The sequence below is a fragment of the Rahnella sp. CFA14(1/10) genome (genome assembly GCF_004195095.1).
Classification (GTDB): Bacteria; Pseudomonadota; Gammaproteobacteria; order Enterobacterales; family Enterobacteriaceae; genus Rahnella; species Rahnella perminowiae.
Map to the genome: position 1 here is coordinate 1 of NZ_SEWS01000012.1, position 115343 is coordinate 115343.

A 115343-nucleotide genomic window follows, 5' to 3' on the forward strand; every position below is an offset into this window, starting at 1 on the left:
GGGCAACTGTCCCGGCGGGAACGAGTATAGATATAACCTCTCATAATAACGCCAGCTCTATGGATGCAACCGTCCAGCGCGACGGTGCAGGTATCCCATCGGGGGCAACTGTCCCGGCGGGAACGAGTATAGATATAACCTCTCATAATAACGCCAGCTCTATGGATGCAACCGTCCAGCGCGACGGTGCAGGTATCCCATCGGGGGCAACTGTCCCGGCGGGAACGAGCGCAGATATAACCCCTTATAATTGCACCCGTTCAACGGATGTAAGCGTCAGAAACGATGATACAGGAACCGGAGGAGCAGTAACCCCGGCGGGAACAACGGACATAGGCGGCATATCCCGTAATAACGAAACACATTCCCTACAGGCCAATAAGGGTACAACCGCCCCTGATCAACTAAATTGCATAAATCCTGAACACAATGTTCCTTCTGTCGATGTGGAGTCTGGCGAGGCTAATATCGAGCCAGATAATGATACCTATGCTGTAATGTCAGATAAGTTAGATACTTTATATCCTGTATTGTCCGCCCCTACGCAGATAAATAATGTCAGCAATGGGGATTATGCCTTTACTTCCGGTGAAGTGAATTATACCGCCCATGGCGGCAAACAGACTGAAAAGTATGAAATACTGTCAGACTCTGTAGATGATGTGGAAATGTCGCTGACGACATTTAAAACCCGAATGGCTGAAAAAATCAAAAATGAGCAGGGAAATAGTACTGCCCATTTTGGTTCACTCGGTTCACCTAAAACCTGGAATGAAGCAGGGACCAAAGGTGAGATTTACTACGCGGACTGGTCGGATGGTCGTCACTATTTTGAAGCTAAACAAGACGGTGCGCCTGGGCAAAACAAATGGTATTACCCGGAAAATAATAAAGATAATACCTGGTGGAAAATTGTTCACCCGATTGAGTATTACGCGATTACCTCTGATCCGCAGTATGCCCGTACTCCCAACGGTGTTGACCAGGAAGAGCAGGCAAAACCGGCAATCTACAATCAGTACCAAGTGCTCAACAGTCTGAAAAGCACCTATGGTGATGCCTTTAAGGGCACCATCATTAACGGTGATATTACGGATTTTGGTCATGACTGGCAGTGGTCAGAAATGAAAAAGGCCCTGGGAACGCTTAACCATGATTACTGGTATGGACTAGGCAATCATGACTACGAAAACAATGTCAATGATTGTTTCACCAATAACTGTGCCGTACGCAGTATCCGCGAACTGACCAACAATCTTAAATCGCGTAAAAATATTAATGCGATCGATTACAACGTAATTTCAGGTTATTCATTCCCTTCACTATCGACGAACTATATTGGGAGTTTCTCTTATAGCTTTGATATGTCAGGCATTCGCTTTATCCAACTGAACAACTATGCCGAATATACCAAGGAATTTAGCGGCTTCAGTATGAAAGATGCCCGCAAATATACAGTAAAAGTCACCCCTTCTGTCGACTGGCTGGAACAACAACTCGCTGATGCCCGTAAACAAGGCAAAGCTGTTATATTACTTTCGCATATTAAAAATATGGGTGCAGCAAGTTCACGTCTGCAACAGATGACGGCGAAAAATAGCGATTATGATATTACCGCTATTTTCAACGGCCATACTCATGAAATGTCTGTAGGTGACTATTACGCCAACAGTGGTGCGACATTCAAAGAAACATTTTTATTGGTTGAAGTTAATAACCTTAAAAGAGAATTGTCCATTTATGAGGTTTCAGATAACGACCTGAAAACGAAAAAGTTGGAAGCCACTATCCCACTTAAACTTTCCGTGGTAGATAAGACCATTAAGGAAAATGCTTTCAGGGTTACACTGAAAAACGGTGGCGGTTACATTGGTATTTATAAAGTTAAATACGTCCGGGAAGACGGATCAAATGCAACCATTGATCATCGTCTGGCATTGGGCAACACCGTCACTGTCGAAGTGCCACGTGGGGCTAAAAATGTTCAGGTTATTGGGAAATCAAAATCCGGTCGGTCGATTTATAACGTCAGTCTGAACAATTATAAAGATGTCTGCATTAAGAGCTGGGGAACACTACCTAAAAACCTTCGTTGGGGTTATTGCGGATAAAAAGTATCGGCGGGGATGAAAATCCCCGCCTAGTTTATTTAACGTTCCCAGTAACTTTCTTCAAGACTGTCTTCACGTTCCGGCAGGCCACGCGTCAGACGCGGAGAATGCTGGTTCAGCACCTGATAACTCACGCGGTTTGCATATTTGCACACCTGGGCCAGAGAGGAATAGGTCAGATATTCACGGGCATGTTTGCTGGAATTCGGCACTGAAGTCCGGTGGAACCCATTCGCGGCAATATCATGCAGCAATGCTGACAGCGCGCCGTCTCCTGCTCCGTTGGTATTCATGATCTTTTCAGGCCCGCCCATATAGGGTGCAATGTGGGAATAAATCTTCAACGGTTGACGGCAACAGTCATGGCGCATGGCGCGGCTAAATTCATACTGGTTAAATTCAGCTATTGCGCCAGGCAGCAGTGGATGTTGGGTGGTGCGTTTGAATTCTTCTTCCGTATAACTCGCCATAAACAGGCCGTTTGGCCCGGCGGTACACAGCACCAAATCAACCCAGTCCAGCGCTTTATCAGCAGCCATCAGCGGATCCCTCAGACCCGTTAGCGCAAATCCCTCATCTTCGTTCATTGCCAGGATCGAGACGTGATCACGCAGGAAATCGCGCCATGCCTGGGGATCTTCCGCGATAACGTACTGGGTGCCCAGCGTCAGTACCACCGGCACATGATACTTTTTCGCGTATTCAATCGCCTGCATAGTCGCTTCCGGCATGGGTTCACCTGGCTTACTGCGCAGCAGATACGATGTCAGTAACAGTGCTGATGCACCGGCAATCACATCTTCCGGTATGCTTTGTGCACGCAGATCGTTCATTTTACCGGGGCTGATAGCAAAGGTACGTTCGCCAGTGTCACTGATGAGGGTAAAGCAGCGGCCAATTGCACCGTCCACGCCTTGCAGGAAGTTAAGATCCACACGGCTGGAGGTGTTGCACAGATAGCGATAGGCATAATCACCTATTTTGACATTGTTGCACATTACGCCAAGCAAAACGGAGCGGTCATCCGCCAGCACCGAATAGTTATGCAACGTGTTACCGACGGTGCCGCCCGCAAACTGATGCGTGATAAGCGCGTTGCTCATCAGTTCCTGATACAGCGTTTCCGACATCTCATCATCAAGAATATTGGATTCACCCGGTGTCAGCCCGTAGCGGGCAACAAAATTTTCATCAACACGCGCTTCGATATCGACCATCGTCTGGTCAATGCCGGTGATGTACGAAGCACCGGCTTCTGACTCCGGCAGCATGTCCTGCAACATAGAATCACGTAATAAAGGGTCGCGCGCGCTGACCGGAAAATAGTGTTTGGACTTACGTTTACCAGGAAATTTCATTCATTATTCTCGGGGAGTTCAAAAAGCTCAGGCTTCATTCAGAAGTGCTGAGTGACCAGTTGTTGCAGCAAATCAATATGCTCCGGCTGGTCGTTCAAGGCGTCAATATATTCGAAGCGCTCGCCGCCTGCATGAATAAAAACTTCACGATTCTCGCCTTTAATTTCCTCCAGGGTCTCGAGACAGTCTGCCGCGAAGCCCGGACAAAGGATCTGAATATGTTTAACTCCCTGAGCAGGAAGGCCTTTCAGTGTTTCATCGGTGTATGGCGTGAGCCAGGGCTCACGACCAAAGCGGGACTGGAAAGTCAGCATTATTTTGCCCACAGGCAGTTGCAACGCGTCTGTGAGCGCCTGCACGGTATCGCGGCAACGCTGTTCATAGTCATCACCTTCCGCCACAAAACGCTTTGGAATACCGTGGAAGGACAACACCAGACGGTCCGGTTCGCCATGCAGAGCGAACGAACGTTCGATGCTGGCTTTCAGTGCGGAAATGTACGCCGGATGCGTGGCGTAATCACGGATAAAGCTCATTGAAGGCAGACGACGCTGCGATTTCAGCACGCGCGCAACACCGTCAAAAACTGCAGCACTGGTGGAGCAGGAGTATTGCGGATACAACGGCAACACCACCATTTTGGTCACCCCCTGCGCCAGTAGTTTTTCAATAGGCTCTTTCATGCCCGGCTTACCGTAGCTCATGGCCAGCTCGACCGGCGTACCCGGCAGGCGTTCTGCCAGAGCTTTCTGCTGACGACGGCTATATACCATCAGCGGTGAACCTTCTTCCATCCACACGGCTTTGTACAGTTTGGACACACGTGGAGAACGCAGCGGCAGGATCACTAAATTCAGTACAGGCCACCACAGCCAACGGGGTGTATCAACCACACGAATATCACTCAAAAATTCAGCCAGATATTTTTTAACGGCCTGCGGAGTCGGAGCCTCCGGAGTCCCGAGGTTGACCAGAAGAACACCGAATTTGGTCTGCGTCATGCTGAATTTCCTAAATTGAAGGCACTGAAGCCAGTGCAAAAAGTTATGGGCGCCACCGTTTATTTGGAGATGCAGTAAAGAAGCGCAGGCCATTGTAACGAAAACAATGACGATCGGAACAACGGCAGAAGCTATCAATGCGAATTGTTATTAATACCCGTTCTATTTCAAAGGCTGATACATTGGCTACGTTCACTCACCCGAATCACTTACTTTAGTAAGCTCATCGGGGCTCCGCCCGCTTGCCGCCGTTCTGCCACTTGGAATATTGGGGTTATGAGGAAGGTGAGGAGCCTTAAAATACAAACGGGGCGACCGAAGTCACCCCGTGATGGCGTGCAGAGCAGACGATCAGCTGAGGATGGCAGCCAGTTCGTCACGCACAGCAGAGACCTGCTGTGTGCCGTCAATTTTGACGTACCTGGTGTTGCCCGCTTCGGCTTCTTTGCTGTAGTAAGACACCAGCGGCTCCGTCAGTTCATGGTATTCCACCAGACGTTTACGCACGGTTTCTTCCTGATCGTCTTTACGGGTGATCAGTTCTTCACCGGTGACATCGTCTTTACCTTCCACTTTTGGCGGATTGTACTGGATGTGGTACACACGGCCAGAGCCAGGGTGTACGCGACGACCTACGATGCGATCGACGATCAGTTCGTCCGGCACATCGAATTCCAGCACATAATCAACTTTGATGCCCGCGTCTTTCATGGCATCAGCCTGCGGAATGGTACGAGGGAAACCGTCTAACAGGAAACCCTTGCGGCAATCTTCCTGCTGAATACGCTCTTTCACCAGTGCGATAACCAATTCATCGGTCACCAGTTTACCCGCATCCATAATCTCTTTTGCTTTCTTGCCGAGTTCACTTCCGGCCTTCACAGCGGCGCGCAACATATCACCGGTAGAAATTTGCGGAATACCAAATTTCTCCATGATGAATTGAGCCTGAGTACCCTTACCTGCGCCCGGAGCGCCCAGCAGAATGATACGCATTGCGTAAATCCCCTTGCATGTAATTTTTATGAATCTCGAAAAACGCTCAACCATACCATTCTGAGCACTTTTGCTCAAGGAACAAGCCCTGCTGAAATGGGGGTTAAGCCGGTGCAGACTGGCGTTTTATCCCCTGTTTCGGGCTGGCTACGGCCAGCAGAAGCGTTGTACCGCCTGCAGTGCAAAACCACACGACAACATGAAATCGGGGTCTTTTACAGACAAAAAAAGGGTGTCGTGTTAACGACACCCTTCCGGTTTACGGTTCAATGTGCAAATTACGCCTGAAGCAACGTATTCATACGACGGATGAACAGGTTTGGATCTTCCAGCGTGCCGCGTTCGGCGAACAGTGCCTGATCCAGCAGCAGTTCAATCCACTCACTGAACTGAGTCTCATCAGCGACGTCCGAAGCACGTTTTACCAGCGCATGTTCCGGGTTCAGCTCAAAGATATATTTGACTTCCGGCGCGTCCTGACCGGCCGCCGCAAACAGTTTTGCCATTTGCGTGGTCATTTCGTCTGCGCCCGTGGTGACGATAGCCGGTGTATCAGTCAGACGGTGCGTCAGACGCACTTCTTTCACACGGTCACCCAGCAGGGTTTTCACACGCTCAACAAACGGCTCCAGCGCTTTTTCGGCTTCTTTCTGCTGTTCGTTTTCTTCGTCAGCCAGTTTATCCAGTGACTCGTCGGCCTTGCTGACGGACTGGAAGACTTTACCCTCAAACTCAGTGAGGTAGCTCATCATCCACTCGTCGATGCGGTCAGACAACAACAGGACTTCAATGCCTTTTTTGCGGAACAATTCCAGGTGCGGACTGCTCTTCGCCGCCGCATAACTGTCGGCAGTGATGTAATAAATTTTGTCCTGACCTTCTACCATCGCCGTCACATAGTCTTCCAGCGACAACGTCTGCTCACTGCTGTCGTTGCGGGTGCTGGCGAAACGTAGCAGTTTGGCGATCGTTTCTTTGTTCGCACCGTCTTCTGCCGGGCCTTCTTTCAATACCAGACCAAACTGTTTCCAGAATTGCAGGTATTTTTCATTGTCATCTTTGGCCAGTTTTTCCAGCATTTGCAGAACGCGTTTGGTCAGCGCACTGCGCAGATTCTGAGTAATGCGGCTGTCCTGCAGAATTTCACGGGATACGTTCAGCGGCAGATCGTTGGAATCTATCAGACCACGCACGAAACGCAGGTAGTTCGGCATGAACTGCTCGGCTTCGTCCATGATAAACACGCGCTGAACATACAGTTTCAGGCCGTGTTTATGATCACGATTCCACATATCCCACGGTGCCTGTGAAGGGATATACAGCAGGCTGGTGTATTCCTGCTTACCTTCAACGCGGTTGTGGCTCCAGCTCAGCGGATCGCTGAAATCATGAGAAATATGTTTGTAGAATTCTTTATATTCTTCGTCCGTGACTTCCGCTTTACCGCGCGTCCACAGGGCCTGCGCCTTGTTAATTTGTTCCCAGGTTACGGTGCCGTCTTCTTCGTTACGGGTTTCGACTTCCACCGGCAACGCAATATGGTCGGAATATTTGCTGATAATGGAGCGTACGCGCCAGTCATCAAGGAATTCGTCCTGATCTTCGCGCAGGTGCAAAGTGATTTCAGTGCCGCGATCGGCTTTCTCGATATCCGCCAGGGTGTATTCACCTTCACCGGCAGATTCCCAGAATACGCCTTCTTCAGCGCTGGCACCGGCTGCACGGGTGCGCACGGTGACTTTGTCTGCCACGATAAAGGCAGAGTAGAATCCCACACCAAACTGACCAATCAGTTGGCTGTCTTTCGCCTGTTCCGAACCGACAGATTGCAGGAAGGCTTTGGTACCGGATTTAGCGATTGTCCCGAGGTTATCAATCACTTCATCACGGCTCATACCGATACCGTTATCACTCAACGTCAGGGTGCGTTTTTCTTTATCAAATGCCAGACGGACATGCAGCTCGCCATCACCTTCATAAAGTTCAGGCGCAGATAATGCGCGGAAACGCAGTTTATCAGCGGCATCGGAGGCGTTAGAAATCAGCTCCCGCAGGAAAATTTCTTTGTTTGAATACAGGGAATGGATCATCAGATGAAGCAGTTGTTTTACTTCAGACTGGAATCCGCGTGTCTCTTGTCCTTTCATACTCATCAAATTACCTCAATCCAGATACTGTTATTGACCAAATCAGACGTTGAGGAATAAGTGGGGTTACGCGTCAGGCTTTTCAAGCGCAGGGAAAAATTTTTAAGAAGAAATGCAGAGGGATAACGGAACAAAACGGGGCGCAGAGAATCGCGCCCGCATGACAGTCGACAGTCAGAACCGGAAGGGATGACGTCCGGCGAGGGAATGGGACAGCGTGGTACCGTCCACCATATCCAGTTCACCACCAACCGGCACACCATGCGCGATGCGGCTGGCCAGCACACCGTACTGGCCGCACATTTCAGCGATATAGTTGGCGGTCGCCTCACCTTCAACCGTCGGGTTAGTCGCGAGGATCACTTCCTGAATATTTTCACTTTCAAGTCGTTCTTCCAGGCGACCTAAACCGATGTCGTCAGGCCCGATGCCATCAAGGGGTGACAGGTGGCCCATCAGCACAAAATAGCGACCAGAGAACTGACCGGTTTGTTCTATCGCATGAATATCAGCCGGACTTTCCACCACACAAATCTGACCATTTTCTTTGCGCCGTGGGTTGGCACAAATAGTACAGATTTCCTGCTCGGTGAAGGTACGGCAATCGGCGCAATGGCCGATCTCAGACATGGCACGCGTTAAAGACTGTGCCAGCCGCATTCCGCCGCTGCGATCACGTTGCAACAACTGGAATGCCATTCGTTGCGCGGACTTCGGGCCAACGCCCGGCAGGCAACGCAACGCCTCCATTAAAGATTCAAGGAGAGGGCTGGTTTGCATCAGAACGGCATCTTAAAGCCTGGTGGCAATTGCATACCGCCAGACACGGCTGCCATTTTTTCTTTCTGAGTTTCATCGATACGGCGTGCTGCATCGTTGAACGCCGCAGCGATCAGGTCTTCCAGCATATCTTTATCGTCTTCCAGCAGGCTTGGATCAATTTCAACACGACGCACGTTATGCGCACCGTTGATGGTGATTTTCACCAGACCCGCACCTGATTCACCGGTCACTTCCAGCTGAGCGATTTCCGCCTGAGCCTGTTGCATTTTTTCCTGCATTTGCTGGGCCTGTTTCATCAGGTTACCAATGCCGCCTTTTCCAAACATAGTCTTCTCTCTCAGCAATGGCCGCGTCACAATCGCGGCGTTTAAATTGGGCGAATACTTTCTTCATCCAGCTCCGCGTCGAAGAAACGGCGCAAAGTCTGAATGTTGTTATCCGCAATAATAGACTGACGCGCCTGCGCCAGTTTTTCTTCATAAATGGCCTGTCGCCATTCCAGCGGCGTCTTCACCGCCAGATTATCATCTTCCAGCACGGTCAGTTCAACCGGCATCTGATGCAGTGCCGATAAGGCCTCCGTCAGTACCTTTTGTGCAGACGGCGAATTCAGGTGCTTTTGCGACGAACGCAGATGCAGGCAGATTTTGCCCGGTTCCGGTTGCTCGCGGTAGGCATTCAGCGCCAGTTGTTGCACCAGTTTCGGAATGGACATCCGGCTGATTTCAGCCGCCCATTCATCACGTTCAGTTGCTTCTTCTGCCAGACGGGAAGCCAGTTCCGGCGATTTTTCATGTTCGAGCGCGGTGCGCAACGCTTTCGGCGTCGCCACCGGTTCCGGTGCGACTTCCGGTTCCGTCATCGCTTTCCAGCGATAGGCTTCTTCTTTTATTGGCGCGGCGGGCTCTTTCTTCACGGCCAATGTCTGCGCACGTTCAGTCACCGAAGCAAGGCGCTCCAGTGCTGAGGTTGCCGGCCGCGCTTTTCCTGGCGCTGCCGGCTCAGCTTTTTTTGGGGTGGTACTCCCCTGCCTGAGCAATTGTGTTCGCGCCTGTAGAAGTTGCGCAGTGGTATCCGGCATCGCCGCCGGTTCTGCATTCCCCGGCGGCGGCGGAGCATTATAGTTTGGTTGCGGCGGTGCGTTACGCGGCGCTGCCGGTTGCGATGGCGCTGGTGTCGCCACATTTGCCGGGATTGCGACGGGTTGCGGAGCCGGTTCAGCAATAATCACTTTCGGATGGAAGGCCAGAGCGCGCAGCAGCGTCATTTCGACGCCCATGCGTTTGTCGGGCGCATACGCCAGCTCTTTGCGGCCAATCAGTAAAGTCTGATAATAAAGCTGCACATCAGCTGGCGGAATGACACGCGCGAGCTCACGCAGGCGTTGCTCAATAGCTGCGTAATGATTATCCAGCACGGACGGCAGGAGCTGAACCATTGCAATACGGTGCAGCAGCGCCAGCGTCTCCACCAAAAGATTTTCCCAGTCGACCCCACGGGATGCGGCCTGTTCGACCTGCGCCATCATCTGACTACCGTCGGCGCTGACCAGCGCTTCGAGCATGGCCAGCGGCTGCTCGTCGTCCAGCGTACCAAGCATTTGTGCCACAGTTTCAGTGGTGACGGCACCCTGCCCCATCGCGATTGCCTGATCGGTGAGACTTAACGCATCACGCATACTGCCGTCGGCAGCGCGGGAAAGCAGTTGTAAGGCACGCGGCTCAGTGGTGATGGTTTCCTGCGTTAATACATGTTCGAGCTGTTTGCGGATCTGTTCAGCATCCAGCGCTTTCAGATGGAACTGCAAACAACGCGATAAAATGGTGACCGGCAGCTTTTGCGGATCCGTGGTCGCCAGCAGGAATTTGACGTGTGCAGGCGGCTCTTCCAGCGTTTTCAACAGCGCGTTGAAGCTATGACGCGAAAGCATGTGCACTTCGTCAATCAGGTAAACTTTGAAGCGGCCACGCGCCGGTGCGTATTGCACGTTATCCAGCAAATCGCGGGTGTCTTCGACTTTAGTACGCGATGCGGCATCGATCTCAATCAGATCGACAAAACGGCCCTGCTCGATTTCACGGCAGTTATCGCACACGCCACAAGGCGTGGAGGTGATCCCGGTTTCGCAGTTAAGCCCTTTCGCCAGCAGGCGGGCGATGGTGGTTTTGCCCACGCCACGGGTACCGGAAAACAGGTAGGCGTGATGGATGCGCCCGAGCGACAGGCCATTGGCCAGTGCGGTCAGCACATGTTCCTGTCCGACGACGTCGGCAAAAGTTTGGGGGCGCCACTTACGGGCAAGAACCTGATAGCTCATTAACACTTCATCGTTGATTTATAATGATTAATTTGACGATACACGAAAAAACATCGTTTAACCCGTCTTTCTGCGCGGGTCTGCGAAACGGAGACTGAAGACTCAGCATAATGATGCCTGAGCCAGACTGCCACTGCATAGTGTACCAGCAGGGTCGCCCTCATTCCTATTACTTTACTTTTGCATACCGCGTCGCAGTTTCTCCCCCTTCCTTCTCCTCCTGACAATTCGTCTCACAGGATGAGGGCAAATTTTGCGCACTTACTAAACTGGATTCACCTCTGTTCTGATAATGCTTCCTGCCTTTTGTAAGGAGAGCCATGAAACCCCTGACACTGCCTTTATTATTGCTCGTTTGCCCCGCCGCACAGGCCAGCTGGACGCTGCAAGGCTTTCCCGGTTTCGCCGAACCGGTCAGCGGCATATTCACCAGCCACACCACGTTACCAAAAGGGCAACGTACGCTTGAATTACATCAGGATAATCAGTGCTGGCAACCGTCTACCGCGATAAAGCTTAACGAGGTGCTGTCGCTGCAACCCTGCAAAAGCCACCCGCCGGTTTACTGGAAACAGTTCCGCTCCGGAGATTATCAGGTTCGAATTGATACCCGCAGCGGTACGCCTACGCTTCAGCTCAGTCTGAATACGGCGGAGGAATCTGTCGCTGCCGTGGCGAAAACCTGCCCGCGTCAGGATGGGAAACCGCTGATTGTCGATGTCTCCGGCACTTTTGCTGAGGGTGAAACTGTTCGCGATTTTTATTCCGGCCAGAGCGCCACAGTAACAAAAGGCCACATCACCATGATGCCCGACCCGGCCAGCGGGGGTTTGCTGTTACTGGAATCAGCAGAGCGTAAAACGCCAGCCACATTCAACTGGAAAAATGCCACGGTGTATTTTGTACTGACCGATCGTTTCGAAAACGGCAATCCGGAAAACGATCACAGCTATGGTCGCCACAATGACGGCCTGCAGGAAATCGGTACTTTCCACGGTGGCGATCTGGCCGGACTCACAACCAAACTCGATTATCTGCAACAGCTGGGCGTTAACGCGCTGTGGATCAGTTCGCCGCTCGAACAGATCCACGGTTGGGTTGGCGGCGGCACCAAAGGCGATTTTCCGCATTATGCCTATCATGGCTATTACACCCTCGACTGGACAAAACTCGATGCCAATATGGGTACCGGGGAAGATTTGCAAAAGCTGGTCAGTGAAGCCCACCGGCGTGGGATCCGCATTTTATTTGACGTTGTCGTCAATCACACCGGTTACGCCACGCTGGCGGATATGCAAACCTTCCATTTTGGCTCGTTGTATCTGAAAGGTGATGATATCGCAAAAATGCTCGGCAAAAACTGGACGGACTGGAAGCCCGGCCCTGGTCAGAACTGGCACAGCTTTAATGATTATATCAATTTCGGCGACAAGGACGGCTGGCGTACCTGGTGGGGTGAAAAATGGATCCGTACCGACATTGGCGATTATGACTCGCCCGGTTATGACGATCTGACCATGTCATTAGCCTTCCTGCCGGATATTAAAACGGAATCCAGTCAGGTCAGCGGCCTGCCCGTTTTCTATCGCAACAAACCCGATACGGCCGCACGTGAAATTCCCGGTGCAACACCGCGTGATTATCTGGTCACCTGGCTCAGTCAGTGGGTACGGGACTACGGCATAGACGGGTTCCGTGTGGATACCGCCAAACACGTCGAAAAATCAACACTGGCCTTACTTAAAGAGCGTTCAGCCGAAGCCCTGAAACAATGGAAAGCCGCCAATCCTTCAAAGGTGCTTGATGACGCGCCATTCTGGATGACCGGCGAGGCGTGGGGTCATGGCGTGATGAAAAGCGATTATTACGCCAGTGGATTTGATGCCATGATTAATTTTGATTTTCAGGATCAGGCAGCAGCGGCGCTGAGTTGTTTTGCCAATATCGACACAACTTATCAGCAGATGGCGGAGAAAATGCGGGATTTTAACGTTCTCAGTTATTTGTCATCACATGATACCCGGCTGTTTTTCACTGCCGATGCCAGGGAGTCTCTGCCATTACAGCAGCGTGCCGCAGATTTATTATTACTGGCACCGGGCGCGGTACAGATTTATTACGGCGATGAAAGTGGCCGTCAGTTTGGCCCGACGGGTTCAGATCCTTTACAAGGAACGCGGTCCGACATGAACTGGCATGAACTGACTGGCCCGAAACAGGCTTTACTCAGGCACTGGCAAAAACTGGGAACGTTCAGGGAACAACACCCCGCGGTTGGCGCAGGCGTGCAGAAATCACAGCAAACCGCGCAATATTATGCCTTCAGCCGTCAGCAAGGTGAGGATAAAGTCATGGTGGTCTGGACCGGAGAAAGCGGGAAATAACGGCGCAGAAAGCAAAAGGCCTCGCGTTAACGGCGAGGCCAGTTCATTACCAACGGGTAAAAATCAGTGGCCGTCGAAACAGACCAGGCTGTAACAGTTGATATTTGAATCATTCAGGCGTTTTTCACCGCCCAGTTCCGGCAGATTGATGATGAATGCGGCATCGGTCACTTCCCCGCCCAGACGGCGGATCAGTTTAGCCGTGGCTTCAATCGTGCCACCCGTTGCCAGCAAATCGTCGATCACCAGAATTTTTTCGCCAGGCTGAATAGCATCAACGTGGATTTCAAGGCTGTCAGTACCGTATTCCAGATCGTAGGTTTCGCTGATGGTTTCACGCGGTAACTTGCCCGGCTTACGCACGGGAACAAAGCCCACGCCCAGAACCAGCGCAACCGGTGCGCCAAACAGGAAGCCCCGCGCTTCGGTGCCTACCACTTTGGTGACGCCGGCATCACGGTAACGATCAGCCAGTAACTGAATGCTTGCAGCGTAAGCTTTTGGGTCTTCCAGCAAGCTGGTGACGTCACGGAACAGTATGCCTGGCTTAGGATAGTCAGGGATGGTTTTAATACTGTCTTTAATAAACTGTAGCTGCTGTGCGGTAGCGGTCATAATGTTAATTGCCTGATAAAGCTGCTGTTCATACTTAAACGCGGGCGGTCAAATGTCCCCCGTCATGCCGTGATAAAGCATGTCGTTCAAGGAAGGAAATTGGGAGCGCACCGACGTACGAGATGCCCAAATCTATGCAAAGCTGCTTTAAAAAGCAACCCGCAGCCGGACATGATCGCCTGTTTTATTGCTCAAGGTCAACCACTGGTAATCGCCACATCATGATCAGTAACGCAAACATCATGCAAACCAGTAAAATACGCACCCACAATAACGGCACAAAATAGATCGAAACCGAGAGACTCACCACAATCAGTACGATCGCTTTCGGTTTTACACCTTTCGGTAATGCGCGATGTGTCTGCCAGTGGCGCAGATAGCTGCCAAACCATGAGCGATACAATAACCACTGATGAAAGCGTGGTGATGAGCGGGCAAAGCACCAGACGGCAAGCAGTAAAAAGGGGGTCGTCGGCAACAGCGGTAGCACCACCCCGAGCGTCGCCAGCACCACACACAACCAGCCTAGGATAATCAGTAGTACGCGTTTCATGCATTTCCTTCGGTTTCAAACAGACTGTGTAGCCGGTTTGCGGATTCTCAGTGTAAACAAGTGCGCAGAAGCTGGCATACCGGTAAGCTACGCCAGAGTTTAAGGGAGATTATCGTGAGCACAGAACGAATTTTACATGTCCTCGATCAGCAGATCGAAACACTGGCCAGGGAAATTGAACCGATCGGCCATGTTTCCGCCTCGCAGGCGCGGTTTGATGTCGCACTTTTCTCAACCAAAGGTACCCGGTTGCGCGACTATCTGGCAGAAATTAAAACCAATTTGCAGCAACTTAATCAGGAAGTACTCGAGAAACGTTCCGCACAGGTGGCATTTATTGCTGAACGGCTGGTGGCACAAATTACCGCCATGCAGCGCGAACTGGCGACCCAGTCTTTGCGTAAAATACACCAGGCACCCGAACGCAAAAGCCATGATAATTATACCAAACTGGCGGAAACTCAGCAGTTCGAGCGGCGTCTGATCGCGATGATTGAAGACCGGGAGACGACGCTGGGCCAGCTGGCTACATTCAGCGATCAGCAGCGGGTGCAGAAGGAGCTGGCAGCACTCGAAGGACGTTTAATGCGTTGTCGGCAGGCACTGGCCAAAATTGAGAGACAAATCGAGCGGCAGGAAAAAGGTTTTTGAATCTTTATCACATTTTTTTAATCCGGCATTCAGGCTAAGCCTTTTCTTATCTATAATAGTAAGTCCAAAACCTGCTAATCATAACGTTGGCCTATATGTCCGTAGAAAATGCGCCCCCCGAACTTCAGCTTGCTGTCGATTTGATTTACCTGCTTGAGTGCAATGAGATTGCCCCTGAAACCGCTCTTGCGGCGCTGGAAATTGTACATCGCGATTATCAGGAAAAGTTAAAGAACAGTAAAAGTACGCTGTCGATCAGCTACCTTTAAGCCAGCCGGCTGCCTGTTTCAGGGGAACCCGTCGCTTTCCCCTGACTGGCACGCTACGCCTCAGACCGGTGAGAAATGGTCCTGCTGATCGCCGGGCTGTCTCAGCACCCTTTTCACTTCCTGGACTTCGCTACCGTCCTGATTATGCAGATACACTTCCAGCTGATTGAACGCGATATTAATGTTGTTCTCGCGGCACAGCTTATCAATGCTGCGGTTGAGTTCATCCACGGTATAACTGCGATCCCCCAGCTCACGCACATACACCCGTAGCTCATGATCAAGCGTACTGGCTCCGAAATTGAGGAAGAACACCAAGGGCGCGGGGTCACTCATCACACGAGAGTTTTCATGTGCCGCCTGCAATAAAATTTCCTTCACTTTGTCGAGATCAGAACCATACGCCACGCCAATTTTGACTAACACCCGGGTGACGGTATCGCTCAGCGACCAGTTAATCAGCCGCTCAGTCACAAAGGCTTTATTCGGGATGATCACTTCTTTGCGGTCAAAATCGATCATCGTGGTCGCACGGATACGGATGCGGCTGACGGTGCCCGAGAATGTCCCGATGGTGACGGTATCGCCAATACGTACCGGACGTTCGAAAAGTATGATCAGACCTGAAACAAAGTTCGCGAAGATCTCCTGCAAACCAAAGCCGAGCCCGACCGACAGCGCTGCCACCAGCCATTGCAATTTATCCCACGAGACGCCGAGCGATCCGAGTGCCGTGACTGCGCCAATCACCGTAATCGAATAGGTCAGGATAGTCGTGATGGCATAGGACGTCCCCTGCCGCAATTGCAGCCGTGATAGCACGACGACTTCAAGCAGCCCCGGTAAGTTTCGTGTTAACACATAGGCCACAATCACCGCCAGAAAACCGAGCAGTAAATTACCCAGCGTCACCGTTTGCTGAATGACCGCACCCGCTACCGTGCTTGAGTAATGCCATAAGGTAATGCTGTCCAGATACGAAATGACCGTCAGTAAATCCGACCAGATCCAGTAGAATATGGTCGCGAAAATAAAGAACAGACCCATCGTGGTCAGGCGCAATGACTGTTGGTTGATCTGATCTAACCCGATCTGCGACTCTTCGACCGGCTCGCTGCCTTCCGCGCCATCTTTCGCCGCTATGGTCTGGCGTCGCGCCAGCGCTCGGCGATAAGCCAGGCGCCGTGCGGCCACGCTTAATCCACGCAATGCCGTGAGATAGGTAATGTTCCAGAAAATCAGCAGATACAGGCTGTCAATCCAGCGGCCAGCCAGACGCAGCGTGGTGTAAAAATAACCGGTGACCATCAATCCGACAAAGAAAAGCGGTGCCAGCGCAATGGCCGTCACCACCACCAGACGAATACTGTGTGAATCTTTTTCACGCCAGCCATCACGCGCAATCGGGAAGACCAGAACGGCCAGAGCAAGCATTGTCAGGAAAATCACGACCTGACCGATGATGTCATCCACCAGCCCGAGCGGCGCTTTCTCACCGCGTACCGACCAGAAAATTACGGGCAACATCATCAGACTCAGACGAATGACAGAACGACGATAGTGAGCACAGGTGGTTGCCGGCATAGTAAAGTGCCGTTCATTTATGCTGCCAGGTTTGAGAATGCGATAACAAAAGCCCATCACCAGCAGGAAAACCGCCAGCCGTTGCGCCAGTGTCCATAAGAAATCACTCGGATCGATATCACACACTGAGAGCCAGTAGCCGATGCCGAGTATAAGCAGGACGCCCGGCAACACATTCAGTGCCATCAATGCCAGCGCCTGCGGTGTATGCAACTGGCTGTCCCGCTTGAGCTGTCCGACATCTTTACCCAGCATTTCAATCCGCTGATTGATATATTTCCGGCGCCATAACAGCAACAAAATGACAGTTAACAGCGGGATGGTCACCGGCAGAGAATGCAGTGCACCCAGCATCAGTTCGCCCGGCGGAATACTGACATGCAGGCCGCTCAGCTGATTTTTCACTTCATCGGGCAGAGACTTGATGAACTCCCAGTTCATCGGTTTGTTGCTGCTCACCCAAAAAATTTGCTGGGTCAGCGTTTCGGTCAGCGACTGATTGATGCTCAGTAATTGTTGCTGGTTAATCTGTAAGCTGATGGCCAGCGAAAGCTGATTACCGAGTTGTTTATTCAGTTGATCAAGCAACTCCCGTCGCATGTCGACAATCTGATCCAGCGCATCGCTGATATCGCCATTAATGGTTTCTTTACTGCTGCTGACAACGCCCTGAATATAACTGTCGCCCTGGAATAAGGCATCACGCTGCTGATTGATCTTGAATTGTTCAAGACGCAGATCGGCAATATGTGTGCTCATGTCGGTTATCAGGCCGGAAGGCGGGATGGTATTTTGCTGTTGCTGATACAAAATGCGCGACAGTAATAAACTGCCCTTCAGCACAGTGATTTGCTCTTTGAGGTCATGCTCAGCCTGAGCCGAACGGTCGAGCCAGTTTTTCACCGTGATGTTTTTTTGCACCAACTGATTGCCCTCTTCCGTTGCGGCAATCAGGCGTTCACTGAGCTGACGGTTAATCCCCAGTTCCTGCGCGACCAGCGGATCATTTTGGATGTTAGAGGTGTCATCCGGACTCTGGGCTTCTTTTGCCGTACGTTCAGACAAAATCAGCCGTTTTCCGTTGACCACTTCCTGCAACAATTGTGCGGTATGTTCCAACTGACTGATGTGTGCATTGGTGTAATCGCGTTGTTTTTGCAGGAGATCCTGCAACGTCGTGTTGGCTTCAAGGCTCTTGCGTTGCAGATCAATCTGCGCAGTCAGCAACGCCTGTTGCGTGACCAGCATATTTTGCTGAGTAGTTCGGAGATCCTGCTGACCGGGCGACATCCCGTTGAGCTGATTACGAATTTTCTGGATGGCCAGTGAATAGGTGTACATCGCGTTTTGTACACGTTCCGGCTGGGTTTGCAGGGAAATCAGTTGGGTATTAAACGTCGATAAATCTTCCTGAGAGGACTGAAGATCATCGAGCGTATCGTTAAGACGATTTTCCAACTGACGCAGCGACAGCGCAGAAAGCTGCGCTTTATTCGCATCATCTTTCGGGTTGTTTTTGATTTGATCCAGCCCATCCATCGCGCTACGCAATTTTTGCGGGGCTTCCGCGACCTGTTTTTGCAGCTGATTAACTTCCTGCTTCACCCGGTCAAGCGCATCAAGATATTCCAGCGTGTGGATCAGATCCTGTTGCGAAAGTTTATCGACCGGCGTCAGGTTTTTTTGGCGATTTAATGCATCAAGCTGGTTCTGAACTTCATTCCGGCTGGGAATATCATTACTGGCCGCGTGACCGGGAAGGGAGAAAAGAAACAGGGCAATGCAAATCATCCCCGTAAAAAACCCTGTCATCCCCTTTTTTTTGCGGGGAGAAATTACATCAGAAAAAGCGGTCAAAAACCGGATACACATACGTCTGTGCCAACTCATTTACCAAATGAATAATATGGTAACGACAATAACAGTGTTAACAATGAAAGGAAGGAGAAAAGCGTATCTGAATACAACATCAGGGTGGTTATTTAATCATCAACAGGAGGAAAAATTTGCAGGCTTATTAATACAGGAGAAAGTATCAGAGCGTTACTTTACTACGGCGAGAAAGGACGAGTGTCGCAACATATCAATATAGGTATCCACAAATTTCCCGGCATTACCTTCTAAATCAAAGCTTTCAGGGATAAATAACCAGTTTTCCATTAAGCCGGTCAGATAGGCACGTAAAATAATGGCAGCCTGGCGGGTATCAAGATTAGCGGGCAGTTGCTTTTCGTCTATACAGCGCAGGAGAATACGTTCGATTTTACCGTACCCTTCCATATAGAGCGCTTTACGGGCTTCATGGACTGAAGTCATCTCCCCAACAAATTCACATTTATGGAATATAATCTCCATCAATGCTTTACGCTGGCTATCCGTGACGGTGGCGACCAGTATGTAAATAAGGATTTCGCGCAAAATACGCAGTGGATTATTCGGAAACTTTGTCTGATACTCTACTTCGAGCACTTTTATCCGGGATTCATAAGCTTCCCAGATCGCGTTAAACAGTTCCACTTTGTTCCTGAAATGCCAATAAATTGCGCCCCGCGTCACACCGGCTGCATTAGCAATATCAGTCAGTGATGTCGACGATACCCCACGGGCAGAAAATTCGCGCACAGCAGCATCCAGAATGTGTTGTCTGGTTTCCAGCGCCTGTGATTTGGTTTTTCGTGCCATAGGTTTATCTTTCAGGGGAGTTTGATTTACATACATTCTTGAATGTATGTAACATAGCACGCACATACTAAAAGCGCAGCAATGGATTTAGAATGTTGTGATCCATTGGACAATTTGAAATCGGACACTTGAGGTTTATTTATGAACAAAAACAGAGGGTTAACGCCTCTGGCGGTAGTTCTGATGCTATCCGGAAGCTTAGCACTTACAGGATGTAACGATAAAGAAGCTCAACAAGGTGCGCCACAGGCTCCGCAGGTTGGCGTCGTTACCCTGAAAACTGAACCGCTTAATGTGACTACCGAACTTCCAGGTCGTACTGCTGCTTTTCGCATTGCTGAAGTACGCCCACAGGTTAGCGGTATCATTCTCAAACGCAACTTTGTTGAAGGCAGCGACATTAAAGCCGGTACTTCATTATATCAAATTGATCCTGCCACTTATCAGGCCGCGTATGACAGCGCTAAAGGCGATCTGGTAAAAGCTCAGGCAAACGCACAAATTTCCCGTCTTACCGTTACCCGTTACAAGCCTCTGCTCGGCACCAGCTATATCAGTAAGCAAGATTACGATACGGCTGTCGCTACGGCGGCACAGGCTGATGCGGCGGTAGTCAGTGCGAAAGCAGCCGTTGAGTCTGCACGCATCAATCTGGCTTACACCAAAGTCACCTCCCCGATCAGCGGACGCATCGGTAAATCGTCTGTGACAGAAGGTGCGCTGGTGTCTAACGGCCAGACCAATGCGCTAGCGACCGTGCAACAGCTCGATCCTATTTATGTTGACGTGACGCAGTCCAGTAATGATTTCCTGCGCCTGAAACAGGAACTGGCTGACGGTTCACTGAAACAGACAGACGGTAAAGCGCAAGTCAAGCTGCTGATGGATAACGGTAAAGAATATTCACAGCCGGGTACATTAGAATTCTCTGATGTGACGGTTGATGAAACTACCGGTTCCATTACTTTACGCGCCATCTTCCCGAATCCAAATGATGCCCTGCTGCCGGGTATGTTTGTACGCGCGCGTCTTGATGAAGGTGTTAACAACAACGCGCTGCTGGTACCGCAGCAAGGTATCACCCGTAACCCACGCGGTGATGCAACAGCGATGGTTATCGGTGCGGACAATAAAGTTGAACTTCGAACTGTGACGACGACACAGGCGATTGGCGACAAATGGGTTGTGACAGAGGGCCTGAAAAGTGGCGATAAAGTTATCGTGACAGGTCTGCAAAAAATTAAGCCAGGCGTACAGGTTACTGCACAGGAAGTCGATCAAAACGCAGCAGCGCCCGCTACAGCGACGAAGTCTTAATAGGAGCCGGTAATTCATGGCTAAGTTTTTTATAGATCGTCCCATCTTTGCATGGGTGATTGCGATCATCATCATGTTGGCCGGGGGATTGGCAATTCTTAAATTGCCGATTGCACAGTATCCAACCGTTGCGCCACCGGCTATCCAGCTGACCGCAACTTACCCGGGCGCGGATGCGCAGACGGTACAGGATACCGTCACTCAGGTTATTGAACAGAACATGAACGGTATCGACAACATGATGTACATGTCGTCGACGAGTGACTCGTCCGGTACTGTTCAGATTACCCTGACTTTTGCTTCCGGTACTGATGCGGATATCGCACAGGTACAGGTGCAGAACAAACTGCAGCTCGCAACGCCGTTGCTGCCGCAGGAAGTTCAGCAACAGGGTATCTCCGTTGAGAAATCGAGCAGTAGCTTCCTGATGGTTGCCGGCTTTATTTCTAACAATGGTTCAATGACTCAGGATGATATTGCCGACTACGTCGGTTCCAACGTCAAGGACCCTATCAGCCGTACCGCCGGTGTGGGTGACGTTCAGCTGTTCGGTGCTCAGTACGCAATGCGTATCTGGATGGATCCGAACAAGCTGAACAACTTCCAGCTGACGCCGGTTGATGTCATCAATGCCATTAAAGTCCAGAACAACCAGATTGCTGCCGGTCAGTTAGGCGGTACGCCACCGGTTCCGGGACAGCAGCTGAACTCTTCTATCGTGGCTCAGACACGTCTGAAATCACCGGATGAATTCGGCAAAATTATCCTGAAAGTGAATCAGGACGGTTCTCAGGTTCGCCTGAAAGATGTGGCAAAAATTGAACTCGGTGGTGAAAACTACGACGTTATTGCCCGCTTCAACGGACAGCCGGCTTCAGGTCTGGGGATTAAACTGGCGACCGGTGCTAACGCCCTGGATACTGCAGCGTCCGTGAAAGCTACGCTGGCTAAACTGGAGCCATTCTTCCCGTCTGGCTTGCAAGTTGTTTATCCGTACGACACCACGCCGTTCGTTAAAATCTCGATTAAAGAAGTGGGTAAAACGCTGTTCGAGGCCATCGTCCTGGTATTCCTGGTGATGTTCCTGTTCCTGCAAAACTTCCGTGCAACCCTGATCCCAACGATCGCGGTCCCGGTGGTCTTGCTGGGTACCTTTGCCATTCTGGCAGCGTTCGGTTACTCGATAAACACCCTGACGATGTTCGGGATGGTGCTCGCGATAGGCTTGCTCGTCGATGACGCCATCGTCGTGGTCGAAAACGTCGAACGTGTCATGGTCGAAGAAGGTTTGCCACCAAAAGAAGCCACCAAAAAATCCATGGAACAGATCCAGGGAGCGTTGGTCGGGATCGCGATGGTGCTGTCTGCCGTATTCATCCCGATGGCCTTCTTCGGCGGTTCAACCGGTGTTATTTATCGCCAGTTCTCCATCACCATCGTTTCTGCCATGGTGCTGTCGGTTCTGGTGGCGATGATCCTGACGCCTGCGCTTTGTGCGACCATGCTCAAACCGGTCGCTAAAGGTGAGCATCACGAGAAGAAAGGTTTCTTCGGCTGGTTCAACAAAAAATTCGAGCAAAGTACGCACCACTACACCGACAGCGTGGGTAACATTCTGCGCAGCACCGGTCGTTATCTGGTGATTTATCTGCTGATCGTTGTCGGCATGGCATTCCTGTTTATCCGCCTGCCAACCTCCTTCCTGCCGGAAGAAGACCAGGGTGTATTCCTGACCATGGCGCAGTTGCCAGCAGGTGCAACCCAGGAACGTACACAGAAAGTGCTCGATGAAGTCAGCAACTACTACCTGACGAAAGAAAAAGCTAACGTGAATTCCGTGTTTACGGTTAACGGCTTCGGTTTTGCAGGTCGTGGACAGAACACCGGTATCGCGTTTGTCAGTCTGAAAGACTGGTCAGAACGTAGCGGCGCTGAAAACAAAGTTCCTGCCATTGCAGGCCGTGCAATGGGCGCATTCAGCACCATTAAAGATGCACTGGTGTTCCCGTTCAACTTACCGGCTATTGTTGAGTTAGGTACGGCGACAGGCTTCGACTTCCAGCTGATTGACCAGGCTAACCTTGGGCATGACAAACTGACGCAGGCACGTAACCAGTTGTTGGGCATGGTTGCTCAACACCCTGACTTGCTGACTCAGGTTCGTCCAAATGGTCTGGAAGATACGCCACAGTTCAAAATCGAAATTGATCAGGAAAAAGCAACGGCACTTGGCGTTTCTATCTCCGACATCAACACCACATTGGGTGCATCGATTGGTGGTAGCTACGTCAACGACTTCATCGACCGTGGTCGTGTGAAGAAAGTGTATGTGCAAGCTGAAAATAAATACCGTATGTTGCCTTCGGACATTAACAATCTGTATGTCCGTGGCAGCGCTGGACAGATGGTACCGTTCTCCGCTTTCTCAAGTGCGAAATGGGAATACGGCTCACCGCGTCTGGAACGTTATAACGGTTTGCCATCAATGGAAATTCTGGGCCAGCCAGCGCCGGGCAAAAGTTCGGGTGCTGCCATGGCAATGATGGAGTCTCTGGCTTCTAAATTGCCAAACGGTATCGGCTATGACTGGACCGGTCTGTCTTATCAGGAACGTCTGTCAGGTAACCAGGCTCCGGCCTTGTATGCTATCTCTCTGATCGTCGTATTCTTGTGTCTGGCAGCATTGTACGAAAGCTGGTCAATACCGTTCTCGGTCATGCTGGTGGTTCCGCTCGGTGTTGTGGGTGCACTTCTGGCAGCGACAATGCGTGGTTTGAGCAACGACGTATACTTCCAGGTGGGCCTGCTGACTACCATCGGGCTGTCCGCGAAGAACGCCATATTGATTGTTGAGTTCGCCAAAGATCTGATGGATAAAGAAGGCAAGGGCCTTATCGAATCAACGCTTGAAGCGGTTCGTATGCGTTTGCGTCCGATTCTGATGACTTCCCTGGCGTTCATCCTCGGTGTTATGCCGCTGGTTATCAGCTCTGGTGCAGGTTCCGGTTCTCAGAATGCTGTAGGTACCGGCGTTATGGGCGGGATGATCACAGCCACCCTGCTGGCGATCTTCTTTGTTCCGGTCTTCTTCGTGGTGGTTCGCCGCCGCTTTGGTAAGAAGAATGAGAATACCGAACATACCCACAAAGTAGAGCATCCAACGCTATAACCGGATATCTACTCTGAAAAGGCCGCTTATGCGGCCTTTTTTTCGCCCCTAAGACTTGAACCTTAAACCTGATGAGTGCATAATTTATGTTATAGTATAACATTACATAAAGAGGCATCATGAAACCCACTATCCATCCTGCATATCGCACCGTGGTTTTTCACGACACCAGTGCTGACGAATACTTCAAAGTCGGCTCTACCATATCAACGGACCGCACCATTGAACTGGAAGGGGCAACCTACCCGTATATCACGATTGAAGTGTCTTCAGCCTCTCACCCTTACTACACCGGTAAGCAGAAAGAGTATTCCAAGGAAGGCAGCACCGCGCGGTTCAACCAACGTTTCGGTAGCTTCCTCGGTAAAAAATAAAATTACATCAGGGAAATCGTTATGCAGGTTCTGAGTTCATTACGTTCAGCAAAAAATCGTCATCCGGATTGTCGCGTTGTTCGCCGTAAAGGCAGGGTTTATGTGATTTGCAAAAGCAATCCACGTTTTAAAGCTGTACAGGGTAAGAAGAAAAAACGTTAACAACGCCTCTTCATGCCCATGGTTGCTCAATAAAAAAGCCCCGCCGCTTGCCCGGCGGGGCTTTTCTTATGCTAAGACATGATGTAAACCTCCCCACCGTATTGCGGTGAGGAGGAAAGATCTTATTTCATGCTGGCCACAATCGTTTCAACATTATGCTTAAATGCCTTCACGTACGTTGTCGCGGGTCCCTGCGGACCGGACAATGCTTCAGGGTACAACTCACCGCCGGGTACAGCCCCGCTGGCTGCAGCGATCTGCTTAACCAGTCGCGGGTCGGTCTGATTTTCGATGAAGTAAGTTTTCACTTTCTCCGCTTTAATCTGCTTAATCAGAGAAGCCACTCCGCTGGCACTGGCTTCAGCTTCAGTAGAAAATCCAACAGGCGCCATAAAGCTGACATGATATTCCTGACCAAAATATCCGAAGGCATCATGGCTGGTCAGCACTTTACGTTTTGACTGCGGAATACCGGCAAATTCAGTTTTTGCCCACGCATCCAGCTTTTGCAATTGTTCAATATAGGCAGCGCCGCGCTGACGGAAATAATCCGCATCTTCCGGATCCGCTTTGATCAGTGCATTCATCACGTTAGTGGCATAAATCACGCCATTTGCCATACTGTTCCAGGCGTGTGGATCGGTGATCTGCTTACCGTCTTCTTCCATTTTACGGGAATTTACGCCTTTCGATGCTGTCACCAGATGCCCCTTATAACCCGACGCCGTCACCAGGCGATCGATCCACCCTTCCAGCCCCAGGCCGCTGACAAACACGACATCAGACGCATTGATCGCTTTGCTGTCTTTGGGTGAAGGTTCAAAGCTGTGCGGATCACCGTCCGGCCCGACTAACGTCGTGACTTTCACATGATCACCTCCGACTTCCTGCACGATATTCCCAAGAATTGAAAAACTGGCTACCGCATCGATGGTTTTCGCCATTGCCAGCGGGCTCGACAGCAGGGCAGCTACTGCGAGTGATACAGGTAATACTTTCATCATGTCCCCTTAATTGTGGTACTGCTGCTTAATTTCGCGAAGCTGTTAACATCCCGCCCCGCTTTCCAAATAAAACCGAAATAAAGAAGATAACCGTTGCACTCAGGACAATCGCGGGCCCGGCGGGCAGCGAGGCATAATAAGACCAGATAAGGCCTACGGCGCTGGCAATCACACCAATGATCATCGCACTCAGTAAGGTATGAGGAAGGTCACGGGCCCAGAAACGGGCACTGGCAGCAGGTAACATCATCAGCCCCACAGACATCAGAGTGCCGAGGATCTGGAAACCCGCCACCAGATTGAGTACCACCAGCGCCAGGAAAATGCCGTGGATTGCTGCCAGCCATTTCCCGGCACTGACGCGCAGAAACAGCGAATCAAATGACTCAATGACCAGTGCGCGGTAGATGCATGCCAGTACAACTAAAGAGAGGCTGGTGATAATGCCGACCATGATCATGGCGGAGGAATCGATGGCAAGAATTGAGCCGAACAGCACATGTAAAAGGTCAACGCTCGAGCCGCGCAGGGAAACCAGCGTGACCCCAAGCGCCAGAGAGCCAAGATAGAAACCAGCGAAACTGGCGTCTTCTTTTAATTGCGTACGGCGGCTCACCAGTCCGGACAACATCGCAACAGCAAGACCTGCGATAAAACCGCCAATCCCCATAGCGACCAGCGACATTCCCGAGAGCAGATAGCCAATCGCCGCGCCAGGCAAGACAGCATGCGACAGTGCATCTCCCACCAGACTCATCCGGCGTAATAACAGGAAAACACCCAATGGCGTGGCGCTGATTGATAATGCGATACAAGCAATTAAAGCCCGGCGCATAAAGCCGAATTCAATAAAAGGGTCAGCAAGCAAATGAAAAAGCATCATGAATTCGCGACTCCCGTCGTCAGGGAGAAAGGTTCTGTCGAAATGCAGGCATGTGCCTGATGAGGGAAATGCCCGAGGACATCTGGCGTGCTTCCCCATAAATTCTGCTGCGCACTGAGATAAAGCACATGTGGAAAGTGCCGGGCAACCATCGAAATATCATGCAAAACCGCAATGACAGTTTTACCTTCCCGATGCCATTGCGCGATAACTTTTAGCAGTAAATCAGTGGTTTGAGTGTCGATACCCGTGAACGGTTCATCGAGCATAATGAGAGGTGCCTGTTGAACCAGTAAGCGGGCAAACAACGTACGTTGTAATTGCCCGCCGGAAAGCAATCCTACAGGCAGGTGCGACATTTCCTTCATGCCCACCGTATGCAGTGCATTATCGACGGCTGTCGCTGACTGTCGGTTTATGCCACCGAATAGCCCGCTTTGCGGCCAACATCCCATTGCAACCAGGTCAAATACACTGATAGGGAAACCGCGATCCAACTCAGCCTGCTGCGGTAAATACGCCAGCCGGGGACGTTTCCCGCCAGTAAAAGTAATATTCCCTGCAACAGCCTGCTGCAAACCGGCCAGTGTTTTGAGAAAGGTGGATTTTCCTGCACCGTTGGCACCGATAACTGCCGTCAGGGAGCCAGAACAGAACTGTCCGTTTAGCGGCATGGCTACTGCCAGACGGCCATACCCCACTTCGACATTGTTAACAAAAATCATGGTAATGAAATTGCCCAGTAGATAGCTGCCCATAAAACAGCGAGCACAGCCAGTACAACAATGCAGCGTACCGGCGAAGAAAGTGTAAACAGTGTTTTTGTCATGCGCCCTCCGAAAAGTTATAATATAACATCACAATAGAGCTTCGGTATCAATACAGCAACTGTTTCAGTTTTTTACGGGTACAGATGCAACCGGAGATCTTCGAAGGACGAGGCCCCCGAGTGTAAAAAAAAAGTAAAAAATGATGAGCGAGTTGCAATCCACTTTATAATCAGCAGGTTATGGAATTTTTCTTTAGAATTTTTTTTCTTCCCTCAAAACACATCCTGAGGAAAGTATGCGATAATGAAAAGGAATACGGTTAAGAGGTAAACGCCTTGAAGATACTAATCCCTTACCTTATTAAGGGGAACGTTCTGACGGTTGACGAGTTACAGCAGATTATTGAGCCTGCTTTATCTGAAATTGAAGAGCCTCTAATTGGAGATTTAACTTACTTTTCAGAAAATGCACGTTATGAAACAAATTCTTTGCAGATTGTGTCAATAATGGAAATTGGCAAAAACTATTATTCAATGACTTACCAGTTCAAATGGACGATTTTCAATGCTTGTCTGGACATTAATGCTGATGAGTTAACGAAGCAAAGCGTCGCATTCCAGGTTAAACCTGACGGACTGGAGTTTGATATTATTGATTGTTTCAAAGGCTCCGCTTCCGAAGAATTGTAAGTTTGAGTAATACGTTTGCACAGCTTTCTAAAAATGAATTATATTTAAAATACCGGCTATATAATAAAATCCTTTAAACCTCATCCCGAAGACAGCTCATTGTGATTGTCTTTGATGTTTAAGCCAGTTCATAGCGTTTTTAGTGAGAGCCGTTTCCTGTAAGCCATTAAGTTTTGTTGTTTACTCACAGAGTGTTATCAACACCGAATAAACCATTACGGAGGGGATGATATGGATGAGTACTCGCCTAAGCGGCACGATATCGCTCAGTTACGCTACCTGAATGAAATGCTGTACGATGAAGGGATTGCAACACTGGGTGACAGCCATCATGGCTGGGTTAATGATCCGACTTCGGCCGTTAACCTACAGCTCAATGAACTGATTGAGCACATTGCATCCTTTGTGATGAGTTTTAAAATTAAGTATCCGGCTGATAACCATTTAAGTGATCTGGTTGAAGAGTATCTGGATGATACCTACACCCTGTTCAGCAATTATGGAATTAACGATTCTGATTTGCGTCAATGGCAAAAGACCAAGAAGCGCTTATTCAGAATGTTCTCAGGGGACTACATCTGTACCCTAATGAAGACTTGAGTAATAATTTATATGCAGTCATCAGATAAAAATCAAAAGGCTAAGATGAACAAAATCGACTATTTGATGCGTTTAAGAAAATGCACCACAATCGATACACTCGAACGTGTTATTGAGAAAAATAAGTATGAACTTTCCGACGACGAACTGGAATTGTTTTACTCGGCAGCTGACCATCGTTTAGCGGAGCTAACGATGAACAAACTGTACGATAAAATTCCGGTATCAGTCTGGAAATTTGTACGCTGATCTATAACGCCAGGCCGTAATATCTTCCGGCCTGGCCGCTTAATATTTAACCAAAATAACGTTAATATTCTTTAACTATATCTGCGGGTTAAGGTGTTCCGCTTTCTCGTTGATCTGACGATGAAATGTCCGTAATAGAAACTGAAAACATTCTTCTGTTTTGGGTGAACGTAATGGTGCAGGTTTACGCATCATTGCCACCGTTCTGCTTAATGTGGGTTGCTGCAAGTGAATCACCGTTAATTCATTATCGTTGAGTGTTGCAGTATATAACTCTGGTAATATTGCTAATGCCAGACGCGAACGAACCAGCCCATATAATGTCTCCTGAAAATCCACGCGATAACTGACCCGTAAATTCAGACGATGGCTCTCACTCAGTGATGTCACCAGCCTGCTGACATTCCCCTTTGAAAACAAAGCAATATCTCTTTTCAGCAGTTGCCGCCAGGGAATATTGTGGCCCTGAGAAAGCGGATCATCTCGTCTGATAACGGCCACAAAAGGATCTTCCAGCAATGGGTAGACTGCCAGGGATTCCGGCACGGTACTGTCGGTTGCACCGATACCAAAATCCACCGAGCCGTTCTCCAGTTCCAGCAATAGTGCGTCGTTTGTGAGGTCATGGAATTCAACACGCATATCAGGGAAATATTCTGCCAGTAATTGCGGAACGACCGGAAATAATAACGTGCTGACCGAAGGCACTAATCCTATGCGTAAAGTGCCATCCCCGCCCTGAAGCATAATTTGCTGCATATCGTCGAAAACGCTAAGTGCAGTATTCAATAAGCGTTCTGCATAAGGCAAAACGGCTTCCCCCTGCTCTGTCAGACTCACACCTTGTGCCGTTCGGTTAAGTAATTTCCCGCCTAATACGGATTCAATTTGACGAAGCGCGCTGCTCAGTGCGGGCTGACTTATCGCCAGACGATTTGCCGTATCGGTGAAACTACGCAGTTGCGCCAGCGTCACAAAGTATTGAATTTGCTTGAGGGAAAGGGCCGGCAACCGGCGCCAGGGTTCAGACATAATGAGCAACTCTTCCGCTAAAAATAGGAAACGTTTGCTCAGCATAACCGCATCTTATAAACGGATAAAATAATTCATCTGTGCAAAGCCCCTGCCGCTCCCTACATTAACTTCATCTTGTTTAAATCCGGAAACTGATATGACCGACAGCATCGCCTCCCGCCCTCTGCGACAGAGGGCAATAAACGCTGCATTGGGGAAGATCCCTTTTGACCGCCTGCTGATTAACGCCCAAGTCATCGACATGGTCACAGGAGAGATCCGCGAAGCCGATGTCGGTATCACCGGAAATATGATTTCCAGCGTCCATCCGCGGGGGAAATTCTCGCAGACTGAAAATGTCGATGATTTATCAGGAAATTATCTCTCCCCCGGCCTTATCGATACGCATGTTCACATCGAAAGCTCTCATTTACCACCGGAAAAGTATGCAGAAATCGTCGTTGCTCAGGGCACAACAACAGTGTTTTGGGATCCGCATGAACTGGCGAATGTGCTGGGTGTTGCCGGTGTACAGTACGCCGTCCGGTCCAGCCGTAATCTGCCATTACGTGTGATATGTGCTGCGCCCTCCAGCGTGCCGTCAACGCCGGGCTTAGAGATGTCCGGCGCAGATTTCAGAGGCCAGGAAATGCAGACAATGCTTAGCTGGCCGGAAATTGCCGGTGTGGCCGAAGTGATGGATATGTATGGCGTGCTCAATGGCAGCGAGCGAATGCTGGAAATTCTTGAGGCGGGATTAAACAGTGGGAAACTCATTGAAGGACACGCCCGCGGCCTTAAAGACGAACAATTACAGGCGTATCTGGCTGCGGGTGTGACATCCGATCATGAACTGACTTCAGCTGAAGATGCGCTGGAAAAGCTGCGTGCTGGCCTGACGCTGCAAATTCGCGGCTCACATCCTTATCTTCTGCCCGATATCGCCGCAGCTTTGCTGGCACTTCCCCACCTTTCATCGCAGATAACACTGTGTACTGATGATGTTCCACCCGATCACTTGCTGGAAAAAGGCGGGCTGATTGCCTTAATCAGGCTTCTGATTTCACACGGGTTACGTGCGGAAGATGTACTGAGGATGGCAACATTCAATGCAGCGATCCGCATGCAACGTTCAGATTTAGGCCTTATTGCCGCAGGACGTACGGCAGATATTATCGCGTTTGATTCGCTGGATACTCTGCATCCGTGCGCGGTGTACGTTGCGGGTAGCTGCGTTGCCAGACAAGGCAAACTGTTATCTACCCCTTCGGCAGCCCGCGACGTGACACCTCCGCGCAATACTATGCGGCTAAGTGCCTTAAGCGCCGATGATTTCCAACTGAAAATTCCGGGTCTGAACAACGGTAAAGCGCGTCTGCGCAATATTAAAGGCGCGCGCTTTACACAATGGAGTGAAGTGACCGTGAATGTGAGGAACGGTGTCGTGCAGATACCCGACGATTTCAGCCTGATTTGGGTACAGCACCGGCATGGCCGCCACGAGGCCACACCGAAAATGGCATTACTCGAAGGCTGGGGAGCTTTGCGCGGCGCCATTGCAACGTCTTACTCGCATGACTCCCATAATCTGGTGGTTATCGGCCGGAATCCTGCTGATATGGTGGTAGCAGCCAATCAACTGATTGCCAGCGGAGGCGGTATGGCCCTCAGTCAGCATGGGAAATTACTGGCAAGCATCGATATGCCGATTGGCGGCATGCTGTCTGATTTACCGGCTCCAGAATTAGCGAAGCAGTTTAAAAACCTGCGCGACCTCAGCGCACAGGTCGCCGACTGGGAACCCCCTTATCGCGTTTTCAAAGCCATCGAAGGGACATGTCTCGCCTGTAATGCCGGCCCGCATCTGACCGATTTAGGTCTTACAGATGGCGGATTACGTGAAATCGTCGATCCGGTTCTGGAAATCTGGCCAGAAGAAATCTGAAGCAGAAAACCACTACACGTCAAAAAGACAGCAAACACAATAATATAAATGATTGTTTTCAGGGGTATTTAAGCATGTCCGAAAGTTCTGTGAAAAATGTTACCGTCTCAGCTGACGAAAGCTGGTTACAACGCCGTTTCCATCTGCGTCAGCGCGGGACCAAAATTAAAACGGAATGTCTGGCAGGTATCACCGGTTTCCTGGCGGCAGCGTATTTACTGGTGGTGATCCCAGGCTTACTGGCGGTCAGCGGTATGGATAAAGGTGCAGCCACCACCGGTGTGATCCTGGTGTTTGTGCTGGGTTCTCTGCTGATGGCCTTTTACGCCAACCTGCCTTTTATGGTCGGGCCTGGCATTGGCGGCTCGGTACTGGTGGGTATTACGCTGGCGGGCGACGGCATTACCTGGCCCGTCGCACTGGGTATTGCATGCTGGTCGGGGGTTTTATTTTTCGTGATGACAGTGTTTGGTTTGCGTGAAGTGGTCACCCGTTCTGTTCCGCAGTCGATCAAACTTGGACTGACCGCTTCTATTGGCATTTTTGTCGCCCTGCTCGGCTTCCGCAATGCCGGACTGGTCATGGCAAATGCCAAAACGCATGCACTGGCTTTAGGAGATTTTACCGCGCCGGGTGCCTTAATCGCGCTTCTTGGTCTGCTGGTCGCCGTGGGCTTACAGGCCCGAAAAGTACCCGGTGCTATTTTGTGGGCCATTTTGCTGGCGACGGTGGCTGGCATACCGTTTGGTGTAACACATTTACCTGAACAATGGATCTCTGTACCACATTCTGTGGCTCCGCTGCTGGGCAAAGTCGATCTTACCGGTGCCATCAACATCGCCTTCCTGCCATTCCTGTTTATCTTTTTCGCCTCAGAATTCTTCTCGACAATGGGCACCACACTGGCTGTTGGCGGTGAAGCCGGGTTGCTCGATGAGCGCGGCAATATGAAACATATCAACCGGCCTTTCATGGTGGATTCCATTGCGGCGGCGCTGGGCCCGATCGTCGGTATTCCTGCCGCCACCGCACTGATCGAGTCCTCTGCAGCGGCTGAAGCAGGCGGAAAAACTGGCCTGACCGCGCTGGCTGCAGCCATGATGTTTCTGCTGATGCTGTTATTTACCCCCATTGCGCTGATGATCCCGAAAGAGGCGACCGCTCCGGCGCTGATTCTGATTGGCCTGAACATGTTCAGTAATTTACGAAAAGTGGACTTAGCGAATTTTACCGACGCGCTGCCAGTACTGATGATGGTGATGATTACGCTGATTTCCAACAGCTTCGGTACAGGTATCGCCGGCGGATTGCTGTTTTACGTCAGCATTAAGGTCGTTGCCGGCAAGGCACGTGAGGTACCGGTGAGCCTTTATATTCTGGCGATCCCGCTGGTCTATTATTTTGCGACGCTGGTACATCACTGACCCTAACGAATCAAACAGAGGGTGCGTGAAAACGTGCCCTTTTTTACGGGCGCAGCCTGGCTTTACGGATGTTTAAGAAGAAATGAGGAAGATAAGAAGAATCGGTAGACACCTGAAATGGTGGAGGCCCTGCCAGCTACATCCCGGCACACACGACACCTGCCATGGCTGCTTCCTTCCGGACCTGACCAAGTTGACAAGTTAGCGTTGCGGGAGAACCAACAGGGCCCCCATTGACGTTGTCGGCTTCATTTCTCTGCTAAGAGAATTGAAGCGACGGGCATTATCTGCGATGCCCGAAGCAAAAGCAAGTTAACCGCCGACAACCGTTGTTTTCTTAAACGATATGCCTAAATCAGAGCCAACAATGCCTTAATTTTTGCGTCATACTGGCGCAAATCACCGAGGAGGATGTCATGTCGGAACCCGATAACTTTCGCCAGCGCGTATTTCAGATTATCGCCGCCATTCCGGTCGGGCAAGTTACAACTTACGGTAACGTCGCACAACTGGCCGGTTCACCGCGTGCAGCGCGGCAGGTCGGCGGCGTACTCAAGAAGCTGCCGGAAGGCAGCACCCTTCCCTGGCATCGGGTGATTAACCGGCACGGCGAAATATCCCTGCAGGGCGAAGACTTTAAGCGTCAACGTCAGGCACTGCTGGCAGAAGGCATTACCTTTAAGCAAGGCAAAGTGGATTTAGAGAAATATGGCTGGAAATGGTGATGTTGCGTTCACTAAACCATCTTACAGATAAGCACCGCCGGAGCGGTGCTTAGCCATCACAAGTCATGAATCAATAGGTCATGGGTTGCGCGGGTGCCGAACTTACCGGTGCCGGTGACGTGCCCAGCCCCGGATTTGACGGGTTGCTCATTGGCCCCAAAGTGCTCGGTTTCGTCGCGACAGGTACGGCGACAACAGGGACAAGTTGCAGATCAGCACGTGTACCCTGACCATGGTTAATCACTTCTTTAATGGAATCAGTGATGAAGGTCATCTGACCATTGATGGTTACCGCTGCACTCAGAAGAATACGGGCGTCAGGGGCAATTTCCTGCGGGTTATATGGCAGGATGAAGGTAAACGGAGCCTGTTTCCCTTGCGTTCTTGCTACTTTTTGCGAAATCACCCTGGATGGCGCATCCGCCACCGAAGCATCAGACAATGTCACCGTCAGGACAGCATCCGGTGGCAAAGCAACACGCTGATTGATGAACACACTACCCGATACATTCGGGCCGGTGATCGCAGGTTGAGTGACCGGACTGGCCGCCGTATTCACAGGAGGTTGCTGCGCTGGTGCCTCATGATGCTGCGCACATCCGGCAAGAGTCAGAGACAGCGCGGTTCCACCTACTATCTGCCAAAGTTTCATTGATCGTACTCCCTTTTTATAGTCGCTTGTCGACAAGCCGTAATAAGCGCCGACGATGAATGTAGTGACTTTAACCAGCTTACCTATTAATCATGGCACAAGAATCTGAGGTTTTCCTGTTAACGGCCAAACAGATCTTCTGGCAAAACGGAAGATCCACTATGATTAACAGGTTAGACCTGTCGGTGAAGGCGTATTTCAGAAGATTCCTGCCTGCACTACCCCGAACAACTGAGGTCGATTTCTCTGGTTACTTTCATGAGGCCACTATGAGTCAGGCATTAAAAAATCTGCTGGATCTGCTCGATCTGGAAAAAATTGAAGAAGGGTTGTTCCGTGGCCAAAGTGAAGATTTAGGCTTACGTCAGGTCTTTGGCGGTCAGGTGGTCGGACAGGCATTGTATGCCGCCAAGCAGACTGTCCCGGCGGAGCGGGGTATCCATTCTTTCCACAGCTATTTTTTGCGCCCTGGCGACAGCAGTAAGCCCATCATCTATGACGTGGAAATCCTGCGCGATGGCAACAGCTTCAGTGCACGCCGTGTAAAAGCCGTACAGCATGGAAAACCGATTTTCTATATGACAGCGTCGTTTCAGAGCCAGGAAAGTGGCTTTGAGCATCAGAACGCCATGCCGGATGTACCACCACCGGAAACGCTGGTATCAGAATCCGATATTGCTAAAAATCTGGCGCATCTGATACCGGAAAAATTCCGCGAAAAATTTATCGGCCATAAGCCTATTGAAATGCGTCCGGTGAAGTTTCATAACCCGCTGAAAGGAAGCGTCGAAGAACCTAACCGTGCCGTGTGGTTCCGGGCCAACGGTGAGATGCCAGATGATTTGCGAATTCATCAGTATTTGCTGGGCTATGCATCTGACTTCAATTTCCTGCCTACGGCGCTGCAACCTCATGGCATTGGCTTCCTTGAACCGGGAATGCAGGTCGCGACCATCGACCATTCGATGTGGTTCCACCGTCCGTTCCGCATGGATGACTGGTTGCTGTATGCCGTTGAAAGTACTTCTGCTTCCGGTGCGCGCGGTTTTGTGCGTGGGCAGTTTTATACCCGCGATGGCGTTCTGGTCGCCTCTACGGTCCAGGAAGGCGTTATTCGTCAGCGAAAGCCTGAATAATCTTTATTAAAAAACGTCCTGTGAAAATGGCGCATTAAAAAGGGGCGATATCACTATCGCCCCTTTTGCATATCATCATTATTTTATTGTTCTGTACTGCTTAATGAGAGAGTTAGCGCACTACTTTCTCTGAAATCAGATTACTACTGGCTTATTGGTTGTAAGCATTTTCGCCGTGGCTGTTAACATCCAGACCTTCACGTTCCTGCTCTTCAGGAACACGCAGACCTACAATCATATCAGCCACTTTGTAACCGATGAAGGCCACAACACCGGACCACACCAAGGTCACGCATACGCTGAAGAACTGCACCCACACCTGATGGCCCATGGTCACGCCTTCTGCATAACCTACGCCGCCCAGGGAACTGGAAGTGAACACGCCAGTCAGCAGGCAACCTACGATACCGCACACGCCGTGAACACCGAATACGTCACAGGTGTCATCAACACGCAGCCATTTTTTCAGGGTAACCACACCCCACAGGCCAGTGATACCACCGACCAGACCGATGATCAAAGCACCGCCAACGCCCACCGTACCACATGCCGGCGTGATAGCGACCAGACCCGCGATAGCACCAGAGCTTGCGCCCAGCAGTGAAGGCTTACCACGTACCATCCACTCAACCAGCGTCCAGGACAGGATTGCGCCAGCGGTAGCAATTACCGTGTTCAGGAAAGCCAATGCGGCAACAGAGCTTGCGGCACTTGCTGAACCCGCGTTGAAGCCGAACCAGCCCACGTAGAGGATTGAGGCACCCGTGAAGACCATTGGCAGGTTGTGTGGTTTGAAAGCTTCCTTACCAAAACCGGCACGTTTACCGAGCAGATACGCTCCCACCAGGCCTGCAATTGCGGCGTTAATATGGACAACAGTACCACCGGCAAAGTCCAGCGCACCATCAGCAGCCAGGAAACCACCTGCCCACACCATATGAGCCATCGGGATGTAAGAGAAAGTCAGCCAGATCACCGTGAAAATCAGAACCGCTGAAAAACGTACACGCTCAGCGATACCGCCCACGATCAGCGCCACCGTGATACAGGCAAATGAGCACTGGAATGCAACATGAATCATCTGCGAGAAGGTGCCCGTCACAGAATCCAGTCCAATGCCTTTCATCATGACGTTGCTGAAACCCCCGAAGAACGCATTACCTTCGCTGAAAGCAAGGCTGTAGCCGTAGAGGATCCACAGAACGCAGACCAGAGCAAAGGTGACAATAACCTGAGTCAGCATGGACAAAACGTTTTTCGAACGCAGTAAGCCGCCGTAGAACAACGCTACGCCAGGTACGGTCATGAACAATACCAGCGCAGTACAAATCATCATAAAGGCATTATCAGCGCCGTTTGCCGCTGCTGGTGCTGCCGCCATGGCCAGCGAAGGCAGCAAAGCCACTGCACCAAGCCCCATCATGGATAAAAGTTTTTTCATTATTAACCCACCCCTGTTTCTCAAAACTGTTTTTTCTAATCTGATTTATCTCAAACCGATTGGTGTGAGAGAAAAGAACCTGAAATCACAGTGCTGCTTCGTCGGTTTCACCGGTACGAATACGGATAACACGTTGCAACTCAGCAACGAAAATTTTGCCATCACCGATCTTGCCGGTGTAGGCCGCTTTGCTGATCACGTCGATCACTTCATCAAGCTGATCGTCAGCGATAGCAATGTCGATTTTTACTTTTGGTAGGAAGTTCACGCTGTATTCCGCGCCACGGTAAAGTTCTGCATGACCTTTCTGACGGCCAAAACCTTTAACTTCCGTTACGGTCAGCCCCTGAATTCCAACAGCAGACAGCGCTTCACGCACGTCTTCCAGCTTAAAAGGTTTGATCACCACAGTAACCAGCTTCATTGTGCCACTCCTCGAATTAAGGGCCTGCCGTGAGAGGACTCACGCCCGATACGGATTGAATAAAGCAAAGGATGTGCCAGAGTTGAAATTGGTCACAGATTCATGCAATTCCCACGTAATACGGCATTTTCAGAATAATCGTGACCCTGCGCACAGTTGCCAAATCCTATTCAGCACAGCAGCGTTCGCACCATTTAAGTGCTCATCGCTGCTTTTTAGTGCATCCGGATTGATAAAAAGGTTTTGCCTGCATGAATACAGTGCGGGGAAAGCTAAAAACGGGAAAAGAAAACCGGGGAAAAAAGATAGCCGGTACCGCGGAGAGACGGCACCGGCATAAGATTATGCGTTTTCTGTTGCGGGTGTAATCTGTCCGGCAGAAGCCAATTGCTGCCCGGCAAGTTGCAACTGATACATCTGATAATACCGGCCTTTTTCTGCCAGCAGCTGCAAGTGATTACCCTGCTCAACGGCTTGTCCGCGGTGCAATACCAAAATATTATCGGCATCTACGATCGTTGAAAGCCGGTGTGCAATAACCACAAGTGTAGTCTGCTGACGGATAGCCCGTAATGCGCGCTGAATTGCCTGCTCTGTGCCGGAGTCAATATTGGCCGTTGCCTCGTCAAGGATCAGAATTTCCGGTGCCTGCACCAAAACGCGCGCCATCGCCAGTAATTGCTTCTGCCCGACAGAAAGATTATTGCCCTGTTCTCCCAGACGCGTATTGATACCTTCGGGCATTTCGCGCACCAGCGGTGAGAGCTGGACAATGTCCAGCGCATGCCAAACCTGTGCTTCATCAATATCACGGCCTAACGTGACATTGGCAAATACGGACTCTGCCAGAACGACCGGATCCTGTTGCACCATCGCAATACCTTTACGCAGGCTGGTGTGCGATAAATCGGCGAGGTTACGCCCGTCAACCCGGATCTCACCTTTGTTTAGCGGATAATAGCCCATCAGCAGATTTGCCAGCGTGCTTTTACCGCTGCCGGTATGCCCGACCAACGCGACAAATCCGCGTGAAGGGACGTGCAAAGAAATGTTTTCCAGCACCCATTTATCCGGCAGATAAGCAAAGCTGACGTCTTTGATATCAATCTCACCGCTGGTCAGCAATTTATCATCGGGTCCATACTGCTGCTGCGTCCTGTCCATCAAATCAAAGATACGCTCACCGGCAACCACTGCCTGCTGCATAATCGATTGCTGTGAGGTCAGTTCAATCAGAGGCTCGTTGAGCCGTCCGAGATAATTAATGAAGGCGTATAAAACACCAACGCCTACAGAGCCCTCTGCGCTGAATCCAAAGAGAATGAGCAGACCACATAAAATTAACGAGGAGAATAAACTGAGCAAAGGACGCAACAGGAATCCTTCCAACCGCAGCGTTTGCATACGTGCCATATAGTGCGACTGACTGGCGCGGGCAAGCCGTTCCCCGAATCTTTTCTGCTGGCGGAACTGCTGAATGACATTCATACCGTTGATGACTTCATTGAAACCATCATTAATATCCGCCAGGTAAGCACGTACTTTGCGCACCACCGGCGTACTGTAAATCTGGTACAACCCCATCACAACAAACACGGCCGGGAAGATACAAATCGCCACCGATGCCAGACGCCAGTCGAGACTGAACATCGCCACCAGCATTGCCCCAATCAGGGCAATACTGCGCAAGACTGTCGATACCACAGTCACATACAAATCACGGATAACTTCCGTGTCGTTTGTCACGCGGGAAATCAGCTGACCTACAGGTTGAGTATCGAATGCACTCAGCGGCTGCCGTAGTGCAGCATCCATAACTTCGGTGCGCAGGCGCTGAACGACACCCACCGCAGCACGGTTGAACAACAGTGCCTGAAAATAATGCAGGCTTGCCGCCAGGAATTGCAGGAAAAGAAAGCTTAACGCGAGCAAACTAACCTTCCCCCACGGCATCTCACCTTTAGCCACGTAATGATCAATAAAGAAGCTGATTAAGATAGGGCCGGTCACTTCCGCTGCAGCGGCAATCCATAGCATCAGCACCGCATAAGACAGCGGTGTAGTGTAGGGTTTTCCGTATTTTAACAGGCGCTTTAGCGTTGGCCAAAGCTTCTGAATTTTAATTATTTTTTGTTCAGCCACGGTGTTCCGGCTCCTTTTCCTGCGGCACATCATCCAGCGCGGCTTCTAATTGCTGATAACGGAACATATCGCGGTACCAGCCGGGTTCTGCAGCAAGCTGATCATGATTGCCACGCTGTGAAATACTCCCCTGACTGAACACCAAAATTTCACTGGCTTCGGTCAGTGCTGAAAGTCGATGAGCACTGATGATCACCGTACGGTCACTGCCCCACTGGCGAAGATTGTGCAGGATCTGGTGCTCTGTCCGTCCATCAACGGCGGATAAAGCATCATCAAGGATCAGAATTTCAGCTTTGAGGAGCAGTGCACGTGCAATCGAAATACGCTGCTTCTGACCACCGGAAAGCATGACGCCACGCTCGCCGACTTCAGTGTCATATCCCTGAGGCAATCGCAGAATATCGTCATGAACGCTGGCGAGACGCGCGGCTTCTTCAATCTCTTCCTGCGTGGCATCAGGTCTTCCGAGCGCGATATTCTGCGCGACAGTGTCTGAAAACAGGAAAGGCGTTTGGCTGACAACAGCCAGACGGGCACGCCAGTCATCAAGCTGAATTTCTTTAAGGGATAATCCGTGATAACGCACATCCCCGTCAGTGACATCGAACTGGCGCTGAAGGAGTGCCAACAGCGTGCTTTTACCGGAACCTGTCGGACCGCATAGCCCCAGCATTTGCCCAGGTTGCAGGGAAAAATTGACCGACGTTAACGCAGCGTGGCTATTTTCCGGATAATGGAAATCAGTGATGCGGGCTTCCAGCACCGCACGCTCTGCCGGTAGGGGGATGATGCCATCCACAACAGAGGGGGCTTCCTGCAACAGGCTACGAATACGACTGTAGGCCGCACTGCCACGTTCGACGATGTTAAACATCCAGGCGAGCGCAAGCATCGGCCAGATCATCAGGCCAAGGTACATGACAAAGCTGGTGAGTTCACCCAGCGTCAGGTGACCATTAACGACCATCCAGCTACCGCCGCCGATGGCCAGCAGATTCGCCATGCCGATAGAAACATAAATGGTCGGATCAAAGCGGGCATCAACGCGCGCGACACGCATATTTTTTGCACCGGTATCCGCAGCCACGTCAGCAAACTGCGATGACTGATGATTCTCCAGGCCAAAAGCTTTGATCATGCGGATACTGGTCAGGCTTTCCTGCGCCTGATCGTTAAGCGAGGAAAACGCAGCTTGTGCAGTCTTGAAGCGGGAATGAAGTTGGTCGCCATAGCGCTTGATGATGATGGCCATCACCGGCATCGGCACCAGCGAGAGTAATGTCAGTTCCCAGCTGATCTGGGTTGCCATAACGATAAGTACCGCCAACCCCATGACCAGAGAATCCACCAGCGTCAGTACGCCCTCCCCCGCAGCGAACACCACACGGTCGACGTCATTCGTAGCACGTGCAATTAAATCGCCCGTGCGATGGCGCAGATAAAAAGCAGGATGCTGGCGACTCAGCTGACGAAAAAAGTCCTGCCGCAGTTCAACTGCAAGCTGATAAGACGCGCCAAAGAGCAGCACACGCCAGACATAACGCAGCAGGTAGACCACAACAGCCGTACCCAGCATCAGGCCAAGCCACGCAAAAAGCATGCTGTAAGACATTTGTTTTGACGTAACACCATCGATAATGACCCCCACCAGTTTTGGCGGCAGTAATTGCAGAACGGCGATAATGACCAGTAAGGCGACGGCTCCCAGATACCGGCGCCATTCACGCCGGAAGTACCAGCCCAGTTGTGCAAACAATCTCACGCAGCATTTTCCATACAAATAATAATGATTTTATTGAGTTAAACCGGCAGCCGAACTCCCCGTTTCCTCTTCAGGCCGACAAGGATACCAGAGTTAACAAGTGTTTCTGATGAAACTTTTTACTGCAACTTTTGCATTAAATCGGCAATGCAGTGGTCGATTTTATGCGCTCCATCGCAAAACTTGAGGTCACATCGTTCAGTCCTGGAATGCCATTCACAAGTCGCTTGTAAAAGTTATCGTAGCTTTTCATATCGGAGACCTGAACCTGCAGCAGGTAATCGTATTCGCCCGCCATCCGGTAAAAACCCAGCACCTCCGGAAACGCTTCGACTTGCTGAACAAATCGCTGATACCACTCGCTGTTGTGATGCTGCGTCTTAATCAGCACAAATGCCGTCAGGCTCAGCCCCAGTTTCTCACCATCGAGCAACGCCACTTTCCCGCAAATAATCCCTTCATCTTCAAGACGCTTTATTCTTTTCCAGCAAGGGGTGGTCGTGAGATTGACGGCCTCCGCCAGTGTGTTGAGAGAAAGGGTGCAATCCTTCTGTAGCAACGATAAAAGTGCGCGGTCAGTTTTATCTATCATCTCGCTCTCCCGGAGAAATATTTTCTCTCAATAAGGGTATTCATGGCAAAAAGAGTAACTTATTTCTCTAATGATTACGTTATTCTTTATCTTATCAAAACTTACTTACGAGCCTGCAACATGCGTAATTCCTGGGTCAATCACGCCATCAGAGAAATCGACGCCGATTATCAGCGTTCAGCCGACACACATTTAATCCGTCTCGCACTGAATGATTTTCCCGGAATTTCGTTGTATCTGAAGGATGAAAGCACGCACCCTTCCGGCAGCCTGAAGCACCGTCTGGCTCGCTCATTATTTTTATATGGCCTGTGTAATGGCTGGATCCGCGAGAATACACCGATTATTGAAGCATCTTCGGGCAGTACCGCCATCTCCGAAGCCTATTTCGCGCGTCTTCTGGGCCTGCCCTTTATTGCCGTGATGCCCGCCTGTACCGCCCCGCGCAAAATTCAACAAATTGAGTTTTATGGCGGCCGCTGTCATTTTGTCGAAAACTCCGGTCAGATTTATGCTGCCTCGGAGCAGCTCGCGAAAGAACTGAACGGCCATTACATGGATCAGTTTACCTACGCGGAGCGGGCCACTGACTGGCGCGGCAACAATAATATTGCAGACAGTATTTTTCGTCAGATGTCCTGCGAACCACATCCGGTGCCGCGTTATCTGGTAATGAGCGCCGGCACCGGCGGAACGTCCGCAACACTTGGCCGCTACATCCGTTATCGGGGGCACGATACCGAACTGGTGGTGGTGGATCCGGAAAACTCTGTCTTTTACGATTATTTTCAGCAACGTGACGCCAGCGTTAATGCACAATGCAGCAGTCGCATTGAAGGTATTGGGCGCCCGCGTGCCGAACCCTCATTTATTCCTGACGTCATTGACAGCATGATGCGAGTGCCTGATGCCGCAAGCATTGCTGCCGTCCGCTGGCTTGAGCAGGTACTGGGGAGAAAAGTCGGCGGCTCGACTGGCACCAATATGTGGGGAGTATTGCAACTGGCAAAACACATGCGAGAGAAAGGCGAAACCGGTTCGATCGTTACCCTGCTTTGCGACAGCGGCGAACGTTATCTTAATACCTATTTTGATAATCACTGGGTAGAGAATAATATCGGTGATATTTCGGTTTATGCGGCACAACTGGAAGGACTTAACTAATATTTATCAAAAATAATTCGCGTTGCAGGCAGGCGGCAAATGTGTGAATCCCAATGAACATACATCAGTAAATGATTCGGGTGAGCAAACGCAGCCAACGCCTTTGCAGCTTGAAGTATGACGGAAAAAAGCCGGGACAGTTAAAGTGAACCCGGCTTGCTGCAATACCTTATTATTCGGGGGAATAGGTGAGGTGTGGAGTCTGCAGCCAGTGTTGCAAAAAGTGAGACACAGCCTGATTACGGCAATGTCCGATAATTTGTAAATGAGAGGCTCGTTCCTTCAGCACAGGCAAGGCGTTACCCATGATCAGCCCCATCCCGACACTTTCCAGCATTTCCTTGTCGTTCATGGCATCGCCGAATGCCATGCATTCTGACATATCGATACCCAGACCAGCAGTAAGAAGCGCCAGAGCGCTGCCTTTATTGCTCCCGGCTGGCTGCACATCCAGACAGTCTGCCGCTGAAAAACACAGGTCAAGGCGCGGGCCGAAATGCGCTTCAAGTTGCGGTACCAGCGCCAGCAGGGTTTCGTGCGGTGCGCAGAAACAAACTTTGCTGTTGCCGGAGTCAGGTAATAAACGCAGATCCTGTAACTGGTAGCGAAAGCCGCTGAACTGATGCGGGATCAGTAAATCCGGATCATCCAGAGCAGTAAACCAACCGTCATCACGGAATACATGCAAGCTGGCAGGCGTGTCCCATTGCGTATGTAAAAGCTCATGCGCACAATCTTCGGACAAGTCACTGGCATGCAGCCGGTGCCCGGATAAGTCATGAATGCGCGTGCCGTTTCCGGTGATCAGAAAACCTTCAAGCCCGATATTCGCCAGAATATCTTTCATTTCGAGATAATGACGGCCAGTCGCAAACGTCAGTTTTATTGGCTTTTCGGCCAGCTGTCGTAGCGTCGCCAGCGTTTTTTCGCCCAGCGTGTGATCAGGTAAAAGCAGTGTGCCATCCATATCAAATGCAGCTAAACGGAACATATTTTCTCTCAGAAAGGGAATGATTTTCACCGTCAAAGTATGGACTGCGATTTGCGGAACTAATAGTGAACAGTTTGTGAATACTGTTCCGGTTTTAGTTCACACTTTGGCTCTTCACTGCAAGCCAGGGCATCATAGGTGCGATAGGCTGAGCAGATTATTTAATCTGAAAAAATAAGGCTTCCTGTTTATCGTGCGCCTGCAAAACCGGCTAAATCAGTTCCAGCGTTTATACCTGAAGACCGGACAACATCCGGTTCAGTTTACCGTGGCAGAACTGGCAGAGGTATTCTGCTGCAGTGAACGGCATACCCGTACACTGTTGGCACATTTTCAGGATGCGGGCTGGATTGACTGGCAATCGCAAGCCGGCCGCGGGAAACGCGCCTCGCTCTGTTGCCTGAGAACACCTGAAGATCTGCGGGGAGCCTATCTGCAGGCACTGCTGAAAAATGGCGAACATTCGGCCGCATTGCAACTTAGTCAGTTGGATCCGAGCCATCTCAATGCATTGCTCGCACCGCATTTGGGCGGACAATGGCAGGAGGATGCGCCCACACTGCGCATTCCTTACTATCGCCCTCTCCAGCCGCTGGATCCATTGACACTGACCGGTCGCGCTGAGCAGCATCTTGCCCATACTATTCATGCAGGGCTGACACGTTTTATTCCGGGAAATTCAACCCCTCAGCCCGATCTTGCTCATCACTGGCAAATCAGTAATAACGGCAAAACCTGGCAGTTTTTCCTGCGCAGCCAGTTGTTCTGGCATAACGGTGAACCCCTTAAAACGGCGCAATTGATGGCGCGTTTTGAACAACTGAGAAATTCGCCGCGCGGTAAACATAATCTGGCATCCGTGAGCAAATTGTCACAGCCGCACGCACTGTGCCTGCAGTTTGAACTCGATAAACCTGATTACTGGCTGGCGCACCGGTTTGCCGACCTGAACTGCTTGTTATCGCATCCTGATAACCCGCATATCGGTGCAGGCCCTTTTCGCCTGACTACCTTTTCGCCCGAACTTCTCAGGCTGGAACAACATACGTTGTACGCCTTGCAGCACCCTTATCTGGCAGCTATCGAATTTTGGATCACGCCGCAACTGTTTGCGCAGAAGAGCAACGTCAGTTGCCAGCATCCTGTGCGGATCATTTTGGGGGAACAGGATGAATTATCGCGTGTGAAACCCGTCAGACGCAGTACCAGCCTGGGATTTTGCTACATCGCTGCCAATCTTAAACGTGGTGTGTTAAATGAGGCTCAGGCACGTAAAATCGTCCGTATTATTCAGCGCAGCGGCATGCTGGATAATTTACCTATCGATCATGATCTGGTGAAAGCCAGCAAGGAAATGTTGCCTGGCTGGCCAATACCTTTGCACGATGATGCGGATGTTCCGCTGCCTGCAAAACTGACATTACTGTTTCACCCGCCGGTTGAATTCGAGCTGGTGGCGAAGGCGCTCCGGAAAAAGCTGGCGGAAGAAGGTTGTGCACTGGAGATTAAGTATCATGCCGGGCGACTATGGGAAGATGATGCACGGCTGGACTCGGCTGACCTGCTTCTCGGTGATCGCCTGATTGGCGAATCCCCTGATGCCTCACTGGAAAACTGGTTACAGCAAGATCCGCTCTGGCCAGGAATTCTGCGTGAAGAAGATTATGGCCGCCAGCAACAACGCCTTAGCGCTATCCAGCAAATTCCGCTGGAAAATCATCGCTCGGACGAACTGCGCGATCATTTTTTTCAGTGGATGCAATCAGCCATCGTCACGCCATTGTTTAACTATCAGTATCAGGTCAGCGCACCACCGCGCATCAGCGGAGTGCAACTCACCGCATGGGGCTGGTTCGATTTTTGTCAGGCATGGGTTCCGCCGCCACTGCCAACGGAAAGTACCTGAAGGAGCTGTTTCACTACACTCTGAAGGGAAAGGAAAGTAACATTAGGGCAATTTTACTGCCCGGTGCGCAGTAGGTTTTAGATAATGGTTTTAACAACAGGTAATCTTAATGAAAAGAGCAGTGGTGGTTTTTAGCGGCGGACAAGATTCAACAACCTGCCTGATTCAGGCTCTGCAGCAATATGACGAAGTCCACTGCGTTACTTTCGATTATGGTCAGCGTCATCGTGCAGAAATCGAGATCGCACAAAAACTGTCTGTGGAACTGGGTGCTCGTGCCCACAAACTGCTGGATGTCGGTTTGTTAAACGAACTGGCTGTCAGCAGCCTGACCCGCGATAATATTCCGGTGCCAAACTTTAATGATGAAAGTAACGGCGGCCTGCCGAGTACATTCGTTCCCGGCCGGAACATCCTATTTCTGACACTGGCAGCCATTTATGCCTATCAGATCCAGGCAGAAGCGGTGATCACCGGTGTGTGTGAAACTGACTTCTCCGGTTATCCTGATTGTCGCGATGAATTTGTTAAGGCGCTGAATGCCGCCGTCTCACTGGGTCTGGCACGCGATGTTCGCTTCGAGACTCCGTTAATGTGGCTTAATAAAGCCGAAACCTGGGCACTGGCTGATTATTATCAGCAACTGGATCTGGTTCGCCATAAAACGTTAACCTGCTACAACGGCATTGCCGGTGATGGCTGCGGTGAGTGTGCAGCATGCCATTTGCGCGCCAATGGCTTGCAACAGTACATGCAGGATCAAGCGGGCGTGATGAGTAACATGAAGAATAAAACCGGGCTGCGCTAGTATTAGGGTTGTGGTGTTGCAGTGACTGACTTTCGGTAACGGGCGGCTTACAAACCGCCCGTCTGTTTGTTCTTTCCGCGCGGCAGTTATTATGTATAAAGCGAAAAGGTTAATCGTTTTCCAGTTCCAGTTCACGTAACCGTTCGAGCAATTCCCCTTCCAGCGGCAGCGCTTTTTGCGTGCGCAAATCGATACATACGAACGTCAGCGTCGCATCCGCAACCACTTCACCTTCACAGGTAACAACCTGCTCGAGAACACCGCTGCGTCCGTTCAGTTGCTGCAAGCTGCTGTCTATACGCAGAACGTCGCCCAGTACGGCCGGTTTTCGGTAGTTGATGTTGATATTCACCACAATGAAAGCAATCTTGTTTTGGCTCATCCACTGGAAACCCGACTGATTGTCGAGCCACTCCCAGCGCGCCGTTTCAAGAAACTCCAGATAACGCGCATTATTTACGTGTTGATAAACATCAATGTGAAAACCGCGAACTTTAATGAACGTATGCATAATCGTTAAAAAACTCCTGATAGTCGTCTGAGGTATACGACCAAACTGGTCAGATGTCTTTAGAGATTAGCAGAAGAAAACGGCGGCAACCGTTAAGGGATCACCGCCGCGACATCCGTCACAATTTCAGACGGTCCCTGTTACGCTCAAACAATGCGGCGCCGATCCCCGGCACCTCACGCAGTTGTTCAATATCCGTAAATTTCCCCAGCTCTTCGCGGTAACTGACAATGGCTTGCGCCTTTTTCATACCGACGCCGTTCATCACGCTGGCAAATTCTTCCGCCGTCGCTGTGTTGATGCTTACGGTACCTTCATCGGTGACGGCTACTTGCTCCTTTTTCACTTGCGGGCCAGTGTTTTTGCTGGCTGCCGTCGCCGGTGCCGGCGCCGTGGTCGCCACGCTACTGGTCGCATTGGGAGCGGCTTGCAACATTACAGGTAGTGTAGAAAGCCCCAGCGCCAGCGCTAACGAAAGTGAGGTAATGCCTAATTTTTTCATGCTGTATCCTCCATGTGTTTGACAGCACGGAGAGAGTGCATCAGGCAAAGAAAGCGGACAATGGGCAACTTTCAAATGTGGAAAAGGCCGCGGAAGCGGCCTTTTGTTTGTTGCAACGCGTTGCAAAACTTTGCGGCGTTTACTGGTTTTGTGCAGCAGAACCGTATTTAATTTTCGCTTCCTGGCGCAGGTTGGTCAGTAGCGCATCAAAAGTCACATTCGAGGAGGTCTGTTGCATTTCCTGATTAAAACGTACTGCATCGGCGTCAGGAAGGGTGCCTGGCGTCACCGCATTCAGTTTGACCAGTACGCTGTTGCCTTTATCGTCCTGAGTCAGGCCATAAACCGGCTTGTCTTTCTGAGGATGAGGCAGCGCGTAGACGTTTTCTTCGAATGCGGAAGGTTGCTGGCTGCGTTGTACTTTCTGGACTGCGCCAAATGTCAGGCCAGCAGCTTTCATGGCATCATCGCCTTTGCCATCTTTCAACGCGGTCAGTAATTTCTCGCCTTCCATCCGCGCCTGATCCTGTGCTTTCTGCCGCTTCACCAGCGTCGTCACCTGATCTTTCACGTCAGCGAAAGGTTTGACCCCTTCAGCTTTATGCGCATCCACGCGAACCACAAAGGCCCGGTCACCATCAACGGTAATAATGTCTGAGTTACTGCCCGGAGAACCGTCCTGACCAATCAGGCCACCGTCGAAAATCGCCTGTACGACAGGTTTAAAATTAATACCTGCCGGGATTTGATTTTGGGTGAACCAGTCAGTGTGAACCGCTTTCGTACCGGCAACTTCTTCAGCTGAGGCCAGAGATTCGTTGTCATTGGTTGCCGCTTCGCTGACTTTCTGTTGCAGCGCGTAGTAAGCATCCAGTGATTTCTCTTGTTTAAGCTTGTCTGCAATCGTGTTGCGAACGTCAGCTAACGGTTTGACCTGCTCAGGCGTCACATCATCAAGGCGCAGAATGAAGAAGCCGCTGTCAGATTTAATCACACCAGAGACCTGACCTTTCGTAGTCAGATTGGCATTTTTAAATTCGGGTAACGTGGTTTCAGGTTCCATCCAGCCCAGATCCCCCCCCTGTTTGGCACTCAGGGTGTCGGTCGATTTAGACTTAGCCAGCGCCGCGAAATCGGTGCCTTTTTTCAGCTCGGCGGCCACAGCATCAGCATCAGCCTGAGATTTCAGGACAATAACGCTGTAGCGACGTCGTTCAGGCTGACCAAATTCGCTTTTATGCTGGTCGTAATAAGCGCTGATATCCGCATCCGACACATCTGTTTTCCCCTGCATGGCCGCTGCATCCATTTCGATGTAGCTGACTTTCACCTGTTCAGGCGAGAGGAAGTTGTTCTTGTTCTGATCGTAGAATGCCTGCAATTCAGCATCAGTGACCTGCTGTTTAGCTGCCAGTGCATCGGTATCCACTGTGGCAGTCTGCACATCACGGCTCTGAAGAATCAGCTCACCCAATGATTTGCTTTCCACAGGCAGAACGAAATCGGACCGGCCATAGGCCTGTTCCAGCTGCTGACTGATGAGTTGTTGTTTCATCAGCTGCGCAAAATTATCGGCGGTGTATCCCATACCCTGGATGCTTTGCAGATATTTAGTGTTGTCGAAACGCCCGTCAGTCTGGAATTGCGGGGTGGCAATAATCGCGTCTTTGATCTGCTGATCGCTGACGGTAATGCCTAATTTTTTGGAATACTGATCCAGCAACGTGACGTCAATCAGATTGCTCAGGGATTCCTGGCGTAATTGCTGCATATAACCGTCGCTGCCCGCAAGCGCAGAGAATTGATCTCCAAGCTGCTGTTGCAAACGGCTACGCTGGTTTTGAACTGCCTGTTCCAGCTGAGCACGTCCTATTTCCTGACCATTCACTTTCGCTGCATAGTCGCCTGAACCGCCGATCAGGTAGTTGCCCACCCCTGTCAAAATAAAGGACAGAATAATCAGGGCCAGAATGATTTTGAGCACGACGTGATTGGCGGCCGCGCGTAAATTGTCCATCATAGTGTGGCAACACTCCGCTGTAATAAAAAAAGCGCACCGTTTTCGATGCGCCTTATATCTTACCTTACCAGCCCGATGACGTCAGGTTATTGTTTAACAACCAGACCTGAATGAAAAAGCATCAGTGATGCGCTTCACACAGTTTCGACGTCAGTCTGCGGGTAATTAACCGTTAACGGCATCTTTCAGCGCTTTACCTGCACGGAAGCCAGGCACTTTAGCCGCTGCAATGCTGATTTCTTTACCGGTCTGTGGGTTACGACCAGTACGTGCTGAACGTTCGCGCACAGAGAAAGTCCCAAAACCAACCAGAGCTACTTCATCCCCAGCTTTCAGGGTGTCAGTGACAGATGCAAGAACAGCATCTAAAACACGTCCCGCTGCGGCTTTAGAAATATCAGCGCCTGCAGCAATTTTGTCGATCAATTGTGACTTATTCACTCTTATCATCCCCTCTTAAAATTCGTTCATCACGGCGCATTTTCCCTACGGACGTGACCGCGCTGCTGTTATATCAATCTTGTCAGAGCGATGCAAGCGACTGAAAGCAGCCTGAAACTCTATGACCGTTGACTAAGTTAACGGCACAAAAAAAAGCTGGCAAGTGAGATTTCACCTGCCAGCCTCAGTTTTATTCAACTGTGTAAGCTGAAGTCACTATTTTGCTGCCACCGGCAATGCGCCGTAGGCCGGATTTTGCAGTGCAATGTTCAGAACATCATCAATGCGTTTTACCGGGTGGATCTCAAGATCTGCCAGCACGTTTGCCGGAATTTCTTCCAGATCACGTTTATTGTCGTCCGGGATCAGAACCACTTTAATGCCGCCACGATGGGCTGCCAGCAGTTTTTCTTTCAGACCACCAATTGGCAGAACCAGACCACGCAGCGTGATTTCACCGGTCATCGCAACATCTGCACGAACGGGGTTGCCTGTCAGACAAGACACCAGCGCGGTACACATAGCAATACCCGCACTCGGACCGTCTTTTGGCGTTGCCCCTTCTGGTACGTGAACGTGAATATCACGTTTTTCGTAGAAGTCAGGGTTAATACCCAGTTTGTCTGCACGTGAACGGACAACCGTCAGCGCGGCCTGAATAGATTCCTGCATGACTTCCCCCAGAGAACCGGTATAAGTCAGCTTACCCTTGCCCGGTACGCAGGCCGTTTCGATGGTCAGCAGTTCGCCACCCACTTCGGTCCACGCCAGACCTGTAACCTGACCTACACGGTTTTCGGTATCAGCACGGCCATAATCGACCTTCTGCACACCCAGGAAATCTTTCAGGTTGTCGCCGTTGATTTCAATATGCTTGGTGTCTTTATCCATCAGCAATTGCTTAACCGCTTTACGGCACAGTTTCGACAATTCACGTTCCAGACTACGTACACCCGCTTCACGGGTATAGAAACGGATAATACCGATGATTGCGCTGTCATCCACAGTCAGTTCGTTCTGCTTAAGCGCATTGCGTTCAAGCTGCTTCGGTAACAGATGCTGTTTGGCGATGTTCAATTTTTCGTCTTCGGTATAACCGGAAAGACGAATCACTTCCATACGGTCCAGCAGCGGAGCCGGGATATTCATGGAGTTAGAGGTCGCCACAAACATCACATCTGATAGATCATAATCGACTTCCAGATAGTGATCGTTGAACGCCACGTTTTGTTCCGGATCCAAGACTTCCAGCAAGGCAGAGGCCGGATCGCCACGCATATCCGATGACATCTTGTCGATCTCATCAAGCAGGAACAGCGGGTTTTTAACCCCTACTTTAGCCATTTTTTGGATCAGTTTGCCCGGCATGGAACCGATATAGGTACGACGGTGACCGCGGATTTCCGCTTCATCACGTACGCCACCCAGCGCCATTCGCACATACTGACGGCCAGTCGCGCGTGCGATTGACTGACCCAGTGAGGTTTTACCCACGCCCGGAGGCCCCACCAGACAGAGGATAGGCCCTTTAATTTTGCTGACACGACTCTGCACAGCGAGATATTCCAGAATGCGGTCTTTGACACGCTCCAGACCATAATGGTCGGTATCCAGAACTTCCTGTGCTTTGCGCAAGTCCTTTTTAACTTTGCTGCGGGCATTCCATGGCACCTGAAGCATCCAGTCGATATAACCACGGACAACCGTGGCCTCGGCGGACATCGGCGACATCATTTTCAGTTTTTGCAGCTCAGCTTCGGTTTTTTCACGCGCATCTTTCGGCATTTTGGCCGCTTCGATTTTGCGTTTCAGCGCTTCGTGTTCGTCAGGTGTGTCATCCATTTCACCGAGTTCTTTCTGAATCGCTTTCATTTGCTCGTTCAGATAGTACTCACGCTGACTTTTTTCCATCTGTTTTTTGACACGATTGCGAATGCGTTTCTCAACCTGCAACAGGTCAATTTCCGATTCCATCATCGCCATCAGATATTCCAGACGCTCGGTGATATCAAACATTTCCAACACAGATTGTTTGTCAGCGAGTTTCAGTGGCATATGTGCAGCGATGGTATCAGCCAGACGTGCAGCGTCTTCAATGCTGTTGAGCGAAGTCAGCACTTCCGGCGGGATCTTTTTGTTCAGTTTGATGTAACCTTCAAACTGATTAATCGCAGTCCGCACCAGAACTTCCTGCTCGCGTTCATCCACAGCCGGAGATTCCAGGTATTCCGCCTGGGCAGCAAAATGCTCGCCACTGTCAGAAAGTGTCGTAATACGCGCGCGTTGTAACCCTTCCACCAGCACTTTGACCGTGCCGTCCGGGAGCTTCAGCATTTGTAATATTGAGGCAACCGTACCCACGGAGAAGAGATCGTTAACGCCCGGCTCATCTGTTGAGGCTTCTTTCTGGGCCACCAGCATGATTTTTTTGTCGTGATCCATCGCGGCTTCGAGGCATCGTATCGATTTTTCCCTGCCAACAAACAACGGGATCACCATGTGCGGATAAACCACCACATCGCGCAGAGGCAATACGGGGATTTCTATGCGTTCAGAACGCTCAGGGTTCATAGAGCTCTCTCTTAGTTTAGCTTCCGCCAGGTTAAGGAAATCTCGTGAAACACGAGTCAGACGGGTTTCAGCAAGTCGTTAACTGAGTATATGGGGATGAATGTCCGACATTCAACGATAAGAATGTGCGAAAAAAAAATGGGGGACAAAATCCCCCATTTCGTGGCTAACTCTCTGGATAGATTGGCTAATTATTCGCCAGATGCTTGTTGCGCTTCTGGTTTGCCATAAATCATCAGAGGTTCTGACTGACCCGCAATCACGGATTCATCAATAACCACTTTCTCGACATCTTCGAGAGATGGCAGATCATACATAGTATCCAGCAATGCAGCTTCCACAATGGAACGCAGACCGCGTGCCCCGGTTTTACGGACCATGGCTTTTTTCGCGATCGCCGTCAGTGCTTCGTCCCGGAATTCCAGTTCAACGCCTTCCAGATTGAACAATGCCTGATATTGCTTAGTCAGCGCATTTTTCGGCTCTTTCAGAATCTGAATCAGAGCTTCTTCATTCAGCTCACTCAGGGTCGCCACCACAGGCAGACGGCCAATGAACTCTGGGATCAGACCAAATTTGATCAAATCTTCAGGTTCTGCCTGAGCCAGTAACTGACCTTCCGTCGCTTTCTGCTCTTTGCCTTTCACTTCGGCACCGAAACCGATACCGGTATTGGTATTGATACGCTGTCCGATGACTTTATCCAGGCCGGCAAAAGCACCGCCACAGATAAACAGAATTTTCGAGGTATCAACCTGCAGGAATTCCTGCTGTGGATGCTTGCGTCCGCCTTGCGGTGGAACGGCAGCCACCGTGCCTTCAATCAGTTTCAACAGCGCCTGCTGAACACCTTCACCGGACACGTCACGCGTGATCGATGGGTTGTCCGATTTGCGGGAAATCTTGTCGATTTCATCGATATAAACAATACCGCGTTGCGCTTTCTGAACATCGTAATCGCATTTCTGTAGCAGTTTCTGAATGATATTTTCGACGTCTTCCCCCACATAACCGGCTTCGGTCAGGGTGGTCGCATCGGCCATCGTAAATGGCACATCCAGGAAACGTGCCAGGGTTTCAGCCAGCAGCGTTTTACCACTACCGGTCGGCCCGATCAGCAGAATGTTGCTCTTACCTAATTCGATACCGTTGCTGGTATCGCCATTACGCAGGCGCTTGTAGTGATTATAGACCGCCACTGCCAGCACTTTTTTCGCAGGTTCCTGGCCGATAACATAATCGTCAAGGTGCTGACGGATTTCATGCGGCGTCGGTAGTGCACTGCGTTCACGGTGTGGCGCGACTTCTTTGATCTCTTCGCGAATAATGTCATTACATAAATCGACACATTCATCGCAGATATACACTGACGGCCCGGCAATCAGCTTACGAACTTCATGCTGGCTTTTGCCGCAAAAAGAGCAGTACAGCAGCTTTCCTGAACCGTCTTTGCGCTTATCTGTCATCAGTAAACCTCTTCTCTGGTATCAGTCCCGCAGCGTAACAATAACACCACGACACCACTATATTACACAACAGCCGCATGTTTGTTTGGCTGATGTCTGTTCATTCCTGTTATGACTCATTTCAGCAGAGCTTTAGTGGCTCAAGCTCTGCCGTTGAGACGACCGTATGAGTATAACTATAGACCATCAGCCCGGCAGAAATAAGCCGTCAGGCGCGATGGGTAAATACGGAGTCTACTAACCCGTACTGTACAGCCTCATCAGCGGACAGGAAACGATCACGCTCAGTGTCACGCTCTATTTCTTCAAGAGATTTTCCCGTATGTTTCGCCATCAGTTCATTCATACGAGATTTCACTTTCAGGATTTCTTTAGCGTGGATTTCGATATCTGTCGCCTGACCCTGGAAACCACCCAGTGGCTGGTGGATCATTACCCGTGAGTTTGGCAGGCAAAAACGTTTGCCTTCAGCCCCGGCTGTCAGCAGGAATGCACCCATTGAACATGCTTGTCCCATACAAATCGTGCTGACATCTGGTTTGATAAACTGCATGGTGTCATAAATCGACATACCGGCAGTGATCACGCCACCCGGTGAGTTGATATACAAATAAATGTCTTTTTCCGGGCTTTCTGCTTCCAGGAATAGCATCTGGGCAACAATCAGGTTAGCCATATGGTCTTCGACCTGACCGGTCAGGAAGATGATACGTTCCTTAAGCAGACGGGAGAAGATGTCGTATGAACGCTCGCCCCGTGAAGTTTGCTCAACCACCATGGGTACCAACGCCATGTTTGGTGCAAATTGCTCTCTTTCACCACTGTATGACATAACCGTCTCCTAATAGATTCTGTTTGGCGCTATTTAACATCAATTCTACTTGAGATAGGCACACATGACTATGCTCAAGCGGCCAAGTCGCCATTTACACGCCTGACGGTGTTTATCAGTCAGATTTTAAGTACAAATTTACCTGGGTTAGTTCTTATCAATGGGGGAAATTGCCCCCTTTTTCAAGCCTGCAGGGACATTTCTTTTTTTGACGCGCCCCAGGCTCCGTAAAAAACCATCCTGAGGGGGGCGGTCAACGGTTTCTACGTCGGCTGTGCCTTATATTGATAAATATAGTGCAAAAACAACAGTCAAAAACAAAAATACCTGATTTTCAGGAAATAAAAAGCCCGCAGTAAAAACTGCGGGCTTTGGAAGCAAACCTGTAAACAGGTTCAGCAATGTGTATTAAAATTATGCAGGTTGAGTCTGGTTCATCAGCTCAGTAAAAGTCGTGGCCTTTTCGGTCACTTTCGCTTTAGACAACAGAGTTTCGACCGCTTGTTCTTCCAGCGCGACGTTACGCATGTTGTTCATCAGCTCTTTATTTTTGCTGTAGAACTCAACCACTTCTTGTGGATCTTCGTACGCTGATGCCATTTCTTCGATCAGCGCTTTAACGCGATCTTCATCAGCTTTCAGTTCGTGCTGGCTGATGACTTCGCCCAGCAGCAAACCGACAACGACACGACGCTTAGCTTGCTCTTCGAACAATTCGCGTGGCAGTTCCAGCGCTTGTTTTTCGTTGCCGCCAAAACGTTGTGCAGCCTGACGACGCAGAACATCCACTTCGCCGTCGATCAATGCAGATGGCACGTCGATTTCGTTAGCGCTGACCAGACCGTCAATTGCCTGAGTTTTGATGCGGTTACGAACAGCACCTTTCAGCTCGCGTTCCATGTTTTTACGCACTTCAGCGCGCAGACCTTCTACAGAACCATCAGCCACGCCGAAACGTTTGATGAATTCTGGCGTCAGCTCTGGCAGCTCACGTTGTTCAACTTTCTTCAGGGTAATAGCAAACTTAGCCGCTTTACCTTTCAGGTTTTCAGCGTGGTAATCTTCCGGGAAGTTCACGTCAATAGTGAATTCTTCACCGGCTTTGTGACCAACCAGACCGTCTTCGAAGCCTGGGATCATGCGGCCCTGGCCCATAGCCAGTACGAAATCAGAAGCTTTACCGCCTTCGAATTCTTCACCGTCAATAGAACCGGAGAAATCAACAGTTACGCGGTCTTCAGCAGTGGCAGCAGCATCAGTTTCTTTCCAGTCCGCTTGTTGCTTACGCAGAGTTTCCAGCATGGTGTCAACATCAGCGTCGTTAACTTCAACAACCGGTTTTTCAACTTCGATGTTTTCCAGATCTTTCAGCTCAACTTCCGGGTACACTTCAAATTCTACGGAGAAGTTGAAGTCTTCACCCTGCTTGTACTCACCCGGGATATAGTTAGGTGCGCCAGCTGGATTGATTTTTTCTTTGATGATCGCATCAACGAAATTGCGTTGCATCAGATCACCCAGTACGTCCTGACGTACTGATGCGCCGTAACGCTGTTCGATGATATGGCTGGGTACTTTGCCTTTACGGAAGCCGTCAATACGTACTTTTTTAGAGACGTTGATCAGTTCACTGCTCACTGCTTTTTCAATGCTTTCAGCAGGAACAGTAATCGTTACGCGGCGCCCAAGGCCTTGAGTGGTTTCAACAGAAACTTGCATCTTGTTACCTCAAAAAAAAATCACAGTGCTCGGTCAACTCCAGAAGTCGTTCTCAAGATGAGCGCAAACTTACCTTGAAAACGACTTCTAAGAACCGGGACAGTTCTGTATCAGAACGTAGCCCTGTATTCGAGAGCGTCCGAAACCATTCCGGAAAAATTAGACGCGACATTATAGCGGCGCATACGCATTGAGTCGAGGACGGTCTCTGATGCGCGGGAGGGAAACTCACACGGGACTCGATCCTTCGAAAAATGCGGTCATTTCAGAGGCACAAACCTCTTGCCGTCAGTCCGTCAGAAGAAAAACAAAAACGGCCCGCAGGCCGTTTCTTGAAATTCGCACCTACTAATACCGCATCTGACAAGGAAAGTTCCAGTTTTACCGTGTCAAATGCCGATATTTATGCCTTTTGTGAATCAGATCGCCACTGTCAGGCCATTGTGCCCGCACCACGACATGGCGGTGAAGCCGGTACCGTATCCTGTAAGCCTTCCCATTCTTTCAAGGTATACGTGTGCAAAGCCAGCGCATGTACACTGCCTGCCAGCTCCTCGGTTAATTTCCCGTAGATGGCTCGATGGCGCGCCAGGAAACGCTCCCCGATAAACTTATCGGACACCATGACCACTTTAAAATGGCTCTCAGAGCCTGCCGGGACATTATGACGATAGCTTTCGTCAGTCACTTCCAGAAACGCAGGTTCGAATGCTTCAACTAATTTTGCTTCTATTTGCTCACGAATCATAGCAATCTCCTTACACCGCATCAGCAGAGAACTGCGCCTGTCTGGTACCCCTATCCTTTTATAATGATAGGCGGCTTTCCAGATTCTATGCACACCAGAAGAATAAATTTCTGCTGCGGATTGATAAAAATGCCGCTCAGTCTGTCAAATAAAGTGCCGCTTAGCCACGGATGACGTCAGCCGTTCGCCGCTTTACTGTGACTTTGCTGAAAAAAAACGCGAAAAACACATTTTTCCGGATTGTTGGGACTTCCCCCGGCAAATGGCAATGTTATGATGTCGGCAAATTTTTGAGCACTATTCCCTTATTAATATTGAGAAAATACACATGCTAAAGAAAATTATTTTCCCTGTTCTGGCGCTCTTTATGCTGGCGGGTTGCGCTACCAGCACTAACACGCTGGATGTTTCCCCGAAAATTGTTCTGCCTTCCCAGGATCCTACCCTGCAGGGGATTACTATCAGCATTAATGGTGCTGACCAGCGTCAGGATCAGGCACTGGCGAAAGTGAACCGCGATGGTCAGCTGATTTCCCTGACCCCGTCACGTGATCTTCGCTTCCTGCTGCAGGAATCTCTGGAGAAGCAAATGACTGCCCGGGGCTACATGGTCGGTGCTGACGGTGCCGTTGATCTGCAAATTGTGGTGAACAAACTGTATGCTGACGTTCAGGAAGGGAACCTGCGTTATAACATCACCACCAAAGCCGATATTTCTATCATCGCGACGGCGAAAAACGGCAGCAAGCAGGTAAAAAACTACCGCTCGACGTATAACGTTCAGGGTGCACTGTCTGCGACTAACGCAAAAATCACCAATGCCGTTAACACCACACTAGGCGATGTCATCAGTGACATGGCGTCAGATACCAGCATCAGCGACTTCATCAAAGCAAACGCCCGTTAAGTTCAGCTGAAGTTTACATGATGAATTCTGCCCGGCTCGTCCGGGCAGAATGCTTTTTACAGCCAGCGATTATCTTTCCTGAAATGTATCCCTTCCTTTATTATGCATGTGCGCCACTCTCTCAACGGTTCGCAGGAACACAATTTTCATGATCAGTCAGTACTTTAAAATTTTCACGCAACGCAATACGGTCATTTTATTGCTTCTGGGCTTCGCTTCCGGTTTACCCCTGGCGCTGACGTCCGGCACATTGCAAGCGTGGATGACGGTCGAAAATGTCGACCTGAAAACCATCGGTATTTTTTCGCTGGTAGGTCAGGCCTACGTGTTTAAATTCTTATGGTCGCCGATGATGGATCGCTATACCCCCTCTTTTCTCGGGCGCAGACGAGGATGGCTGATCCTGACGCAGTTGCTGTTGGTCGTGGCGATTTTCGCGATGGGATTTATGGATCCCTCAAAAGACTTATTCTGGCTGGCTGCGCTGGCCGTACTGATCGCCTTCGCCTCGGCGTCGCAGGACATCGTTTTCGACGCGTATAAAACCGATGTACTGCCACCGGAAGAACGCGGAAATGGTGCCGCCGTGTCGGTCCTGGGTTACCGTCTGGCGATGCTGGTCTCAGGGGGACTGGCGTTATGGCTGGCTGACCGGTATCTCGGCTGGCAGCATATGTACTGGCTGATGGCGGGTCTGATGCTGATAGGCGTTCTCGCTACCCTGTTAGCACCGGAACCTCAAAACGCCCAACCCGCGCCTCGCAGTATTGAGATGGCTGTTATCTCCCCGCTTAAAGATTTTTTCGGCCGCAACAATGCCTGGCTGATTTTGCTGCTTATCGTCATGTACAAAATGGGCGATGCCTTTGCAGGTAGCCTGAGTACAACATTTTTAATCCGTGGCGTTGGCTTTGATGCCGGGGAGGTCGGGCTGGTAAATAAAACGCTCGGGCTGATGGCAACGATTATCGGCGCCTTATTTGGCGGAATGTTAATGCAGCGTCTGAGCATGTTCCGCGCACTCATGTTGTTCGGGATTTTACAGGCTGTTTCCAACGCCGGTTACTGGATCCTGGCCATTACCGATAAAGATTTAACCACCATGGGCGCGGCGATTTTCTTTGAGAACCTGTGTGGCGGTATGGGGACAGCTGCATTCGTGGCGTTGCTCATGACACTGTGTAATCGGTCATTCTCTGCCACCCAGTTTGCGCTGCTTTCAGCATTGTCTGCCGTGGGACGCGTATATGTCGGGCCGATTGCCGGATGGTTCGTTGAAGCTTACGGCTGGCCTTGGTTTTATCTTTTCTCGATTGTGGCCGCTATACCCGGCTTGTTACTGCTTGCAGTTTGCCGGCAGACTCTTGAATACACTCAAAAAACAGAGGCTTTCCTGCCACGCATTCACTTCGCCGCCCCGTACCGCTGGGCGTTACGTTGCATGCTGACGGGCAGCGTGTTATTGGTACTCTGGCTGCTCACGCTGATAATCGACAGTGCCGGATGGGCATCCTGGCAAAGTCTGGCGACAATCCTGTTACAAGCGGGTGCCATCATTTGCCTGACTGGCGTTATTTTAGGCAGCCTGCTCGATTTTTTATCTCTGCGCCGTACTGCACGTGCCTGATTTACCGCCATTCATTCGAAATGAATGGCGTATTTCATTTAACAAATTATCTCTACATATGAGGCAATAAATTAAATCCAGAAAAAATAATATTTTCAGGGATAATTTTCTTTCGTGCTTTTTGTGCTTTTATTTCACCTGCTGTCTACATTAATTTAACATTAATTAAACCTACCGATGCGATATCGCACGGTAATTATAATGTCAAAATCTGTCACTCCTTGTTTTTCATCACTATAGAAAAAAATCCATACGCAACATATTGTTGCCGACTGTAAATTGTCACGTTCCGTGACATGTGTGACTGCGTTAACATAAAGTGTCAACAGCGCTTTGACACTTGTTTAAGCGTGTTTACAGTCCTGCAACCTTCCCGTAAAATGCCCGCACACCTGAAGCGACAATAGAGCCCTAGTTATTGAGGTCGTTAGATGAGACTTAAGAAATACAATAAAAGTATTGGGATGTTGTCCTTATTTGCCTCCGCAGTAATGTTGAGCGGTTGCAATACGGCATTGATGGATCCCAAGGGAGCAATTGGACTTGAGCAGAGAACGCTGATTTTAACCGCTATCGGTTTAATGCTGATCGTTGTTATACCAGTTATTATCATGGCGTTTGCCTTTGCCTGGAAGTATCGCGCTTCCAATACAAAAGCAAAATACAGTCCTGATTGGTCCCACTCCAACAAAATTGAAGCCGTCGTCTGGACAGTTCCAATTATTATCATTGCCATCCTGGCAACGATTACCTGGAAAACCACCCACTCGCTTGATCCGTTCAAGCCAATTGTGACTGACCAAAAACCGATGACGGTTGAAGTCGTTTCTCTGGACTGGAAATGGTTGTTCATTTATCCAGAACAGGGCATCGCGACCGTTAACGAACTGGTTATTCCTAAAGATGTGCCTGTTCAGTTCAAAGTCACTTCAGACTCTGTGATGAACTCGTTCTTCATTCCTCAGTTAGGCGGGCAGATTTATGCGATGGCCGGTATGCAAACTCAGCTGCATTTGATTGCAAATGAAGCGGGTACGTATAAAGGCATTTCAGCAAGCTTCAGCGGCCGCGGCTTCTCAGGTATGAAGTTCAACACAATTGCGACTCCAACCCGTGCCGATTTCGACACCTGGGTAGCGAAAGTGAAAAGTGCACCGAATCAGCTGGCGACAACTGATGACTTCAACAAACTGGCTGTACAGAGCATCGACAACCCGGTCGAATACTTCTCTGTTGCAAAACCTGGTTTGTTTAAAGAAATCATTGGCAAATACTCCATGCATGACATGAAGGCAGCGCCGGAAGGTCATACCATGCCAATACCTGCAGGCGCTGACATGAAAGGCATGGATATGGGTGGACAGTCTCACGCAGCCGGAGCCGAGGAATAAAAGATGTTCGGAAAATTAACGCTTGATTCGGTTCCGTATCATGAACCGATTATCATGGTCACAGTTGCCGCAATTATTATCGGTGGTCTGGCAGTCGTTGCCGGCATCACCTATTTCGGTAAGTGGAAGTATCTGTGGACCGAGTGGCTGACCTCCGTCGACCACAAAAAATTAGGTATCATGTATATCATTCTGGCCTTCGTCATGCTTTTGCGTGGTTTTGCCGATGCCATCATGATGCGTAGCCAGCAGGTCCTTGCCTCTGCGGGCGAGCCGGGCTTCCTCCCCCCTCATCACTACGACCAAATCTTTACCGCGCACGGCGTGATCATGATTTTCTTCATGGCGATGCCTTTCGTAATCGGTCTGATGAACGTGGTTGTTCCTTTGCAAATCGGTGCGCGCGACGTTGCGTTCCCGTTCCTGAACAACGTGAGCTTCTGGTTTACCGCCGCGGCTGTTGTGCTGATCAACATCTCTCTGGGTGTGGGTGAGTTCGCACAGACCGGCTGGTTAGCTTATCCGCCACTGTCAGGTAAGGAATACAGTCCGGGGGTCGGGGTAGATTACTGGATCTGGAGTCTCCAGATATCCGGTGTCGGTACCTTGCTGACCGGTGTTAACTTCTTTGCGACCATCCTGAAGATGCGCGCACCGGGTATGCCGCTGATGAAAATGCCGGTATTTACCTGGGCCGCACTGTGCACCAACGTGTTGATTATCGTGTCCTTCCCGATTCTGACCGTGACTGTTGCACTGCTGACTTTAGACCGTTATCTGGGCACCCATTTCTTCACGAATGATATGGGCGGCAACATGATGATGTACATCAACCTGATTTGGGCCTGGGGCCATCCGGAAGTGTACATTTTGGTTCTGCCAGTATTCGGTGTGTTCTCGGAAGTGACCGCGACCTTCTCCAAAAAACGTCTGTTCGGTTACACCTCGCTGGTATGGGCAACCATCGCCATCACCGTGTTGTCGTTCATCGTTTGGCTGCACCACTTCTTCACCATGGGTTCAGGCGCTAACGTCAATGCCTTCTTCGGCATCATGACGATGATCATTTCTATCCCGACCGGGGTAAAAATCTTCAACTGGCTGTTCACCATGTATCAGGGCCGTATCACGCTTAACGCGGCGATGTTGTGGACTGTTGGCTTCATCATCACCTTCTCTGTAGGTGGTATGACCGGCGTTCTGCTGGCGGTTCCGGGTGCTGACTTCGTGCTGCACAACAGCCTGTTCCTGATTGCCCACTTCCATAACGTTATTATCGGTGGTGTGGTCTTCGGTTGCTTCGCAGGTCTGACTTACTGGTTCCCTAAATCCTTCGGCTTCACGCTGAACGAAAAATGGGGTGTGCGTTCATTCTGGTTCTGGATCATCGGCTTCTTCGTTGCATTCATGCCATTGTACGTACTGGGCTTCATGGGCATGACCCGTCGTGTCAGCCAGAACATCGACCCTGAGTTCCACCCGCTGCTGGTTGTTGCGGCATGCGGTGCTGCACTGATTGCCTGCGGTATCCTCTGCCAGCTGATCATGATCTTCGTTTCCGTTCGCGACCGCGACCAGAACCGTGATCTGACCGGCGACCCGTGGGACGCACGTACTCTGGAGTGGTCAACATCTTCTCCTCCTCCGTTCTACAACTTCGCCATCGTGCCGCAAATTCACGACCGCGATGAGTTCTGGGACATGAAAGAGAAAGGTACCGCTTACAAGCAGCCTGCTAAATATGAACCGATTCATATGCCACGTAACAGCGGCGCCGGTTTCATCATCGCTATGCTGAGTCTGGTTTGTGGTTTCGCCTTAATCTGGGATATCTGGTGGCTGGCTGCAGTGAGCTTCATTGCCCTGGCTGCGACCTGGATTGCGAAAAGCTTCGACGAAGATGTTGATTACTACGTGCCAGTTGAAGAAGTGGAACGTATTGAAAACCAACATTATGAACAAATCCGTAAAGCAGGTGTGAAACATGGCAACTGATACTCTGACTCACCACGATGAGGCCCATGCTGAGCATGGGCACCACGATGCAGGTGCAACCAAAGTCTTCGGCTTCTGGATCTACCTGATGAGTGACTGCATTTTGTTTGCGAGCCTGTTCGCGACATATGCAGTGCTGGTAAACGGGACCGCTGGCGGTCCCTCTGGTAAAGACATTTTTGAACTGCCGTTCGTGCTGGTAGAAACCTTCTGCCTGCTGTTCAGTAGTATCACTTACGGCTTTGCCATGCTGGGCATGAACAAAGGCAACAAAGCCGCTGTTAACGGCTGGTTGTTCCTGACATTCCTGTTCGGTTTAGGCTTCATCGGGATGGAACTCTATGAATTCCATCACCTGATTGCTGAAGGCTATGGCCCGCAACGCAGTGGTTTCCTGTCTGGCTTCTTTGCACTGGTCGCCACCCACGGTCTGCACGTGACCTGTGGTCTGATTTGGATCCTGACGATGATGGTTCAGGTTTCACGTCGCGGTCTGACGGAAGTTAACAAAACCCGTCTGATGTGTCTGAGCCTGTTCTGGCACTTCCTTGACGTGGTGTGGATCTGCGTGTTTACCGTTGTTTATCTGATGGGAGCGATGTAATGAGTCATTCTGCTACTTCCCATGGTGGCGCAAGCCACGGCAGCCTGAAGTCATACGCTATTGGCTTCATCTTGTCGGTTATCCTGACGGTGATCCCGTTTGCCATGGTCATGACCGACACGGCATCACATTCACTGATTCTGGGTACCGTGGTTGCTTCCGCCATCATCCAGATCGTTGTCCATTTAGTGTTCTTCCTGCACATGAATACGTCGTCGGAAGAGCGCTGGAACCTGGTGGCGCTTCTGTTCACCGCTGTGATTATCTTTATCGTTGTTGTGGGCTCATTGTGGATTATGTATAACCTCAACCTCAATATGATGGTCAGTTAAAGAGCCGAGCTGCACGTGATGATTAAGCAATACCTGCAAGTAACGAAACCAGGAATTATTTTCGGCAACTTAATTTCTGTCATCGGGGGATTTCTCCTTGCTGCCAAAGGCAGCATCGACTTCCCACTCTTTCTCGCCACACTGGTCGGTGTTTCGCTGGTGGTCGCATCGGGTTGTGTATTTAACAACTTTATCGACCGCGACATCGACCGGATCATGGAAAGAACGAAGAACCGGGTCCTGGTGAAAGGGCTTATTCCGCCGAAAACAAGCCTGGTTTACGCGACCATTCTGGGTATTGCGGGCTTTGCGTTGTTGTATATCGGAGCAAATCCGCTGGCGATGTGGCTGGCAGTGATGGGCTTTGTGGTTTATGTCGGCATTTACAGCCTGTACATGAAACGCAACTCGGTATACGGCACGTTGATCGGCAGCTTATCTGGCGCAGCGCCACCGGTTATCGGTTATTGTGCCGTTTCAGGCCAGTTCGATACCGGTGCCCTGATCCTGCTTCTGATTTTCAGCCTGTGGCAGATGCCGCATTCGTACGCGATTGCCATCTTCCGCTTCAAGGATTATCAGGCTGCGGGCATCCCGGTGCTGCCAGTGGTGAAAGGCATTTCTGTCGCCAAGCATCATATTATCGTCTATATTTTGGCCTTTATGATTGCGACACTGATGCTGACCCTGAGCGGTTATGCAGGTTATAAATACCTGATCGTCGCCGCCGCTGTGAGTATCTGGTGGCTGGGTATGGCACTGAAGGGTTACAAAACGGAAAACGATGTGCTGTGGGCGAGGAAGCTGTTTGGTTTCTCCATCATCACTATCATGTCGCTGAGCTTCATGATGTCCGTGGATTTTAATTCTGCCCCGACATCATTGCTGACGTACGTTTGGTAACGCACACGTTCAGTGTAACCCGCTGAAATCACAGCTAAAGGCCAGTAGCAATACTGGCCTTTTCTTTTGCTCACTCTGACGGGCAAATTTCGTAATATCTGCTAAAGATCCATCGTTTTACCCAAGCCGGCTTAATCATTAAAATGTCGGATTGTTATTTTGAGGTAGTAATGTGAACGATAACCAGATGACCCCGCAGGAAAGTCGGGCTACATGGGGACTAGGGACTGTATTTTCTTTGCGCATGCTCGGCATGTTCATGGTGCTGCCGGTGCTGACCACTTATGGCATGAAACTGTCCGGCGCCAGCGAAACACTGATCGGCATCGCCATCGGTATTTACGGACTGGCACAAGCTGTTTTCCAAATCCCGTTTGGCCTGCTTTCTGACCGTGTTGGCCGTAAACCACTGATCGTCTTTGGTCTGGTCATCTTCTGTATCGGCAGCATTGTGGCTGCTTCCACCGAATCTATCTGGGGCGTGATCATAGGTCGTGCCTTGCAAGGCTCTGGCGCAATTGCAGCTGCCGTGATGGCCCTGCTTTCTGACCTGACCCGCGAGCAAAACCGTACCAAAGCGATGGCGTTTATCGGCATCAGTTTCGGTATTACCTTTGCGATTGCAATGGTTCTCGGCCCGATCATCACCCACGCCTGGGGCTTACACGCCTTGTTCTGGGCGATCGCGGCGCTGACCATTCTCGGTATCATCATCACCGTGGCCGTGGTGCCCTCCCCTGCCACGCACATCCTGAACCGTGAATCGAGCATGGTGAAAGGCAGCTTCGGTAAAGTGCTGAGTAACGCTAAATTGCTGAAGCTGAACTTCGGCATCCTGTGTCTTCACGTGTTACTGATGTCGAGTTTCGTGGTGTTGCCGCAAGTGATGGAACATGCAGGTTTCCCGCCGAGTGAACACTGGCGGGTGTATCTGATCACCATGCTGACATCTTTCGTTGCCGTCATTCCGGTGATCGTTTACGCCGAGAAAAAGCGCCACATGAAACAGGTATTCATGGGTTGCGTGATGGTGTTGCTGCTGGCTGAAATCGTGCTGTGGGCTGCTGGCCTGCATTTATGGGCAGTCATCGCCGGTATCCAGTTGTTCTTCCTGGCCTTCAACGTGATGGAGGCGATTTTACCCTCGCTAATCAGTAAAGAATCTCCCGCAGGCTATAAAGGCACGGCAATGGGACTTTACTCCACCAGCCAGTTCATCGGGGTAGCAATTGGTGGCAGTTTAGGCGGTTATGTTTACGGACACGCCGGTGCCGGTACAGTATTCCTGGTATGTGCGGCAATTGCCGTCGTCTGGTTGCTGGTTAGTTCTACTATGACTGAACCGCCGTATGTCAGTAGCCTGCGTATCACCTTATCTGAACTGGCAGTGAAAGATTCCGCCTTGCAGGCGCGGATCCTTGCACAGCCAGGTGTGGCTGAAGCCGTTGTCGTACCGGAAGAATTCAGTGCCTATGTGAAAGTGGATACCAAACAGACTAACCGTAAAGCGCTCGAACAACTGGTCAGCGCGGCCTGATTGCCCTCCTGACAAAAACACGCTGTGCTGGCAAACTGGCACAGCGTTTCACTTTTATCTCTGCCGCGTGACTCCCCTCACTTAAAAAACCTCAGTAATCATTATCCTCAGGAATTCCTTAACAAAAATTTTGTCAGTGATGACGGCTTTCGGGCCTTTTGAGGATCTCATGAAAACATATGCTCTCGTTGGCACCGGCGGTCGCTCGGGTTTATACATTGAAGCGATCACCGGCAAATACCGCCACAATGCAAAATTTGTGGCTTTCTGTGATACAAACCAGACGCGAATGGATTATGCGAACCGCCAGCTTGAGCAAAGTGGCGTCGCCCGGGTACCGACCTGGAAAGCGGCCGGTTTCAATACGATGCTCGACGAAACCAAACCGGATATCGTGATTGTCACCAGCATGGACCGCACGCATGATGATTACATCGTCCGCGCCCTGCACGCCGGTTGCGACGTCATTACTGAAAAGCCGATGACCATTGATGAACACCGGGCGCTGCGTATTCTGGATGCGGTCGATGCCACCGGTTATCAGGTGCGTGTGGCGTTCAATTACCGCTACGCGCCGCATCACAGCAAAATACGCGAACTGCTGATGCAGGATACTATCGGCGAAGTGCTGTCAGTTCATTTTGAATGGCTGCTCAATACCGAACATGGTGCAGATTACTTCCGTCGCTGGCACCGTGAAAAACGCAATTCCGGCGGCCTGCTGGTGCATAAATCCACCCATCATTTTGACCTGATGAACTTCTGGCTGAACAGTACGCCGGAAAAAGTATACGCCCAGGGTGACCTGCGGTTTTACGGTAAAGAGAATGCTGAGAAACGCGGCATGACAGAATTTTATCCGCGTGCGCATGGCTACACACAGGCACAAAATGATCCGTTTGCACTGCATATGGCAAATAATGCCCAGCTTAAAGCGCTGTATCTGGATGCGGAACACGAAGATAACTACTTCCGTGATCAGAGTGTATTCAGCGAGGGCATCAATATTGAAGATACGTTATCGGTGCTGGTGAAATATCAGAACAAGGTGCAACTGACCTATTCACTGAATGCATATCTGCCATGGGAAGGGCTGAACGTGGTGTTTAACGGCACCCGGGGACGCATTGAAATGAAAATTGTCGAGATGTCTTACGTTAACGCAGGTGGGAAACGCGAAAAAGAAGGCAGCATTGAAAAAGCGGAAATCACGGTTTATCCGTTATTTGCCGAACCCTGGAAGGCACAATTCCAGCTGGGAGAAGGTGGTCACGGCGGCGGTGATAATGCGATGCTGGAAGACTTGTTCGGCGAGCGCAAAGAGGATCCGTTAAAACGTGCAGCCGATCATCGCGCCGGTGCCATGTCGATCCTGACCGGGATCGCCGGGAACCTGTCGATGCAGTATGACAAACCTGTTTACTTTAAAGATTTCGAGCTGGTGAAAAGACTACGCCAGCGCAAGTAACCCACAAAAAAGGGACGCAATGCGTTCCCATGTTAATTGCCAGAGAGCCAGGTAATTTGAGCGGCAGGAAGGCGGCAAATGAAGGAACCCGATGCGCTTACCGGAGTAAGTGATTCGGGTTACTGAATACGGTCAACACATCTGCCGCTCAAAGAACGACGGCTATCAGTCGCGGAAGTTTTTGAACTGGAACGGCTGGCCTAAATCGCCGTTACGGATGAGTGCCATCACAGCCTGTAAATCATCACGCGCTTTGCCAGTGACACGAACTTCGTCACCCTGAACCTGCGCCTGCACTTTAATCTTACTGTCTTTGATCAGCTTGACGATTTTCTTCGCCAGCGTGGATTCAATGCCGGAATGCAATTTTGCTTCAACACTGTAAGTTTTACCGCTGTGCTCCATCTGCTCCGGAATTTCCAACGCCCCGCCTTCAATGCCACGTTTGGCTAACTTCTCACGCAGAATATCCACCAGCTGGTTCACCTGAAAATCTGATTCGCTGGCCACTTTAATACTCTCATTTTTTTCATTGAGATCGAAGCTGGCAGGAATATTGCGGAAATCCCAACGGGTTTGCAGTTCACGACTGGCATTTTCCACGGCATTACGCACTTCCTGCATGTCGATTTCGGAAACAATGTCAAAAGACGGCATAATCGCTTCTCCCTGTAGTTTTTGTGTTGCGTTATATGGCGTGCATAATACCGCCTTCAACCGCCGATGCCAAACGACAGCAAAGCACCAAACATTAAATGCTCCGGTGCTCATAAAGTGCAGGTGAAAATGTGATCTGTAGCACAAAAGTCTATACTAATAAGATAACCGGACAGCAGAATATTCTTTCAACTATCTTCTTCATGGTTCTATTTCGCCACGATTCCCGGGAGGCACAATGAAAATAACAGTATTGGGTTGCGGTGCGCTGGGACAACTCTGGCTTTCGGCTCTTTATCAGCAAGGCCACGACGTACAGGGCTGGATCCGCATTCCGCAGCCATTTTGTGCCGTCAACGTTATCTCGCCGGAAGGCATTGCTTTTAATCGCAATATGCCTACTAACGACCCGGAACATCTGGCACAAAGCGAATTACTGCTGGTTACGCTCAAAGCATGGCAGGTTTCCGGCGCGGTCAGCGCGCTGATGCCAAAGCTTGATGATAATTGCGCAATATTACTGCTGCATAATGGCATGGGTACTGTTGATGAATTACCGCCCCATCGTCTGGCCATTTTGCAAGGCGCGACGACCCATGCGGCACGTCATGAAAGCAACGCAATTGTCCATGTCGCAGCGGGTGTCACACACATCGGGCCGGTAACACCGCGCGGTGCTGCACTGAGTTCACTGGCAGATACGCTGCATAATGCGTTACCGGATGTCGCGTGGCATGACAACATCAAATCATCGTTATGGAATAAACTGGCGGTGAATTGCGTCATCAATCCGCTGACGGCGATATACAATTGCACTAACGGCGATTTACTGGCCCATACCGCGCAGATTGAAGAAATCTGTCAGGAAGTCGCACAGGTGATGGCCATTGAAGGCGTTGAAATTCATAGCGAATCTTTACTCAGTTTTGTCTATCAGGTGATCGACTCGACGTCAGCAAATCATTCATCGATGTTGCAGGATATCCGCAGCCAGCGTCATACTGAAATTGATTACATTACCGGCTATGTCCTGCGGCGCGGACGGAAATATGGGCTGAATTTACCGGTGAATACCCGCTTATTTGAACAGATTAAGAGAAAGGAAAACGATTATGAGCGCATCAGTTCTGGTCTGCCTGGCACCTGGTAGCGAAGAAATAGAAGCCGTTACCGTAATTGATTTGCTGGTGCGGGCGGGCATTAACGTCATCACGGCCAGCGTCGCCGGCGATGGCAATCTGGAGATCCGCTGCTCACGCGGCGTGCGGATTCTGGCCGACGTCGCGCTGGTGGATGTCGCAGATGATGAGCATGACGTGATCGTACTGCCAGGCGGCCTCGCTGGTGCAACCTGCTTCAGTGAAAGCCCGTTGCTGGTGGAGAAAGTCCGACAGATGCACGTCAGCGGTAAAATCGTTGCCGCCATCTGCGCCGCTCCTGCGCTGGTGCTGGAATATCACGATTTATTCCCGGTAGGCAACATGACTGGCTTTCCGGGCTTGAGGGATAAGATCGACCCGAACAAATGGTCCGATCGTCGCGTGATTTTCGATCCACGCGTTAATCTTCTGACCAGTCAGGGACCGGGTACATCAATGGAGTTTGCCCTGAAGATTATCGATCTGTTGCTGGGTAAAACCAAAGCGGCAGAGATTGCCGCGCAACTGGTTCTTGCGCCGGGGATTTATAATTATACCGATGAAGGTGCCCGGGAAGCCTGAACCATCAGATACCCGAAATAATTCGGGCTGCAGGGCAACCTTTTAAACTGCGCCTGCGCTGGCCCCGACGGGAAGAGGAAAGCCAGCGCACCTGCAGCCTGAAGGGTAAAAACTAAGGGCGATACACCTTAACGTTATCGAAACCCTGTTCTTTCAGATACAGCGCCTGCAAACGGCTCATGACGCCGCGGTCGCAATATAACAGATAGGTTTTGCTCTGATCGAGAGAGCCAAACTGAGTGACCAGTTTGTAAAACGCCAGCGGTTTCACTTCAACATTTTCCAGTGCCAGCGGTTGTGCTTCCACTTCATCCGGTGCGCGGACATCCAGAACGATGTCTGTTGAGATAAACTCCGCCACCGTTTCCACTTCCGGTACGACTTCAGCTGCCTGCGTAGCGATTTCGCGAATATCGACATTGCGCGCCTCACTGACCACTTTATCCAGCACGTCAAAATCGAACATTGCTTCTTCAGCTTCGATCTTGGCTTTCACCGCCTTCACCGTCGGGCTTTTCGAAATCACTCCACAGTATTCAGGCATGGTCTTGGCAAAATCTTCGGTACCGATTTCACGGGCAATCCTGATGATGTGCTCTTTATCGTGAGAAATCAGCGGGCGCAGGATGAGCGTGTCCGAAACATTGTCAATCAAACGCAGATTGGTCAGTGTCTGGCTGGACACCTGCCCCAACGCCTCACCTGTCACCAGTGCCTGGACGCCGTAGCGCTCAGCGATAGCAGACGCCGCTCGCACCATCATGCGTTTCAGCACCACACCCATCTGGCCGTCTTCGACTTTTTCGAGTATTTCACCCACTACCGGTTCGAAATCAACCGCGATAAAACGCACACGATGCGAGCTGCCAAAACGGTTCCACAGATAATGAGCCACCTGTTTTACGCCGATTTCATGCGCGGCACCGCCAAGATTAAAGAAACAATAATGCACACGACAGCCACGACGCATCAGCATATAACTGGATACGCCGGAGTCAAAGCCACCGGAAATCAGTGACAGCACATCTTCCTGTGTGCCAATCGGGTAACCGCCCTGGCCTTCGAGGCGGCTTTTTACCAGCACCAGTTTATCGTCGTTAATTTCCAGTTTCACCGTGACCTGCGGAGCGGTCAGGCTCACACGGGCCGATTCGATGTGCTGATTCAGACCGCCGCCGACATAGCGCTCAACTTCAGTAGACGTGAAATCATGTTTGCCACGACGTTTAACACGCACGCAGAAAGTTTTGCCTTCTACTTCAGTGCGATAAGCCTCCAGCGCCTGCTCAAAGATATTGTGAACGTCGGTATAAGGACGGTCTTCAACTTCTTCCACATAACGGATACCCGGAATGCGGCAGAGCAATTCCTGAATCAGGTCGTGTTTACTTTCGTCTTTACTGCGAACTTCGATATGATCCCAGTGGCGAACCACCGCCAGCGTCTCATCATGCGGTCGCACAATATTGCGAATGCTGCTTGAGAGGATCTTAATAAAGCGCAAACGCACAGATTGGCTCTTGATGGTGATTTCAGGGAACAATTTAATGATAAACTTCATGGCAGTCTTTTGTTAGCGGGTGAAAAAACGGGGTAGTAAGTCGCTGAATAAGGATCTAGGATCCTATTATTGCTAAGCCAAATGTTCATTATGTGTCACATTGGGCTTAGCAATAATATCTGCGGCGCAGAGTATATCACTTAAAATGGGTACTCTGTGCACAAAACCCTGTAGCCGATCTCATACTGAACAGGAATGTCTCTTGAGGCTGAGCGCTGAGTCTGTCGCCTCAGTACTTCGATCATCCGTTCTGATCAACGATATTAAAAGAGAATTATGTCAAAAAAATCTGCATCACCTGCCAATTTTGAAACGGCTCTGGCCGAACTGGAACAGATTGTTTCCCGCCTTGAGTCGGGCGAGCTGCCGTTAGAAGACGCACTCAACGAATTTGAGCAAGGCGTCCAGCTGGCACGTCAGGGGCAACAAAAGCTGCAACAGGCAGAACAACGCGTTCAGATCCTGCTCGACAGCGACAACGATGCTCCGCTGACGCCGTTCACCCCAGAAGCCGAGTAACGGGTCATGTCTGAAGCGATCTCTCTCTCCAGCGCTGGCGGATTTACCCGTGAACTGCGCGCAATGCAAAAGCGTGTCGATGAGGCACTAACAGCCTATGTCAGCGCACAGCCGCTGGCAGATTTACCGCTGGTTGAAGCCATGCGTTACGGCGCGCTGCTGGGGGGTAAACGTCTGCGTCCATATCTTGTTTACGCCAGCGGCCAGTTGTTCAGCCTCGATCTGAAAAATCTCGATGCGCCTGCGGCTGCCGTGGAATGTATTCATGCCTATTCACTGATACATGATGATTTACCGGCCATGGACGACGACGATTTGCGCCGTGGTCAGCCAACCTGCCACATTAAATTTGGCGAAGCTAATGCGATTCTGGCGGGCGATGCCCTGCAAACGCTGGCGTTTTCTATTCTGGCTGACAGCGAAATGCCGGATGTTGCCATAAAAGATCGTCTGGCGATGATTTCCGAACTGGCCCGCGCCAGCGGAGTCAGCGGTATGTGTGGTGGTCAGGCTCTGGATTTAGCTGCGGAAGGCCAGCAGGTTGGCCTGGAGGCGCTGGAAAAAATTCATCGTCATAAAACCGGTGCGCTGATCCGCGCCGCCGTGCGCATGGGCGCGCTGGCAGCCGGTGAAACCGGACGTGCCGTTTTACCGATACTGGATAACTACGCGCAGGCCATTGGTTTAGCATTTCAGGTTCAGGATGATATTCTGGACGTGGTTGGCGATACCGCTACGCTCGGTAAACGTCAGGGTGCTGACCAGCAACTCGGGAAAAGTACCTATCCTGCCCTGCTGGGGCTGGATGGCGCGAAAACCAAGGCCGCAGACCTGTATCAGGAAGCCGTTTCCGCACTGGATCAGTTGGCCGCACTTTCCTACAACACGGCGCCACTTCTCGCGTTAGCCCGCTTTATCATTGAACGCGATAATTAAACTTACTATGAGCAACTGATGAGTCTTGAATTAGCGAAATACCCGACACTGATGCTGGCGGAGAATCCTGAAGATCTCCGCTCACTTCCTAAAGAGAGCTTACCTAAGCTCTGCGATGAGTTGCGCCAATATTTATTGGCCAGCGTCAGTCAGTCCAGCGGACACTTTGCGTCCGGTCTGGGGACGGTTGAACTGACCGTGGCGATGCATTATGTCTATAACACACCGTTCGATCACGTTGTCTGGGATGTCGGCCATCAGGCCTATCCGCACAAAATTCTGACCGGTCGCCGTGACCGTATTTCCACCATCCGTCAGAAAGGCGGTCTGCACCCGTTCCCGTGGCGTGGTGAAAGCGAATACGACACCCTATCCGTCGGTCACTCATCGACCTCAATCAGTGCAGGTCTCGGCATGGCTGTCGCGGCTGAACGTGAAGGTAAAGGCCGTCGCACCGTGTGTGTGATTGGCGATGGTGCGATCACAGCAGGTATGGCGTTTGAAGCGATGAACCATGCGGGCGACATTAAACCCGACATGCTGGTGATCCTCAACGACAACGAGATGTCGATTTCCGAAAACGTCGGGGCGCTAAATAACCACCTGGCACAACTGCTCTCCGGCAAACTGTATTCGCGTCTGCGTGAAGGCGGCAAGAAGGTCCTGTCTGGCCTGCCACCGATTAAAGAACTGGTGCGCCGAACCGAGGAACATCTGAAAGGCATGATGGTGCCAGGCACGTTGTTTGAAGAGTTGGGCTTTAACTATATCGGGCCGGTAGATGGTCATGACGTGCTGGCGCTGACGCAGACGCTGAAAAACATGCGGGACCTGAAAGGCCCGCAGTTACTGCACATTATGACTAAAAAAGGCAAAGGCTACGCGCCAGCCGAAAAAGATCCCATCAGTTTCCATGCGGTGCCTAAATTCGATCCGGCTTCCGGCACGTTGCCGAAAAGCAAAGAAGGTCTGCCGACCTATTCGAAAATTTTCGGTGACTGGTTGTGCGAAACCGCCGCCAAAGATAGCCAGCTGATGGCCGTTACGCCGGCGATGCGCGAAGGCTCCGGTATGGTGCGTTTTTCACGCGAATATCCGCAACAATATTTCGATGTGGCCATCGCCGAACAGCACGCCGTCACCTTTGCGGCAGGCCTGGCGATTGGCGGATACAAGCCGGTTGTGGCGATCTATTCAACGTTTCTGCAACGCGCTTATGATCAGGTTATCCATGATGTAGCGATCCAGAATCTGCCGGTACTGTTTGCTATCGACCGCGGTGGCATCGTCGGCGCTGATGGTCAGACGCATCAGGGCGCGTTCGATCTCTCCTTCCTGCGCTGCATCCCGAACATGACCATTATGACGCCGAGCGATGAAAACGAATGTCGCCAGATGTTGCATACCGGTTATCACCATAACAACGGGCCGGTTGCCGTACGCTATCCGCGTGGTAATGGTACCGGTGCTTCCTGTGAACCGCTGGCTTCTCTGCCCATCGGGAAAGGCGTCGTGCGTCGTGAAGGCGAAAAGATAGCGATCCTGAACTTCGGTACATTGCTGCCGGAAGCGCTGGCCGCAGCAGAAAAACGCAACGCCACCGTCGTTGACATGCGCTTTGTAAAACCGCTGGATGAAGCGCTGATTCAGGAACTGGCCGCCAGCCATGAAGTGCTGGTCACGCTGGAAGAAAACGCCATCATGGGCGGCGCGGGCAGCGGCGTAAATGAACTGTTGATGTCCAGGCGAATCCTGGTGCCTGTACTGAATATCGGTCTGGCGGACAGCTTTGTTGCGCAAGGTACACAGGACGAAATCCGTCATGATTTAGGGCTGGATGCCGAAGGCATTGACCGTCAGATAACTGACTGGCTGGCCTGATTATTCCCCCTCTTTCTTCCTGAAAGAGGGGTTTTCCCCTCCGATTTCCTTTTCAGTCACACGAGCCTGCCCTGCTTTAAGCTACAGTTATAGCGTGCTAATCATTTTCACGATTTTCTGTTATCACTTCATGCTTACCAGGAGACATCATGCAATACATTACGCTCGGAAAAACCGGTATGAAAGTTTCCCGCCTGTGTCTCGGCTGTATGACTTTTGGCGAACCGGATCGCGGCACCCACGCGTGGACACTGCCGGAAGAGAGCAGCCGTCCTATCATCCGGCAGGCGCTGGATGCGGGGATTAATTTTTTTGACACCGCTAACAGTTATTCTGACGGCAGCAGCGAGGAAATCGTCGGCCGTGCCCTGAAGGATTTTGCCAGGCGCGATGAGATTGTCGTGGCGACTAAAGTGTATCACGCGGTCACCGGCTTAAAACCCGGGCTTTCACGGGCCTCGATTATGCAATCCATCGATGACAGCCTGCGCCGTCTGGACATGGATTATGTCGACCTGTTGCAAATCCACCGCTGGGATTACGAAACGCCGATAGAGGAAACGCTGGAGGCGTTGAATGACGTAGTAAAAGCCGGCAAAGCGCGTTTTATTGGCGCGTCTTCCATGCATGCACATCAGTTCAAACACGCATTAGATGTCTCTGAGCAAAATGGCTGGGCGGGTTTTGTCTCAATGCAGGATCAGTACAATCTTATCCAGCGTGAAGAAGAAAACGAAATGTACCCGCTGTGCCTGGAAAGAAATATTGCAGTGTTGCCCTGGAGTCCGCTGGCACGCGGTAAACTCACGCGTCCGTGGGGAGAAACCACCGCCCGTTCAGTTTCCGATAATTTTGCCAAAACGCTGTATGACGCGACCGATGAGGCCGACGGTAAAATCGCTGAGCGTGTCGGGAAAATAGCGGAAGACCATGGCGTACCACGTGCGCAGATCGCCCTGGCGTGGATCTTAAGTAAACATATCGTTACCGCGCCTATAATCGGTGCTTCGCGCCCCGCTCATCTGGAAGATGCCATCGCCGCACTGGAGGTGAAACTTTCCATTGAGGAAATCGCCGAGCTGGAAATGGCGTATGTGCCGCATCAGGCGACCGGTTTCCAGTAATCTGAGATGACAAAAAAGGCGTTACCAGGCCAATCCTGTAACGCCTTTTCACTGCATGGTCACGAAGATCAGAACAGGCCCAGCGGCCAGTGATGCCCGACCAGATAGATGATAGCCGCGCCAAGCACACCGGCGACCACATCATCGATCATAATACCCATTCCGCCCTGTACGTTGCGGTCAAACCAGCGGATGGGCCACGGCTTCCAGATATCCAGCACACGGAAAACGATAAATCCGATCAACACCCAGCGCCAGTCATTGACCGGGATCGCCATCAGTGTGATCCACATACCGACAAATTCATCCCATACGATACTGCCATGGTCATGAACCCGCATGTCGCGCGCGGTCTGGCGGCAAAGATAAACCCCGATACAAATGCTGAACATAACGATCATCGAATACACCTGCCATGGCAGGTAGGTCATGACAATCCAGAACGGGATCGCGGCGACGGAGCCCGCCGTGCCAGGGCCAACAGGGAATAAACCGCTGCCAAAACCTGTCGCCAGCAAATGCCACGGATTACGCAGATCCAGACGCTTTTTGGCCGCAGCCATGTCCTGAACCGGATCTCCGGTTTTTCCTTTGTACCCCGCCGGGCGTTTTTTACGGCCTATATTCACAACAATTCCTCTCCGGCAAAGTGGTCAAAACCTTGCCATTCAAGTTCGACCGGTACGCCTGAACGCATAAACTTAATACCTTCTGAAAGCGGCGCAATCTGACCCACACAGGTAAAGTTGACACCCAGATGGCTCAGCGCAACATCCAGCGCACCCCGGTTAATTTCCGGCACAGTGAAGCAAAGTTCATAATCTTCACCGCCGGTCAGTGCCCATTTCAGTGCCTGTTCCGGATCCGCCACCTGATTCATGGCTGGCGAGAAAGGGATCGCATCAAGATCGAGGCGTGCACCACACTCGCTGGCATTCAGTATATGTTTAAGATCGGAAACCAGCCCGTCGGACAGGTCGATGGCTGAGGTGGCTAAATCGCGCAGCGCCTGCCCCTGTAAAACACGTGGCGACGGACGCAGATGGCGTTTAAGCAGAAATTCGCGAGTTTTCGCATCATCAACATTCAGCTGTTCCAGCAAAATCGCCAGGCCAGCTGCGCTATCACCCAGCGTACCGGTAACAAAGATCCAGTCGCCTATGCCCGCACCGGCGCGGGTTAAAGCACGCCCCGCAGGCACCAGACCCTGAATGGTTAACGTCATGCTCAGCGGTCCGCGTGTCGTATCCCCGCCAATCAACTGCATGCCGTAATAATTAAGCTGTTCAAACAGACTGTCACTGAATGCCTGCAACCATTCAGTGTTCACTTCCGGTAGTGTCAGCGCCAGAGAAACCCACGCAGGATCGGCACCCATAGCAGCCAGATCGCTCAGGTTAACCGCCAGCGCTTTATAGCCCAGGTCTGCCGGTGAAATCGTTTTGAGAAAATGGATGCCTTCGACCAGCGTGTCGGTGCTGACTGCTAATAGTTGCTTCTCGCCTACCGTCAGCAGGGCACAATCATCACCAATGCCTAAATGAACATCCTGTCGGGCGGTTCTGAACCGGTTAAAGTAGCGAGTGATTACATCAAATTCGCCGCATGACATAGTACATTTCCAAATCGTTAGAATGACTTAAGGCCGGAAATCCGGCCTTAAGAAGGGTGTCACACAAAAGATAAACCAGGTGACATCACCAGATTATCAACAGAGACGGTTACCAGGCCAAAATGACTGTCGCCATTTGTGACTGAAGCCGAAACTTTTTTGATGATCATTTTTTACGAATATGCGGGCCTGCTTTATCCAGCACACCATTGACGAACTTATGGCTATCTTCAGCACCAAAAGTTTTCGCCAGTTCAATGGCTTCATTGATCGCCACTTTGTAAGGGACGTCCTGGCGTTTGCTTAGCTCAAACAGAGCCAGACGCAAAATTGCTCTTTCCACCTGGCCCAGTTCATCCAGCTGGCGGGACAGGTACGGCGCCATCAGTGCATCGAGTTTCTCAGCACTGTTTGCTACACCAGCCAGCAGTTCGCGGAAATAGGCAATGTCTACGTCTTTGACATCCTGCTCGGTCAGGAATTCTAATTCAACATCGGCGATGTCATTTTTCGACAACTGCCAGGAGTAAAGCGCCTGAACGGCACATTCACGGGCGCGGCGACGAGCAGCAGGTTTCACGGATTTCCCCTTAACTAGATTCAGGCTTTAATAGCCTTGATAACATTAATCATTTCAAGCGCGGTCAGTGCAGCTTCTGCACCCTTGTTACCGGCTTTTGTCCCTGCGCGTTCGATGGCTTGTTCAATGCTTTCTGTGGTCAGCACACCAAAGGCAACCGGGATTTCGCTGTTCATGGCAACGCTGGACAGGCCAGAGCTACATTCGCCCGCCACAAATTCAAAGTGGGCAGTGCCCCCGCGGATCACGGTGCCAAGTGCAACAACCGCATCGTATTTGCCGCTTTCAGCCAGTGCGCGGGTTGCCAGAGGCAATTCGTACGCGCCCGGGACCCAGACTACGGTGATGTTGTCATCGCTGACCTGACCGATACGTTTTAATGCATCAACAGCACCTGAAAGCAGGCTGTCATTGATAAAATTGTTAAAACGAGCAATCGCGATCGCTACGCGCGCGTTAGGCGTGGCTACAACACCTTCGATAACGTTCATAGTTTTCCTTAAAGTGGGTTCAGGAGTTTCTCAACCCCAGCCGCAGGGGGGCGGATTCTATCATAAAATAACCCTGTCTGGACATGCGCTTTTAAAGCCATTCCGCAGGGAGGAGTAAAATTCTCAATACACCGGTTTCAGACGCAAACGTAAGTCAGGGCCGACCTGGCGGATATCGCTGAAAATAAATTCCGGCGCATCCGCCAGATGCTGCAATCCTGGCAGTTCACACAGTGCCCGACCATTATTGCCCAATAACTTAGGCGCCATATAAACGATTAATTCATCAACCAGACCGGCTTGTAATAAGGCACCGGCCAGTTGTGCGCCGGCTTCCACCCAGATGGAATTAACCTGACGTTTCGCCAGTTGCATCATCAGCAGAACCAGATCAATACGATTGTCGCGTCCGGCCACGCGCCATTGTTCAACAGACTCCGGCCAGGCTTGCGAGTCAGTTTCCAGCCGTGCGAGTAATACTTCCCCCGGTAAATTCATCAGCTGATGCTGTGGTGTCACGCGGTTTTGACTGTCGAGAATAATCCGTAATGGCTGACGCAGATTTTCCTCGGGATAAATTGCCTGCACTTCATTGCCCAGTTCGCTCCAGCGTACATTAAGCGAAGGATTGTCAGCCAGAACCGTGGCACTGGTGCTCAGGATCGCCGAGCTTTCTGCGCGAAAACGCTGAACATCAGCACGGGCCGCCGCCGAGGTGATCCACTGACTTTCGCCAGAAGCCATCGCCGTTCGGCCATCTAAAGAGGCACCCATTTTAAGCTGAACATAGGGAAAACCGGTGCGCATCCGTTTGAGGAAACCCAGATTCACCGCTTCAGCCTGCGGGTGCATCAGCCCATGGCTAACATCCACGCCGTTTTGTTTGAGCCGGTACAAACCCCGCCCTGCCACTTCCGGATTAGGATCCTGCATCGCCGCTACCACGCGGGCGACGCCTGCCGCCAGCAATGCATCGGCACACGGTGGTGTACGCCCATGATGACTGCACGGTTCGAGGGTCACATAAGCGGTCGCCCCTCTGGCTTTCTCACCGGCCATGCGTAATGCGTAAACTTCTGCATGGGGTTCACCGGCACGCAGATGATAGCCTTCACCCACAATTTCGCCATTCAATACAATGACACAACCGACATTAGGGTTAGGTGTGGTGGTAAAACGCCCGCGGCGCGCCAGCTCGAAAGCCCGCGCCATATAGCGTTCATCGGTATGGTTTTCGGCGGAGAGTGGCTTTGCAGATTGTTCAGACGACATCAGCTTTCCTTAGTCCTGAAGGCGGGCAATTTCTTCACCAAATTCACGGATATCTTCGAAGCTGCGATACACCGACGCAAAGCGGATATAGGCGACTTTATCCAGCCCTTTCAGGGCGTCCATCACCAAATTACCGATCATTTTAGCCGGGATTTCACGTTCGCCGGTCGCACGCAGCTGCGACTTAATGTGGCTGATGGCAGTTTCGACGTCATCGGAACTTACCGGGCGTTTTTCCAGCGCTTTCAGAAAGCCACCGCGAAGTTTGTCTTCATTGAACGGTTCACGAACTTCATTGCTTTTAATGACGCGCGGCATCACCAGTTCCGCCACTTCAAACGTGGTGAAACGTTCATGGCACACCAGGCACTGACGGCGACGGCGAACCTGCGATCCATCGCCTACCAGACGGGAATCGATGACTTTAGTATCAACAGCGGCACAAAATGGGCAATGCATAGCACTTCCTGATCGCGAACTCAATTGAACAGTAGTTTAACCCGAAGTGTGCCGACAACAAAGGCTGTCGCTACTTTCATCGACATCGGGTTAAACTTAGCTATCGATATGGGTGCCCGGATGGAATGTTTCAACGGGCAGATGAAAGGAAGTCTCTGATATGACAAAACATCCACACCTTTTGTTGGTCTGCGCCGCATTGTTCAGCCTGACGGGCTGCGCGACGCAAAATTCACAAATACCGGCCCTGAAAACGGAAGTCGGGCAGCTTAATCAAAAGCTGCAACACCTGACCGATCTGGCCCTCGCACTGGAACAGCAAACCACCCTCAACCGCCAGTCGGATAATGGTGTCTATTTATTACCGGCAGCCAAAAGTGCCGCATTGCTCAAAAGTAACATTGGTGAATTAAGTCTTCAGCTAACCCGTATCGCTCCGGACGCCAGCGGCGTACAGGCCGTACTGGAAATCAAAAATAATGCCGGTCAGCCATTGCCAGCGTTTACGGCATCTCTGAGCTGGGGACAGCTCGATCCGGTTACAGGCAAGCCGCTGACTGTCGATATGCAGACCCAGACCATTACCGTCGAGCCAGACCTTCTGCCGGGTCCGGTGAAAACAGTCGATGTGAAGTTTGACCAGGTGACTGTCGAAACGCTGGGATTTGTACATCTGCATAATATTGTGGCAACGCCACAGTCCCTGCCTGTCGTAACCCGATAAAAACCGCAAACAGCAGATAAAAAAAACCCCGCGTCGCGGGGTTTTGGTTTTCTATTCCGATAACGGAACCATCAGCAACTTACGGCAGAATCGAAGGTTGATCTGCGCCTTCTTTTTCCACTTTCTGCTGCAACATGTGCTCACGCTTCATACCCAGTTTCAGGGCCAGCGCGGACGCCACGTAGATTGACGAAACCGTACCGATCGACACGCCAATCAACATGGTCAGTGAGAAGCCTTCCAGCAACGCACCCCCAAAGATATAGAGCATCAGAACCACCATCAGCGTGGTCGCTGAGGTCATAATGGTACGACTTAACGTCTGGGTCAGGGACACGTTCATGATTTCGTAAGAATTACCGCGACGAATTTTGCGGAAGTTTTCACGAATACGGTCCGATACCACGATGGAGTCATTCAGCGAGTAGCCGATAACGGACATCAGGGACGCGACGATGGTCAGGTCAATTTCGATCCTGAACAGTGACAATACGCCCATGGTGATGATCACGTCATGCGCCAGTGCGATTACCGCCCCCAGCGCCAGTCGCCATTCAAAACGGAAACCGACATAGATCAGGATGCAAATCAGCGCCATCAGCAGCGCCATGCCGCCAGCCTGCGCCAGATCACTCCCCACGCTCGGGCCGACAAACTCAACACGTTTCACGGTCGCGTCTTTGTCGATATCCGCATTCACCAGACTCAGGACTTTATTCCCCAGTTCCTGACCGGCATTACCCGATACAGGTGGAAGGCGAACCATCACATCACGACTGCTACCGAAGTTCTGAACAACAGGATCCTTGAATCCTGCTTTTTCCAGATCGGCACGCATTACGTCCAGGTTAGCGGGCTGGCTAAGGCTGATTTCAATGACGGTACCGCCAGTGAAATCCAGACCCCAGTTGAACCCGCGAACGCCCATAATCGCAACGGATGCGATAAACAACAGGCCTGAAATACAGAAGGCCACGTTGTCCCAGCGCATAAAGTCGATAACTTTACGGCCGTAGTTCAGTTGTTCAACAGTATATGGTTGTTGCTGTGCCACAACGCACTCCTCAGATAGACAGCTTTTTAATGCGTTTGCCGCCGTAAACCAGGTTCACGATGGCACGGGTTCCCACGATCGACGTAAACATCGAGGTTGCCACACCGATAGCGGTGGTGATAGCAAAGCCTTTAATCGAACCGGTACCCACTGCATAAAGAATAATTGCCGTGATCAGGGTCGTAATGTTGGCATCAACGATACTGGAGAACGCGCCTTTATAGCCTTCATGAATCGCCTGCTGAACGGAACGCCCGTTCTTCAACTCTTCTTTGATACGTTCGTTTATCAGTACGTTGGCGTCGACGGCCACCGCCAGCGTCAGTACGATACCGGCAATACCCGGCATGGTCAGCGTCGCACCAGGCAGCAGAGACATGATCCCGACAATCAGGACCAGGTTCGCAATCAGCGCGGTCGTCGCGATCACACCAAATTTACGGTAGAAGACCACCATAAACAGAATGGATGCCACCAGGCCCCACAAGCACGCTTCCAGACCCTGAGTGATGTTTTGCATCCCTAAGGTCGGGCCAATGGTCCGTTCTTCAACAATCTGAATTGGCGCGATTAACGCACCGGCACGCAGCAGAAGGGACAACTGACGGGCTTCATTCGGATCGTTGACGCCAGTGATACGGAAGCTGTTGCCCAGACGTGACTGAATAGTCGCCACGTTGATAACTTCTTCCTGTTTCGCCAGAATCGCACGGCCGTTGGCATCTTTCTTACCGCTGTCTTTGTACTCCACGAACAAGGTTGCCATCGGTTTGCCGATATTATCCTTGGTGAAGTTAGACATGGCGTTACCGCCAGCGCTGTCGAGTGAGATGTTGACCTGTGGCTGATTGTATTCATCCATGCTGGATGTGGAATCAGTGATATGGTCACCGGTCAGAATCACCCGCTTGTATAATACAACCGGGCGACCATCACGCATGTCTTTCACTTCGCTGTCGCCCGGTACACGACCGGTTGAAGCAGCAGAAGCATCCACGTTGGTGTTAACCAGACGGAATTCCAGGGTCGCGGTCGCGCCTAAGATTTCTTTGGCACGTGCAGTATCCTGAATCCCCGGCAGTTCAACCACAATACGGTCGGAACCCTGACGCTGTACCAGTGGCTCAGCAACACCCAGTTGGTTTACGCGGTTACGCAGGATATTGATGTTTTGCTGAACGGCGTACTCACGGGCTTCACTCAGGCGGGCATCAGTCATCACCACACTCAAAGCATTGTCACCGCTGTTAGTGATCACTAAATCGCGATGACGTGGGCTCAGATAGCTGGCTGCAGAATCACGGGTCGCAGCATCGCGGAAACGCACTTCAACGCCATAGTTGTCGAGCTTACGCACCGTGGCATAAGGAATATTCTTGTCGCGCAGGTCACTGCGCATGCTGTCCATGGTCTGCTCTTGCAGCTTACTCAACGCGGTATCCATATCCACTTCCATCAGGAAGTGCACACCACCACGTAAGTCGAGGCCCAGCTTCATCGGCTCAGCGCCCAGCATACTCAACCAGCGCGGCGTTGCCGGCGCGAGGTTCAGTGCAATAACAAACTTGTCGCCCAACGCTTCAGTCAGCGCTTCACGTGCACGAAGCTGTACGTCTGTGTCTTTAAAACGGGCAAGAATAGCGCCATTTTCAAGGGCAATCGATTTGCTCTGGATTTTGTTTTGGTCTAATACATTACGGACTTGATCCAGTGTTGCTGCACTGGCGTCGGAACCCCGAACACCAGTGATTTGAACAGCCGGATCCTCACCATAAAGGTTGGGAAGTGCATAAAGCAGCCCGACGATGACCACAACGATCAGCATCAGATACTTCCACGCAGGATAACGGTTTAACACGGCAGTTCCCTTCGGGAAAATCGAAAATTAGATAGACTTCATCGTGCCTTTTGGCAGAACTGCTGCCACGAAGTCACGTTTGATCATCACTTCGTTGGTGTCGTTCAGTGCGATAACCACATAACCGGTTTCGGCTACTTTGGTTACGCGACCGATCAGGCCACCTGTGGTCATGACTTCGTCACCTTTACCGATAGAATCCATCAGTTTTTTGTGTTCTTTAGAACGTTTCTGCTGCGGGCGCAGGATCATGAAATAGAAAATCAGACCAAAAACCACCAGCATAATAACCAGAGAGTAAGGACTTCCCTGTGACGGTGCGCCGGTCGCTGCGACTGCATCAGAAATGAAAAGGCTCATTTAAATTCCCTCATTGTTGTTGTGAAGCAAATTGATGTAAAACAAACCGAGAATCCGACCCGGAGACTGGCGATAAAACGTCTCGCACAATACCCCATAATGCCGGTCCAAGAAATTATAAAATCGGCACCTCCTTTCGAAGATGCCGACGCGAGAAAGAAATCAGAAGTTTAAAGGCGGAACCGGTTTGCCTTTACGCTCGTAGAAGTCTGTCACAAACGCTTCCAATTTACCCTCTTCAATAGCCTGGCGTAAACCGGCCATCAGACGCTGGTAATAGCGCAGGTTATGGATCGTATTCAGGCGCGCACCCAGAATTTCGTTGCAACGGTCGAGATGATGCAAGTAAGCGCGGCTATAATTGCGACATGTGTAGCAATCACAGTGTTCGTCAAGCGTTGACGTGTCATCTTTATGCTTCGCATTACGGATTTTAACGATACCGTCGGTCACAAAAAGATGGCCGTTTCGTGCATTACGCGTTGGCATCACGCAGTCAAACATATCGATACCACGACGCACGCCTTCAACCAGATCTTCCGGTTTACCGACACCCATAAGATAGCGAGGTTTGTCTGCCGGAATTTGCGGACAAACGTGCTCCAGAATACGGTGCATGTCTTCCTTCGGCTCGCCGACTGCCAGTCCGCCCACAGCGTAACCATCAAAGCCGATATCTACCAGCCCTTTTAATGATACATCTCGTAAATCTTCGTAAACGCTCCCCTGAATAATCCCAAACAAAGCATTCTTATTATTCAACTCGTTGAAGCGATCGCGGCTGCGTTTTGCCCAGCGTAAAGACATTTCCATCGAGCGTTTTGCATAATCCCAGTCGGCAGGATATGGCGTACATTCGTCGAAGATCATGACGATGTCGGAGCCCAGATCGTTTTGGATCTCCATGGATTTTTCCGGACTCAGGAACACCGGATCCCCGTTGATCGGGTTGCGGAAATGCACGCCCTCTTCTTTGATTTTGCGCATCGCACCCAGGCTAAATACCTGGAAGCCGCCGGAATCGGTGAGGATCGGGCCATGCCAGTTCATGAAATCATGTAAGTCGCCGTGCAGCTTCATGATTTCCTGCCCCGGACGCAGCCACAGGTGGAAAGTGTTACCCAACAGAATTTGTGCGCCGGTTTCTTTCACTTCTTCCGGGGTCATACCTTTTACTGTGCCGTAAGTGCCCACAGGCATAAATGCCGGGGTTTCGACTACGCCACGTTCAAAGACCAGACGTCCGCGGCGTGCGCGGCCATCGGTAGTGCTTAATTCGTACTTCACATTGCCTCCAGCATCAGAGAAACAGTCTGATGAGGTTAAGTCCGTGGCATCACGCCCGGAAAAGAAAGCCCGGATGCACCGAGTGCGTCCGGCGCGGTTTACTGCTGCCCCACCACTTCCTGTGGCGCCAGCGGGTTACGGTTGATAAACATCGCATCACCATAACTGAAGAAACGGTATTGCTCTGCGACGGCCTGATGATAGGCATTCAGGGTATTTTTATAGCCGGCAAACGCCGACACCAGCATGATCAGTGTCGATTCAGGCAGGTGGAAATTGGTGATCAGGGAGTCAATAACCTGATAGTGATAACCCGGGTAGATGAAAATCTTGGTATCACCGAAGAAGGGCGCAATCAGCGCATCTTCGCTGGCCTTCGCCGCGCTTTCCAGCGAACGTACCGAGGTTGTTCCCACCGCCACGACTTTATTACCCCGCGCTTTACAGGCCAGCACCGCATCCACAACTTCCTGAGGCACTTCGGCATACTCAGCATGCATGATGTGGTCTTCGATGGTGTCCACGCGAACCGGCTGGAAAGTTCCTGCGCCCACGTGCAGCGTCACAAAAGCAAATTCCACACCTTTTTCTTTCAGCGCATCCATCAGCGGCTGGTCGAAGTGTAAACCGGCGGTAGGGGCTGCCACTGCGCCGGGACGTTCGCTGTAGACTGTCTGATACAATTCCCGATCAGCATCTTCATCGGGGCGATCGATATATGGCGGCAGCGGCATATGGCCGATTTCGTTGAGCAGAGTAAAGACATCACGATCTTCATTAAATTCCAGCTCAAACAAGGTATCGTGGCGCGCCACCATAGTCGCTTTAATATCTTCGTTGTCGCCAAGCAGCAGTTCAGCGCCCGGCTTTGGCGATTTAGACGCACGTACGTGTGCCAGAACGCGGTGTGAATCGAGCACACGCTCAACCAGTACTTCAATTTTACCGCCGCTGACCTTACGGCCGAATACGCGGGCCGGGATCACGCGGGTATTGTTAAAAACCAGCAAATCACCGGGATGAATTTTATCCAGAATATCGGTGAACACGCCGTGCGTTAACTCACCGCTCGGCCCGTCCAGAGACAACAAACGACAGCCGCTGCGCTGGGTCTGCGGATAGCGGGCAATCAGGGATTCAGGGAGTTCAAAAGAAAAATCGGCAACACGCATGGCTTTTCACTTCACTTAACGACAAAAACAGGCGGCTTAGTCTAGAGGGACGGGGCATCCCCTGCAAGCTTCTGCGCTAATAAAGGCATCACAGCCCTGTCAGAGATCAACTTTCCTGCGTTATACTCGCCCGATGAATTTTTTAGCGCATCTCCACTTAGCCTCTCTGGCCGAAAGTTCCCTGACCGGCAACCTGCTGGCTGATTTCGTTCGCGGCAATCCTGACGGACAATTTTCTGACGAGATCGTCAGCGGGATCCGCATGCATCGCCGCGTAGATACCATGACCGATTCGCTGCCGGAAGTGAAAATTGCCCGCCGCTATTTTCGTGAAGATTTTCGCCGCGTCGCGCCCATCACGCTGGATGTCGTCTGGGATCACTTTCTCTCCCGCCACTGGGCGACACTTCATCCACAGCAATCGCTCGAAGATTTTCTCGACGCCTGTCAGCAGGAAATTGAACCGCTGCTGCCTGAAATGCCTGAACGTTTCCGGAATCTGAATGCGTATTTATGGCCTGAACGCTGGATGGAACGTTATGCCGCACTGCCTTTTATTGGGGACGTATTACGCGGTATGGCCAACCGGAGGCCGAAACTTAGTGCGCTGACCGGCTCTTTCCACGATATCGAATTGAATTACGATGCCCTTGAGCAGCTTTTTTGGCAGTTTTATCCGGTCATGATGCAACAGGCGAAAGACCGACAACTCTGATCAATCTCACCAGTTCTGTGAACCGTCCCGCAATTCCCTGCAACACAAGAGGTTGTTGTTAAAGAACTCTGGGACTTACGTCAAAGACTGATAGCCGGATACTATCTGATTGATTGGTGCGATGGGGTTTATTCACCCGCAGCTTGCCCCTATACTGGCAGTCGTTTTGTTCATCCTTTCCTTTCACCTACGACGCCCTCTTGGGTTTCATAAGGAGTAATATTATGGTTCTGGTAACTCGCCCAGCCCCTGACTTCACCGCAGCAGCCGTACTGGGCAGCGGCGAAGTAGTTGAAAACTTCAACTTCAAAAAACACACTGCAGGCAAACCAACTGTTATCTTCTTCTGGCCAATGGACTTCACTTTCGTCTGTCCTTCAGAACTGATCGCTTTCGATCACCGTTATGAAGAATTCCAGAATCGTGGCGTAGAAGTGGTAGGCGTGTCCTTCGACTCCGAGTTCGTTCACAACGCATGGCGTAACACCCCAGTTGAGAAAGGCGGCATCGGTCCTGTTAAGTACGCGATGGTTGCTGACATCAAACGCGAAATCCAGAAAGCCTACGGTATTGAACATCCGGACGCCGGCGTTGCACTGCGTGGCTCTTTCCTGATCGACAAAGAAGGTGTTGTCCGTCACCAGGTAGTGAATGATCTGCCACTGGGTCGTAACATCGACGAAATGCTGCGTATGGTTGACGCGCTGCAATTCCACGAAGAGCACGGCGAAGTGTGCCCGGCTCAGTGGGAAAAAGGCAAAAAAGGCATGGGCGCATCCCCGGATGGCGTGGCCAAATATTTGTCTGAAAACGCATCAAATCTGTAATTCCTTCACGGTTTTATGATGCATGACGGTCAGCCTCGCTGGCCGTTTTTTTTGCCTCTTATCCTGCACGATCACATTTTTCCCTCCCCGCTTCCTCACTCTCTGTTATTTAGGTCTACGCTGAAAACGGTCAGGCTGCGTCATCATGGCGCGACGTTTGCATAATAATGGTCGGACTAAAATAACAAAAAAGCGTTATCACACAATAACCTGAAGGTTATGACTCAAAAGACAGGGTAATAAACAGGAGCCTATATGTTACGGAAATCACTCATCGCGCTGGCCTTGCTGACCAGCTTCCCGCTCTGCGCCGCATCTAATCCTGCGGTGGAAGCCAAAAACGGGATGGTCGTCACTTCGCAATATCTGGCCTCTCAGGTCGGCGTCGATATTCTGAAAATGGGTGGCAACGCTATCGATGCTGCCGTGGCTGTCGGCTACGCGCAGGCTGTCGTTAACCCATGCTGTGGCAATATTGGCGGCGGAGGCTTCATGACGGTGCATCTTGCCAACGGTAAAGATACCTTTATCAACTTCCGTGAAACTGCGCCTGCTGCTGCCAGCGCCAATATGTATCTGGATGCTGACGGCAACGTGAAGAAAGGTGCCAGCCTGTACGGGTATCTCGCTGCAGGCGTACCCGGCACAGTATTGGGCATGGATACGGTGCAGAAAGAATATGGCAAACTGACGCGCCAGCAAGTTATGGCACCGGCAATTAAACTGGCCCGTCAGGGCTTTGTGCTGACCCGCGCCGATACCGATATTCTCGACACCACCGTGAAACGCTTCAAAGAAGATCCTGAAGCGGCTCGTATTTTCCTGCGCAAAGACGGCAGCCCGCTGCAACCCGGCGACAAACTGGTGCAAACCGATTTAGCCAACACGCTGGAGTCCATCTCCCGGCACGGTCCGGATGCATTCTATAAAGGCAAAATCCCGGCGGCGGTTGAGGCCGCTGCGAAAAAAGGTGGCGGCATCCTGACAGCGGCCGATTTCGCGAACTATAAGGTCACTGAAGACGCCCCTATCACCTGCAGTTACCGCGGATATAAATTCGTATCGGCTCCGCCGCCGAGTTCCGGCGGCGTCACGATGTGTGAAATCCTCAACATTGTTGAAGGTTATGATCTGAAAAGTATGGGTTTCAACTCTGCAGCCTCTATACACACCCTTACCGAGGCCATGCGCCATGCGTATATGGACAGAAATACCTATCTCGGCGATCCGGAGTTTGTGAAAAATCCCGTCGACCGTCTGGTCAGCAAAAGCTATGCCGAAGAAATCCGTAAGAAAATAGAAGCGGATAAAGCCACGCCTTCGACGGCGGTTCAGCCTGGCATGGAACCCCACGAGAAGCCGGAAACGACCCATTACTCTATTGTCGATAAAATGGGGAATGCCGTTTCAACCACCTATACGGTCAATGGCCGCTTTGGTTCAGTGGTGATTGCACCGGGTACGGGCTTTTTCCTGAATGATGAGATGGATGACTTCACGACCAAAGTCGGCGAGAAGAATTTGTACGGACTGGTACAGGGAACCAAAAATGCCATCGCCCCCGGTAAGCGCCCACTATCGTCTATGAGCCCGAGTCTGGTGACCAAAGACGGTAAAATCTTCATGGTTCTGGGGTCGCCGGGCGGATCACGTATTATCACCATTACTTTGCAGTCGGCGCTGAATGTTATCGACTACGGCATGGCACCACAGGAAGCGGTGGATGCCCCCCGTATTCATCATCAGTGGCTGCCGGATGAGGTCTATTATGAGCAGCGTGGCGTTTCTCAGGACAGCCTGAACATCCTGCAGAAGATGGGTTACAAGATGGTGGAGCAGACGCCATGGGGCGCGACAGAGCTGATTATGGTGGGGTTACCGGGGGCTGCTGGCGTGACATCGGCGAACTCAGGTAATGACTCGGCAGTGTCAGGCAAGGTTCGCGAAGGTTATCTCTACGGTGCAAATGATGTGCGGCGACCTGCAGGTGCCGCCATCGGCTATTAACCTTCATCCTTCGGGCTGTCTCTGCGTTGACTGCCTTGATACAGCCCGAATGATTTGGTTAATAACAATTTATAAACAGTAAAAATCCCTTAAAATCATCTGATATCAAGGGCTTTAAAATTTACCGGAAGGTAAGTGCTTGCTTACGCTTTGTTGCTCAGCGCCAGCGCTTCTTTCTTGCGATCGTTACGGCGTTTGAAGGCATAACCCACCAGTAATGCCACTACCCACACCATCCCGACATACAGCGAAATACGGGTATCCGGGAAGTAACCAATCAGGCCAATGATGAACACCAGGAAAATGATCCCGAACACGGAGGTGTAAACACCCCCTCGCAGCGGGAATTCAAGTTCTTTCACCTGTTGTTTGCTCAGTTTGCGACGAAAACCAATCTGGGAGAACAGGATCATAATCCACACCCAGACCGTCGCGAAAGTCGCCAGAGACGCAATCACCAGAAACACAGCCGACGGCATGACGTAGTTCAGATAAACCGCTACCAGCAGTGCCGCCATCATCACCAGCACGGTGACCCACGGCGTGCCCAGACGCGATACCTTGCTGAACATTTTCGGTGCCTGCCCCTGCTCTGCCATACCATGCAGCATACGGCCCACGCCGAATACATCACTGTTAATCGCCGACAGCGAGGCGGTGATCACCACGAAGTTCAGGATTGCCGCCGCCGCGGTAATACCCATGTGCTGGAAAGTCAGCACGAACGGGCTGCCCTGTGTCCCCACCTGATTCCATGGGAAAATAGACATGATCACAAACAGTGTACCCACGTAAAATACCAGAATACGCAGCGGCACGGAGTTGATGGCTTTAGGGATAGATTGTTTTGGATTTTCTGCTTCACCGGCCGTGATCCCGATGATTTCAATGCCGCCATAAGCAAACATTACCAGTTGCAATGATAAAATTGTCCCCATGATCCCCTGACTGAAGAAGCCGCCGTGACTCCACAGATTGTGGATACCGGTCGCCTGCCCGCCATTACCGATGCCCCAGAAGATAATGCCAAAGCCTGCCACGATCATGATAATGATGGTCAGAACCTTGAAGAACGAGAACCAGAACTCCAGCTCGCCAAACACTTTTACGCTGACCAGATTAATCGCGCCGATAATCAGCACCACGCTGAGAACCCAGGTCCATTGCGGCACATCCGGGAACCAGACGCCCATATAAATACCGAACGCCGTGACATCAGCGATAGCGACGATCAGGATTTCGAAACAGTATGTCCAGCCGGTGATGTAACCTGCCATCGGCCCGAGGTAATCCTGCGCATAACGCGAAAATGAACCACTCTGCGGGTTGTTAACCGACATTTCGCCGAGGGCACGCATGATGATAAACGCGATAATTCCGCCGACCAGATACGCCAGCAATACACTCGGCCCGGCCATTTTAATGGCGTCTGCCGAGCCATAAAACAAACCGGTTCCGATGGCTGAGCCCAGTGCCATAAAGCGGATATGGCGCGTTGTCAGGCCACGTTTTAACTTCGTGCCCGGCGCTTCTTGTTGCGCGATTGGTTGTTCAGCTTCTTGCTGCATGTGCGTTAACCCGTGTTGTTTTTTTTGATATCAAAAATCGTATTCTAAAAAAATGACTTTTAGCCCGCCAATGAAAAAGCCACGGAAGGGTTCTCCGTGGCCTGATTGGCGAAACATTCGTCAGACATTCATGCTTTCAGCTCTTCGAACATTCACCCGATGATCACTGATGCGCGGTTACGCTGCGCGGGCCGCTGATTTTGTCATATATTCCCACCAGCACCAGCATTAATAATGAAGGCGGTAACCAGGCAAGACCTTGCGCAGCCAGTGGCAGGTTAGCGGTCCAGGCGGGCATCAGGTCAGCAAAAGCAGAGGCTTTGATCCCATCAACAATGCCGAACACCAGACTTACCACCATGACCGGAGCCACGATACGCGTGGTGCTGTTCCACCAGCGCAGGGTGAAACTCAGCACAACCAGCGCGATACATGGCGGATAAATCGCCGTCAGTACCGGCACTGAAATCTGAATCAGATGGCTCAGCCCCAGGTTGGACACCAGCATGGAGAACAGACCCAGAATGAAGACCAGTGTCTTATAAGACAGCGGTAAATACTGGGCAAAGAACTCCGCACAGGCACACGTCAGGCCAACCGCCGTCACCATGCAGGCAATAAAAATCAGCGCACCGAGGAAGAAACTGCCAATGCCACCAAAGGTGTGCGCCACATACGCATGCAGAATAATCGCGCCGTTAGTCGCGTCAGGCACCAGTGAAGCACTGTTTTCGCCGAGTTTGAACAGGCTGAGATAAACCAGCATCAGACCCAGACCGGCAATCAGACCCGCCAGAACCGTATAACGGGTCAGCAGTTTGGCATCCGTAACACCACGGGAACGCGCGGCATTGACGATAACGATACCAAACACCAGCGCCCCCAGTGTATCCATGGTCAGATAACCGTTAACGAAACCGCTGGAGAACGGCACCGTCTGGTAAGCATCCACCGCTGGCATCGGAGAACCCGCTGGCCAAAGTACAGCAGCGATACCCAGTGCCGCCAGCGCGACCATTTTCAGTGGCGCGAGGAAATGTCCGACGGTATCGAGCAAACGGCCCGGATACAGAGAGATGCCAATGACCAGAGCGAAATAGATCACGCTGTAAATCAGTAAAGGCAGCGGGCCGTCACCGGTCATCGGTGCGATCCCCACTTCAAAAGATACGGTTGCCGTGCGTGGCGTAGCAAACAGCGGACCAACGGCCAGATAACACACGGTCGCCAGAAGAATACCGGCACCACGACCAATTGGCGTACTCAGGGCATCCACACCGCCACCAACGCGCGCAAGTGCAATGACCGTCATCACGGGTAGCCCGACGGCGGTAATCATAAACCCGGCAGCAGCCCACCAGACGTCATGGCCTGCCTGCAGGCCAACCATTGGCGGGAAAATGATATTTCCGGCCCCGACGAATAAGGCGAAGGTCATGAAACCCAGCGCCAGAATATCTTTATTTGTTAAACGAGTACTCATGATGGGTGTCGTGTTGCCTGTTCAAATGAATAAAGTGTCCGATGCTGCCGTCGCGCCACGTCGTCAAAAGGATGAATGTCCTGAAAAAGTCAGAGAGCATCAATATAAGGATCGAAGTGAGCAAAACGCCTGATGATATGCAGATGATTACGTTGTTATGCAGGGAGTATCGAGCGACAGCGAAGGGTAAGGTAAACTTTTATAGCGTATAAAGGCAAGGCGTGATCGAAAAAGCAGAGTGTTTGACCAGATTAATATATCAAAGCAGGGATATTCACTAAATACCGCCAAAAACACACCATATGATATGTATGATTTTTAAACTAACGAAGCACAAGATACGCCCCGATAAGACAAAAAATGCGTGAAATCACCATCTGCAGGTTATTTCACGCACAATACTCAGCATATTCCTGAAGCTGAATTTCCAACGCGTCAGGGGTTACCAAACGCGGGCAGCGATATCGACCACCAGCTTCAGTTTTTCCCACTGCTGCGCTTCGGTCAGGCTGTTACCCTCTTCCGTAGACGCAAAACCACACTGCGGGCTGAGGCAAATCTGGTTAATATCCAGATATTCAGCGGCTTCTGCCAGTCGTGATTCTACTGTTTTTGCCAGTTCCAGTTCACCGGATTTGGTGGTAATCAGCCCCAGGACCGCCTGCTGATGGCCTTTTTTGATGAAACGCAGCGGCTCGAAGCCCCCGGAACGCTCGTTGTCATATTCCAGGAAGAAAGCATCGATGTTCACGCCACCAAACAGGATCTCCGCCACCGGCTCATAGCCACCTTCTGAAATCCAGGTGGAACGGAAGTTGCCGCGACAGACATGCAGACCAATCACCAGATCATCCGGTTTACCGGCAATCGCTTTATTCAGCACATCAGCGTAAGTGCGCGCTAACGCCTCCGGAGAATCGCCCCGCTCGCGGATTTGCTTCTTTTGATCCTCAGAGCACAGGTACGCCCACACCGTGTCGTCAAGTTGCAGATAACGGCAACCGGCATCGTAAAACGCTTTAATCGCATCACGATAAACCTGCGCCAGATCGTCAAAATACTCTTTCAGATCCGGATAAACTTCTTTGCTAATGGCGTTACGTCCGCCGCGGAAATGCATCACGCTCGGGCTTGGAATGGTCATTTTCGGCACCGCCGTTCCGCTGATGCTTTTCAGGAAACGGAAATCTTCCAGCATCGGATGCGAGCCGAAACCGAGTTTGCTGACCACTTTAATACTGCGTGCTTTGGTCTGGACGCCGTTGAACTGGATCCCCTGCACTGCGTCGTAACCTTCCACACCTTCAAGACCTTCGAAGAAATCAAAGTGCCACCACGCCCGGCGGAACTCACCGTCAGTGACCACTTGCAGACCGGCTTCGCGCTGTAAATCCACCACGCGGCGGATTTCAGCGTCTTCTACTGCCCGCAGTTGCGCGGCATCAATCTCCCCGGATTGAAATTGCTTACGGGCTTGTTTAATTGCCGCAGGGCGCAGGAAACTGCCGACGACATCAGCGCGGAACGGAGGGGTTGTACGTTGCATGCATGACTCCTTTTAGCCATCCCGCTTCTGGCGGCGGAATGCGAATGATTTACATAGTGAATAATTACGCGGCGTTATATTTAGACATCTGGATGTCTAAACGTCTTTAAACCGATAGTGTCATGCAGATTGCTCAGGAGCAACAGAGGAATCCTCATGAGGCTTGAATAAAATTCATGATCGCTTTGCGATGTTTCATGATGCTGAACAATATTTGCCCCATGACGATCTGTGGTAATAAATACTACAGTTATTTTTACCAGGGACGATAGCATGAACTGTTTACGTATTTTCGTTACAGAGGATTTTCACGACTTCATGACCGCCAGCAAATTGTCGGAACAGGTTATCCTCACGTCGGCACATAAACTGGCAAACGGACTTTTTGATGCGGATTTGTCCGGCAACGTTTACAAGAAGAGAATTGCGCCGACAGGGAGATCGAAATCAAGGTTTGGCCGGGCCATTGCTAAAGATTTGCTCAACTTCACAGAGCTGCAACTCGAAACAGAACTTCGGACTGGATTAATTAAAGAGGCGATGTCTAATGGCTGATGAACGTTTGCTAAAAATGCAGCGGATGGCTCAACGCTTCCATGACTCATCTGGCGTGGTTTCACAAACCACGATGCGCGATATTAACAAAATTGTTGATGAGGCCGTTCAGGAAGAGCGGCTGAGAGCCTTTGCCGAAAGTTCAGCTGAACATATTCGTGCGTTGCGTGAGAAAGAAAAAATCAGTCAGGGTGTGCTGGCCAGACTCATCAATATGTCGGCTAACAGTATTCAAAAATGGGAACGCAACGAAACGAAACCAACGGGTGCCGCCCTGCTTTTACTGCTATTAATCGAAGAAAAAGGGTTACAGATCATTTGCTAAAAGAAGCCACAGCTTGTTGCTGTGGCTTGATTTTTATCCCTTTACATCGCTTTGGCTGGCCTGTTCCGGAGGAACAATCAACTTCGGTGCCAGCGTAAACATGAAGCGCGTGCCGACCCCCACTTCACTCATGACTTCAAGTTTGGTGTGGTGATGGCTGAGCGCATGTTTGACGATCGCCAGCCCGAGTCCGCTGCCGCCGGTCTGCCGCGAGCGGGCCTTATCGACCCGGTAAAAACGTTCGGTCAGGCGCGGGAGGTGCTGCGGCGCAATGCCCGGCCCGTTATCACTGATCTGGAATTGCGCGCCATGCGGCGTTTGCTGCCAGCTGACTTCAATCCGCGTCCCGGCAGGCGTGTGGTTGACGGCGTTATACACCAGATTCGATACCGCACTGCGCAACTGATCTTCATTACCAAAGACGTTCAGTTTGTCATTAATGCGAAACACCACCTCATGCCGGCCGTTGCTTAACGTTTGCACCTCACGTTCGAGCATACCGAGCATCACCGGAATATCGACTTTCTCATGCAAATCAATATTCGCTGAAGCTTCGATTTTCGACAGCGTCAGCAACTGCTTCACCAGCCCGTCCATTCGCCGCGTCTGTTCCTGCATGGTATCCAGTGCTTTGGTGCGGAAAGGTTCTTCCAGTTTGGCGTCTTCCATCATTTCCAGATATCCCTGCAATACGGTCAGCGGGGTTCTCAGCTCATGACTGACGTTAGCAAAGAAGTTACGCCGTGCACCTTCAAGCTGACGCATCTGTGTGACATCGCGTGCCACCATCAGCAGTTGCCCTTCTGAATAAGGCATAACGCGAAACTCGACGTAATGCTCATTATTGAGTTGCAGATTCAGCGCCCGGCTGAAATCGCGGGTCTGGATCCACAACCGGAATTCCGGATAACGCAGCAGGTTGAAGATATGTTGCCCGTTATCTTCCGGCCAGCGGAAACCGAGCAGATCCTGCGCCAGCCCGTTACACCAGAAAATATTGCCTTCTTCCGTAGTCAGCACCACGGCATCGGGCAGCGATTCAGCACCGCTGCGAAAACGTTTGATCAACTGACCTAATTCGCGACGCCGGCGCCGGTTGCGCATCTGCATCTGGTTAAGCCCGTAGAACAGCGGCTCCCAGCTCCAGCGGCCGTTCGGCGGCGTAATACTGCGGTCAAGCCACAGCCAGTGAGAGAGTTTAAGCTGGTTGTAATAATTCCAGCCCAGTGCCGCAACCAGCGACACAAACAGGAGCCAGCCGAAATGACCGACGAAAATACCGAGAATTAACGCTGGCAGACAAAAGAGAAAAAATTCGCCGGCCAATCGTTTCCATGACAAACGTTCTAGCACACAGATTCTCCGCTGTGAGGACTCAATAACGCGTTGAAAAACGGTATCCGGTACCACGAACAGTCTGGATCATTCTGTCATGTCCGCTGGTTTCCAACGCCTTACGCAAACGACGAATATGCACGTCTACGGTGCGATCTTCCACATAAACGTTAGTGCCCCAGACGTTATTGAGCAACTGTTCCCGGCTATAAACACGTTCAGAATGCGTCATAAAGAAGTGTAATAACTTAAATTCTGTCGGCCCCATATCAAGCGCCTGTTCGTTGGCCATCACCCGGTGAGACGAGGGATCCAGGCTTAAACCCTGCATGTCGATCACTTCTTCCACCGCCATTGGCGAGATGCGACGCATCACCGCTTTAATGCGGGCAACCAGCTCTTTCGGGGAAAACGGTTTGGTGATGTAATCATCGGCACCGACTTCGAGGCCACGCACCCGATCTTCTTCTTCACCGCGTGCGGTCAACATCATCACCGGAATTTCGCGGGTCAGCGCCTCACGTTTAAGATGCTTAATAAACTGAATACCGGAACCGCCAGGTAACATCCAGTCGAGCAGGATAAGTTCAGGGTAAGGTTCAACAAGCTGCCCAATCGCTGAATCAAAATCCTCAGCTTCTACGGCCTGATAGCCATTTTGTTCCAGTACAAAACACACCATTTCACGGATTGGAGCTTCGTCTTCAACCACCAATATACGTCTAGCCATCGTAGGTCCTGCCAATAGGTTAGCGATCTTTTATTTGATTGCGGGCGCCATTATGCGTCAGTTTTGTGACAGATTTATGAACGAAAAGAATGGTTCATTACAGTCAAATATGACAGATAATTAGCGGCCATCTTGCTGAAATTGGACTGATTTATCGGGGACATCTCCCCCCGCCGACGTTTATACTTTGCCCCATTGTCGTCATCCAGGGTTCATACAGGAGTCTCATGCGCCTGATCCACACGTCAGACTGGCATCTTGGCCAGTACTTTTTCACCAAAAGCCGTGCAGCCGAACATCAGGCATTTCTGCGCTGGCTGACCGGTCAGGTGCAGCAACATCAGGTCGACGCCGTGATTGTCGCGGGTGATATTTTCGATACCGGATCACCGCCCAGTTATGCCCGCGAATTGTATAACCGCTTCGTGGTGGAATTACAACAAACCGGCTGTCAGCTGGTGGTACTGGCTGGCAACCACGATTCCGTCGCAACACTTAATGAATCACGCGAGCTACTTTCCTGCCTGAATACGCGGGTGATTGCCACTGTCGGCGAAAATCTGTCTGAACAGATTTTGGTGCTCAGTCAGCGTGACGGAAAACCGGGCGCGGTACTGTGTGCCATCCCGTTTTTACGCCCGCGTGATCTGCTGGCCAGTCAGGCCGGTCAGTCCGGCAGCGACAAACAACTGGCATTGCAGGAAGCCATCGCCGCACATTATGACGCGCTCTGGCAGGCCGCGCAGGCCAGGCGTGATGAACTTGGCATACCGCTGCCCGTTATTGCAACCGGCCATCTGACCACCGTTGGCGTCAGTACTTCTGATTCCGTGCGTGACATCTATATAGGCACACTTGACGCCTTCCCCGCGCAGGCGTTCCCGCCGGTTGATTATGTGGCGCTTGGCCATATTCACCGCGCACAGTGCGTCGCAAAAACTCACCACATCCGTTACAGCGGTTCGCCAATTGCCCTGAGCTTTGACGAACTGAGCAAAGCCAAAAGTGTGTATCTGCTCGATTTCGACGGGGCAACGCTCAGTGCCATCGACACGCTGGAAATTCCTGTTTTCCAGCCCATGCAGATACTCAAAGGCTCGCTGGCGGAAATTGAAAAGCAACTGGCGCAGTTCGAAGGCGGCGATGCACAAAAACCCGTCTGGCTTGATATCGAAGTCGCCACGCAGGATTATCTCAGCGATATTCAGCGGCGTATTCAGGCGCTGACTGCGGATTTGCCGGTGGAAGTTGTCCTGTTGCGCCGCAGCAAAGAACAGCGCATCAGCAGCATTGAGCAGCAGGAAAAAGAGACCCTCAGTGAACTGAGCGTCAGCGACGTCTTTGAACGGCGGCTGGCGCTGGAGCCGGACCCTGATGCCCCCCGTCAGGCGCGGATGCGCACTCTTTTTGCTCAGGTTGTTGAGCAGGTCACGCACGGTCAGAATGCAGAGGACAGCGCACAATGAAAATTCTCAGCCTGCGTTTAAAAAACCTGAACTCGCTGGAAGGCGAATGGAAAATTGATTTCACTGCCGAGCCGTTCGCCAGCAACGGATTATTCGCGATCACCGGCCCGACCGGTGCAGGGAAAACCACCCTGCTTGATGCCATTTGTCTGGCGCTTTATCATCAGACGCCACGTCTGAACATCACACCAAGCCAGAACGAACTGATGACCCGCCACACCGCCGAATCGCTGGCTGAGGTGGAGTTTGAAGTTAAAGGCGTAGCTTACCGCGCATTCTGGAGCCAGCGTCGTGCTAAAAATTCGCCGGATGGCAACTTGCAGGCACCGAAAGTCGAGCTGGCGTTACTGGCCGGCGGCAAAATTCTGGCCGATAAAGTGCGCGACAAACTCGACGCCATCGCCACACTGACCGGGCTGGATTTCGGCCGTTTCACCAAATCCATGATGCTGTCTCAGGGGCAGTTCGCCGCGTTTCTGAATGCTGATGCCAACGACCGCGCCGAATTGCTGGAAGAACTGACCGGCACCGAAATTTACGGACGGCTGTCTCAGCGCGTCTTTGAGCAACATAAAGAAGCGCGCATCGTACTCGACGGTCTGCATCAGCGCATGTCCGGCATCGAACTGCTCAGCGAAGAACAACGCCAGACGCTGGAGGCACAGCATGCTGAACTGAACGCACAGGAAAACAGCCTCAGCCAACAGGCGCAGCAACGCCTGCGGGATCTGAACTGGCTGCAACAATGGCAACAGGTGCAGCAAAAACTTCAGCAATCTCAGTTGCAGCTGGCTGCCGCTGAGCAGGAAAATCTGGCCGCCGCGCCGCAGTTACAACAGCTGGCACGCAGTGAACCGGCGGAAAAACTGCGTCCGTTACTCAATGACCGTCAGCGTTGTCAGGAAGAGTCACAACGCCTTCAGCAGCATCTGACGCAACTGATACAGCAACAGGAACAGCAGATCGCGCAGATGGCGCCGCTGAACCAGGCAGCAGAACAGGCGCAAACTGCACGTCAGAAGCAGGCCGAAGAACAGCGCCGGATGCAAACGCTGATCGAAGAAAAAATCCTGCCGCTGGACGGTGAAATCGCTCAGTGGCACAAATCACTGGCAGAAACACAGCGGGCGGTCAGTGAATCGCAGAAACAGGCCGCTGACCAGAACACAACACTGCGGCAAATAACGGCAGAACGACAAAAACTGGATGAAGAAAACCGCCAGCATCAAACCCGGCAGACCGCACTGACCGAAGCCCTTAACGCCGCACAGCAGCGTCAGGCAGCTCTGGAAAAACAGCATCCGCTGGCAGCCTTACAGAAACGGCAAACAGAACTGATGCAACTCCGGCCGGTGCGACAACAGCTTTTTTCGCTCGCGCAACTTTTCCCGCAGCTTAACCAGCGCGTGCAGCAACAAAACCAAGATTTTGCGCAGTATCAGGTACAACTGGCTGAGGAAGAGCAGCGCCTGGATAAGATCCGCCTGCAATGTCAGACACAACTTGAACATCTCAACGACGTAAAAACGCTGCATAAACAGGAAATGCTGATCGTCAGCCTCGAAGCTGAACGCGCGAATTTGCAAAGCGGTAAAGCCTGCCCGTTGTGCGGCTCGACCTCGCATCCGGCGGTTGAACACTATCAGGAGATCAAACCTTCTGAAACCGCACAGCGCGTCGAGAAAATGCAGCTTGAATTCGATGCGGTAAAAGCCAGCGGTATCGAACTGGCGGCGAAGATCAAAAGCCTGAAAGAACAGCAAAGACGTCTGCAGATCCTGATGGAGCAGGATCAGCAGCAACTGAATGCGCAGACGGCAAACTGGCAACAGCTCAGCATGCCGCTGAATCTGACGTTTACCCTGCATGACACCACTGACATCTCGCAATGGCTGACCGCCCGCGACGAAGAAGAGCAGCAGTCTCAGGCGCTGACCGGCCAGCACGAACAGCTGGCACGGGCACTTCAACAGGCGAAAGATGCCCTGACTGACGCCCTGAATCTCCAACAGAAAGTACAACAGCAAAGTGCATTGCTGACCGAACGCATTACGCGGCTGGTAGAAATAGAGGCGAAATCTCAGCAAGACCTTGTCCGGTTGCAAAAACAACAGGCCGAAGGTGAAAAAGCGCTTTCTGAGCTTCATGCCCGGCGCCTCGAACTGTTCGGCGAGCGCCAGGTGGCTCAGGTTCGCGAACACTTACATCAGCAACAGCAGGCGGCAGAAAAAGCGTTCAGTGATGCCCAGACCGCGCTGCATAAGGCGCAGGAACAACGCGACCAGCTTGCCGGTCAGCTGGCCAGTGCGCAAAAGCAACAATTACAGACCAGCGCACAACTGACGCAAACGGAACAGGTGTGGCAACAGGCGCTGAGCACCAGCGGGTTTGCCGATGAAGCCGCGGTGAAAGAAGCGCTGCTTGACGACGTGCTGCGCCAACAGCTGCAGCAACGCAAAGAACATCTGCAACAACAACTTGCACAGGCTCAGGCATTACTGACTGACGCCAGAGATATGCTGGAAAAGCATCGTCTTGTCCGCCCTGCTCATCTGAGTGAATCTGACGGTGATCTTAATGCCCTGACCGTGCAGCAGACGGAACTGGCTCAACAACTGAAAGCGTTACAACAACGTCTGGGCGAAGTGAAGAACCAACTGGAAAGCGACAAGCAGCGCCACAGCGGACAACAGGCGCTGATTGCTCAGATAGCGCAGGCACAGCTGACCTGTGATGACTGGGGTTATCTCAATCAGATGATTGGGTCCAGTGACGGGGCGAAATTCCGTAAATTCGCGCAGGGACTGACCCTCGATCATCTGGTTTATCTGGCGAACCGCCAGCTGGAAAAACTGCACGGGCGCTATCTGTTACAGCGCAAAACCAGCGATGCGCTGGAGTTGCAGGTGGTCGATACCTGGCAGGCCGATGCGCTACGTGACACCCGCACATTGTCCGGCGGCGAAAGCTTCCTGGTCAGCCTGGCGCTGGCGCTGGCATTGTCTGATCTGGTCAGCGACAAAACCCGCATCGACTCTCTGTTCCTTGATGAAGGTTTCGGCACGCTTGACGCCGACACGCTGGATACGGCACTGGATGCCCTCGACAGCCTTAACGCCTCGGGTAAAACCATCGGCGTGATCAGCCATGTCGAAGCAATGAAAGATCGCATTCCGGTACAAATCAAAGTCACCAAAGTGAATGGTCTGGGTATCAGCCGTTTAAGCAGTGAATTTAAAGTCTGACCGCGATCTTTTGCGGGGCATGTCGCTAAAAATATTGCTAGCGATATGCCCTGCCGTGGATCCTGATTGTGAGCAGGCGCCCAAAAATCGCACCAGCGCAGTGCGTATCCCTTTGTCAACCTGCTGAATTTAGGCCGCTTCCCGCCCGTTAACAAACTGGCATGCCCTGTGCTTAACGTTATGTATACAAGTTGCAGTACAAGTTGCAATGTATCCATAACCGCTAAGGGAACCGCCCATGAAAAACATCAAACCAGAATGCCGTCCGGTCGATAAAAAACGCCGCCAGCTGATGCAATGGCTTGCCATTACCGGTGGCGTTTCAACCCTGGGTGGCATGATCCCGACGTCGGTTTTTGCAGCCGGCGACGATGAAATCCGTATTGGCTACTGGCCGATTGTCGGCGGTTTACCCTTGTACGTGGCACTTGAACAGGGCTTTTTTAAAGAGGTCGGGCTGAATGTGAAAGGGGTGAAATTCGCCAGCGCACAACAAATTGTTGAAGGGATGATCACCGGCAGGATCCACGGCTGCGCGAATGGTACCGCAACCGGCGCGCTGGGACTGGGGGCCATTACCTCACCGGGTCTGTTTAAAATTATCTGTTCTAATCCGTCAAACCACACGCTGGTGTTAGATGAGTTTCTGGTACCACTGAACAGCCCGGCCAAGGCTATCAGTGATCTGAAAGGCAAGAAAATTGCCTGCGGCCCGGGGATCCAGAACGTCACTATGGCGAAAATTATTCTGGAGAAAAATGGCTTCACTAACCCGTCGGTGATCGAACTGCCGGTGGGGCAACACGCACCTGCCCTGGCCGCCGGGCAAATTGACGGTGTATACACGCTCGAACCGACCGGCACCGTGGGGCGGATGAAAAATCTTTCCCGCACCCTGGAAACCGGCGTGATTTCTAAATATGTGCTCGGCAACGCCGACGCACCGTGGTTTGGCGGTGCCGCAGCACTCAACGCCAGCTTTATTGCCAGCAAGCCTGAAGAAACCAAAAAGTTTATTGCCGCTTATCAGAAAGCGGTGGAATTCATTGCGGCTCACCCTGACAAAGCGCGCGAAAATGTCGCCGGTTACACCAGCATTGAACCGGCGCTGGTGAAGGAAGTGCCGCTGCCGGGCTTTGTGATGTATTCCGGTTTAAAAGGCGACAACCTGCAATGGTTCCAGAAGTTTTATGACGTCTTTACAGAAAGGAAAATCTTCAGCAAGCCGGTGGATGTCGCTTCACTGATTTATCAGGGATGAGGGGAAACAGAATGACTTCACGCTGGTCTTCAAGATTACTGCCGCTGATCGGCCCGGTACTGCTGTTTTTATTCTGGCAACTGGCCGTCAGTGCGAAATGGCTCAATCCGGTGCTTCTGCCCTCACCCGTCGAGACACTTGGCTATATGTTCCGGTCATTTTCCGATGCGTCCATGCGCACCGATATCGGCGCCACACTCTACCGGACGCTGGTTTCCTTTGCCTTTGCCGCGGTCATTGGTGTGCCGCTGGGGGTCATGCTGGGCAGCAATGAAAAAGTTTACCGCAGCCTGGAGTTTCTGATCGACTTCTTCCGTTCAACGCCATCCTCAGCGCTTATCCCGCTGTTTATGTTGATTTTCGGCATTACGGATGCCAACAAAATCGCCATCGCCGCCTTTGCTGCCGTGCTGGTCATCCTGTTCAACAGTGCATACGGCGTGATGAATGCCAAAAAAACCCGCCTGATGGCCGCCAAAGTGATGGGTATTTCCCGCTGGCATATTTTCAAAGACATCATGCTGATGGAAAGCCTGGCACAAACCTTTGTCGGACTGCGCACCGGCGTGTCGATTGCGCTGGTGATCGTGATTGTCGCCGAAATGTTTATCGGTTCAGAAACCGGCCTCGGTCATCGGATCATTGATGCCCAGCAGGTTTTCAATATCAAAGATATGTACGCCTCGATCCTGATCACTGGTGCGCTGGGCTATCTGCTGAATCTGGCTTTTTTACTGATCGAGAAAAAAACTGTGCACTGGAGTAGCAAAGCATGACGCAACCTCTCTCGCTGAACCCTGACTACCAAGGCCCGAAGCTGCCTCAATACGCCACGCGCCCCGACACGCATGTGACAATCCGCGGGCTGAGCAAAGCCTTTGCCGGGCAACCGCTTTACACCGATCTCAATCTGGATCTGCCGCGCAGCAAAATTGTGTCGATCTTCGGCCCGAATGGCTGTGGAAAATCGACCTTAATGAATATGATCGCCGGGCTGATCCCGGTCGATAAGGGCGATATTTTATTTGACGGCAAAACGCTGGCACAAACCACCATCGGCTACGTATTTCAGAACTACCGCGATGCGCTGTTTCCGTGGATGAGCGCGCGCGCCAACATCGCCTATCCACTGGTCCGCCATGGCATGAGCAAAGCCGATGTGAATGCACGGGTTGAGGAGCTGACGCAGATGTTTGATATCCGCTTTGACCTGAAACGCTATCCGTATGAGCTTTCCGGCGGCCAGCAGCAAACGGTATGTATCATGCGGGCGCTGGCGACGCGTCCGGAAGTGATGTTCCTCGACGAACCTTTCTCGGCGCTGGACTTCGAGATGACGCTGTTTATCCGCGATAAATTGCAGGAAGTGCAACTGGCGACTGGCGTCACGATGCTGATTGTGTCACATGATCTGGAAGATGCGGTGTTCCTGGCGGATGAGATTTTACTGCTGACGCGGCGACCGACGCAGATTGCGGAAATCGTACCGTTCGACCTGCCGCGCCCGCGTGGATCGGAAATCATGAGCCATCCGGAATTTATCCGCGTCAAGGCACATACTCTGGAAGTCTTTAAGCGCGAAATGGCGCTCTGAAGGGCAACGGCGGTAAGTCACAGGGGCGCGATTTTTTTTCCTGTGACTTACTCATGATTATTTCTGGTGCTTACAACGCAAAGCGCGATTGCGGCCATAGCCAGGCCGCGCCGCGCACACCGCTCGAATCACCATGAACGGCTTTGAGGATCGGCGTTTCACATTCTCCGCCAAACACCCATTGTTTAATCAACAGCGGCACCGTCTGATACAAACGATCCACATTACTCATGCCTCCCCCGAAGACAATCACGTCCGGATCGAGGATATTTACTACGTTCGCCAGCGCCTTAGCCAGACGGCGTTCATAGCGTCCGAGCGCCAGTTCTGCGGTTTCATCCCCCTGTTCCACCCGCGCAATGATCTCAGCGCCTTTCAGCCGCTGACCGGACAAACGGAAGTAGTCTTCTGCAAAACCGGTGCCGGAAACAAAGGTTTCGACGCAGCCTGATTTCCCGCAATAGCACGGTACCTCACGGGCAAACTGAATTTCCTCTTCATCCTGCCACGGCAGCGGGTTATGTCCCCATTCCCCGGCATTGCCATTACCGCCCGCATGCGCCGCGCCGTGAAGCGCCACACCGGAACCACAGCCGGTGCCGATAATCACCGCAAATACGGTCTGACGGCCCGCCCCTGCGCCGTCAGTGGCTTCTGACACCGCCAGGCAATTCGCATCATTGGCAATATGCACTTCGCGTTTTAACAGCAGGGCCAGATCCTCATCCAGCTGTTGTCCGTTCAGCCAGACCGAATTGGAATTTTTCACCTTACCGGTAAAAGGCGACAGAGTGCCGGGTATCCCCAGCCCTACGCTGCCGCGCTGGCCTGTGGCTTTTTCAGCGTCCAGCACCAGTCCTTCGATCGCTTTGAGCGTGCGTTCGTAGTCATTTCTCGGGGTATCGACCCGTTTACGGAACAGCTCTTTACCTTCATCAGATAACGCAATGACTTCTATTTTTGTGCCGCCTAAATCAATGCCAATTCGCACGTGGTGTTCTCCTTTTACACTTTGCCAGGGTCAGTTTTTTTGAGTTTATTCAGTTTAGAAGCCAGACGCGACTGTCACCAGAATAAGCTGTTATGCAATGTTACAGGGTGCGGCGATTTCTTAACGACGACTGACGCTCAATTGGTTATCATGCCGCCCTGCATTCATTTATTCAGCGTACTACGAGTGCGCTGCGACAGGGATAACGCCATGTTATGGTTTAAGAATTTATTAGTTTACCGTTTGAGCCGTGAAGTTTCGTTATCTGCTGATGAAATGGAAAAACAGCTCAGCGCTTTCACCTTTACTCCGTGCGGTAGCCAGGACATGGCGAAAACCGGCTGGGTCTCACCGATGGGTTCTCACGGTGGCGATGCGCTGACGCATGTCAACGGCGGTCAGATCCTGATCTGCGCCCGTAAAGAAGAGAAAATCCTGCCTTCTCCGGTGATCAAACAGGAACTCCAGGCCAAGATTGAACAGCTCGAAGGTGAACAACACCGTAAGCTGAAGAAGACTGAAAAAGATTCTCTGAAAGATGAAGTACTGCACAGTCTGATGCCGCGCGCCTTCAGCCGTTTCAGCCAGACATTCATGTGGATCGACACCGTTAACGGCCTGATCATGGTTGATGCCGCCAGTGCCAAGAAAGCGGAAGACATGCTGGCGCTGCTGCGTAAAAGCCTCGGTTCGCTGCCGGTGGTACCGCTGACCATGGAGAGTCCGATCGAACTGACGCTGACCGAATGGGTGCGTTCAGGGGATACCCCGGCCGGTTTCGCATTGCAGGATGAAGCCGAACTCAAAGCGATTCTGGAAGACGGCGGTGTGATCCGCTGTAAGAAGCAGGCGCTGGTCAGCGACGAAATTGCCACACATATCGAGAATGGCAAACTGGTGACCAAACTGGCCGTTGACTGGCAGGAACGCATTGCGCTGATGCTGGCGGACGACGGCAGTATTAAACGCCTGAAATTCAGCGATGTCATTCGTGATCAAAACGAAGATATTGACCGCGAAGATTTCGCCGGCCGTTTCGATGCCGATTTCGTGCTGATGACCGGTGAACTGGCAGCGCTGATCCAGAACCTGATCGAAGCGTTAGGCGGCGAAGCTCAGCGATAATTTTCTCAGTCTGCAAAAATCAGTCCGCAAAAATAAGAAAAGGCGCTCATTGGCGCCTTTCTTGTTTCGACTGTGTCTGAATAACTATTTCGTTAAATACTTACAGAGATACGATGTGGTTTCGCCGACCTGTAAGTTGAATTCACTTTTACCCGGAATGTAGAAGGTTTCGCCTGGCTTAAAGACCTGCCAGTCCGGAGAACCTGGGATCAGCACTTTCAGAGAGCCGCTGATTACGGTCATTTCTTCCGGCTTTGCGGTGCCGAAAGTATATTCACCGACGGCCATCACGCCAACACTGGCTGAACCCGTACTTTCGCTGTCAAAACCAATCGACTTCACTTTCCCGTCAAAATACTCATTATTTTTCAACATAGATTGGCCCTTTGCGATAAATTTCAGAGCCTTCATATTAGGGGCAGAAAGCCTCTTCTGTCACTGATTATTACGGCTTTATCCGCACGAAACGACACCGCACGCAAAGCGGTAGCGCTGATTTGATTTTACCGTCGCACAGTGCCATTGTGGGTAGCTGTTTGCCCGTCAGTCATCCCCTCAAACCACCAGTTCCGCAGCCAGTTTTGCCATCAGTACATTCGATAACAACACCGGAATATTCAGATGCTTTTTCAGCACATCAACGTGATGGCGATTAAAGCCGATGCAATCGAGCACCACGACTTCCGCTCCCTGTTCAGCCAGGCACATCGCGGCTTCCTTCAGTTCCTGGTCGTCAGAAAGATACGGACTGGCAACCGCAAAACAGGGGGATTTGGCTAATTTGCGCCATTTGTCCGCCTGTTCAACCACCTGTGATTCAACCGGCACAACAATGCCCGTACGGTGCTGCCCGACCATTGAACCGATCAGAGGGGGAATAATGCGGTCAGGCTCCAGCAGCAGCGCATTGTTAGCCTGCAGATGATGAAACTGGCCGGTACAAAGCAGCAGAATGGTCATGCAACCCAGGGCTTCCATGACGTCGATCTTTTCCTGTAATCCGCGCTCGACACGGTGTGCCGCCATCGTGACCTGCGAACCATCCAGCAGGCGGGTGACCAGTACCGCCTCACCCTCAACAGCGGCATAACGCTGTTCTATTTGCTCCGTGCTTAACCCGTCGAGTAAACCCACATGGGTGACTGACCCGGCCGGCAGATGTGCCATCAACAGCGGCATAATGTCGCTACGTGGCGCCTGTCCGATTGTTAACGTCGCAAAAGGTGTCATCATCGTATTACTTCCGGTTTTGCAGGTGACGCAAGCTTCCGTACAGCGACAACAAGAGTTGATATTCATCGGCATCAAAGAACTGACAGGTGCCGCGGCCGAACTCTTTCGCAACTTCAACGGCAAACTTTGCCGCCAGCGCGATATCCACTTCATGACTTGCCCCGGTGCCACAACCCGGTACAACCGATTCCGCCGTAATAGCCACACCGACCACCGGCACGGTGGTCGCCGTTGACGGTTGCAGAATGCTGTTCAGATGGTGCACACCGTTGCCGTAAGGCGTAATGTCCTGCGTGGTAATCGGGAAAGTGACCGCCGGTTTGCCGCTGGTCATTTCCATGATGCGCAGCAAATCTTCGGAAACACGCAGGATGTACCCCTCTTTCACCGTCGGCGAAATCGCGTATCCCTTGTGACTGATAATGCGGTTGCCTTTGGTGGTGTCGATGGACAGGATGGCGTCAACGCCGTCAACCACTTCATTATCATTCATGGTCACGTCATCAATCGGCGAATCCATGAAATCGACCGGATCATGCGGGCGGGTCGGTGCGTTCGGGCAAATATGGGTGGTAACAATCACATCGCCTTCGAGTACGTCCCCCTTGCGCTGCATGTCAGCAAGCTTGAGCGCGCTGGTGACAGCGGCAATCGCACCATCACCATCAGAAACCAGACCGATACGCGTCGGGCGTGCACCAATCCCGCCCAGGCGGCCGATAATCCCCAGCGTTGGCGCTGTACCGCCACGGCTTTTTCCCTGGCTGCCTGGTATGGTGATACGCACAAAATCAGTGCCACCTTTCGGGCCGTCAGCGCGGTGTGTGCTGGCGGTGATCTCAGGATAGCGGGCAAATAAGTCCACAATGTCCTGACCACTGACATGCGCACTGTCAATCAGTTCGAATACCGTTAGTGTCTGCTGCAAACTCATCACAAAGCCCTCTTAAAACATCGCGACCGGCGTATATCACGCAGTAGCCAAACGGTCGCGGGCGCTGTTCGTCGGGGAACAGTCAGGTGTTTAATACTGGCTGAACATCAGCCCTGGTGTTGGTGCGGTACTCACTACTTTTTGGCACTGAAAATCGAGGTGAAGAAGCTGTAGAGTGCGTCACCGGCAATAAAACCCGCCGCCAGCACTTCCATGGGCGTACGCCCTTTTTCACCCCAGATGCGGATAATGATAATGCGCAATACGATGCCGCAGACCACGGCCCATCCGGCCATGACGCTGTTGATCAACAAACCGGTCGCCAGCAGCACGCCAAGCTGACGTTTCGGGCCGCCAATCAGCTGAATCAATGCGCCCGGAATTGCCCAGATCAGCAGACTGTGCGCAATGCCCGGCTGGGCTCCGGCCTGAATAGTTTTGGCATAAACCCGCGCAACCGGCGGCACTAAATCCTGGGCGAAATAACCGTAATGAGCGTACCACACCACCGGAATGGCGATGATAAATGCCAGCAGTGCGGCGAATAACTGGATCCGGCGGCCATAAAGTTCAGCCTGCAAATCTTTGCCATAACCGCGCAAAATGAATCCGGCTTTCAGGTCAAAGCCCATATCCGCAAATGCCGGACCCGTTGCGGCGGTAAAACCGGTCAGCACGCACAACGCCAGCGGCGGGAAGCCAATCAGAATGCCGATAATTAAGGTAATCAGCGCCACAGCAAAGGCAGGGAACCAGCCGGAGTGCATCGCGGCAATACCTACGATCAGCTCATGGAAGAAGGCGGCAAACGCAGCGTAAATCACGAACGCAATCAGCATGCCGACCGACATTTCACTGTACAACCCGCCCGCCAGCGCCAGCAGTGCGGCGATGGCGATATAACCGAATGCGCCCAGGCCGAGCGCTTTACACACCTCTTTCGCCGGTTGAGTAAACGTGGCTTTGGCATCAGCGTTTTTAGCACGCACAACCTGAATCACCTGCAGCAGAGACACCAGCCCCGCGCCGACCATCATACCGTGCGGAATATACAAGGCGTTGAGATCCAGTCCGGCAACCGGCTGCGCATACGCGCGGATCAGCAGGCCGATACCAAACATGCTGAGCGCCCAGATGTTGCCGATAAATGCCGTACCAAAAGCCGCCATCGGGATTTTCAGCATCGCGCCGCCCAGCCCGACAATTACGCCTGCAACCAGCAGCCAGGCCTGACGTCCGCCGTTATCACCGGCTTTGATCGCTTCAGCTGCGGCAACACCGGGTGGCCAGGCATTGCTGGCCGGGAACACTTTGGTGTCAAACAGCCGATAAAGCAGGTAGGCATCAAGTAACATCGCTGCAGCCACACCGGTAAACATCGGCATGATCAGTTGCGGCTGCCCCATGACATAAGGGATAGCGATCGGCATCAGCAAACTGTTTGCCGCACCAAAGGTTGCGGAGGAGATCACGGTTTGCGCCAGGTTCTGTGTGTGAACAGAACGGTAACGGTGAAAAGCCTGCATCGGAATGCGCGCCAGTAACATGGCAAACAGTGCGCCGATAATCGACGTATTTGGCGTAACACCCAACGTGGTAATCAGTTGAACACCGATGATTGCGCCTAAAACAGACAACAGAATCATTACGATGAGCGTGCCAATATCCTTTAGCGGATTCTCCTTATTATTCTTTGCAGATTGATCTGACATAAGGCCCCTGGTGTTGAGCAAGTATTTCACATAGCAAATAATCCGGGTCCGTTACAAGTCATTATCCTGGCGGCTCTGTTGCCGTTTTAGATAAATGCCAATACTCATCACCCAATTTTTCGGCGATTTGCCGGGTTACAGCAATCAGCCCTTCTTTTATTCCTTCCGGAATGTCTTTCCCCTGTGCAGGTGAAGGGAAAGACAAACATAATCCAACGGTCTCATTACGGTGCTTATTAAAAATACTGGTGGCTAAGGTACTTATTCCCAGCAACGTTTCGTTGTTGGCAAATGACACACCGTTCAGCCGGACTTCCGCCAACCGGGATAACAGAACTTCCCTGCTGGCCGGTGAATTAGCAGAATGCACCTGATAGTGACCGCTATAACGTGCGAGAACATCATCATCGGTATACCGCGCAAGAATCGCACGCCCGATGGCAGTTTCATGCGCAGGCAGGAGGCTTCCGGCTGGCGTGACCACTTGCAGATACGTTCTGCCGGGAAACATGCGCATAACCATGATGTCGCGTCCTTCCAGCATGGAAATATAACCCGTGCATTGCGTCAGCTGGCTGAGTTGCGCCATATACGGTGACGCTAAATCGACCAGCGGAGTCGATAAATAATGACTGGAAACAGCCAGTAATAATCGTCCGATCCGGTACAGGCGGCTGTCAGGATCACGTTCCAGCAGTCCTTCTGTTTCCATCGTCATCAGTAACCGGGAAACCGTACTTTTCGGTAATTTTAAATTTTCAACGACATCACTGAACGACAAACCGGGATGCCCCTGACGGATCCCTTGTTTTGAAAATAGCTTCAGTACTGCCGCCGCATTTTCCAATGTAGTCATAAAGGCGCGAGTTCCGCTATATGGAACAAGGTTCCTGTTTAGTTAAATAAAAATTAAAGCTGATACGTGTCAGCGTCAAGTCGTTTATTTTTCACGCAGGATGAAATACACAAAGGAATATGCTTAAAGAAATTCCTAAAGCCATTAGATTGAGAGGAAGGAGAAATAAATGCCGAGTATTAATGAGGTGACTGATGTAAAAACCAGCAGATTATCGTGATTAAATATTACGCAAAATATAAAGAGCGATAGAAGCTTCAATGAGAATAATGGTAACCGACCAGATGGCGGGCATCACTTTGGCATGCTGGCTGAAGAACGACATTATGGATTTCATCATGAGTTCCGCTGTTAAGTAATCACATGGGTTATTATTTTACGCCCACCTATACATCAGTACAATACTTAAGCGTACGTGATCTCCGTCACGTCACATGGCCCGTTTTGTTTACACCGGCTTTTCCCGGAGCCACGGCTCAGAACGCGCAGACATAAAAAAACGAGCCACCGGGCTCGTTTTGTCAGATATCAGGGGAATTCAGCGCGCCATCGACAGCGCCAGTGCATCCATAATCAGATTCACCACCCTCTGCGGCTCCTGAGTTCCGTCAACGACATGATGGGCCGCCTCCTGATAAAGCGCTTCCCGCTCATTCAATACTTCCGTCATTTCTTCCGTGATCGGCTTGCCTGTTAATGTCGGACGCTGATCTTCCAGCGGTGCATCTTCCAGACGATTTGCCAGGGTAGATGCAGGGGAACGCAGATAAATGACAGTACCATTCTGGCCCATAAAGTCGCGATTTTCCCGGGACAGCACCACGCCTCCCCCTGTGGCAACCACGGTGAAGGGCGAGCAAATAGCTTTTAATGTCTCAGTTTCACGACGGCGGAAGCCCTCCCAGCCCTCACGCTCAACAATATCTGCCACGCTGAGGCCAGAAGTACACAGCAACGCCAGATCGGTATCGACAAATTTGTAGCCCAGCGCTTTAGCCAGGGCATTGCCAACGGTTGTTTTACCCGCACCACGTGCGCCGACCATGAAAATGGTTTGTGTCATTACCGCTATCCTTTATTCCCTGGGAGCCGTTAGCCCGCCTGATGAAAATCCATCATCAATATGAAGTATGTGTCAAAAATGGTCATTGTACTGCCCTGCATGCGTACTCGTCAGATAGTACAACAAAAAAGCCTCACTGGCAGATTTTTGTCACCTGCCGGTGAAGCTTCTGTAGCGTTTTATTTACGCCGTTAAGGGCATCATACTGAAAAATCCTTGCTGCGCAACGGCCTGCAATAAGCTTTGCGAGCCCTATCCTCTAAGTTGCTGTATCAGCGGGGTTTACAGATATAGACCAGGGCGGGCGGAAAATTCTTCACTACCCGGATTTTTTTCCAGGTGAAGTAGCGTGATAACAATTTCTCTGACAGAGGGCTGTACTGGAATAAAACCAGCACGCCGTCCTTTTCTTTCAGCTGTTGCCGCGTGGTCTGCAAAATTCTGATACGGGTACGCAGAGGCATCGAGAGCAATGGCAGGCAGGAAAACACAGCATCATACGACGTGCTCATATGCTCGGCTGAATGTGCCATCACCTGTAAACGGCGATCTTTCATCTGATTAAGCTTACGGATAAACGCGGGCTGGATTTCAAAAGCCTCAAGCCGGGCGTCTGCCCGCATACGGCTCAGGATGCGGCGGGTCAGAACGCCGTCCGCCGCGCCAAGTTCGGCAATATCCAGCGATGTCGTCCAGTCAATCTGACTGAGCATCGCATGGCACAACCACGGTGACGAGGGCATAAGGGTTCCCATGGTGCGTGGTGAAGTAATAAAATTCTGCAAATAAAAAAACTGGTTCTGAATCGAAATCCCGGTGTTCTTAATTGTCATTATTGCGGCATTTAACATTTAAACGTCCTCCTGGGGGATATAGACTTCAATATCACTTATAAATTCTTAAGAAATGATTATTAAGAATAAAAAAGTGCCAGGAAGTTTAATATAAATTAAATCCTATGAGATGATTCTCAAAATAAACCGGCGAAGAGAAAAGATAAAAAGAATAAAAAAGGCCAATGTCAGGTGACATTGGCCTTCTCAATTCCCTATAACACGATTGAGCCTAATAAAAATTAGATAAATCAAGCGTTTCGCTTTAAAATATCTGCTTATTATTTATACAACTCAACA

General features: G+C 51.2%; 103 protein-coding genes, 1 other RNA gene and 1 other annotated feature (1 of these 105 running past the window's edge). Of the genes, 45 read left to right on the forward strand and 59 right to left on the reverse strand.

Annotated features, from left to right (window positions below):
- Nucleotides 1-2111: metallophosphoesterase (locus EVX52_RS21285; protein WP_165385194.1), on the forward strand; the 2111-nt coding region annotated here is incomplete at its 5' end.
- Nucleotides 2112-2149: 38 nt separating this feature from the next.
- On the opposite strand, the gene EVX52_RS21290 is transcribed toward EVX52_RS21285, so the two are convergent.
- The 7 genes from EVX52_RS21290 to dnaX all read right to left on the reverse strand — a co-directional run bounded on the left by EVX52_RS21290 (nucleotide 2150) and on the right by dnaX (nucleotide 10713).
- Nucleotides 2150-3469 carry an inosine/guanosine kinase gene (locus EVX52_RS21290; protein ID WP_129952803.1) on the reverse strand — a complete coding sequence of 440 codons (1320 nt, stop codon included), beginning with the start codon at nucleotides 3467-3469 and terminating at the stop codon, nucleotides 2150-2152.
- 38 nt (nucleotides 3470-3507) lie between these two features.
- Nucleotides 3508-4470, reverse strand: a complete 963-nt coding sequence (hemH, locus tag EVX52_RS21295; protein ID WP_129992073.1) for a ferrochelatase — start codon at nucleotides 4468-4470, stop codon at nucleotides 3508-3510.
- Between the two features lie 351 nt (nucleotides 4471-4821).
- Complete coding sequence (gene adk, locus EVX52_RS21300) at nucleotides 4822-5466, reverse strand: adenylate kinase (RefSeq protein ID WP_129952805.1); 645 nt, start codon at nucleotides 5464-5466, stop codon at nucleotides 4822-4824.
- Between the two features lie 278 nt (nucleotides 5467-5744).
- Entirely contained in the window at nucleotides 5745-7613 is a 1869-nt protein-coding gene (gene htpG / locus EVX52_RS21305) for a molecular chaperone HtpG (protein WP_165383732.1), read from the reverse strand.
- Nucleotides 7614-7787: 174 nt separating this feature from the next.
- Entirely contained in the window at nucleotides 7788-8393 is a 606-nt protein-coding gene (gene recR / locus EVX52_RS21310; RefSeq protein WP_015698289.1) for a recombination mediator RecR, read from the reverse strand.
- Nucleotides 8393-8722, reverse strand: a complete 330-nt coding sequence (locus EVX52_RS21315) for a YbaB/EbfC family nucleoid-associated protein (protein ID WP_013576599.1) — start codon at nucleotides 8720-8722, stop codon at nucleotides 8393-8395. Before EVX52_RS21315 ends, recR begins: the two co-directional genes overlap by 1 nt.
- Nucleotides 8723-8763: 41 nt before the next feature.
- Nucleotides 8764-10713, reverse strand: a complete 1950-nt coding sequence (gene dnaX / locus EVX52_RS21320) for a DNA polymerase III subunit gamma/tau (RefSeq protein ID WP_129992074.1) — start codon at nucleotides 10711-10713, stop codon at nucleotides 8764-8766.
- Nucleotides 9364-9428: a sequence feature (DnaX frameshifting element), on the reverse strand. (Overlaps the previous gene by 65 nt.)
- A 320-nt stretch (nucleotides 10714-11033) precedes the next feature.
- Between dnaX and EVX52_RS21325 the strand changes: the two genes are divergently transcribed.
- Entirely contained in the window at nucleotides 11034-13097 is a 2064-nt protein-coding gene (locus EVX52_RS21325) for an alpha-amylase (RefSeq protein WP_129992075.1), read from the forward strand.
- A 63-nt stretch (nucleotides 13098-13160) separates the two neighbouring features.
- Here EVX52_RS21325 and apt read toward each other — a convergent pair whose 3' ends face one another.
- Nucleotides 13161-13712, reverse strand: a complete 552-nt coding sequence (gene apt, locus EVX52_RS21330; protein WP_013576602.1) for an adenine phosphoribosyltransferase — start codon at nucleotides 13710-13712, stop codon at nucleotides 13161-13163.
- Nucleotides 13713-13896: 184 nt separating this feature from the next.
- On the reverse strand, nucleotides 13897-14265 hold the full coding sequence (locus EVX52_RS21335; RefSeq protein ID WP_129952809.1) for a DUF454 family protein: 369 nt from the start codon (nucleotides 14263-14265) through the stop codon (nucleotides 13897-13899).
- A gap of 114 nt (nucleotides 14266-14379) precedes the next feature.
- On the opposite strand from EVX52_RS21335, the gene priC reads away from it, so the two are divergent.
- Both priC and rsmS read left to right on the forward strand, forming a co-directional pair.
- Nucleotides 14380-14916 carry a primosomal replication protein PriC gene (priC, locus tag EVX52_RS21340; RefSeq protein ID WP_129992076.1) on the forward strand — a complete coding sequence of 179 codons (537 nt, stop codon included), beginning with the start codon at nucleotides 14380-14382 and terminating at the stop codon, nucleotides 14914-14916.
- Between the two features lie 95 nt (nucleotides 14917-15011).
- Entirely contained in the window at nucleotides 15012-15185 is a 174-nt protein-coding gene (gene rsmS, locus EVX52_RS21345) for a pleiotropic regulatory protein RsmS (RefSeq protein WP_129952811.1), read from the forward strand.
- Between the two features lie 60 nt (nucleotides 15186-15245).
- Here rsmS and mscK read toward each other — a convergent pair whose 3' ends face one another.
- Nucleotides 15246-18641, reverse strand: a complete 3396-nt coding sequence (mscK, locus tag EVX52_RS21350; protein ID WP_129952812.1) for a mechanosensitive channel MscK — start codon at nucleotides 18639-18641, stop codon at nucleotides 15246-15248.
- A 171-nt stretch (nucleotides 18642-18812) separates the two neighbouring features.
- Complete coding sequence (gene acrR / locus EVX52_RS21355; protein ID WP_129952813.1) at nucleotides 18813-19451, reverse strand: multidrug efflux transporter transcriptional repressor AcrR; 639 nt, start codon at nucleotides 19449-19451, stop codon at nucleotides 18813-18815.
- Between the two features lie 141 nt (nucleotides 19452-19592).
- Here acrR and EVX52_RS21360 point away from each other — a divergent pair, with 141 nt between their 5' ends.
- The 4 genes from EVX52_RS21360 to ykgO all read left to right on the forward strand — a co-directional run bounded on the left by EVX52_RS21360 (nucleotide 19593) and on the right by ykgO (nucleotide 24473).
- Complete coding sequence (locus tag EVX52_RS21360) at nucleotides 19593-20768, forward strand: efflux RND transporter periplasmic adaptor subunit (RefSeq protein WP_129952814.1); 1176 nt, start codon at nucleotides 19593-19595, stop codon at nucleotides 20766-20768.
- 16 nt (nucleotides 20769-20784) lie between these two features.
- Nucleotides 20785-23937, forward strand: a complete 3153-nt coding sequence (gene acrB / locus EVX52_RS21365) for a multidrug efflux RND transporter permease subunit AcrB (RefSeq protein ID WP_129952815.1) — start codon at nucleotides 20785-20787, stop codon at nucleotides 23935-23937.
- 119 nt (nucleotides 23938-24056) lie between these two features.
- Nucleotides 24057-24311, forward strand: coding sequence for a type B 50S ribosomal protein L31 (locus tag EVX52_RS21370; protein ID WP_120506405.1), 255 nt, complete (start codon nucleotides 24057-24059; stop codon nucleotides 24309-24311).
- 21 nt (nucleotides 24312-24332) lie between these two features.
- Nucleotides 24333-24473 (forward strand): type B 50S ribosomal protein L36, encoded by a 141-nt coding sequence (gene ykgO / locus EVX52_RS21375; RefSeq protein ID WP_013576611.1) that lies wholly within the window; start codon nucleotides 24333-24335, stop codon nucleotides 24471-24473.
- 122 nt (nucleotides 24474-24595) lie between these two features.
- On the opposite strand, the gene EVX52_RS21380 is transcribed toward ykgO, so the two are convergent.
- The 3 genes from EVX52_RS21380 to EVX52_RS21390 are packed head-to-tail and all read right to left on the reverse strand — an operon-like array spanning nucleotide 24596 to nucleotide 27085.
- Nucleotides 24596-25474: a metal ABC transporter substrate-binding protein gene (locus EVX52_RS21380; RefSeq protein ID WP_129992124.1), complete on the reverse strand. Its 879-nt coding sequence runs from the start codon at nucleotides 25472-25474 to the stop codon at nucleotides 24596-24598.
- Between the two features lie 28 nt (nucleotides 25475-25502).
- Entirely contained in the window at nucleotides 25503-26360 is an 858-nt protein-coding gene (locus EVX52_RS21385) for a metal ABC transporter permease (protein WP_129992077.1), read from the reverse strand.
- Nucleotides 26357-27085, reverse strand: coding sequence for a metal ABC transporter ATP-binding protein (locus tag EVX52_RS21390; RefSeq protein WP_205952704.1), 729 nt, complete (start codon nucleotides 27083-27085; stop codon nucleotides 26357-26359). Before EVX52_RS21390 ends, EVX52_RS21385 begins: the two co-directional genes overlap by 4 nt.
- A 380-nt stretch (nucleotides 27086-27465) precedes the next feature.
- Between EVX52_RS21390 and EVX52_RS21395 the strand changes: the two genes are divergently transcribed.
- From EVX52_RS21395 to EVX52_RS21405, 3 genes are all read left to right on the forward strand, one after another.
- Nucleotides 27466-27819, forward strand: a complete 354-nt coding sequence (locus tag EVX52_RS21395) for a hypothetical protein (protein WP_129992079.1) — start codon at nucleotides 27466-27468, stop codon at nucleotides 27817-27819.
- Between the two features lie 231 nt (nucleotides 27820-28050).
- Nucleotides 28051-28419, forward strand: coding sequence for an Hha toxicity modulator TomB (gene tomB, locus EVX52_RS21400; protein ID WP_129952820.1), 369 nt, complete (start codon nucleotides 28051-28053; stop codon nucleotides 28417-28419).
- Between the two features lie 45 nt (nucleotides 28420-28464).
- Nucleotides 28465-28668 carry an HHA domain-containing protein gene (locus tag EVX52_RS21405; protein ID WP_013576617.1) on the forward strand — a complete coding sequence of 68 codons (204 nt, stop codon included), beginning with the start codon at nucleotides 28465-28467 and terminating at the stop codon, nucleotides 28666-28668.
- Between the two features lie 75 nt (nucleotides 28669-28743).
- Here the strand turns inward: EVX52_RS21405 and EVX52_RS21410 are convergent, their stop codons facing one another.
- Complete coding sequence (locus tag EVX52_RS21410; protein ID WP_129992080.1) at nucleotides 28744-29700, reverse strand: LysR family transcriptional regulator; 957 nt, start codon at nucleotides 29698-29700, stop codon at nucleotides 28744-28746.
- Between the two features lie 139 nt (nucleotides 29701-29839).
- On the opposite strand from EVX52_RS21410, the gene EVX52_RS21415 reads away from it, so the two are divergent.
- A complete protein-coding gene (locus EVX52_RS21415; protein ID WP_129992081.1) occupies nucleotides 29840-31627 on the forward strand; it encodes an adenine deaminase in 1788 nt (595 codons plus the stop codon).
- 74 nt (nucleotides 31628-31701) lie between these two features.
- Nucleotides 31702-33051 carry an NCS2 family permease gene (locus tag EVX52_RS21420; RefSeq protein ID WP_129952823.1) on the forward strand — a complete coding sequence of 450 codons (1350 nt, stop codon included), beginning with the start codon at nucleotides 31702-31704 and terminating at the stop codon, nucleotides 33049-33051.
- A 127-nt stretch (nucleotides 33052-33178) separates the two neighbouring features.
- Here EVX52_RS21420 and ffs read toward each other — a convergent pair.
- Nucleotides 33179-33275, reverse strand: an RNA gene (gene ffs / locus EVX52_RS21425) — signal recognition particle sRNA small type.
- 192 nt (nucleotides 33276-33467) lie between these two features.
- Here ffs and EVX52_RS21430 point away from each other — a divergent pair.
- A complete protein-coding gene (locus EVX52_RS21430) occupies nucleotides 33468-33776 on the forward strand; it encodes an MGMT family protein (RefSeq protein WP_129952824.1) in 309 nt (102 codons plus the stop codon).
- A gap of 70 nt (nucleotides 33777-33846) precedes the next feature.
- On the opposite strand, the gene EVX52_RS21435 is transcribed toward EVX52_RS21430, so the two are convergent.
- Nucleotides 33847-34428, reverse strand: coding sequence for a YbaY family lipoprotein (locus tag EVX52_RS21435; RefSeq protein WP_129952825.1), 582 nt, complete (start codon nucleotides 34426-34428; stop codon nucleotides 33847-33849).
- A gap of 269 nt (nucleotides 34429-34697) precedes the next feature.
- On the opposite strand from EVX52_RS21435, the gene tesB reads away from it, so the two are divergent.
- Complete coding sequence (tesB, locus tag EVX52_RS21440) at nucleotides 34698-35564, forward strand: acyl-CoA thioesterase II (protein WP_129992082.1); 867 nt, start codon at nucleotides 34698-34700, stop codon at nucleotides 35562-35564.
- 151 nt (nucleotides 35565-35715) lie between these two features.
- Here the strand turns inward: tesB and amtB are convergent, their stop codons facing one another.
- From amtB to EVX52_RS21465, 5 genes are all read right to left on the reverse strand, one after another.
- Nucleotides 35716-37005 carry an ammonium transporter AmtB gene (gene amtB, locus EVX52_RS21445; RefSeq protein WP_015698311.1) on the reverse strand — a complete coding sequence of 430 codons (1290 nt, stop codon included), beginning with the start codon at nucleotides 37003-37005 and terminating at the stop codon, nucleotides 35716-35718.
- Between the two features lie 85 nt (nucleotides 37006-37090).
- Entirely contained in the window at nucleotides 37091-37429 is a 339-nt protein-coding gene (gene glnK / locus EVX52_RS21450) for a P-II family nitrogen regulator (protein ID WP_009639071.1), read from the reverse strand.
- Nucleotides 37430-37771: 342 nt separating this feature from the next.
- Entirely contained in the window at nucleotides 37772-39604 is a 1833-nt protein-coding gene (locus EVX52_RS21455) for a SmdB family multidrug efflux ABC transporter permease/ATP-binding protein (RefSeq protein ID WP_238485910.1), read from the reverse strand.
- The gene (locus EVX52_RS21460) at nucleotides 39564-41336 is read right to left on the reverse strand and encodes a SmdA family multidrug ABC transporter permease/ATP-binding protein (protein WP_129992083.1); all 1773 of its coding nucleotides are present in this window, start codon (nucleotides 41334-41336) and stop codon (nucleotides 39564-39566) included. Before EVX52_RS21460 ends, EVX52_RS21455 begins: the two co-directional genes overlap by 41 nt.
- A 136-nt stretch (nucleotides 41337-41472) precedes the next feature.
- Nucleotides 41473-41928, reverse strand: coding sequence for an Lrp/AsnC family transcriptional regulator (locus EVX52_RS21465; RefSeq protein ID WP_129952829.1), 456 nt, complete (start codon nucleotides 41926-41928; stop codon nucleotides 41473-41475).
- 120 nt (nucleotides 41929-42048) lie between these two features.
- Here EVX52_RS21465 and EVX52_RS21470 point away from each other — a divergent pair, with 120 nt between their 5' ends.
- Nucleotides 42049-43092, forward strand: coding sequence for a PLP-dependent cysteine synthase family protein (locus EVX52_RS21470; RefSeq protein WP_129952830.1), 1044 nt, complete (start codon nucleotides 42049-42051; stop codon nucleotides 43090-43092).
- A 172-nt stretch (nucleotides 43093-43264) separates the two neighbouring features.
- Here the strand turns inward: EVX52_RS21470 and cof are convergent, their stop codons facing one another.
- Nucleotides 43265-44083 (reverse strand): HMP-PP phosphatase, encoded by an 819-nt coding sequence (cof, locus tag EVX52_RS21475; RefSeq protein WP_129952831.1) that lies wholly within the window; start codon nucleotides 44081-44083, stop codon nucleotides 43265-43267.
- A gap of 193 nt (nucleotides 44084-44276) precedes the next feature.
- Here cof and EVX52_RS21480 point away from each other — a divergent pair, with 193 nt between their 5' ends.
- Complete coding sequence (locus EVX52_RS21480) at nucleotides 44277-45989, forward strand: SgrR family transcriptional regulator (protein WP_129952832.1); 1713 nt, start codon at nucleotides 44277-44279, stop codon at nucleotides 45987-45989.
- 109 nt (nucleotides 45990-46098) lie between these two features.
- On the forward strand, nucleotides 46099-46797 hold the full coding sequence (queC, locus tag EVX52_RS21485) for a 7-cyano-7-deazaguanine synthase QueC (RefSeq protein ID WP_129952833.1): 699 nt from the start codon (nucleotides 46099-46101) through the stop codon (nucleotides 46795-46797).
- 109 nt (nucleotides 46798-46906) lie between these two features.
- Here queC and EVX52_RS21490 read toward each other — a convergent pair whose 3' ends face one another.
- From EVX52_RS21490 to bolA, 9 genes are all read right to left on the reverse strand, one after another.
- The gene (locus tag EVX52_RS21490; RefSeq protein ID WP_129952834.1) at nucleotides 46907-47308 is read right to left on the reverse strand and encodes a YbgC/FadM family acyl-CoA thioesterase; all 402 of its coding nucleotides are present in this window, start codon (nucleotides 47306-47308) and stop codon (nucleotides 46907-46909) included.
- A gap of 118 nt (nucleotides 47309-47426) precedes the next feature.
- Nucleotides 47427-47810 carry a helix-hairpin-helix domain-containing protein gene (locus EVX52_RS21495; RefSeq protein WP_129952835.1) on the reverse strand — a complete coding sequence of 128 codons (384 nt, stop codon included), beginning with the start codon at nucleotides 47808-47810 and terminating at the stop codon, nucleotides 47427-47429.
- A 139-nt stretch (nucleotides 47811-47949) separates the two neighbouring features.
- The gene (gene ppiD, locus EVX52_RS21500; RefSeq protein ID WP_129992084.1) at nucleotides 47950-49830 is read right to left on the reverse strand and encodes a peptidylprolyl isomerase; all 1881 of its coding nucleotides are present in this window, start codon (nucleotides 49828-49830) and stop codon (nucleotides 47950-47952) included.
- A 165-nt stretch (nucleotides 49831-49995) separates the two neighbouring features.
- On the reverse strand, nucleotides 49996-50271 hold the full coding sequence (gene hupB / locus EVX52_RS21505) for a nucleoid-associated protein HU-beta (RefSeq protein ID WP_013576637.1): 276 nt from the start codon (nucleotides 50269-50271) through the stop codon (nucleotides 49996-49998).
- Between the two features lie 216 nt (nucleotides 50272-50487).
- Nucleotides 50488-52842, reverse strand: coding sequence for an endopeptidase La (gene lon / locus EVX52_RS21510; protein WP_129952837.1), 2355 nt, complete (start codon nucleotides 52840-52842; stop codon nucleotides 50488-50490).
- Nucleotides 52843-53033: 191 nt separating this feature from the next.
- Nucleotides 53034-54308: an ATP-dependent protease ATP-binding subunit ClpX gene (clpX, locus tag EVX52_RS21515; protein ID WP_095924953.1), complete on the reverse strand. Its 1275-nt coding sequence runs from the start codon at nucleotides 54306-54308 to the stop codon at nucleotides 53034-53036.
- Nucleotides 54309-54516: 208 nt separating this feature from the next.
- Nucleotides 54517-55140, reverse strand: a complete 624-nt coding sequence (gene clpP / locus EVX52_RS21520; RefSeq protein WP_013576640.1) for an ATP-dependent Clp endopeptidase proteolytic subunit ClpP — start codon at nucleotides 55138-55140, stop codon at nucleotides 54517-54519.
- A gap of 414 nt (nucleotides 55141-55554) precedes the next feature.
- Nucleotides 55555-56859, reverse strand: coding sequence for a trigger factor (gene tig, locus EVX52_RS21525; protein ID WP_129952838.1), 1305 nt, complete (start codon nucleotides 56857-56859; stop codon nucleotides 55555-55557).
- Nucleotides 56860-57292: 433 nt separating this feature from the next.
- On the reverse strand, nucleotides 57293-57607 hold the full coding sequence (gene bolA, locus EVX52_RS21535; protein WP_112151718.1) for a transcriptional regulator BolA: 315 nt from the start codon (nucleotides 57605-57607) through the stop codon (nucleotides 57293-57295).
- Between the two features lie 328 nt (nucleotides 57608-57935).
- Between bolA and EVX52_RS21540 the strand changes: the two genes are divergently transcribed.
- The 9 genes from EVX52_RS21540 to EVX52_RS21580 all read left to right on the forward strand — a co-directional run bounded on the left by EVX52_RS21540 (nucleotide 57936) and on the right by EVX52_RS21580 (nucleotide 68371).
- The gene (locus EVX52_RS21540; protein ID WP_129952839.1) at nucleotides 57936-58514 is read left to right on the forward strand and encodes a lipoprotein; all 579 of its coding nucleotides are present in this window, start codon (nucleotides 57936-57938) and stop codon (nucleotides 58512-58514) included.
- A gap of 148 nt (nucleotides 58515-58662) precedes the next feature.
- A complete protein-coding gene (gene ampG / locus EVX52_RS21545) occupies nucleotides 58663-60141 on the forward strand; it encodes a muropeptide MFS transporter AmpG (RefSeq protein WP_129992085.1) in 1479 nt (492 codons plus the stop codon).
- Between the two features lie 431 nt (nucleotides 60142-60572).
- A complete protein-coding gene (cyoA, locus tag EVX52_RS21550; RefSeq protein ID WP_129952841.1) occupies nucleotides 60573-61532 on the forward strand; it encodes a cytochrome o ubiquinol oxidase subunit II in 960 nt (319 codons plus the stop codon).
- Between the two features lie 3 nt (nucleotides 61533-61535).
- The gene (cyoB, locus tag EVX52_RS21555; RefSeq protein WP_129992086.1) at nucleotides 61536-63527 is read left to right on the forward strand and encodes a cytochrome o ubiquinol oxidase subunit I; all 1992 of its coding nucleotides are present in this window, start codon (nucleotides 61536-61538) and stop codon (nucleotides 63525-63527) included.
- A complete protein-coding gene (locus tag EVX52_RS21560) occupies nucleotides 63517-64131 on the forward strand; it encodes a cytochrome o ubiquinol oxidase subunit III (protein WP_013576647.1) in 615 nt (204 codons plus the stop codon). Before cyoB ends, EVX52_RS21560 begins: the two co-directional genes overlap by 11 nt.
- Entirely contained in the window at nucleotides 64131-64463 is a 333-nt protein-coding gene (locus EVX52_RS21565) for a cytochrome o ubiquinol oxidase subunit IV (protein WP_013576648.1), read from the forward strand. Before EVX52_RS21560 ends, EVX52_RS21565 begins: the two co-directional genes overlap by 1 nt.
- Before the next feature lie 18 nt (nucleotides 64464-64481).
- Nucleotides 64482-65366, forward strand: coding sequence for a heme o synthase (cyoE, locus tag EVX52_RS21570; RefSeq protein WP_129952842.1), 885 nt, complete (start codon nucleotides 64482-64484; stop codon nucleotides 65364-65366).
- Nucleotides 65367-65538: 172 nt separating this feature from the next.
- Nucleotides 65539-66903, forward strand: coding sequence for an MFS transporter (locus tag EVX52_RS21575; RefSeq protein ID WP_129952843.1), 1365 nt, complete (start codon nucleotides 65539-65541; stop codon nucleotides 66901-66903).
- A gap of 169 nt (nucleotides 66904-67072) precedes the next feature.
- Nucleotides 67073-68371 carry a Gfo/Idh/MocA family protein gene (locus tag EVX52_RS21580; RefSeq protein ID WP_129952844.1) on the forward strand — a complete coding sequence of 433 codons (1299 nt, stop codon included), beginning with the start codon at nucleotides 67073-67075 and terminating at the stop codon, nucleotides 68369-68371.
- Between the two features lie 165 nt (nucleotides 68372-68536).
- Here the strand turns inward: EVX52_RS21580 and EVX52_RS21585 are convergent, their stop codons facing one another.
- Nucleotides 68537-69028, reverse strand: coding sequence for a YajQ family cyclic di-GMP-binding protein (locus EVX52_RS21585; protein ID WP_129952845.1), 492 nt, complete (start codon nucleotides 69026-69028; stop codon nucleotides 68537-68539).
- A gap of 238 nt (nucleotides 69029-69266) precedes the next feature.
- On the opposite strand from EVX52_RS21585, the gene panE reads away from it, so the two are divergent.
- Together panE and yajL are read left to right on the forward strand one after the other, a co-directional pair.
- Entirely contained in the window at nucleotides 69267-70178 is a 912-nt protein-coding gene (gene panE, locus EVX52_RS21590) for a 2-dehydropantoate 2-reductase (RefSeq protein WP_129992087.1), read from the forward strand.
- Complete coding sequence (yajL, locus tag EVX52_RS21595; RefSeq protein ID WP_129992088.1) at nucleotides 70141-70749, forward strand: protein deglycase YajL; 609 nt, start codon at nucleotides 70141-70143, stop codon at nucleotides 70747-70749. The genes panE and yajL overlap by 38 nt, the downstream gene beginning before the upstream one ends.
- Before the next feature lie 112 nt (nucleotides 70750-70861).
- Here the strand turns inward: yajL and thiI are convergent, their stop codons facing one another.
- Complete coding sequence (gene thiI / locus EVX52_RS21600; RefSeq protein ID WP_129992089.1) at nucleotides 70862-72310, reverse strand: tRNA uracil 4-sulfurtransferase ThiI; 1449 nt, start codon at nucleotides 72308-72310, stop codon at nucleotides 70862-70864.
- Nucleotides 72311-72586: 276 nt separating this feature from the next.
- On the opposite strand from thiI, the gene xseB reads away from it, so the two are divergent.
- The 4 genes from xseB (at nucleotide 72587) to EVX52_RS21620 (ending at nucleotide 76770) form a co-directional block, all read left to right on the forward strand.
- Nucleotides 72587-72829 (forward strand): exodeoxyribonuclease VII small subunit, encoded by a 243-nt coding sequence (xseB, locus tag EVX52_RS21605; protein WP_129952849.1) that lies wholly within the window; start codon nucleotides 72587-72589, stop codon nucleotides 72827-72829.
- Nucleotides 72830-72835: 6 nt separating this feature from the next.
- Nucleotides 72836-73765 (forward strand): (2E,6E)-farnesyl diphosphate synthase, encoded by a 930-nt coding sequence (gene ispA, locus EVX52_RS21610; protein ID WP_129992090.1) that lies wholly within the window; start codon nucleotides 72836-72838, stop codon nucleotides 73763-73765.
- Between the two features lie 18 nt (nucleotides 73766-73783).
- Nucleotides 73784-75646 carry a 1-deoxy-D-xylulose-5-phosphate synthase gene (gene dxs / locus EVX52_RS21615; RefSeq protein WP_129992091.1) on the forward strand — a complete coding sequence of 621 codons (1863 nt, stop codon included), beginning with the start codon at nucleotides 73784-73786 and terminating at the stop codon, nucleotides 75644-75646.
- Between the two features lie 149 nt (nucleotides 75647-75795).
- A complete protein-coding gene (locus EVX52_RS21620) occupies nucleotides 75796-76770 on the forward strand; it encodes an aldo/keto reductase (RefSeq protein WP_129992092.1) in 975 nt (324 codons plus the stop codon).
- 68 nt (nucleotides 76771-76838) lie between these two features.
- Here EVX52_RS21620 and pgpA read toward each other — a convergent pair whose 3' ends face one another.
- From pgpA to nrdR, 6 genes are all read right to left on the reverse strand, one after another.
- Nucleotides 76839-77333: a phosphatidylglycerophosphatase A gene (pgpA, locus tag EVX52_RS21625; protein WP_129953312.1), complete on the reverse strand. Its 495-nt coding sequence runs from the start codon at nucleotides 77331-77333 to the stop codon at nucleotides 76839-76841.
- Between the two features lie 62 nt (nucleotides 77334-77395).
- Nucleotides 77396-78382, reverse strand: a complete 987-nt coding sequence (gene thiL, locus EVX52_RS21630; protein ID WP_129992093.1) for a thiamine-phosphate kinase — start codon at nucleotides 78380-78382, stop codon at nucleotides 77396-77398.
- Nucleotides 78383-78548: 166 nt separating this feature from the next.
- On the reverse strand, nucleotides 78549-78962 hold the full coding sequence (gene nusB / locus EVX52_RS21635; RefSeq protein WP_013576663.1) for a transcription antitermination factor NusB: 414 nt from the start codon (nucleotides 78960-78962) through the stop codon (nucleotides 78549-78551).
- 20 nt (nucleotides 78963-78982) lie between these two features.
- Complete coding sequence (gene ribE / locus EVX52_RS21640) at nucleotides 78983-79453, reverse strand: 6,7-dimethyl-8-ribityllumazine synthase (protein ID WP_013576664.1); 471 nt, start codon at nucleotides 79451-79453, stop codon at nucleotides 78983-78985.
- Nucleotides 79454-79576: 123 nt separating this feature from the next.
- Nucleotides 79577-80725, reverse strand: a complete 1149-nt coding sequence (gene ribD / locus EVX52_RS21645) for a bifunctional diaminohydroxyphosphoribosylaminopyrimidine deaminase/5-amino-6-(5-phosphoribosylamino)uracil reductase RibD (protein ID WP_129992094.1) — start codon at nucleotides 80723-80725, stop codon at nucleotides 79577-79579.
- Between the two features lie 9 nt (nucleotides 80726-80734).
- Nucleotides 80735-81184: a transcriptional regulator NrdR gene (gene nrdR / locus EVX52_RS21650; RefSeq protein ID WP_015698341.1), complete on the reverse strand. Its 450-nt coding sequence runs from the start codon at nucleotides 81182-81184 to the stop codon at nucleotides 80735-80737.
- A 160-nt stretch (nucleotides 81185-81344) separates the two neighbouring features.
- Here nrdR and EVX52_RS21655 point away from each other — a divergent pair, with 160 nt between their 5' ends.
- Nucleotides 81345-81908 carry a DUF3251 domain-containing protein gene (locus tag EVX52_RS21655; protein WP_129952855.1) on the forward strand — a complete coding sequence of 188 codons (564 nt, stop codon included), beginning with the start codon at nucleotides 81345-81347 and terminating at the stop codon, nucleotides 81906-81908.
- A 79-nt stretch (nucleotides 81909-81987) separates the two neighbouring features.
- Here EVX52_RS21655 and secF read toward each other — a convergent pair whose 3' ends face one another.
- From secF to queA, 5 genes are all read right to left on the reverse strand, one after another.
- A complete protein-coding gene (secF, locus tag EVX52_RS21660) occupies nucleotides 81988-82899 on the reverse strand; it encodes a protein translocase subunit SecF (protein WP_217139566.1) in 912 nt (303 codons plus the stop codon).
- 73 nt (nucleotides 82900-82972) lie between these two features.
- Nucleotides 82973-84820: a protein translocase subunit SecD gene (secD, locus tag EVX52_RS21665; RefSeq protein ID WP_129952857.1), complete on the reverse strand. Its 1848-nt coding sequence runs from the start codon at nucleotides 84818-84820 to the stop codon at nucleotides 82973-82975.
- 27 nt (nucleotides 84821-84847) lie between these two features.
- Nucleotides 84848-85180, reverse strand: a complete 333-nt coding sequence (yajC, locus tag EVX52_RS21670) for a preprotein translocase subunit YajC (RefSeq protein WP_013576670.1) — start codon at nucleotides 85178-85180, stop codon at nucleotides 84848-84850.
- Nucleotides 85181-85342: 162 nt separating this feature from the next.
- Entirely contained in the window at nucleotides 85343-86467 is a 1125-nt protein-coding gene (gene tgt, locus EVX52_RS21675; RefSeq protein ID WP_129952858.1) for a tRNA guanosine(34) transglycosylase Tgt, read from the reverse strand.
- Between the two features lie 98 nt (nucleotides 86468-86565).
- A complete protein-coding gene (gene queA / locus EVX52_RS21680; protein WP_129992095.1) occupies nucleotides 86566-87639 on the reverse strand; it encodes a tRNA preQ1(34) S-adenosylmethionine ribosyltransferase-isomerase QueA in 1074 nt (357 codons plus the stop codon).
- Nucleotides 87640-87772: 133 nt separating this feature from the next.
- On the opposite strand from queA, the gene EVX52_RS21685 reads away from it, so the two are divergent.
- The 3 genes from EVX52_RS21685 to ggt all read left to right on the forward strand — a co-directional run bounded on the left by EVX52_RS21685 (nucleotide 87773) and on the right by ggt (nucleotide 91188).
- Nucleotides 87773-88354: an ACP phosphodiesterase gene (locus EVX52_RS21685; protein WP_129952860.1), complete on the forward strand. Its 582-nt coding sequence runs from the start codon at nucleotides 87773-87775 to the stop codon at nucleotides 88352-88354.
- A gap of 224 nt (nucleotides 88355-88578) precedes the next feature.
- On the forward strand, nucleotides 88579-89181 hold the full coding sequence (locus EVX52_RS21690) for a peroxiredoxin C (RefSeq protein ID WP_013576674.1): 603 nt from the start codon (nucleotides 88579-88581) through the stop codon (nucleotides 89179-89181).
- Nucleotides 89182-89436: 255 nt separating this feature from the next.
- Nucleotides 89437-91188, forward strand: a complete 1752-nt coding sequence (gene ggt, locus EVX52_RS21695) for a gamma-glutamyltransferase (RefSeq protein ID WP_129952861.1) — start codon at nucleotides 89437-89439, stop codon at nucleotides 91186-91188.
- 143 nt (nucleotides 91189-91331) lie between these two features.
- Here the strand turns inward: ggt and proY are convergent, their stop codons facing one another.
- The 3 genes from proY to EVX52_RS21710 all read right to left on the reverse strand — a co-directional run bounded on the left by proY (nucleotide 91332) and on the right by EVX52_RS21710 (nucleotide 95785).
- Nucleotides 91332-92756: a proline-specific permease ProY gene (gene proY, locus EVX52_RS21700; RefSeq protein WP_129992096.1), complete on the reverse strand. Its 1425-nt coding sequence runs from the start codon at nucleotides 92754-92756 to the stop codon at nucleotides 91332-91334.
- Between the two features lie 163 nt (nucleotides 92757-92919).
- A complete protein-coding gene (gene brnQ / locus EVX52_RS21705; RefSeq protein ID WP_129992097.1) occupies nucleotides 92920-94239 on the reverse strand; it encodes a branched-chain amino acid transport system II carrier protein in 1320 nt (439 codons plus the stop codon).
- A gap of 442 nt (nucleotides 94240-94681) precedes the next feature.
- Nucleotides 94682-95785, reverse strand: coding sequence for a cobalamin-independent methionine synthase II family protein (locus EVX52_RS21710; protein ID WP_129952864.1), 1104 nt, complete (start codon nucleotides 95783-95785; stop codon nucleotides 94682-94684).
- Nucleotides 95786-96058: 273 nt separating this feature from the next.
- On the opposite strand from EVX52_RS21710, the gene EVX52_RS21715 reads away from it, so the two are divergent.
- Complete coding sequence (locus EVX52_RS21715) at nucleotides 96059-96340, forward strand: type II toxin-antitoxin system RelE/ParE family toxin (protein WP_129992098.1); 282 nt, start codon at nucleotides 96059-96061, stop codon at nucleotides 96338-96340.
- Nucleotides 96333-96665, forward strand: a complete 333-nt coding sequence (locus EVX52_RS21720) for a DNA-binding transcriptional regulator (RefSeq protein ID WP_129952866.1) — start codon at nucleotides 96333-96335, stop codon at nucleotides 96663-96665. Before EVX52_RS21715 ends, EVX52_RS21720 begins: the two co-directional genes overlap by 8 nt.
- A 33-nt stretch (nucleotides 96666-96698) precedes the next feature.
- On the opposite strand, the gene phoR is transcribed toward EVX52_RS21720, so the two are convergent.
- Together phoR and phoB are read right to left on the reverse strand one after the other, a co-directional pair.
- Nucleotides 96699-98018, reverse strand: coding sequence for a phosphate regulon sensor histidine kinase PhoR (phoR, locus tag EVX52_RS21725; RefSeq protein WP_129952867.1), 1320 nt, complete (start codon nucleotides 98016-98018; stop codon nucleotides 96699-96701).
- Between the two features lie 22 nt (nucleotides 98019-98040).
- A complete protein-coding gene (phoB, locus tag EVX52_RS21730; RefSeq protein ID WP_013576682.1) occupies nucleotides 98041-98730 on the reverse strand; it encodes a phosphate response regulator transcription factor PhoB in 690 nt (229 codons plus the stop codon).
- A gap of 227 nt (nucleotides 98731-98957) precedes the next feature.
- Here phoB and sbcD point away from each other — a divergent pair, with 227 nt between their 5' ends.
- The 5 genes from sbcD (at nucleotide 98958) to EVX52_RS21755 (ending at nucleotide 106296) form a co-directional block, all read left to right on the forward strand.
- Nucleotides 98958-100196 (forward strand): exonuclease subunit SbcD, encoded by a 1239-nt coding sequence (gene sbcD / locus EVX52_RS21735; protein WP_129952868.1) that lies wholly within the window; start codon nucleotides 98958-98960, stop codon nucleotides 100194-100196.
- Nucleotides 100193-103441: an exonuclease subunit SbcC gene (sbcC, locus tag EVX52_RS21740; protein ID WP_129992099.1), complete on the forward strand. Its 3249-nt coding sequence runs from the start codon at nucleotides 100193-100195 to the stop codon at nucleotides 103439-103441. The genes sbcD and sbcC overlap by 4 nt, the downstream gene beginning before the upstream one ends.
- A gap of 238 nt (nucleotides 103442-103679) precedes the next feature.
- Nucleotides 103680-104702, forward strand: coding sequence for an ABC transporter substrate-binding protein (locus tag EVX52_RS21745; protein ID WP_129992100.1), 1023 nt, complete (start codon nucleotides 103680-103682; stop codon nucleotides 104700-104702).
- Nucleotides 104703-104713: 11 nt separating this feature from the next.
- Nucleotides 104714-105478: an ABC transporter permease gene (locus EVX52_RS21750; RefSeq protein ID WP_129952871.1), complete on the forward strand. Its 765-nt coding sequence runs from the start codon at nucleotides 104714-104716 to the stop codon at nucleotides 105476-105478.
- A complete protein-coding gene (locus EVX52_RS21755) occupies nucleotides 105475-106296 on the forward strand; it encodes an ABC transporter ATP-binding protein (RefSeq protein ID WP_235173229.1) in 822 nt (273 codons plus the stop codon). Before EVX52_RS21750 ends, EVX52_RS21755 begins: the two co-directional genes overlap by 4 nt.
- 70 nt (nucleotides 106297-106366) lie before the next feature.
- On the opposite strand, the gene mak is transcribed toward EVX52_RS21755, so the two are convergent.
- The gene (gene mak / locus EVX52_RS21760) at nucleotides 106367-107287 is read right to left on the reverse strand and encodes a fructokinase (protein ID WP_129992101.1); all 921 of its coding nucleotides are present in this window, start codon (nucleotides 107285-107287) and stop codon (nucleotides 106367-106369) included.
- A gap of 210 nt (nucleotides 107288-107497) precedes the next feature.
- Here mak and rdgC point away from each other — a divergent pair, with 210 nt between their 5' ends.
- On the forward strand, nucleotides 107498-108412 hold the full coding sequence (rdgC, locus tag EVX52_RS21765; protein WP_129992102.1) for a recombination-associated protein RdgC: 915 nt from the start codon (nucleotides 107498-107500) through the stop codon (nucleotides 108410-108412).
- Between the two features lie 84 nt (nucleotides 108413-108496).
- Here rdgC and ppnP read toward each other — a convergent pair whose 3' ends face one another.
- From ppnP to EVX52_RS21805, 8 genes are all read right to left on the reverse strand, one after another.
- The gene (ppnP, locus tag EVX52_RS21770) at nucleotides 108497-108787 is read right to left on the reverse strand and encodes a pyrimidine/purine nucleoside phosphorylase (RefSeq protein WP_013576688.1); all 291 of its coding nucleotides are present in this window, start codon (nucleotides 108785-108787) and stop codon (nucleotides 108497-108499) included.
- Between the two features lie 180 nt (nucleotides 108788-108967).
- Nucleotides 108968-109645, reverse strand: coding sequence for an AroM family protein (locus EVX52_RS21775; RefSeq protein WP_129992103.1), 678 nt, complete (start codon nucleotides 109643-109645; stop codon nucleotides 108968-108970).
- A gap of 4 nt (nucleotides 109646-109649) precedes the next feature.
- Nucleotides 109650-110579, reverse strand: coding sequence for a DUF1177 domain-containing protein (locus EVX52_RS21780; protein ID WP_129952875.1), 930 nt, complete (start codon nucleotides 110577-110579; stop codon nucleotides 109650-109652).
- 134 nt (nucleotides 110580-110713) lie between these two features.
- On the reverse strand, nucleotides 110714-112291 hold the full coding sequence (locus EVX52_RS21785; RefSeq protein WP_129992104.1) for an OPT/YSL family transporter: 1578 nt from the start codon (nucleotides 112289-112291) through the stop codon (nucleotides 110714-110716).
- A 61-nt stretch (nucleotides 112292-112352) separates the two neighbouring features.
- On the reverse strand, nucleotides 112353-113147 hold the full coding sequence (locus EVX52_RS21790) for an IclR family transcriptional regulator (RefSeq protein WP_129952877.1): 795 nt from the start codon (nucleotides 113145-113147) through the stop codon (nucleotides 112353-112355).
- 538 nt (nucleotides 113148-113685) lie between these two features.
- Nucleotides 113686-114210 carry a shikimate kinase AroL gene (gene aroL, locus EVX52_RS21795; protein ID WP_129952878.1) on the reverse strand — a complete coding sequence of 175 codons (525 nt, stop codon included), beginning with the start codon at nucleotides 114208-114210 and terminating at the stop codon, nucleotides 113686-113688.
- A 272-nt stretch (nucleotides 114211-114482) separates the two neighbouring features.
- A complete protein-coding gene (locus EVX52_RS21800; RefSeq protein ID WP_129952879.1) occupies nucleotides 114483-115061 on the reverse strand; it encodes a class I SAM-dependent methyltransferase in 579 nt (192 codons plus the stop codon).
- A 263-nt stretch (nucleotides 115062-115324) separates the two neighbouring features.
- Nucleotides 115325-115343, reverse strand: the end of a protein-coding gene (locus EVX52_RS21805; RefSeq protein WP_129952880.1) for a DUF1471 domain-containing protein. 257 nt of this gene lie beyond the right edge of the window; only the last 19 of its 276 coding nucleotides appear in the window; its start codon lies off the right edge, out of view; its stop codon occupies nucleotides 115325-115327.

Excerpts from the sequence above, each read along its gene's own strand:
- EVX52_RS21290 (WP_129952803.1), bottom strand. The coding sequence starts at position 3,469 with ATGAAATTTCCTGGTAAACGTAAGTCCAAACACTATTTTCCGGTCAGC.
- hemH (WP_129992073.1), bottom strand. The coding sequence starts at position 4,470 with ATGACGCAGACCAAATTCGGTGTTCTTCTGGTCAACCTCGGGACTCCG.
- adk (WP_129952805.1), bottom strand. The coding sequence starts at position 5,466 with ATGCGTATCATTCTGCTGGGCGCTCCGGGCGCAGGTAAGGGTACTCAG.
- htpG (WP_165383732.1), bottom strand. The coding sequence starts at position 7,613 with ATGAAAGGACAAGAGACACGCGGATTCCAGTCTGAAGTAAAACAACTG.
- recR (WP_015698289.1), bottom strand. The coding sequence starts at position 8,393 with ATGCAAACCAGCCCTCTCCTTGAATCTTTAATGGAGGCGTTGCGTTGC.
- EVX52_RS21315 (WP_013576599.1), bottom strand. The coding sequence starts at position 8,722 with ATGTTTGGAAAAGGCGGCATTGGTAACCTGATGAAACAGGCCCAGCAA.
- dnaX (WP_129992074.1), bottom strand. The coding sequence starts at position 10,713 with ATGAGCTATCAGGTTCTTGCCCGTAAGTGGCGCCCCCAAACTTTTGCC.
- EVX52_RS21325 (WP_129992075.1), top strand. The coding sequence starts at position 11,034 with ATGAAACCCCTGACACTGCCTTTATTATTGCTCGTTTGCCCCGCCGCA.
- apt (WP_013576602.1), bottom strand. The coding sequence starts at position 13,712 with ATGACCGCTACCGCACAGCAGCTACAGTTTATTAAAGACAGTATTAAA.
- EVX52_RS21335 (WP_129952809.1), bottom strand. The coding sequence starts at position 14,265 with ATGAAACGCGTACTACTGATTATCCTAGGCTGGTTGTGTGTGGTGCTG.
- rsmS (WP_129952811.1), top strand. The coding sequence starts at position 15,012 with ATGTCCGTAGAAAATGCGCCCCCCGAACTTCAGCTTGCTGTCGATTTG.
- mscK (WP_129952812.1), bottom strand. The coding sequence starts at position 18,641 with ATGTGTATCCGGTTTTTGACCGCTTTTTCTGATGTAATTTCTCCCCGC.
- acrR (WP_129952813.1), bottom strand. The coding sequence starts at position 19,451 with ATGGCACGAAAAACCAAATCACAGGCGCTGGAAACCAGACAACACATT.
- EVX52_RS21360 (WP_129952814.1), top strand. The coding sequence starts at position 19,593 with ATGAACAAAAACAGAGGGTTAACGCCTCTGGCGGTAGTTCTGATGCTA.
- acrB (WP_129952815.1), top strand. The coding sequence starts at position 20,785 with ATGGCTAAGTTTTTTATAGATCGTCCCATCTTTGCATGGGTGATTGCG.
- EVX52_RS21370 (WP_120506405.1), top strand. The coding sequence starts at position 24,057 with ATGAAACCCACTATCCATCCTGCATATCGCACCGTGGTTTTTCACGAC.
- ykgO (WP_013576611.1), top strand. The coding sequence starts at position 24,333 with ATGCAGGTTCTGAGTTCATTACGTTCAGCAAAAAATCGTCATCCGGAT.
- EVX52_RS21380 (WP_129992124.1), bottom strand. The coding sequence starts at position 25,474 with ATGAAAGTATTACCTGTATCACTCGCAGTAGCTGCCCTGCTGTCGAGC.
- EVX52_RS21385 (WP_129992077.1), bottom strand. The coding sequence starts at position 26,360 with ATGATGCTTTTTCATTTGCTTGCTGACCCTTTTATTGAATTCGGCTTT.
- EVX52_RS21390 (WP_205952704.1), bottom strand. The coding sequence starts at position 27,085 with ATGATTTTTGTTAACAATGTCGAAGTGGGGTATGGCCGTCTGGCAGTA.
- tomB (WP_129952820.1), top strand. The coding sequence starts at position 28,051 with ATGGATGAGTACTCGCCTAAGCGGCACGATATCGCTCAGTTACGCTAC.
- EVX52_RS21405 (WP_013576617.1), top strand. The coding sequence starts at position 28,465 with ATGAACAAAATCGACTATTTGATGCGTTTAAGAAAATGCACCACAATC.
- EVX52_RS21410 (WP_129992080.1), bottom strand. The coding sequence starts at position 29,700 with ATGTCTGAACCCTGGCGCCGGTTGCCGGCCCTTTCCCTCAAGCAAATT.
- EVX52_RS21415 (WP_129992081.1), top strand. The coding sequence starts at position 29,840 with ATGACCGACAGCATCGCCTCCCGCCCTCTGCGACAGAGGGCAATAAAC.
- EVX52_RS21420 (WP_129952823.1), top strand. The coding sequence starts at position 31,702 with ATGTCCGAAAGTTCTGTGAAAAATGTTACCGTCTCAGCTGACGAAAGC.
- EVX52_RS21430 (WP_129952824.1), top strand. The coding sequence starts at position 33,468 with ATGTCGGAACCCGATAACTTTCGCCAGCGCGTATTTCAGATTATCGCC.
- EVX52_RS21435 (WP_129952825.1), bottom strand. The coding sequence starts at position 34,428 with ATGAAACTTTGGCAGATAGTAGGTGGAACCGCGCTGTCTCTGACTCTT.
- tesB (WP_129992082.1), top strand. The coding sequence starts at position 34,698 with ATGAGTCAGGCATTAAAAAATCTGCTGGATCTGCTCGATCTGGAAAAA.
- amtB (WP_015698311.1), bottom strand. The coding sequence starts at position 37,005 with ATGAAAAAACTTTTATCCATGATGGGGCTTGGTGCAGTGGCTTTGCTG.
- glnK (WP_009639071.1), bottom strand. The coding sequence starts at position 37,429 with ATGAAGCTGGTTACTGTGGTGATCAAACCTTTTAAGCTGGAAGACGTG.
- EVX52_RS21455 (WP_238485910.1), bottom strand. The coding sequence starts at position 39,604 with ATGATGTGCCGCAGGAAAAGGAGCCGGAACACCGTGGCTGAACAAAAA.
- EVX52_RS21465 (WP_129952829.1), bottom strand. The coding sequence starts at position 41,928 with ATGATAGATAAAACTGACCGCGCACTTTTATCGTTGCTACAGAAGGAT.
- EVX52_RS21470 (WP_129952830.1), top strand. The coding sequence starts at position 42,049 with ATGCGTAATTCCTGGGTCAATCACGCCATCAGAGAAATCGACGCCGAT.
- cof (WP_129952831.1), bottom strand. The coding sequence starts at position 44,083 with ATGTTCCGTTTAGCTGCATTTGATATGGATGGCACACTGCTTTTACCT.
- queC (WP_129952833.1), top strand. The coding sequence starts at position 46,099 with ATGAAAAGAGCAGTGGTGGTTTTTAGCGGCGGACAAGATTCAACAACC.
- EVX52_RS21490 (WP_129952834.1), bottom strand. The coding sequence starts at position 47,308 with ATGCATACGTTCATTAAAGTTCGCGGTTTTCACATTGATGTTTATCAA.
- EVX52_RS21495 (WP_129952835.1), bottom strand. The coding sequence starts at position 47,810 with ATGAAAAAATTAGGCATTACCTCACTTTCGTTAGCGCTGGCGCTGGGG.
- ppiD (WP_129992084.1), bottom strand. The coding sequence starts at position 49,830 with ATGATGGACAATTTACGCGCGGCCGCCAATCACGTCGTGCTCAAAATC.
- lon (WP_129952837.1), bottom strand. The coding sequence starts at position 52,842 with ATGAACCCTGAGCGTTCTGAACGCATAGAAATCCCCGTATTGCCTCTG.
- clpX (WP_095924953.1), bottom strand. The coding sequence starts at position 54,308 with ATGACAGATAAGCGCAAAGACGGTTCAGGAAAGCTGCTGTACTGCTCT.
- clpP (WP_013576640.1), bottom strand. The coding sequence starts at position 55,140 with ATGTCATACAGTGGTGAAAGAGAGCAATTTGCACCAAACATGGCGTTG.
- tig (WP_129952838.1), bottom strand. The coding sequence starts at position 56,859 with ATGCAAGTTTCTGTTGAAACCACTCAAGGCCTTGGGCGCCGCGTAACG.
- bolA (WP_112151718.1), bottom strand. The coding sequence starts at position 57,607 with ATGATTCGTGAGCAAATAGAAGCAAAATTAGTTGAAGCATTCGAACCT.
- EVX52_RS21540 (WP_129952839.1), top strand. The coding sequence starts at position 57,936 with ATGCTAAAGAAAATTATTTTCCCTGTTCTGGCGCTCTTTATGCTGGCG.
- ampG (WP_129992085.1), top strand. The coding sequence starts at position 58,663 with ATGATCAGTCAGTACTTTAAAATTTTCACGCAACGCAATACGGTCATT.
- cyoA (WP_129952841.1), top strand. The coding sequence starts at position 60,573 with ATGAGACTTAAGAAATACAATAAAAGTATTGGGATGTTGTCCTTATTT.
- cyoB (WP_129992086.1), top strand. The coding sequence starts at position 61,536 with ATGTTCGGAAAATTAACGCTTGATTCGGTTCCGTATCATGAACCGATT.
- EVX52_RS21560 (WP_013576647.1), top strand. The coding sequence starts at position 63,517 with ATGGCAACTGATACTCTGACTCACCACGATGAGGCCCATGCTGAGCAT.
- EVX52_RS21565 (WP_013576648.1), top strand. The coding sequence starts at position 64,131 with ATGAGTCATTCTGCTACTTCCCATGGTGGCGCAAGCCACGGCAGCCTG.
- cyoE (WP_129952842.1), top strand. The coding sequence starts at position 64,482 with ATGATTAAGCAATACCTGCAAGTAACGAAACCAGGAATTATTTTCGGC.
- EVX52_RS21580 (WP_129952844.1), top strand. The coding sequence starts at position 67,073 with ATGAAAACATATGCTCTCGTTGGCACCGGCGGTCGCTCGGGTTTATAC.
- EVX52_RS21585 (WP_129952845.1), bottom strand. The coding sequence starts at position 69,028 with ATGCCGTCTTTTGACATTGTTTCCGAAATCGACATGCAGGAAGTGCGT.
- panE (WP_129992087.1), top strand. The coding sequence starts at position 69,267 with ATGAAAATAACAGTATTGGGTTGCGGTGCGCTGGGACAACTCTGGCTT.
- yajL (WP_129992088.1), top strand. The coding sequence starts at position 70,141 with ATGAGCGCATCAGTTCTGGTCTGCCTGGCACCTGGTAGCGAAGAAATA.
- thiI (WP_129992089.1), bottom strand. The coding sequence starts at position 72,310 with ATGAAGTTTATCATTAAATTGTTCCCTGAAATCACCATCAAGAGCCAA.
- xseB (WP_129952849.1), top strand. The coding sequence starts at position 72,587 with ATGTCAAAAAAATCTGCATCACCTGCCAATTTTGAAACGGCTCTGGCC.
- ispA (WP_129992090.1), top strand. The coding sequence starts at position 72,836 with ATGTCTGAAGCGATCTCTCTCTCCAGCGCTGGCGGATTTACCCGTGAA.
- dxs (WP_129992091.1), top strand. The coding sequence starts at position 73,784 with ATGAGTCTTGAATTAGCGAAATACCCGACACTGATGCTGGCGGAGAAT.
- EVX52_RS21620 (WP_129992092.1), top strand. The coding sequence starts at position 75,796 with ATGCAATACATTACGCTCGGAAAAACCGGTATGAAAGTTTCCCGCCTG.
- pgpA (WP_129953312.1), bottom strand. The coding sequence starts at position 77,333 with ATGGCTGCGGCCAAAAAGCGTCTGGATCTGCGTAATCCGTGGCATTTG.
- thiL (WP_129992093.1), bottom strand. The coding sequence starts at position 78,382 with ATGTCATGCGGCGAATTTGATGTAATCACTCGCTACTTTAACCGGTTC.
- ribE (WP_013576664.1), bottom strand. The coding sequence starts at position 79,453 with ATGAACGTTATCGAAGGTGTTGTAGCCACGCCTAACGCGCGCGTAGCG.
- ribD (WP_129992094.1), bottom strand. The coding sequence starts at position 80,725 with ATGTCGTCTGAACAATCTGCAAAGCCACTCTCCGCCGAAAACCATACC.
- nrdR (WP_015698341.1), bottom strand. The coding sequence starts at position 81,184 with ATGCATTGCCCATTTTGTGCCGCTGTTGATACTAAAGTCATCGATTCC.
- EVX52_RS21655 (WP_129952855.1), top strand. The coding sequence starts at position 81,345 with ATGACAAAACATCCACACCTTTTGTTGGTCTGCGCCGCATTGTTCAGC.
- secF (WP_217139566.1), bottom strand. The coding sequence starts at position 82,899 with ATGCGCTGGGACAACGTGGCCTTCTGTATTTCAGGCCTGTTGTTTATC.
- yajC (WP_013576670.1), bottom strand. The coding sequence starts at position 85,180 with ATGAGCCTTTTCATTTCTGATGCAGTCGCAGCGACCGGCGCACCGTCA.
- queA (WP_129992095.1), bottom strand. The coding sequence starts at position 87,639 with ATGCGTGTTGCCGATTTTTCTTTTGAACTCCCTGAATCCCTGATTGCC.
- EVX52_RS21685 (WP_129952860.1), top strand. The coding sequence starts at position 87,773 with ATGAATTTTTTAGCGCATCTCCACTTAGCCTCTCTGGCCGAAAGTTCC.
- EVX52_RS21690 (WP_013576674.1), top strand. The coding sequence starts at position 88,579 with ATGGTTCTGGTAACTCGCCCAGCCCCTGACTTCACCGCAGCAGCCGTA.
- ggt (WP_129952861.1), top strand. The coding sequence starts at position 89,437 with ATGTTACGGAAATCACTCATCGCGCTGGCCTTGCTGACCAGCTTCCCG.
- proY (WP_129992096.1), bottom strand. The coding sequence starts at position 92,756 with ATGCAGCAAGAAGCTGAACAACCAATCGCGCAACAAGAAGCGCCGGGC.
- brnQ (WP_129992097.1), bottom strand. The coding sequence starts at position 94,239 with ATGAGTACTCGTTTAACAAATAAAGATATTCTGGCGCTGGGTTTCATG.
- EVX52_RS21710 (WP_129952864.1), bottom strand. The coding sequence starts at position 95,785 with ATGCAACGTACAACCCCTCCGTTCCGCGCTGATGTCGTCGGCAGTTTC.
- EVX52_RS21715 (WP_129992098.1), top strand. The coding sequence starts at position 96,059 with ATGAACTGTTTACGTATTTTCGTTACAGAGGATTTTCACGACTTCATG.
- EVX52_RS21720 (WP_129952866.1), top strand. The coding sequence starts at position 96,333 with ATGGCTGATGAACGTTTGCTAAAAATGCAGCGGATGGCTCAACGCTTC.
- phoB (WP_013576682.1), bottom strand. The coding sequence starts at position 98,730 with ATGGCTAGACGTATATTGGTGGTTGAAGACGAAGCTCCAATCCGTGAA.
- sbcD (WP_129952868.1), top strand. The coding sequence starts at position 98,958 with ATGCGCCTGATCCACACGTCAGACTGGCATCTTGGCCAGTACTTTTTC.
- sbcC (WP_129992099.1), top strand. The coding sequence starts at position 100,193 with ATGAAAATTCTCAGCCTGCGTTTAAAAAACCTGAACTCGCTGGAAGGC.
- EVX52_RS21745 (WP_129992100.1), top strand. The coding sequence starts at position 103,680 with ATGAAAAACATCAAACCAGAATGCCGTCCGGTCGATAAAAAACGCCGC.
- EVX52_RS21750 (WP_129952871.1), top strand. The coding sequence starts at position 104,714 with ATGACTTCACGCTGGTCTTCAAGATTACTGCCGCTGATCGGCCCGGTA.
- EVX52_RS21755 (WP_235173229.1), top strand. The coding sequence starts at position 105,475 with ATGACGCAACCTCTCTCGCTGAACCCTGACTACCAAGGCCCGAAGCTG.
- rdgC (WP_129992102.1), top strand. The coding sequence starts at position 107,498 with ATGTTATGGTTTAAGAATTTATTAGTTTACCGTTTGAGCCGTGAAGTT.
- ppnP (WP_013576688.1), bottom strand. The coding sequence starts at position 108,787 with ATGTTGAAAAATAATGAGTATTTTGACGGGAAAGTGAAGTCGATTGGT.
- EVX52_RS21775 (WP_129992103.1), bottom strand. The coding sequence starts at position 109,645 with ATGATGACACCTTTTGCGACGTTAACAATCGGACAGGCGCCACGTAGC.
- EVX52_RS21780 (WP_129952875.1), bottom strand. The coding sequence starts at position 110,579 with ATGAGTTTGCAGCAGACACTAACGGTATTCGAACTGATTGACAGTGCG.
- EVX52_RS21785 (WP_129992104.1), bottom strand. The coding sequence starts at position 112,291 with ATGTCAGATCAATCTGCAAAGAATAATAAGGAGAATCCGCTAAAGGAT.
- EVX52_RS21790 (WP_129952877.1), bottom strand. The coding sequence starts at position 113,147 with ATGACTACATTGGAAAATGCGGCGGCAGTACTGAAGCTATTTTCAAAA.
- aroL (WP_129952878.1), bottom strand. The coding sequence starts at position 114,210 with ATGACACAAACCATTTTCATGGTCGGCGCACGTGGTGCGGGTAAAACA.
- EVX52_RS21800 (WP_129952879.1), bottom strand. The coding sequence starts at position 115,061 with ATGTTAAATGCCGCAATAATGACAATTAAGAACACCGGGATTTCGATT.